The organism is Pseudomonas sp. GL_093, assembly GCF_057837605.1.
The window spans coordinates 6508503-6619446 of sequence record NZ_CM174448.1 but is presented as its reverse complement, the minus strand read 5'-3'; the positions used below and the strand labels follow the sequence as shown (position 1 = coordinate 6619446).

At 60.2% G+C, this 110944-nt stretch carries 110 protein-coding genes and 1 riboswitch (2 of these 111 only partly in view); of the genes, 53 read left to right on the top strand and 57 right to left on the bottom strand.

The annotated features are described in order from the left end of the window. From AC3IUE_RS30620 to AC3IUE_RS30605, 4 genes are all read right to left on the bottom strand, one after another. Window positions 1–642, bottom strand: partial view of a multidrug effflux MFS transporter gene (locus AC3IUE_RS30620; protein WP_489264551.1) — the 5' portion only. 564 nt of this gene lie to the left of the window's left edge; only the first 642 of its 1206 coding nucleotides appear in the window; the start codon lies at window positions 640–642; the stop codon falls past the left edge of the window. Then, on the bottom strand, window positions 635–1612 hold the full coding sequence (locus AC3IUE_RS30615) for a diiron oxygenase (protein ID WP_489264550.1): 978 nt from the start codon (window positions 1610–1612) through the stop codon (window positions 635–637). Before AC3IUE_RS30615 ends, AC3IUE_RS30620 begins: the two co-directional genes overlap by 8 nt. Continuing rightward, window positions 1609–2688, bottom strand: coding sequence for a SagB family peptide dehydrogenase (locus AC3IUE_RS30610; RefSeq protein ID WP_489264549.1), 1080 nt, complete (start codon window positions 2686–2688; stop codon window positions 1609–1611). Before AC3IUE_RS30610 ends, AC3IUE_RS30615 begins: the two co-directional genes overlap by 4 nt. A 424-nt stretch (window positions 2689–3112) precedes the next feature. Beyond that, entirely contained in the window at window positions 3113–4309 is a 1197-nt protein-coding gene (locus AC3IUE_RS30605) for a class I SAM-dependent rRNA methyltransferase (protein WP_046045202.1), read from the bottom strand. A gap of 233 nt (window positions 4310–4542) precedes the next feature. Here AC3IUE_RS30605 and AC3IUE_RS30600 point away from each other — a divergent pair, with 233 nt between their 5' ends. From AC3IUE_RS30600 to AC3IUE_RS30590, 3 genes are read left to right on the top strand one after another with little or no spacing between them, the layout of a single operon-like run. Continuing rightward, a complete protein-coding gene (locus tag AC3IUE_RS30600) occupies window positions 4543–5358 on the top strand; it encodes an HDOD domain-containing protein (RefSeq protein WP_185753135.1) in 816 nt (271 codons plus the stop codon). Window positions 5359–5386: 28 nt separating this feature from the next. Further along, on the top strand, window positions 5387–6199 hold the full coding sequence (gene mutM, locus AC3IUE_RS30595; RefSeq protein WP_489264548.1) for a bifunctional DNA-formamidopyrimidine glycosylase/DNA-(apurinic or apyrimidinic site) lyase: 813 nt from the start codon (window positions 5387–5389) through the stop codon (window positions 6197–6199). Window positions 6200–6252: 53 nt separating this feature from the next. Further along, complete coding sequence (locus AC3IUE_RS30590; protein WP_046045205.1) at window positions 6253–6576, top strand: hypothetical protein; 324 nt, start codon at window positions 6253–6255, stop codon at window positions 6574–6576. 142 nt (window positions 6577–6718) lie between these two features. On the opposite strand, the gene AC3IUE_RS30585 is transcribed toward AC3IUE_RS30590, so the two are convergent. From AC3IUE_RS30585 to AC3IUE_RS30565, 5 genes are all read right to left on the bottom strand, one after another. Then, on the bottom strand, window positions 6719–6970 hold the full coding sequence (locus AC3IUE_RS30585; protein WP_056738918.1) for a YfhL family 4Fe-4S dicluster ferredoxin: 252 nt from the start codon (window positions 6968–6970) through the stop codon (window positions 6719–6721). A gap of 102 nt (window positions 6971–7072) precedes the next feature. After that, entirely contained in the window at window positions 7073–7552 is a 480-nt protein-coding gene (coaD, locus tag AC3IUE_RS30580) for a pantetheine-phosphate adenylyltransferase (protein ID WP_008150570.1), read from the bottom strand. A 115-nt stretch (window positions 7553–7667) separates the two neighbouring features. Beyond that, entirely contained in the window at window positions 7668–9263 is a 1596-nt protein-coding gene (locus AC3IUE_RS30575; protein ID WP_489264547.1) for a GMC family oxidoreductase, read from the bottom strand. Window positions 9264–9390: 127 nt separating this feature from the next. Next, window positions 9391–9936, bottom strand: coding sequence for a twin-arginine translocation pathway signal protein (locus tag AC3IUE_RS30570; RefSeq protein WP_489264546.1), 546 nt, complete (start codon window positions 9934–9936; stop codon window positions 9391–9393). A gap of 28 nt (window positions 9937–9964) precedes the next feature. Then, window positions 9965–11395 (bottom strand): coniferyl aldehyde dehydrogenase, encoded by a 1431-nt coding sequence (locus tag AC3IUE_RS30565; protein ID WP_489264545.1) that lies wholly within the window; start codon window positions 11393–11395, stop codon window positions 9965–9967. Between the two features lie 146 nt (window positions 11396–11541). Between AC3IUE_RS30565 and AC3IUE_RS30560 the strand changes: the two genes are divergently transcribed. Both AC3IUE_RS30560 and AC3IUE_RS30555 read left to right on the top strand, forming a co-directional pair. Next, on the top strand, window positions 11542–12213 hold the full coding sequence (locus tag AC3IUE_RS30560) for a TetR/AcrR family transcriptional regulator (protein WP_489264544.1): 672 nt from the start codon (window positions 11542–11544) through the stop codon (window positions 12211–12213). A 33-nt stretch (window positions 12214–12246) separates the two neighbouring features. Next, entirely contained in the window at window positions 12247–13101 is an 855-nt protein-coding gene (locus tag AC3IUE_RS30555; protein WP_489264543.1) for a sulfurtransferase, read from the top strand. A 120-nt stretch (window positions 13102–13221) separates the two neighbouring features. Here AC3IUE_RS30555 and AC3IUE_RS30550 read toward each other — a convergent pair whose 3' ends face one another. From AC3IUE_RS30550 to AC3IUE_RS30530, 5 genes are all read right to left on the bottom strand, one after another. Continuing rightward, window positions 13222–14061, bottom strand: a complete 840-nt coding sequence (locus AC3IUE_RS30550) for an AraC family ligand binding domain-containing protein (protein WP_489264542.1) — start codon at window positions 14059–14061, stop codon at window positions 13222–13224. A 4-nt stretch (window positions 14062–14065) separates the two neighbouring features. Next, complete coding sequence (locus AC3IUE_RS30545) at window positions 14066–15064, bottom strand: hydrolase (RefSeq protein WP_056738931.1); 999 nt, start codon at window positions 15062–15064, stop codon at window positions 14066–14068. Window positions 15065–15127: 63 nt separating this feature from the next. Further along, window positions 15128–15739 carry a 16S rRNA (guanine(966)-N(2))-methyltransferase RsmD gene (gene rsmD, locus AC3IUE_RS30540; RefSeq protein ID WP_033060498.1) on the bottom strand — a complete coding sequence of 204 codons (612 nt, stop codon included), beginning with the start codon at window positions 15737–15739 and terminating at the stop codon, window positions 15128–15130. Continuing rightward, window positions 15739–17229: a M16 family metallopeptidase gene (locus AC3IUE_RS30535; RefSeq protein ID WP_056738935.1), complete on the bottom strand. Its 1491-nt coding sequence runs from the start codon at window positions 17227–17229 to the stop codon at window positions 15739–15741. The genes rsmD and AC3IUE_RS30535 overlap by 1 nt, the downstream gene beginning before the upstream one ends. Then, window positions 17222–18577, bottom strand: coding sequence for a M16 family metallopeptidase (locus AC3IUE_RS30530; RefSeq protein WP_489264541.1), 1356 nt, complete (start codon window positions 18575–18577; stop codon window positions 17222–17224). The genes AC3IUE_RS30535 and AC3IUE_RS30530 overlap by 8 nt, the downstream gene beginning before the upstream one ends. A 344-nt stretch (window positions 18578–18921) precedes the next feature. On the opposite strand from AC3IUE_RS30530, the gene ftsY reads away from it, so the two are divergent. The 4 genes from ftsY (at window position 18922) to rpoH (ending at window position 23091) form a co-directional block, all read left to right on the top strand. Beyond that, on the top strand, window positions 18922–20436 hold the full coding sequence (gene ftsY, locus AC3IUE_RS30525) for a signal recognition particle-docking protein FtsY (protein ID WP_489264540.1): 1515 nt from the start codon (window positions 18922–18924) through the stop codon (window positions 20434–20436). Next, the gene (ftsE, locus tag AC3IUE_RS30520) at window positions 20433–21104 is read left to right on the top strand and encodes a cell division ATP-binding protein FtsE (RefSeq protein WP_008152655.1); all 672 of its coding nucleotides are present in this window, start codon (window positions 20433–20435) and stop codon (window positions 21102–21104) included. The genes ftsY and ftsE overlap by 4 nt, the downstream gene beginning before the upstream one ends. Next, entirely contained in the window at window positions 21101–22123 is a 1023-nt protein-coding gene (gene ftsX, locus AC3IUE_RS30515; RefSeq protein ID WP_008152652.1) for a permease-like cell division protein FtsX, read from the top strand. The genes ftsE and ftsX overlap by 4 nt, the downstream gene beginning before the upstream one ends. 113 nt (window positions 22124–22236) lie before the next feature. Beyond that, window positions 22237–23091, top strand: a complete 855-nt coding sequence (rpoH, locus tag AC3IUE_RS30510; protein ID WP_007897890.1) for an RNA polymerase sigma factor RpoH — start codon at window positions 22237–22239, stop codon at window positions 23089–23091. A gap of 209 nt (window positions 23092–23300) precedes the next feature. On the opposite strand, the gene mtgA is transcribed toward rpoH, so the two are convergent. Beyond that, window positions 23301–24023 (bottom strand): monofunctional biosynthetic peptidoglycan transglycosylase, encoded by a 723-nt coding sequence (mtgA, locus tag AC3IUE_RS30505; RefSeq protein ID WP_489264539.1) that lies wholly within the window; start codon window positions 24021–24023, stop codon window positions 23301–23303. A 74-nt stretch (window positions 24024–24097) separates the two neighbouring features. On the opposite strand from mtgA, the gene AC3IUE_RS30500 reads away from it, so the two are divergent. From AC3IUE_RS30500 to trmB, 4 genes are all read left to right on the top strand, one after another. Then, entirely contained in the window at window positions 24098–24469 is a 372-nt protein-coding gene (locus AC3IUE_RS30500; protein WP_056738942.1) for a DUF423 domain-containing protein, read from the top strand. Between the two features lie 90 nt (window positions 24470–24559). Continuing rightward, a complete protein-coding gene (thiS, locus tag AC3IUE_RS30495) occupies window positions 24560–24760 on the top strand; it encodes a sulfur carrier protein ThiS (protein ID WP_008026157.1) in 201 nt (66 codons plus the stop codon). 60 nt (window positions 24761–24820) lie between these two features. Further along, window positions 24821–25615 (top strand): thiazole synthase, encoded by a 795-nt coding sequence (locus AC3IUE_RS30490; RefSeq protein ID WP_008068101.1) that lies wholly within the window; start codon window positions 24821–24823, stop codon window positions 25613–25615. A 9-nt stretch (window positions 25616–25624) separates the two neighbouring features. Beyond that, window positions 25625–26350, top strand: coding sequence for a tRNA (guanosine(46)-N7)-methyltransferase TrmB (trmB, locus tag AC3IUE_RS30485; protein WP_046045219.1), 726 nt, complete (start codon window positions 25625–25627; stop codon window positions 26348–26350). Window positions 26351–26482: 132 nt separating this feature from the next. Here trmB and AC3IUE_RS30480 read toward each other — a convergent pair whose 3' ends face one another. The 10 genes from AC3IUE_RS30480 to AC3IUE_RS30435 form a co-directional block, all read right to left on the bottom strand. Beyond that, window positions 26483–26806: a DUF3392 domain-containing protein gene (locus AC3IUE_RS30480; protein ID WP_046045220.1), complete on the bottom strand. Its 324-nt coding sequence runs from the start codon at window positions 26804–26806 to the stop codon at window positions 26483–26485. Between the two features lie 22 nt (window positions 26807–26828). Next, on the bottom strand, window positions 26829–28034 hold the full coding sequence (gene hemW / locus AC3IUE_RS30475) for a radical SAM family heme chaperone HemW (RefSeq protein WP_046045221.1): 1206 nt from the start codon (window positions 28032–28034) through the stop codon (window positions 26829–26831). Beyond that, complete coding sequence (gene rdgB / locus AC3IUE_RS30470) at window positions 28031–28627, bottom strand: RdgB/HAM1 family non-canonical purine NTP pyrophosphatase (protein WP_056738946.1); 597 nt, start codon at window positions 28625–28627, stop codon at window positions 28031–28033. The genes hemW and rdgB overlap by 4 nt, the downstream gene beginning before the upstream one ends. Continuing rightward, a complete protein-coding gene (locus tag AC3IUE_RS30465) occupies window positions 28624–29058 on the bottom strand; it encodes a DUF4426 domain-containing protein (protein WP_046045223.1) in 435 nt (144 codons plus the stop codon). Before AC3IUE_RS30465 ends, rdgB begins: the two co-directional genes overlap by 4 nt. Window positions 29059–29084: 26 nt before the next feature. Further along, the gene (gene metW / locus AC3IUE_RS30460) at window positions 29085–29705 is read right to left on the bottom strand and encodes a methionine biosynthesis protein MetW (protein WP_008152632.1); all 621 of its coding nucleotides are present in this window, start codon (window positions 29703–29705) and stop codon (window positions 29085–29087) included. Between the two features lie 7 nt (window positions 29706–29712). Further along, on the bottom strand, window positions 29713–30852 hold the full coding sequence (gene metX / locus AC3IUE_RS30455; protein WP_415758752.1) for a homoserine O-succinyltransferase MetX: 1140 nt from the start codon (window positions 30850–30852) through the stop codon (window positions 29713–29715). A gap of 288 nt (window positions 30853–31140) precedes the next feature. Continuing rightward, the gene (locus AC3IUE_RS30450; RefSeq protein ID WP_489264538.1) at window positions 31141–31437 is read right to left on the bottom strand and encodes a DUF167 domain-containing protein; all 297 of its coding nucleotides are present in this window, start codon (window positions 31435–31437) and stop codon (window positions 31141–31143) included. A 4-nt stretch (window positions 31438–31441) separates the two neighbouring features. Further along, entirely contained in the window at window positions 31442–32032 is a 591-nt protein-coding gene (locus AC3IUE_RS30445; protein WP_017341276.1) for a YggT family protein, read from the bottom strand. Between the two features lie 10 nt (window positions 32033–32042). Next, the gene (gene proC, locus AC3IUE_RS30440; RefSeq protein ID WP_008152623.1) at window positions 32043–32861 is read right to left on the bottom strand and encodes a pyrroline-5-carboxylate reductase; all 819 of its coding nucleotides are present in this window, start codon (window positions 32859–32861) and stop codon (window positions 32043–32045) included. A gap of 35 nt (window positions 32862–32896) precedes the next feature. Then, entirely contained in the window at window positions 32897–33583 is a 687-nt protein-coding gene (locus AC3IUE_RS30435) for a YggS family pyridoxal phosphate-dependent enzyme (protein ID WP_489264537.1), read from the bottom strand. Between the two features lie 55 nt (window positions 33584–33638). On the opposite strand from AC3IUE_RS30435, the gene AC3IUE_RS30430 reads away from it, so the two are divergent. Next, a complete protein-coding gene (locus tag AC3IUE_RS30430; RefSeq protein ID WP_489264536.1) occupies window positions 33639–34673 on the top strand; it encodes a type IV pilus twitching motility protein PilT in 1035 nt (344 codons plus the stop codon). 138 nt (window positions 34674–34811) lie between these two features. Here the strand turns inward: AC3IUE_RS30430 and AC3IUE_RS30425 are convergent, their stop codons facing one another. Next, window positions 34812–35432: a C40 family peptidase gene (locus AC3IUE_RS30425; RefSeq protein WP_056738956.1), complete on the bottom strand. Its 621-nt coding sequence runs from the start codon at window positions 35430–35432 to the stop codon at window positions 34812–34814. A gap of 250 nt (window positions 35433–35682) precedes the next feature. On the opposite strand from AC3IUE_RS30425, the gene AC3IUE_RS30420 reads away from it, so the two are divergent. Further along, complete coding sequence (locus AC3IUE_RS30420; protein ID WP_489264535.1) at window positions 35683–36114, top strand: NINE protein; 432 nt, start codon at window positions 35683–35685, stop codon at window positions 36112–36114. 97 nt (window positions 36115–36211) lie between these two features. On the opposite strand, the gene AC3IUE_RS30415 is transcribed toward AC3IUE_RS30420, so the two are convergent. The 7 genes from AC3IUE_RS30415 to gshB form a co-directional block, all read right to left on the bottom strand. Continuing rightward, the gene (locus AC3IUE_RS30415) at window positions 36212–37483 is read right to left on the bottom strand and encodes a dihydroorotase (protein ID WP_056738961.1); all 1272 of its coding nucleotides are present in this window, start codon (window positions 37481–37483) and stop codon (window positions 36212–36214) included. Beyond that, window positions 37480–38484, bottom strand: coding sequence for an aspartate carbamoyltransferase catalytic subunit (locus AC3IUE_RS30410; protein ID WP_007897943.1), 1005 nt, complete (start codon window positions 38482–38484; stop codon window positions 37480–37482). The genes AC3IUE_RS30415 and AC3IUE_RS30410 overlap by 4 nt, the downstream gene beginning before the upstream one ends. A 27-nt stretch (window positions 38485–38511) precedes the next feature. Next, on the bottom strand, window positions 38512–39015 hold the full coding sequence (gene pyrR / locus AC3IUE_RS30405; RefSeq protein ID WP_008152613.1) for a bifunctional pyr operon transcriptional regulator/uracil phosphoribosyltransferase PyrR: 504 nt from the start codon (window positions 39013–39015) through the stop codon (window positions 38512–38514). A gap of 84 nt (window positions 39016–39099) precedes the next feature. Further along, a complete protein-coding gene (gene ruvX, locus AC3IUE_RS30400) occupies window positions 39100–39537 on the bottom strand; it encodes a Holliday junction resolvase RuvX (protein ID WP_005792259.1) in 438 nt (145 codons plus the stop codon). Continuing rightward, the gene (locus tag AC3IUE_RS30395; RefSeq protein WP_046045231.1) at window positions 39537–40109 is read right to left on the bottom strand and encodes a YqgE/AlgH family protein; all 573 of its coding nucleotides are present in this window, start codon (window positions 40107–40109) and stop codon (window positions 39537–39539) included. Before AC3IUE_RS30395 ends, ruvX begins: the two co-directional genes overlap by 1 nt. Before the next feature lie 84 nt (window positions 40110–40193). Then, on the bottom strand, window positions 40194–41090 hold the full coding sequence (locus AC3IUE_RS30390) for an energy transducer TonB (RefSeq protein ID WP_462000107.1): 897 nt from the start codon (window positions 41088–41090) through the stop codon (window positions 40194–40196). Window positions 41091–41167: 77 nt separating this feature from the next. Continuing rightward, window positions 41168–42121, bottom strand: coding sequence for a glutathione synthase (gene gshB, locus AC3IUE_RS30385; RefSeq protein WP_489264534.1), 954 nt, complete (start codon window positions 42119–42121; stop codon window positions 41168–41170). Window positions 42122–42355: 234 nt separating this feature from the next. Here gshB and pilG point away from each other — a divergent pair, with 234 nt between their 5' ends. The 6 genes from pilG (at window position 42356) to AC3IUE_RS30355 (ending at window position 52328) form a co-directional block, all read left to right on the top strand. Continuing rightward, window positions 42356–42760, top strand: coding sequence for a twitching motility response regulator PilG (pilG, locus tag AC3IUE_RS30380; protein WP_008152601.1), 405 nt, complete (start codon window positions 42356–42358; stop codon window positions 42758–42760). 57 nt (window positions 42761–42817) lie between these two features. Beyond that, the gene (pilH, locus tag AC3IUE_RS30375; RefSeq protein WP_008068134.1) at window positions 42818–43183 is read left to right on the top strand and encodes a twitching motility response regulator PilH; all 366 of its coding nucleotides are present in this window, start codon (window positions 42818–42820) and stop codon (window positions 43181–43183) included. 10 nt (window positions 43184–43193) lie between these two features. Further along, complete coding sequence (locus tag AC3IUE_RS30370; RefSeq protein ID WP_415758761.1) at window positions 43194–43727, top strand: chemotaxis protein CheW; 534 nt, start codon at window positions 43194–43196, stop codon at window positions 43725–43727. Between the two features lie 136 nt (window positions 43728–43863). Then, window positions 43864–45921, top strand: coding sequence for a methyl-accepting chemotaxis protein (locus AC3IUE_RS30365; protein WP_489264533.1), 2058 nt, complete (start codon window positions 43864–43866; stop codon window positions 45919–45921). A 52-nt stretch (window positions 45922–45973) separates the two neighbouring features. Further along, entirely contained in the window at window positions 45974–51880 is a 5907-nt protein-coding gene (locus AC3IUE_RS30360; protein WP_489264532.1) for an Hpt domain-containing protein, read from the top strand. After that, entirely contained in the window at window positions 51873–52328 is a 456-nt protein-coding gene (locus AC3IUE_RS30355; RefSeq protein ID WP_489264531.1) for a chemotaxis protein CheW, read from the top strand. The genes AC3IUE_RS30360 and AC3IUE_RS30355 overlap by 8 nt, the downstream gene beginning before the upstream one ends. A 113-nt stretch (window positions 52329–52441) precedes the next feature. Here the strand turns inward: AC3IUE_RS30355 and AC3IUE_RS30350 are convergent, their stop codons facing one another. Continuing rightward, a complete protein-coding gene (locus AC3IUE_RS30350; RefSeq protein ID WP_462000103.1) occupies window positions 52442–52819 on the bottom strand; it encodes a DUF6124 family protein in 378 nt (125 codons plus the stop codon). Window positions 52820–53124: 305 nt separating this feature from the next. Between AC3IUE_RS30350 and AC3IUE_RS30345 the strand changes: the two genes are divergently transcribed. The 11 genes from AC3IUE_RS30345 to madM all read left to right on the top strand — a co-directional run bounded on the left by AC3IUE_RS30345 (window position 53125) and on the right by madM (window position 61834). Continuing rightward, a complete protein-coding gene (locus tag AC3IUE_RS30345) occupies window positions 53125–53754 on the top strand; it encodes a transcriptional regulator (protein WP_489264530.1) in 630 nt (209 codons plus the stop codon). Beyond that, a complete protein-coding gene (locus AC3IUE_RS30340; protein ID WP_111452973.1) occupies window positions 53717–54157 on the top strand; it encodes a hypothetical protein in 441 nt (146 codons plus the stop codon). Before AC3IUE_RS30345 ends, AC3IUE_RS30340 begins: the two co-directional genes overlap by 38 nt. A 415-nt stretch (window positions 54158–54572) precedes the next feature. After that, the gene (gene mdcA, locus AC3IUE_RS30335) at window positions 54573–56243 is read left to right on the top strand and encodes a malonate decarboxylase subunit alpha (protein WP_076029439.1); all 1671 of its coding nucleotides are present in this window, start codon (window positions 54573–54575) and stop codon (window positions 56241–56243) included. After that, on the top strand, window positions 56243–57118 hold the full coding sequence (locus tag AC3IUE_RS30330) for a triphosphoribosyl-dephospho-CoA synthase (protein WP_489264529.1): 876 nt from the start codon (window positions 56243–56245) through the stop codon (window positions 57116–57118). The genes mdcA and AC3IUE_RS30330 overlap by 1 nt, the downstream gene beginning before the upstream one ends. Further along, complete coding sequence (locus AC3IUE_RS30325) at window positions 57118–57417, top strand: malonate decarboxylase subunit delta (RefSeq protein ID WP_008026217.1); 300 nt, start codon at window positions 57118–57120, stop codon at window positions 57415–57417. The genes AC3IUE_RS30330 and AC3IUE_RS30325 overlap by 1 nt, the downstream gene beginning before the upstream one ends. Beyond that, a complete protein-coding gene (locus tag AC3IUE_RS30320; RefSeq protein ID WP_489264528.1) occupies window positions 57410–58264 on the top strand; it encodes a biotin-independent malonate decarboxylase subunit beta in 855 nt (284 codons plus the stop codon). Before AC3IUE_RS30325 ends, AC3IUE_RS30320 begins: the two co-directional genes overlap by 8 nt. Then, window positions 58261–59064 (top strand): biotin-independent malonate decarboxylase subunit gamma, encoded by an 804-nt coding sequence (mdcE, locus tag AC3IUE_RS30315; RefSeq protein WP_489264527.1) that lies wholly within the window; start codon window positions 58261–58263, stop codon window positions 59062–59064. Before AC3IUE_RS30320 ends, mdcE begins: the two co-directional genes overlap by 4 nt. Continuing rightward, window positions 59058–59678 carry a malonate decarboxylase holo-ACP synthase gene (locus AC3IUE_RS30310; protein ID WP_489264526.1) on the top strand — a complete coding sequence of 207 codons (621 nt, stop codon included), beginning with the start codon at window positions 59058–59060 and terminating at the stop codon, window positions 59676–59678. The genes mdcE and AC3IUE_RS30310 overlap by 7 nt, the downstream gene beginning before the upstream one ends. Beyond that, window positions 59675–60586 (top strand): malonate decarboxylase subunit epsilon, encoded by a 912-nt coding sequence (mdcH, locus tag AC3IUE_RS30305; protein ID WP_489264525.1) that lies wholly within the window; start codon window positions 59675–59677, stop codon window positions 60584–60586. Before AC3IUE_RS30310 ends, mdcH begins: the two co-directional genes overlap by 4 nt. Before the next feature lie 65 nt (window positions 60587–60651). After that, the gene (gene madL / locus AC3IUE_RS30300) at window positions 60652–61068 is read left to right on the top strand and encodes a malonate transporter subunit MadL (protein ID WP_046045246.1); all 417 of its coding nucleotides are present in this window, start codon (window positions 60652–60654) and stop codon (window positions 61066–61068) included. A 1-nt stretch (window position 61069) separates the two neighbouring features. Continuing rightward, complete coding sequence (madM, locus tag AC3IUE_RS30295; protein ID WP_056738988.1) at window positions 61070–61834, top strand: malonate transporter subunit MadM; 765 nt, start codon at window positions 61070–61072, stop codon at window positions 61832–61834. A gap of 111 nt (window positions 61835–61945) precedes the next feature. Here madM and AC3IUE_RS30290 read toward each other — a convergent pair whose 3' ends face one another. Continuing rightward, window positions 61946–62860, bottom strand: a complete 915-nt coding sequence (locus AC3IUE_RS30290) for a LysR family transcriptional regulator (protein ID WP_489264524.1) — start codon at window positions 62858–62860, stop codon at window positions 61946–61948. A gap of 138 nt (window positions 62861–62998) precedes the next feature. Between AC3IUE_RS30290 and trhA the strand changes: the two genes are divergently transcribed. After that, the gene (gene trhA, locus AC3IUE_RS30285) at window positions 62999–63616 is read left to right on the top strand and encodes a PAQR family membrane homeostasis protein TrhA (protein WP_223431183.1); all 618 of its coding nucleotides are present in this window, start codon (window positions 62999–63001) and stop codon (window positions 63614–63616) included. 5 nt (window positions 63617–63621) lie between these two features. On the opposite strand, the gene AC3IUE_RS30280 is transcribed toward trhA, so the two are convergent. Then, window positions 63622–64530: a LysR family transcriptional regulator gene (locus AC3IUE_RS30280; protein ID WP_489264523.1), complete on the bottom strand. Its 909-nt coding sequence runs from the start codon at window positions 64528–64530 to the stop codon at window positions 63622–63624. A 107-nt stretch (window positions 64531–64637) separates the two neighbouring features. Here AC3IUE_RS30280 and AC3IUE_RS30275 point away from each other — a divergent pair, with 107 nt between their 5' ends. After that, window positions 64638–65879, top strand: coding sequence for a D-amino acid dehydrogenase (locus AC3IUE_RS30275; protein ID WP_489264522.1), 1242 nt, complete (start codon window positions 64638–64640; stop codon window positions 65877–65879). Window positions 65880–65986: 107 nt separating this feature from the next. Then, a complete protein-coding gene (locus AC3IUE_RS30270) occupies window positions 65987–66889 on the top strand; it encodes a transporter substrate-binding domain-containing protein (RefSeq protein ID WP_489264521.1) in 903 nt (300 codons plus the stop codon). 104 nt (window positions 66890–66993) lie between these two features. On the opposite strand, the gene AC3IUE_RS30265 is transcribed toward AC3IUE_RS30270, so the two are convergent. Together AC3IUE_RS30265 and AC3IUE_RS30260 are read right to left on the bottom strand one after the other, a co-directional pair. Beyond that, window positions 66994–67713, bottom strand: coding sequence for a 16S rRNA (uracil(1498)-N(3))-methyltransferase (locus tag AC3IUE_RS30265; protein ID WP_056738997.1), 720 nt, complete (start codon window positions 67711–67713; stop codon window positions 66994–66996). A 173-nt stretch (window positions 67714–67886) separates the two neighbouring features. Continuing rightward, window positions 67887–69293, bottom strand: a complete 1407-nt coding sequence (locus tag AC3IUE_RS30260; RefSeq protein WP_046045254.1) for an adenosylmethionine--8-amino-7-oxononanoate transaminase — start codon at window positions 69291–69293, stop codon at window positions 67887–67889. Between the two features lie 222 nt (window positions 69294–69515). On the opposite strand from AC3IUE_RS30260, the gene AC3IUE_RS30255 reads away from it, so the two are divergent. The 3 genes from AC3IUE_RS30255 to AC3IUE_RS30245 all read left to right on the top strand — a co-directional run bounded on the left by AC3IUE_RS30255 (window position 69516) and on the right by AC3IUE_RS30245 (window position 72701). Beyond that, a complete protein-coding gene (locus AC3IUE_RS30255) occupies window positions 69516–71261 on the top strand; it encodes a flavin monoamine oxidase family protein (protein ID WP_489264520.1) in 1746 nt (581 codons plus the stop codon). 262 nt (window positions 71262–71523) lie between these two features. Beyond that, window positions 71524–72075 carry a cytochrome b gene (locus AC3IUE_RS30250; protein WP_489264519.1) on the top strand — a complete coding sequence of 184 codons (552 nt, stop codon included), beginning with the start codon at window positions 71524–71526 and terminating at the stop codon, window positions 72073–72075. Between the two features lie 32 nt (window positions 72076–72107). After that, entirely contained in the window at window positions 72108–72701 is a 594-nt protein-coding gene (locus AC3IUE_RS30245) for a YceI family protein (RefSeq protein ID WP_033060424.1), read from the top strand. 290 nt (window positions 72702–72991) lie between these two features. Here the strand turns inward: AC3IUE_RS30245 and rhlE2 are convergent, their stop codons facing one another. The 4 genes from rhlE2 to ahcY form a co-directional block, all read right to left on the bottom strand. Continuing rightward, window positions 72992–74875: an RNA helicase RhlE2 gene (gene rhlE2 / locus AC3IUE_RS30240; protein WP_056739003.1), complete on the bottom strand. Its 1884-nt coding sequence runs from the start codon at window positions 74873–74875 to the stop codon at window positions 72992–72994. Window positions 74876–75098: 223 nt separating this feature from the next. After that, window positions 75099–75914: a substrate-binding periplasmic protein gene (locus AC3IUE_RS30235; RefSeq protein WP_489264518.1), complete on the bottom strand. Its 816-nt coding sequence runs from the start codon at window positions 75912–75914 to the stop codon at window positions 75099–75101. 197 nt (window positions 75915–76111) lie between these two features. Continuing rightward, a complete protein-coding gene (gene metF, locus AC3IUE_RS30230) occupies window positions 76112–76957 on the bottom strand; it encodes a methylenetetrahydrofolate reductase [NAD(P)H] (protein ID WP_046045259.1) in 846 nt (281 codons plus the stop codon). Between the two features lie 89 nt (window positions 76958–77046). Next, window positions 77047–78456 (bottom strand): adenosylhomocysteinase, encoded by a 1410-nt coding sequence (gene ahcY, locus AC3IUE_RS30225; protein ID WP_046045260.1) that lies wholly within the window; start codon window positions 78454–78456, stop codon window positions 77047–77049. A 23-nt stretch (window positions 78457–78479) separates the two neighbouring features. Beyond that, window positions 78480–78582: riboswitch (S-adenosyl-L-homocysteine riboswitch) on the bottom strand. A gap of 198 nt (window positions 78583–78780) precedes the next feature. Here ahcY and AC3IUE_RS30220 point away from each other — a divergent pair. Together AC3IUE_RS30220 and AC3IUE_RS30215 are read left to right on the top strand one after the other, a co-directional pair. Beyond that, window positions 78781–79185, top strand: a complete 405-nt coding sequence (locus AC3IUE_RS30220) for an acyl-CoA thioesterase (RefSeq protein ID WP_033060418.1) — start codon at window positions 78781–78783, stop codon at window positions 79183–79185. A 199-nt stretch (window positions 79186–79384) separates the two neighbouring features. Continuing rightward, on the top strand, window positions 79385–80272 hold the full coding sequence (locus AC3IUE_RS30215) for a formate/nitrite transporter family protein (RefSeq protein ID WP_046045262.1): 888 nt from the start codon (window positions 79385–79387) through the stop codon (window positions 80270–80272). Here the strand turns inward: AC3IUE_RS30215 and AC3IUE_RS30210 are convergent, their stop codons facing one another. Next, a complete protein-coding gene (locus AC3IUE_RS30210) occupies window positions 80273–81538 on the bottom strand; it encodes a cation:proton antiporter (RefSeq protein ID WP_489264517.1) in 1266 nt (421 codons plus the stop codon). Between the two features lie 177 nt (window positions 81539–81715). After that, window positions 81716–82885 carry an MFS transporter gene (locus AC3IUE_RS30205; RefSeq protein WP_489268993.1) on the bottom strand — a complete coding sequence of 390 codons (1170 nt, stop codon included), beginning with the start codon at window positions 82883–82885 and terminating at the stop codon, window positions 81716–81718. Between the two features lie 236 nt (window positions 82886–83121). Between AC3IUE_RS30205 and AC3IUE_RS30200 the strand changes: the two genes are divergently transcribed. Together AC3IUE_RS30200 and AC3IUE_RS30195 are read left to right on the top strand one after the other, a co-directional pair. After that, complete coding sequence (locus tag AC3IUE_RS30200) at window positions 83122–83955, top strand: EamA family transporter (RefSeq protein ID WP_489264516.1); 834 nt, start codon at window positions 83122–83124, stop codon at window positions 83953–83955. A 40-nt stretch (window positions 83956–83995) separates the two neighbouring features. Then, complete coding sequence (locus tag AC3IUE_RS30195; RefSeq protein ID WP_056739017.1) at window positions 83996–84379, top strand: MAPEG family protein; 384 nt, start codon at window positions 83996–83998, stop codon at window positions 84377–84379. Between the two features lie 146 nt (window positions 84380–84525). Here the strand turns inward: AC3IUE_RS30195 and mltA are convergent, their stop codons facing one another. Next, window positions 84526–85710 (bottom strand): murein transglycosylase A, encoded by a 1185-nt coding sequence (gene mltA, locus AC3IUE_RS30190; RefSeq protein ID WP_462000082.1) that lies wholly within the window; start codon window positions 85708–85710, stop codon window positions 84526–84528. A gap of 128 nt (window positions 85711–85838) precedes the next feature. On the opposite strand from mltA, the gene AC3IUE_RS30185 reads away from it, so the two are divergent. Continuing rightward, window positions 85839–86288, top strand: coding sequence for a c-type cytochrome (locus AC3IUE_RS30185; RefSeq protein WP_056739021.1), 450 nt, complete (start codon window positions 85839–85841; stop codon window positions 86286–86288). A gap of 3 nt (window positions 86289–86291) precedes the next feature. Here the strand turns inward: AC3IUE_RS30185 and AC3IUE_RS30180 are convergent, their stop codons facing one another. The 4 genes from AC3IUE_RS30180 to AC3IUE_RS30165 all read right to left on the bottom strand — a co-directional run bounded on the left by AC3IUE_RS30180 (window position 86292) and on the right by AC3IUE_RS30165 (window position 90917). Further along, on the bottom strand, window positions 86292–86687 hold the full coding sequence (locus tag AC3IUE_RS30180) for a DUF1090 domain-containing protein (protein WP_008151994.1): 396 nt from the start codon (window positions 86685–86687) through the stop codon (window positions 86292–86294). Window positions 86688–86786: 99 nt separating this feature from the next. Beyond that, on the bottom strand, window positions 86787–88460 hold the full coding sequence (gene ligB, locus AC3IUE_RS30175) for an NAD-dependent DNA ligase LigB (protein ID WP_489264515.1): 1674 nt from the start codon (window positions 88458–88460) through the stop codon (window positions 86787–86789). A 252-nt stretch (window positions 88461–88712) separates the two neighbouring features. Then, complete coding sequence (metK, locus tag AC3IUE_RS30170) at window positions 88713–89903, bottom strand: methionine adenosyltransferase (RefSeq protein ID WP_056739024.1); 1191 nt, start codon at window positions 89901–89903, stop codon at window positions 88713–88715. Between the two features lie 18 nt (window positions 89904–89921). Next, window positions 89922–90917, bottom strand: coding sequence for an ArsR/SmtB family transcription factor (locus AC3IUE_RS30165; protein ID WP_056739026.1), 996 nt, complete (start codon window positions 90915–90917; stop codon window positions 89922–89924). 273 nt (window positions 90918–91190) lie between these two features. On the opposite strand from AC3IUE_RS30165, the gene tkt reads away from it, so the two are divergent. The 6 genes from tkt (at window position 91191) to fba (ending at window position 97526) form a co-directional block, all read left to right on the top strand. Then, window positions 91191–93188: a transketolase gene (gene tkt, locus AC3IUE_RS30160; protein ID WP_489264514.1), complete on the top strand. Its 1998-nt coding sequence runs from the start codon at window positions 91191–91193 to the stop codon at window positions 93186–93188. Between the two features lie 151 nt (window positions 93189–93339). Continuing rightward, a complete protein-coding gene (gene epd / locus AC3IUE_RS30155) occupies window positions 93340–94392 on the top strand; it encodes an erythrose-4-phosphate dehydrogenase (RefSeq protein ID WP_489264513.1) in 1053 nt (350 codons plus the stop codon). 17 nt (window positions 94393–94409) lie between these two features. Further along, window positions 94410–95573 (top strand): phosphoglycerate kinase, encoded by a 1164-nt coding sequence (locus AC3IUE_RS30150; RefSeq protein WP_033060390.1) that lies wholly within the window; start codon window positions 94410–94412, stop codon window positions 95571–95573. Between the two features lie 34 nt (window positions 95574–95607). Then, complete coding sequence (locus AC3IUE_RS30145; RefSeq protein ID WP_046045274.1) at window positions 95608–95829, top strand: hypothetical protein; 222 nt, start codon at window positions 95608–95610, stop codon at window positions 95827–95829. Window positions 95830–95885: 56 nt separating this feature from the next. Next, window positions 95886–96218 (top strand): MliC family protein, encoded by a 333-nt coding sequence (locus AC3IUE_RS30140; RefSeq protein ID WP_489264512.1) that lies wholly within the window; start codon window positions 95886–95888, stop codon window positions 96216–96218. A gap of 243 nt (window positions 96219–96461) precedes the next feature. Continuing rightward, the gene (fba, locus tag AC3IUE_RS30135) at window positions 96462–97526 is read left to right on the top strand and encodes a class II fructose-bisphosphate aldolase (protein ID WP_046045276.1); all 1065 of its coding nucleotides are present in this window, start codon (window positions 96462–96464) and stop codon (window positions 97524–97526) included. 166 nt (window positions 97527–97692) lie between these two features. On the opposite strand, the gene AC3IUE_RS30130 is transcribed toward fba, so the two are convergent. Next, window positions 97693–97986, bottom strand: coding sequence for a fructose-bisphosphate aldolase (locus AC3IUE_RS30130; RefSeq protein WP_489264511.1), 294 nt, complete (start codon window positions 97984–97986; stop codon window positions 97693–97695). Window positions 97987–98471: 485 nt separating this feature from the next. Next, window positions 98472–99140 carry a polysaccharide lyase family 7 protein gene (locus AC3IUE_RS30125; RefSeq protein WP_056739033.1) on the bottom strand — a complete coding sequence of 223 codons (669 nt, stop codon included), beginning with the start codon at window positions 99138–99140 and terminating at the stop codon, window positions 98472–98474. Between the two features lie 323 nt (window positions 99141–99463). Here AC3IUE_RS30125 and AC3IUE_RS30120 point away from each other — a divergent pair, with 323 nt between their 5' ends. The 3 genes from AC3IUE_RS30120 to AC3IUE_RS30110 are packed head-to-tail and all read left to right on the top strand — an operon-like array spanning window position 99464 to window position 102452. Then, a complete protein-coding gene (locus tag AC3IUE_RS30120) occupies window positions 99464–101587 on the top strand; it encodes a putative bifunctional diguanylate cyclase/phosphodiesterase (RefSeq protein ID WP_462000074.1) in 2124 nt (707 codons plus the stop codon). A gap of 45 nt (window positions 101588–101632) precedes the next feature. Then, window positions 101633–102124: a M48 metallopeptidase family protein gene (locus AC3IUE_RS30115; RefSeq protein ID WP_033060381.1), complete on the top strand. Its 492-nt coding sequence runs from the start codon at window positions 101633–101635 to the stop codon at window positions 102122–102124. A gap of 31 nt (window positions 102125–102155) precedes the next feature. Continuing rightward, the gene (locus tag AC3IUE_RS30110; protein WP_008151963.1) at window positions 102156–102452 is read left to right on the top strand and encodes a winged helix-turn-helix domain-containing protein; all 297 of its coding nucleotides are present in this window, start codon (window positions 102156–102158) and stop codon (window positions 102450–102452) included. 108 nt (window positions 102453–102560) lie between these two features. Here the strand turns inward: AC3IUE_RS30110 and AC3IUE_RS30105 are convergent, their stop codons facing one another. Next, entirely contained in the window at window positions 102561–103013 is a 453-nt protein-coding gene (locus AC3IUE_RS30105) for a GNAT family N-acetyltransferase (RefSeq protein WP_046045281.1), read from the bottom strand. A gap of 257 nt (window positions 103014–103270) precedes the next feature. Here AC3IUE_RS30105 and AC3IUE_RS30100 point away from each other — a divergent pair, with 257 nt between their 5' ends. After that, the gene (locus tag AC3IUE_RS30100; RefSeq protein WP_489264510.1) at window positions 103271–104008 is read left to right on the top strand and encodes a substrate-binding periplasmic protein; all 738 of its coding nucleotides are present in this window, start codon (window positions 103271–103273) and stop codon (window positions 104006–104008) included. A 58-nt stretch (window positions 104009–104066) separates the two neighbouring features. On the opposite strand, the gene yccS is transcribed toward AC3IUE_RS30100, so the two are convergent. From yccS to AC3IUE_RS30075, 5 genes are all read right to left on the bottom strand, one after another. Further along, entirely contained in the window at window positions 104067–106250 is a 2184-nt protein-coding gene (gene yccS / locus AC3IUE_RS30095) for a YccS family putative transporter (protein WP_489264509.1), read from the bottom strand. A 217-nt stretch (window positions 106251–106467) separates the two neighbouring features. Then, window positions 106468–107646: a BaiN/RdsA family NAD(P)/FAD-dependent oxidoreductase gene (locus AC3IUE_RS30090; RefSeq protein ID WP_489264508.1), complete on the bottom strand. Its 1179-nt coding sequence runs from the start codon at window positions 107644–107646 to the stop codon at window positions 106468–106470. Between the two features lie 81 nt (window positions 107647–107727). Continuing rightward, on the bottom strand, window positions 107728–109065 hold the full coding sequence (gene dbpA, locus AC3IUE_RS30085) for an ATP-dependent RNA helicase DbpA (RefSeq protein ID WP_409201442.1): 1338 nt from the start codon (window positions 109063–109065) through the stop codon (window positions 107728–107730). Window positions 109066–109295: 230 nt separating this feature from the next. After that, window positions 109296–110723 (bottom strand): multidrug transporter subunit MdtD, encoded by a 1428-nt coding sequence (gene mdtD / locus AC3IUE_RS30080; RefSeq protein WP_056739045.1) that lies wholly within the window; start codon window positions 110721–110723, stop codon window positions 109296–109298. A gap of 189 nt (window positions 110724–110912) precedes the next feature. After that, window positions 110913–110944, bottom strand: the 3' end of a protein-coding gene (locus AC3IUE_RS30075) for a TldD/PmbA family protein (protein WP_489264507.1). The gene runs 1306 nt beyond the window's last position; the window shows 32 of its 1338 coding nt (coding positions 1307–1338); the start codon falls outside the window, past its right edge — the gene reads right to left on this strand; its stop codon occupies window positions 110913–110915.

Below are 110944 nucleotides of genomic sequence, written 5' to 3'. Positions count from 1 at the left end.
ACCCGCATCGCGACAGACGCGCCGGTAGGACTGAAGAATGCTTCGGCGCGGGGTTGTGGCGGTGTGCCGGTTTTCAAGAAAGAAGCAGGCCTTAAGGAACACGGCGGCGGCGAGGGCAATAAAGATAATGAAGCTTGCGGGCCAGTCCAGTGCCTGTTGCAACAGGGTGCCAGCCAGTGGCGAGACGGAAATGAAGATCCCGCTGGCGGTGACCATCAGAATCCGCAGTTGATCCCGCTCCTTGCCGTCGAACAGGTCCTGGACCAGCGCCTGCGAGAGTACGAAGCAACCGCAGCCGATGGCCTGCACCACCCGGAACATCAGGAACCAGGCGTAGTCGGTGGACAGCACGCAACCCGTCGCACCGACGATCGAGACCGCCATTCCCACCAGCAGCAGACTTTTGCGCCCGATGACATCCGAGAGCGGCCCGACCAATAGTTGGGAAAGTGCGATCCCGATGGCAAACAGACTGATGGAAAACGCGATGTCGCCTGGTGTGGTCCGGAAGTGTTCGGCCAGCGCCGGGAACGATGGCAGCAGAACATCCAGAGGGAAGACCCCGAGCATCACCATGGACATTAACAGGGTGATCGCAGAGCGGCGGTGTTTGACACTGACCGCAGATTTTCCTTCATCCATCGACAAGTCCTGCCTGTGCGAAGAGCTGCTGGTTAAAAGGCAGGTCGAAAAAACCTGCCTTTTCCATTGCCTGTAGCGTCGCGCCTGCACCTGATCGGGCGCGCTGAAGGCAGGCTTGCGGGCCGGTCAGGGCACTGAGGATTTCTGCGACGCAATTCTCCCTGAGGCCTACGCTGTTCAGGCTTTCCTTCAGCCATCGCTCATCGACTTCAAAGAAAATCAGGAGGATGTCCACCAGCAGCTTCGCGGCGAACGTGCGTTGGCTGCTGTTCAGGGTCAGCCACAGATAATGGAACACTTCGCAAAAATAACGACTGTGTCGGGCCTCGTCGGAGAGGTGGTCCCTGAGCATTTCCTGGACGCTGGACACCAGCTCGTTGCGGCAAACCTCGAGCAGTTCCCTGGCGATGATGGTCTCGGACACGAAGCCGACGAGAAACCAGGCCAGCGCCTTATGCCTGTCAGGTGCGTGGTCAAGCAGGGCGTTCAGTCGGGTAATGCGGTGCGGCATCACCGGGCGTTGGGTCATGCCATAGAGGTCGGCTATCTGCTCGGCGAGACTATTGGAGAACAGCGCGTGATAACCCTCATCGGTATAGAGCTGGAGGGCGGCCGTTTTCATCCGTCGGGGGATAGTGGCACCGAGCTCATCGTGGACGATGGTTTCCACGGAGCGGTTGACGATCCGATGTTCGAGCCGGGTGGTGTAGTCGAGGAAATACACCAGATGGTTGGCTGATAATCGATGGATGATCGCACTGCCGGCTGCTTCGATCACTGGGTGATTCAGGTAGGGCAAAAAGGCAGGCGGGAACCAGTGCCGTGTTTCCAGTTGCCGTTCCAGATCTGATGGCAATTGATAGGTGTGCTCGCTGGTTCGTACCGAGGCTCGGGCATTCCAGTCGCCGAGTGTGAAGCGCTGTGCCCAGGCGTCGGGCAGTGACAGTTCGTCTGTGCGGGGCTCGGTCATTGGTGTGAGCCTCGACTGCTTAGCAGTGCTTTTAATTCCTTGCACATCACTTGCCCGTCACTCTGGCCGCAGCCCACAAAAAACAACGGTTGTTCGGCGCTGTCCTCGATTCCCAGCAACGTTTCGACCTGATCGTCGGCCAACGCACCGGTCAGCCAGGTGCTTAACCCAAGTGCGGTGGCCACCAGTTGAAAGGTCTGGGAAATATGACCTGCCTCGACGTAAGCCATTCGGTAGGCCCGCGAGTGTTCATATTTCCACCACAGTTTGTCGAAGCGAGCGGTGATGAACAGGCCGACTGGCAGGTTGTTGATGAAATGCTGCCCACATAACAATTGGCCCAAGGGCGAGTCAGGCACCGGATTGACGAAGCTCAACGCATGTTCGTCGGGGTGGTAGGCGTAGAGCCCGGGATTCAGGCAGCTGACGTTCTGAACATGCAGAAAACCTTCGCAGGCATTCAGCCCGCCACCGGATGGACTGCTGCGCCGGGCGCCAAGACCTTCCGCGATGGTTTCGTCGATGTCGTTGTCGCGCTCACGTAGATAGCCAAGGGACAAATACAAAAGAGTGCCCACATCGTCGAGAGAAACCCCTTCACCCGTGAAGGAGCGACAGGTCTTTCGGTCGATCAACGTCTTTGCAAGTGCGCTTTGCGGCAGACAGAAAGGTTGGGGCAGGGCAATCCGCTCGCTTGTCGGGCGTTCTGTGAGTCTGACCTGCGGGGCAGGAGTGGCCAGTACTTCGGCGCAATGGTCCAGATAGTGTCTCGACCATTCATTAATATCTTGGGGGACGTATTCACAAGGAATGTTCTTGGTGCCGATATGAAATATCTTCGACAGTTCATCCCAGCCCCATTCCAGGGTGTCTTGTATTGAAGTTGTGAGTATTCCCGCGTTCAGGAGTTGCGTGTCTATTATGTTGTTGTCATCAAATTTTTCAGGGTTGTCGATAAGGTGTGCAAGGCGGGTTGAATATTCAAGGTTCAATTCGAACTGTTTGTGGTTCTTGTAATCCCAGACTATTTGGTCGGGTGAACGAGGAAGTATGAATATATAAGGGTTTATCTGCATGATTGGCGACTCACTCTGGTCTTTGCCATAGAAAACGCTGGGTAGCCGGCACTCCCCAGCGTTTCATTTACTTAGCGGACTTTTGGCGCAACCAGAAAAGCCAGGTTAGCGATTTTGTTGGTTTCCAGAGTAATTGCTTTCATGTTTTGAACTCCTTGTAATTGATAGTGAGTGTCACTCCTTTGTGACGACTTAATCATAGTTTGTAATGAGTTCTTATCAAGGGGGAATTGGGTAGGAATGTTCCAGTAATTTTGTCGGATCGATCTGAGGGTTGGATGAATCTTGTAAGTTCTGTCCGTTAAAATAAAAGACGAAGCGAAACTTCCTGCAAGTCATTAAGACTGCCGGGGTAGGAAGTTGGAGAGTTCGATAACAGAAAACAGAACGGGGAGCCGGCCGGCTCCCCGTTAAACCGGCGAAATCAGCTGTTTGGCAGCAGACGGCAGGTGATGCTCTTGATATAGCGGGTTTCGGCGATGGCCGGGTGAACCGGGTGATCCGGGCCCTGACCGCCGCGCTCCAGCATCTGGATGTTGCGGTCCAGGTGACGGGCGCTGGTCAGCAGGATGTTCTGCAGATCGTCTTCCGGCAGGTGCATCGAGCACGAAGCGCTGACCAGGATGCCGTCCTTGCTGAGCAGGCGCATGGCTTGCTCGTTCAGGCGACGGTAGGCACCTTCACCGTTTTTCATGTCTTTCTTGCGTTTGATGAACGCCGGAGGATCGGCAACGATCACGTCGAAGCGCTCTTCGCTGGCTTTCAGCTCTTTCAGGGCTTCGAACACGTCACCTTCAATGCAGGTCATCTTGTCGGCGAAACCGTTCAGCGCGGCGTTGCGCTCGACGCCGTCGAGGGCGAAGGCCGAAGCGTCGACGCAGAACACTTCACTGGCGCCGAACGCAGCCGCTTGCACGCCCCAGCCGCCGATGTAGCTGTACAGGTCCAGCACGCGTTTGCCTTTGGCATAAGGTGCCAGGCGTGCACGGTTCATGCGGTGGTCGTAGAACCAGCCGGTTTTCTGTCCCTGGATGACGGGCGCTTCGAATTTCACGCCGTTCTCTTCCAGGGCAACCCACTCCGGCACCAGGCCGAACACGGTTTCGACGTAGCGGTTGAGGCCTTCGGCATCACGGGCAGCGGAGTCGTTCTTGAACAGAATGCCGCTAGGCTTGATCACCTGGGTCAGCGCTGCGATCACGTCTTCTTTATGGGCTTCCATGGTTGCCGAAGCGATCTGTACCACCAGGATGTCGCCGAAACGGTCGACTACCAGACCTGGCAGCAGGTCGGAATCGCCGTAGACCAGGCGATAGAACGGCTTGTCGAACAGGCGATCGCGCAGGGACAGCGCGACGTTCAGGCGATGCACCAGCAGCGACTTGTCCAGCGGCAACTTGATGTCGCGCGACAAGAGGCGGGCGCAGATCAGGTTGTTCGGGCTCATGGCAACGATGCCCAGCGGCTTGCCGCCGGCTGCTTCGAGGATCGCCTGGTCGCCGGCCTTGAAACCGTGCAAAGGAGTGGCGGCTACATCGATTTCGTTGCTGTAGACCCACAAGTGGCCGTTTCGCAGGCGACGGTCGGCGTTGGCTTTGAGGCGCAGGCTAGGCAGGGACATGACGTCGCTCCGGAAAAAAGAGCGGGAGTATAGCGTGTTGCGCACGGCCAGGTTTGGCGGATGGACATGCGGTGAGGAAGGGCCAGGCATTTGATGAAACTTCAGGCGATGGACCGGCCAAGGTGTCGGATCCAACTTTATAAGGGTTAGAATCGCCGCCTGTCCCAGAGTGTGTACTTATGTCCCCAGAGCTGACTTCCGAACAGATTCAACAGTCCCTGCAAGGCATCAGCGTGCCGGCCCAGCCGCAAATCATGGTGGATTTGCAGATGGAACAGTACATGCCCGATCCGGATCTGGAGGTGATCGCGAAGCTGATCTCCCAGGACCCGGGCCTCTCTGGCGCCTTGTTGAAAATCGTCAACTCGCCGTATTACGGCTTGAGCAACAAGATCGCCTCGATTCAGCGTGCGGTGAATCTGCTGGGCAGCCGCTCGATCATCAACCTGATCAACGCGCAGTCGATCAAGGGCGAGATGAACGACGACACCATCGTTACCTTGAATCGTTTCTGGGACACCGCCCAGGACGTGGCGATGACTTGCCTGACCCTGGCCAAGCGCATTGGCACCCAGGCCGGCGATGAAGCGTACGCGTTGGGCCTGTTCCATGACTGCGGCGTGCCGCTGATGCTTCAGCGCTTCCCCAACTATATGACTGTTCTTGAAGAGGCCTACGCCAGTGCCAGCGCCGAATGCCGGGTGGTGGACACTGAGAATCGGGTGTTCAATACCAATCATGCGGTGGTGGGTTATTACACCGCCAAATCCTGGCGCCTGCCGGAGCATGTGACCGCCGCCATCGCCAATCACCACAATGCGTTGGCGATCTTCAGCGATGAGTCGTCGCGCAACAGTCAGCTGAAGAACCTGCTGGCGATCCTGAAAATGGCCGAGCACATTTGTGCGTCCTTCCGGGTGCTGGGCAACCAGCGTGATGACCACGAGTGGGACAGCATCGCACCGCTGGTTCTCGATTATGTCGGTCTCTCGGACTACGACTTCGAGACCCTCAAACAAACGATTCGTGACCTTGGCGCTCACCGCTGAGCGTTGCACAGCCTGATTCGAGAGCACCATGCCGGAACTGCCTGAAGTCGAAACCACCCGCCGCGGAATTGCGCCGCACCTGGAAGGCCAGCGCGTCAGCCGGGTGATCGTGCGTGAGCGGCGCTTGCGCTGGCCGATTCCCGAAGACCTGGATGTGCGGCTGTCTGGCCAGCGCATCGTGCTGGTGGAAAGACGCGCGAAGTACCTGCTGATTAATGCCGAAGTCGGCACGCTGATCAGCCATTTGGGGATGTCGGGAAATCTGCGTCTGGTGGAAATCGGCACGCCGGTGGCCAAGCATGAGCATGTGGACATCGAACTGGAATCCGGCCTGGCCTTGCGTTACACCGATCCGCGACGGTTTGGCGCGATGCTCTGGAGCCTCGATCCGCTCAACCACGAGTTGTTGATTCGCCTGGGGCCGGAGCCGTTGACCGTCCTGTTCGACGGCGACCGCTTGTTCCAGCAGTCCCGCGGGCGATCCATGGCGGTCAAACCGTTCATCATGGACAACGCAGTGGTGGTCGGCGTGGGCAATATCTACGCAACCGAAGCGTTGTTCGCCGCCGGTATCGACCCGCGTCGTGAGGCCAAAAGCATCTCTCGGGGGCGTTATCTGAAACTGGCGATCGAGATCAAACGCATCCTGGCGGCTGCTATCGAGCGCGGCGGCACCACACTGCGAGACTTTATCGGCGGTGACGGTCAGCCGGGTTATTTCCAGCAGGAACTGTTCGTGTACGGCCGTGGCGGTGCGCCCTGCAAGGTCTGTGGCACGGAGTTGCGGGAAGTGAAGCTGGGGCAGCGCGCCAGCGTCTTTTGCCCGCGTTGCCAGAGCTGATACGCCTAGGGTCTATAGTCAGTGTTCTGACTGCCTAGCCCAAGGACCGTGCCATGAACCTGTTTCGAACCGTTGTCGTCGTTTTGCTGCTGAGCGTCGGTGCGCCAGCGCTGGCGGCAAACACGGGCAGCGGCGACCCGCGTTACACCATCCAGAATCCCCCGGCGTACGCCATGCTCGGCGATTTGCTGATTGCCCGACCCTTGCTGGTCGTGGCGACGGTGATCGGTGCCGGAGCGTTTGTGGTGTCGTTGCCGTTTACCGCATTGGGTGGCGGCGTTGGCGATGCGGGCCAGGCGTTGGTGGTCGACCCGGCGAAAGCGGCGTTTGTGCGGTGTCTGGGGTGTATCGGGGAGGGGTTTGAGCAGAGGGAGTGAAGTCAGTTACTTCTTTGGTGTGGCTGATGGCCCTATCGCGAGCAAGCTCGCTCCCACATTGGATTTGTGATCGACGCACATCCCCTGTGGGAGCGAGCCTGCTCGCGAAGAGGCCCGTACAAACGCTACAAAACTATCTGAATCAAGCCTTACCAGTAATCTTCAGGTACTTCTCCATCAACTGCTCTTCAGTCTCCGGATGCGCTTCGTCCAGCGGAATGCAATCCACCGGGCACACCTGCTGGCACTGAGGTTCGTCGTAGTGGCCGACGCACTGGGTGCACAGGTTCGGGTCGATCACGTAGATCTCTTCGCCCTGGGAGATGGCGGCGTTCGGACACTCGGGTTCGCAGACGTCGCAGTTGATGCAATCGTCGGTGATGATCAGGGACATGCTAACTCCAGCCAGGGCGGAAGGCCCGGGCGCAATAAACCAATGCGCACAATTGTGCCGCATTGGCGCCCGCAGTGCACGCGGACGCCGCTTGAGCGGTTGTTACTTCTTGAAGCGCTCGTTCAGGGCGTCCGCCACCGCAGGGTGGACGAACTTGGTGATATCGCCGCCCAGGGCTGCGATTTCACGGACCAGCGTCGAGGAAATGTACGAGTAACGTTCGGACGGGGTAAGAAACAGACTTTCCACATCCGGCGCCAGCTGACGGTTCATGTTGGCCAGCTGGAATTCGTATTCGAAGTCCGACACCGCACGCAAACCACGCAGGAACACGTTGGCGTTCTTCTCTTTGGCGAAATGCGCCAGCAACGTCGAGAAGCCGACGACTTCAACGTTGGGCAGATGTTTAGTGACCTCGCGGGCCAGCGCCACACGCTGTTCCAGGGGAAACAACGGGTTTTTCTTCGGGCTGGCGGCGACGGCGATGATCACATGATCGAACAGGCGCGCGGCGCGTTCGACCAGATCGCCATGGCCCTTGGTAATAGGGTCGAAGGTACCTGGGTACAACACTCGGTTCATCGCGTCGTCCTGGCGGGAGTCCGTTGGGGAGTCGGATGGTATCGCAGCCTTCCCGGTCGGCCAAGTCGCCTTTTGGGTAAGAAAGCACTATAGACGATTGGAATATTCTCCCTTTTCATGGGTTTTTCAAACGTTCAGCCAAAGAAGTTGCCAGCTGCGCCGTCAGCCCGTAGACCGACAATTGTGGGTTTGCGCCAATGCTGGTGGGGAACAGCGAGCCATCATGAATCGACAGATTGCCTAGCTGATGATGCCGGCCGAGGCTGTCGGTCACGGCGTTTTTCGGGTCTTCACCCATGGCACAACCGCCCATCACATGGGCGCTGCCCAGGCGTGTGCGGTACAGCTCAAGGCTCAGGCCGTCGATCAGCGTGCGCGCTTCGGCGAGGGTTTTCACGTAGCGAGCGTCGGCATGCATGGGCATCACCGCATTGGCACCGCCCGCGAACTGGATCTCGGCCATGCTGTGGAACGCCCGACGCAATCCGTCCCAGGCATAGGGTGAAACCTGATAGTCGAGCACCGGCGTGCCGTCACCGCGCAACTCGACGCTACCGCCGGGGCTGCCCGGGTGAAAGCCGTCCCGCAGCAACGCCAACATGGCGTGGGTGTGGGGCAGGTTTTCCATGTGTTGGGCGTTTTCCTTGCCGAAGCCTCCGAGCAGAGTGGTCGCGAGCGCCGGGTGCAGCGGCGGCACTTCGAGTTTGTAAGACATTTTTCCGGTGGTGCCGTCCTGCCATTGGAAATGGTCGGAATAGATCGACTGTGGCGCACCATAGAACGGGTTGATCACTTCGTCGAACAGCCCGGCCGACATGTTCACCAAGTGTAGAAAAGTCCGTTTACCCAGTCGTTTGTGTGGGTCCGGTGCCTCGGAGCGCATGAGCAGCGCCGGGCTGTTGATCCCGCCACCGGCCAGCACATAATGCCGCGCCTTGACCGTGATCGTATGTCCGGTAGGTGCGACGCAACGCTCGTCCATTGCTACGCAATGCAAGCCCGTGACCTTGTCGCCGGCGATCAAGAGCTTTTCGGCGCGAGCCAGATAGAGCAACTCCCCACCTTTTTCCAGGGTCGCCGGGATAGTCGTCACCAGCATCGATTGCTTGGCATTGGTCGGGCAACCCATGCCGCAGTAGCCAAGGTTCCAGCAGCCACGCACATTGCGCGGGATCACATGCCAGGCGTAGCCGAGTTTTTCGCAGCCTTTGCGGATCACGTCGTTGTTGGCGTTGGGCGGGATCATCCACGGGGCGACGCCCAGGCGTTGCTCCATTTTCTCGAACCACGGCGCCATCTCGGCCGGCGTGTGGCCTTTAACGCCGTGTTCCTTGGCCCAGTGGTCGAGGGTCGGGGGCGGCGTGCGAAAGCTTGAGGTCCAATTGATCAGCGTGGTACCGCCCACCGCCCGGCCCTGAAGGATAGTGATCGCGCCGTCCTTGCTCATGCGGCCGATACCTTCCTGATAGAGGCTGGTGTAGGCCTGGTCTTCGAGCATCTTGAAGTCGCTGCTGGTCTTGAGCGGGCCTTCCTCGATCAGCAATACCTTGTAGCCCGCGGCGCTGAGGATTTCGGCGGTGGTGCCACCGCCCGCTCCGCTGCCGATAATCGCCACGTCCGCTTCGAGGGTCAGGTCCTGGGTCAGTTGTGAACCGTTATAGGTTTTCCAGCCACGGGCCAGGCCTTCGCGGAACGGATCGGGTACGGGCATCTTCAGTTCTCTTTTTATTTTGGATTCTGTGGTGAAGCGACTGACGCCATCGCGAGCAGGCTCGCTCCCACATGGATCGCGTAACCCCTGTGGGAGCGAGCCTGCTCGCGATAGGGTCGCCACGGTTTCAGACGGTGGGCGGTCCGGGATACCCGCAATGCGCCCACGACTCCGCCCGGCTGTACCACGCCATCATCACCAGTTGCAGCAAGGAGCTGTGGCCCATGCGCAGCAGACTTAACGAGCTGTTTTCCCAGCGATCGAGAAAGTGCCGGATCTCGTCGGCACTGGCGTTTTCCCAGCTGCCCCAGATCCCGGTAAGTGGTCCGCGAGTCACGGCCATTCCCAGCACTTCGAACAACTGCCGGGTCAGCTTGAGCATTTCCGACGACAGGTGATTCAGACCGTTATCCAGGCAGTGCAGGGTTTCACCGACAGCCGTCGGCATTTTTTCGACGGCCACAGCGCCGTCGAGCATCACCGGAATCAGAGCCCGCAGAAACAGCAAGTCACCGCTGCGCAGAATCACGAAACCGCTGGCCGGCACGCTCGATGAGCAACCGCTGAGGCTCGCGCCCAAACCGGCGGTGGCGAGAAACGCGCTGGCTCCCAGGCTGAACTTAAGCAAGCCGCGCCGTGACAGCGCGGGGGTATCGGACAGACTTGGGCTCATTATTGTTATTACCCGAAGGGAATGATCGTTAGCGGATAAACAGTTTCTGAATCAGCTTCTGAATGGCTTTTCCGTACGGCGGGTAGATCAATTTCGCCGCATTGAACCGCTGTTTGATCAGCACACCTTTGGCTTTGCTGAACGTCAGAAAACCTTCGTGGCCGTGGTAATGGCCCATGCCCGAGGCGCCGATGCCGCCGAATGGCATGTCGTCCTGAGCGACGTGCAGCAGGGTGTCGTTCAGGCACACGCCGCCGGAATGGGTTTCGTGAAGTACGCGGTGTTGCTCACGCTTGTCGTAGCCGAAGTAATACAGGGCCAGCGGACGGGGTCGTTGATTGATGTAGGCAAAGGCCTGATCCAGATCCTTGTACGGAACGATCGGCAACAGCGGACCGAAGATTTCGTCCTGCATCACCATCATGTCGTTGCTGACGTTGAGCAGCAGGCTGTGACTCATGCGGCGCCCCTGGCCCTTGTCGAACAACGGAATCAGCAGCGCGCCCTTGCTGGTGGCGTCGCTGATGTAGCCGTTGAGGCGCGCCAATTGTCGGTCATTGATGATCGCGGTGTAGTCCGGGTTGTCGGTCAGGGTCGGATAAAACCCGCGAACCGCCTGACGATAGGCTTCGACGAAAGCGCCTACGCGATCTTCCGGCACCAGTACATAGTCCGGGGCCACGCAAGTCTGCCCGGCGTTGAGCGTCTTGCCGAAAGCGATGCGTTCGGCAGCGTCCTTGAGTGGCACGTCGCGGGACACGATGGCCGGGGATTTGCCGCCGAGTTCGAGGGTTACCGGGGTCAGGTTCTCGGCCGCCGCACGCATCACGTGTTTGCCGATGCTGGTGGCGCCGGTGAACAGCAGGTGATCGAAACGCAATCTGGAGAACGCTACGCCGATATCGGCTTCGCCCAGTACCACGCAGACCAGGTCTTGCGGGAAGATTCGGCCCAGCAGTTCTTTGAGCAGCAAACCGGTGGCGGGGGTCGATTCGCTGAGCTTGAGCATCACCCGATTGCCTGCCGACAACGCGCCGACCAATGGCCCGATGGCCAGATACAGCGGGTAGTTCCACGGCACGATCACCCCGACCACACCCAACGGTTGATAAACGACTTTGGCCGCCGCGGGTTGAAAGGCAATCCCGACCTTGCGCTTCGACGCCTTCATCCAGCCTTTGAGGTGCTGACTGGCGTAGTGAATGCCGTGCAGGCTGGGCATCAGTTCGGCGAGCAGGGTTTCATCGGCGCTGCGATGGCTGAAATCCTGGCTGATGGCATCGATCAATGCCTGACGCTCATTGCTCAACAGATCGCGCAGGGCTTTCAGCCATTGCTGGCGCTGGGCGGCGGGTGGCATCGGGTTGGCGGCATACGCCGCGCGTTGGGCGTCGAACAGGGTCTGGAGCTCTTCCAGGGGCTGCTGCAGGTTCTGCAAGTAGGCGATGTCAGCAGTCATGGCCGGCTCCGGATTTATTGTAATGAGGGACGTTTTAGAGTCTATGCTCTATAAAGTCAAATGACATCCTGGCGCAGCTTTGTTTTATCCCCTCGCGGATAGGTCGTAAGATGCCGGTCAACGCACTTTGAATTAAAGCCCAAGCCATGGCCCCTCGGATCAAAACCAGCGAGCGCATCGTGCAGAACAGCCTGGAGCTGTTCAATCAGCAGGGTGAGCGCAGCATCAGCACCAACCACATTGCTGCCCATATGGAAATTTCCCCGGGCAACCTGTACTACCACTTCCCCAACAAGCAGGCGATCATCTCCGTGCTGTTCAGTGAGTACGAAAGCCTGGTGGACAGCTTCCTGCGCCCGCCCCAGGGTCGTGCCGCCACGGTCGAAGACAAGCGCTTCTACCTTCAGGAATTGCTGGCCGCCATGTGGCGCTACCGGTTTTTGCACCGCGATCTGGAGCACCTGCTCGACAGTGATCCGGAGCTGGCCGCCCGTTATCGGCGCTTTTCCCAACGCTGCCTGATCCATGGCACTCACATCTACGCGGGCTTCGTCGAGGCCGGCATCCTGCAAATGGACAAGGTTCAGATCGAGTCTCTGACGCTCAACGCCTGGATCATCCTGACGTCCTGGGTGCGTTTTCTGTGCACCACACGTGAAAATTCCAATCACCTGAGCGAACAGGCCATTAAACGTGGTGTGTATCAGGTGCTGGTGCTTGAGGCCGGTTTCGTCACGGATCAATCTCGCGACGCGGTAAACGCGTTGTTCGAGGAGTTTTACGTGCCGCTGGCCCAAGCGCTGGAAGAAGTGCAGTAGGATTCAAAACAGACTTAATCACAGGAGCCCGTTATGCCCATTGCGCAACTGATCAGCCCGCAAGCGTTGGACCTGAAAAAGGAGCAGCCGGGGCTGGTGATTCTGGATTGTCGTTTTGCCCTCGAAGACCCGGATTATGGTCAGCGCAGTTATGCCGAAGGGCATATTGCCGGGTCGAGCTTTGCCGATCTTGAGCGTGATTTGAGCGGGACAGTGGTCAAGGGTGTGACCGGGCGCCATCCGTTGCCTGAACCTGCAGACTTGATCGAACGTCTGCAAGCCTGGGGCGTCAACGCCGACAGCGATGTGATTTTGTACGACGACGGTCCGGGTGCGTTCGCGGCGCGGGCCTGGTGGTTGCTGGCCTGGCTGGGCAAACGTGATGGCGTGTTCATTCTGGATGGCGGGCTCAAGGCCTGGCACGCGGCCGGTTTGCCCCTGAGTCTTGATGCGCCGCAGATTGAACGGGGCACCTTCACGGGGTCGCCGGACAACGCGCTGGTCTTGAGCGCTGAACAGCTCCAGAAGCGTCTCGGCCAGCCTGCGCTGACCCTGCTGGATGCCCGCGGCTTGCCGCGTTTCAAGGGCGAAGTAGAACCGATCGACCCGATTGCCGGGCACATCCCCGGCGCGCAATGTGCGGCGTTCACCGACAACCTGGGCAGCGACGGGCGTTTTCTGCCGGCGGATCAGCTCAAGCAGCGTTTTGCCGAGAAGCTCGGTGATCGTTCGCCGAGAGATCTGGTGGCGTACTGCGGTTCTGGCGTGACAGCCTGTCACAACCTGTTCGCGCTGTGTCTGGCGGGTTATCCATTGGGATCGTTGTATGCCGGTTCATGGAGCGAGTGGATCAACGATCCTGCGCGGGGCGTCGCCAAGGGCGAATAAACGCAAATCCAATGTGGGAGCGAGCCTGCTCGCGAAAGCGGAGTGTCAGTCAACAATGATGTCTACTGACCCACCGCCTTCGCGAGCCGGCTCGCTCCCACATTTGGACCTGTGTCGACCTCAACGTCCGGGGAGTTGCCGGGCGCTGCGATACGCGCCCGGCCCAACGCCGTAAACCTGCTTGAATTGCCGACTCAGATGACTCTGGTCAGCAAACCCCAACTGCGTAGCCACTTCCAGCGGCAAACAACCGTTCTGTAACAGCGCCCGCGCCCGAGCGATGCGCTGCTGCATCAGCCAGGTGTGTGGCGGCATGCCCGTGGCGCGGCGGAACACCCGGGCGAAGTGGAAGGGTGAAAGGTTGACTGCCGCTGCCAGTTCTTCCAGCGAAGGCGGCGTTGCCAATTGTGCTTGCAGCAGATCCTTGGCCAGCGTCACCGCGCGGTGTTCCTTGCCCGGCTTGCTGGCAATCGGCACGGCGGCGTGCCGTTGCAGCAGCGATAGCATCATTTCCCGCCAGACCGTTTGTTGTTGCAGGGCCGTGGACGGACTCTCCAGCAGATGATGCAGTTGGCAGAAACCCTTCACCAGATCCGGATCGCGATACAGCGTGGCGCCAAATGCTGGCAAGTCGTTGGTCGGCAGTTCCAGCTCGGCCAACAGCGACAGAATCTGACCGCTGTCCGGATAAAACGCCCGATACAGCCAGCCATCCTCAGTGCCTTTATGGCCGGTATGCAGTTCGTCCGGATTGATCAGCACCAGCGTGCCGCTGCCCGCCAGGTGTTCGGCACCGCGATAACGATAGCGCTGGGCGCCCGCCATGATCATGCCGATCACGTAACCGTCATGCACATGGGGCGCAAAACGGTGTTCGATGTAGCGCGCGGACAATAACTCGACGCCGGCCAACGGCGCTGTTTGCCAGAATCGGATCGACTCGCCCTGATCGACGTCCATGGCCTTACTGACGACCCACGGCGGTCAACCACTGTGGGATGCGGCGTTCCAGGTAGTAACCCGGTTGCTTGAACGAACCATCGACGAAGCCGACATGCCCACCCTTGGTCTGTAACTCGAATTGAGTGCAGGCGGACAATTCGTCGGCGTGCGGCAGGCTATGAGGAAATATAAACGGGTCATCGGCCGCTTGAATGATCAGGGTTGGCGTACGAATTTCGCCAAGGAAATAGCGACTTGAGGCGCGGTCATAGTAATCCTTGGCATCGGCAAAACCGTTCAGCGGCGCGGTGACCCGGCCATCGAAATCCCAGAACGTGCGCATGTTCTCCAACGAGCCCAGCGCGGCCAATGCCGCCAGTCCTTCCTCGCGCCCATCGTGCTGGAACTGGCGCTGCTTGTTTTTAATGTAGGCCACCATCTCGCGCATGAAATGCGCCTGATAGACCTTGGAGAAACCCTGACCGATACGGTCGGCGCATTGATCGAGACGAAACGGCACCGACACCGCCACCGCACCGACCACGCCACTATTGCTGCCGGATTCGCCCAAGTGCTTGAGCAATACATTGCCGCCCATGGAATAGCCGACCGCATACAACGGCGCGAGCGGTCGTTGGGCCTTCAGGTGTTTGATGGTTTCGGCCAGGTCTTCACTGGCGCCAGAATGGTAGCTGCGCGGCAACAGATTTGGCTCGCCGGAACAGCCGCGCCAGTTCAGTGCGACGCTGGCCCAGCCTTGGGCACCCAGTGCTTTCTGCACCCCGGCCACGTAAGGCGAATTTGAAGAGCCGGTCAGGCCGTGCAACACCAGCACCAGTGGCGCATCGGCGCTGTGCGGGCCGTGCCAGTCGAGATCGAGAAAGTCGCCATCCTCAAGCCACAAGCGTTCGCGCTGGCGTTCGATGTGTGTGGTTTTGCGCCACAGCGGTCCCCACAAGGTTTGCAAGTGCGGGTTGCCGAGGCCGAAGGCGGGGGTGAAGCGTTCTGGCGTTTGGGGCACGATGGTTCTCGATGCAGCGGTGCGAGCCTCGCTTGAGGCGCGCACCTTTTTCAGGCCGGTTGGTTAACCGGCAATCTCTGCCATACGTTGCCACAGCGCGTAATACACCCGCCCGGATTTCTGCTCCCGGTGCAGGCGCCAGTTGCCTGGTAAGCCAAGGCTCGATGGCGCATTCTCGCTTTCAGTGTAGATCCAGGCTTCATCAGCCAGCCACTGACGCTCTTCAAGTAATGCACAAACGCCCGGCAACAGGTTCTGGTTGAACGGCGGATCGAGGAACACCAGGTCGTAAGCGGTCGCTGTCTGGGTTTCCAGGTAGCGCAGGGCATCGGCGGTCTGAATCTGGCCGGTGGTGCAGCGCAGCGTGCCCAGATGTTCCTTGATGCTGGCGACCGCGATGTTACTGGCGTCCAGCGCCTGACCCATGGCCGCGCCACGGGACAAGGCTTCGAGGAACAACGCGCCGCTGCCGGCGAACGGGTCCAGAACCTTGGCGCCAGCGACATAAGGCGCGAGCCAGTTGAACAGGGTTTCACGCACCCGGTCCGGGGTAGGGCGCAGGCCCGGTGCATCCGGGAAACTCAGCTTTCGGCTGCCCCATTCACCGCCGATGATGCGCAGTTGGTTCACGCCGTTATGGACGTTGTGTACGGGTTTTTTAGGACGAGTGGCCATTAATGCTCCGGAACCCCGAGCGGTTGCTCGGCAGGTTTATCAGTTGGGGCCGGTAACGGCTTTTGCGGCACGGTCGGGCCAGCGCTGACGATGACCATTTTGTCCGTGCTCAAATGTTTGTTCAGTGCGGTTTTGACTTGCTCGACCGTCAGGCTTTGGGACTCACGCATAAAGTCATCCAGATAACTCAGCGGCAGGTTGTAGAACCCCATGGCGCCGAGTTGGCCGACAATGTCGGCGTTGCTGGCGGTGGACAGCGGGAAGCTGCCGGCCAGTTCACGCTTGGCGTCGTCGAGTTCTTTCTGGGTCGGGCCGGTTTTAAGGTAGTCGGCGAGCACGTCCTGCACCAGTTTCAGCGTGCCTTCGCTCATCTCGGCGCGGGTCTGCAGGTTGATCATGAACGGGCCGCGAACCTGCATCGGGGTGAAACCCGAATACACGCCATAAGTCAGGCCGCGCTTCTCGCGCACTTCGCTCATCAACCGCGTGCCGAAGCCACCGCCGCCAAGAATCTGGTTGCCCATGGACAGCGCCGCGTAATCCGGGTCGTCACGGTCGATGCCCAATTGCGCGAGCATCAGGTTGGTCTGCTTGGACGGAAACTCGATGTGACCGATGCTGGCTTTCGGTTCCTCCGGTTGCGGGATTTTCGCCAGCTCCGGGCCTTTTGGCAGCGCGCTGGAGACTTGCGCAGCAATCGCCTCCGCCTCGGCACGAGACAGGTCGCCCACCAGCGCAATCACCACGTTGCCAGCCGCGTAGGCCTTCTCATGGAACGCCTTCAGTTGAGCCAGTGTGATCGCTGGAACGGTTTTCGCCGTGCCGTCGCTGGAGTGCGCGTACGGGTGATCGCCGTACAGACGGTTCATCAGCTCCAGGCTCGCGAGTTTGCCGGGGTTCTGCTTCTGGTACTCGAAACCGGCGAGCATCTGGTTCTTGATGCGCGCAAAGGAATCGGCCGGGAAGGTCGGTTTGCCGACGACTTCAGAGAACAACTTCAGGGCCGGTTCGCGTTTGTCCGCGGCACTGAGGCTGCGCAACGAAGCCAATGCCATGTCTTTAAATGCGCCGTTGCCAAAGTCTGCGCCCAGGCCTTCGAAGCCCTGAGCGATGGCGCCGACATCTTTGCCGGCCACACCTTCGTTGAGCATGGCGTTGGTCAGCACGGAGAGGCCAGGTGCGTCGCCGTCCTGGCTGCTGCCAGCGGCGAAGATCAGGCGCATGTCGAACATCGGCAGCTCCCGGGCTTCAACGAACAGCACCTTGGCGCCCTCGGCGGTCTTCCAGGTCTGCACGTCCAGGGTGCGGTGGCCTGGCGCTTTGCCGTCGAGTTCGGCCAGCGATTGCAGCTTCTGGCTGGTCTTGGCCTTGTCGAGGGCTTCGCTGGCCTTGGATTCGTCGGTCTTCGAGAAGTAAAACGCGGCAGACCCGATCAATGCGACAGCGATCAGGCCCATCAGGACCAGGCGCGGTTTTTTACGCTCACTCATGAGTCGTCTCCTCCGGCAATACATGGGCGACGCTGAGACGTTCGCGGGTGAAGTACAGCTTGGCGGCCTTCTGGATGTCGTCCGGGGTCACGCTTTCCAGGTCAGCGAGTTCGGTGTCCATCAGCTTCCAGGACAGGCCGACGGTTTCCAGTTGGCCAATGGCGGTGGCCTGGCTGGTGATCGAGTCACGCTCGAAAACCAGGCCGGCAATGACCTGGGCGCGGACGCGTTCCAGTTCTTCAGCGGACGGCGCGGTGGTTTTCAGCTGTTCGAGCAGCTTCCACAGGCCAGCTTCAGCCTGAGCCATGGTTTTGTTTTTCTGGGTGTTGGGCGTTGCCGACAAGGTGAACAGGCTGTCGCCACGGGTATAGGCGTCGTAACTCGACGAACCGCCGGAGACCAGCTCTTCGCCACGCTCCAGTTGCGTCGGAATGCGTCCGCTGTAGCCGCCGTCGAGCAGGGCGGAGATCAGGCGCAAGGCGTTGACCGAGCGTTTGTCTTCAGCAGTGGCGATGCTTGGCACGTTGAAGCCCAGCATCAGGCTTGGCAGTTGAGTCTGCACATGCAGGGTGATCTGCCGTTCGCCGGGCTCGGCCAGTTCCAGCGGGATTTTCGCCGGTGGCACGTCACGTTTGGCGATCGGGCCGAAGTAGCGCTGGGCCAGGGTTTTGACCTCGTCCGGGGTCACGTCGCCCACCACCACCAACGTGGCGTTGTTCGGCACGTACCAGGATTGGTACCAGTGGCGCAGCTCTTCGACTTTCATGCGGTCCAGGTCAGCCATCCAGCCGATGGTCGGCGTGTGGTAACCGCTGGCCGGGTAGGCCATGGCCTTGAAGCGTTCGTAGGCCTTGGACATCGGCTTGTCGTCGGTGCGCAGGCGACGTTCTTCTTTAATGACTTCGATCTCGCGGGCGAACTCGTCGGCCGGCAGGCGCAGGCTGGCCATGCGGTCGGCTTCCAGCTCGAAGGCTACGCCCAGACGGTCGCGGGCCAGCACCTGGTAGTACGCCGTGAAGTCGTCGCTGGTGAAAGCGTTCTCTTCGGCGCCGAGGTCGCGCAGGATCAGCGACGCTTCGCCAGGGCCGACTTTCTCGCTGCCCTTGAACATCATGTGTTCCAGGGCGTGGGACAAACCGGTCTGACCCGGCGTCTCGTAGCTAGAGCCGACCTTGTACCAGACTTGGGAAACCACCACTGGCGCACGATGGTCTTCGCGCACGACGACCTTCAGGCCGTTATCGAGGGTGAATTCGTGGGTGGGTTGTGGATCGGCAGCCAGGGCCGAGAGGGGCAGACAAACTGTGCTGAGCAGCAGGCCTGCAGCGCGGCGGGCTAGAGCATTCATTCGTTTTTAAACCTTTGGGGCTGCCCGCTTGGTCTTAGCGTCGGCGGGCGAGAGGGTGCTAGGATACTGATCCGTTTTACTGGCGGCCACGCCTATCAGGCCTTTGATCGGTCAGCAGGTTGTTTGGGTTTACGGCGGAAGCTTTGAGTTTGTCAGCTAAACTCTGCGTTTTCGCCGACGATGCCGTTCCAGTCCTTCGTATTAGTCGACCTTTGAGGTGCTGTTTGCACCTCGACAAAATGTTGCGCGTGAACAAGCTGGGTCAATCGCAGTCTGTTCTGCATCGAATATTTATTTGCCGAGGCGCCCTTTGGCGCGTCGCTACCGTGAGATAGCCGTCATCCATGTTTGGTTCCAACGACGACAAGAAAGCCCCAGCTGCGGCTGGCGAGAAGAAAAGCCTGTTCGGATGGCTGCGCAAAAAGCCGCAGGAACCCGTCGTCGAACAGCCACAGCCACTTCCTGAGCCAACGCCTGCGCCGGTAATAGAAGAAGAGCTTGCGCCGATTGTCCGGCCGATCGCTGAGCCGGTGCTGCAAACGGCCATTGAGCCTGAGCCTGATGTAGTCGCCGAAGTCGTGGCCCAAGTGCCGCTCACGCCCATTGCCGAGCCATGGCTGACGTTGCCTGTGGCAGAAGAGCCGGTGGCATTGGTCGAAGATGAGCTGGCGCCGCACATTACGCCGCCGATTCCAGCGCCGACTGCCTTTGCTCCTGAGCCCGTTCAAGCGCCAGTGGTTGAGCCGGTTGTCGCGCCAGTGGTGGTGGCCGAGCCTGAACCGGTTGTTCCAGAACCCGTGGTGCCCGCTTTTGTTGCTCCGGTTGCTCCGGTTGTTCAACCGCCGGCACCGGTCGTCGCACCCGTTGCCGCCGCACCCGTCGTTCCGGTCGAAGTGCCTGCCGAGCCCGTGCGTACCGAAGAAACCAAAGCCGGATTCTTCGCCCGCCTGAAACAAGGCCTGTCCAAAACCAGCGCCAGCATCGGCGAAGGCATGGCCAGCCTGTTCCTGGGCAAGAAGATCATCGATGACGAGCTGCTCGAAGACATCGAAACCCGCCTGCTGACCGCCGATGTGGGCGTCGAGGCGACTTCGGTGATCATTCAGCATCTGACCCAGAAGGTCGCGCGCAAAGAGCTGGCCGACGCCGACGCGCTGTACAAATCCCTGCAAGCGGAACTGGCGGCGATGCTCAAACCCGTCGAACAACCGCTGAAAATCACTTCGCAGAACAAGCCGTTCGTGATTCTGGTCGTCGGCGTCAACGGCGCGGGCAAGACCACCACCATCGGCAAACTGGCGAAGAAGCTGCAGCTCGAAGGCAAGAAAGTCATGCTCGCGGCCGGCGATACCTTCCGCGCCGCCGCCGTCGAGCAATTGCAGGTCTGGGGCGAGCGCAACAAGATCCCGGTCATCGCCCAGCACACCGGCGCTGACTCGGCTTCGGTTATCTTCGACGCCGTGCAAGCCGCCAAGGCCCGTGGCATTGACGTGCTGATCGCCGACACCGCCGGTCGTTTGCACACCAAAGACAACTTGATGGAAGAGCTGAAGAAGGTTCGCCGGGTGATCAGCAAGCTCGACGCCGAGGCGCCTCACGAGGTGCTGTTGGTGCTCGATGCCGGCACTGGCCAGAACGCGATCAGCCAGGCCAAACAATTCAACCAGACCGTGGAACTGACCGGCCTGGCGCTGACCAAGCTCGATGGCACCGCCAAAGGTGGGGTGATTTTCGCCCTCGCCAAGCAGTTTGGCCTGCCGATTCGCTACATCGGCGTCGGTGAAGGCATCGATGATTTGCGTACTTTTGAAGCAGAACCCTTTGTCCAGGCATTGTTTGCCGAGCGGGAGCGTTCATGATTCGTTTCGAACAGGTCGGTAAGCGCTACCCGAACGGTCACGTCGGCTTGCATGAGCTGAGCTTTCGAGTCCGTCGGGGCGAGTTTTTGTTTGTGACCGGCCACTCTGGCGCCGGTAAAAGCACCTTGTTGCGCCTGCTGCTGGCGATGGAGCGTCCGACCACCGGCAAATTGCTGCTGGCCGGGCAAGACCTGAGCACCATCAGCAACGCGCAGATCCCGTATTTGCGGCGGCAGATCGGCGTGGTGTTCCAGAACCACCAATTACTGTTCGATCGCACGGTGTTCAACAACATCGCGCTACCCTTGCAGATCCTTGGGCTGTCCAAGGCCGAGATCGCCAAGCGCGTGGATTCAGCGCTGGAGCGCGTGGCGCTGTCGGACAAGACTGATTTGTACCCCGGCGACCTGTCCACTGGTCAGCAACAGCGCGTCGGCATCGCCCGCGCCATCGTTCACCGCCCGGCCTTGCTGCTGGCGGACGAACCGACCGGTAACCTCGATCCGCGTCTGGCGGCGGAAATCATGGGCGTGTTCGAAGACATCAACCGTCTGGGCACCAGCGTGCTGATTGCCAGTCACGACTTGGCACTGATCGCCCGCATGCGCCACCGCATGCTGACCCTGCAACGCGGCCGATTGATCGGTGACGGGGAGGCCGGCGTATGAGTGCGACACGCAGCCCCAAGGTTTCCGAGCGCGTGGCCCCGAAGGCCGCCGATCAGCAACCGCAAAAGAAAAAACGCGACGATGATGACGGCCCGGATTTCGCGACACTGTTCCGTGCCTGGGTCGAGAGCCATCGCGCCAGCCTGCTCGATAGCTTGCGTCGTTTGGGCAAGCAGCCAATCGGCAGCTTCTTCACCTGCATGGTGATGGCGGTTGCCCTGAGTTTGCCCATGGGTCTGTCACTTTTGCTAAGTAACGTCGAGCGTCTCGGCGGTTCCTGGCAGCGTGCGGCGCAGATTTCTCTGTATTTGCAAATCGAGGCCAGCCCCGCTGAAGGCGAGTCGTTGCGCGAGCAGATCAAAGGCATGCCTGGCGTAGCTGATGCTGAATATGTCGGCCGCGATCAGGCGCTGGAAGAGTTCCAGCAGCAATCAGGTCTGGGTGAGGCGCTCAAGGAACTGCCGGAAAACCCGCTGCCAGGCGTGGTTCTGGTCACCCCGAACGAAGTCGACAAGCCCGCGCTTGAAGCATTACGACAAAAACTTTCCGAGCTGCCGAAGGTACAACAGGCGCAACTTGATCTAGTCTGGGTCGAGCGTCTGGCAGCCATCCTCAAGCTGGGTGACCGTTTTGTCTTCGGTCTGACCGTGCTTCTGGTTTCTGCATTACTTTTGGTGATAGGCAATACCATTCGTCTTCATATTGAAAACCGCCGCACAGAGATAGAAGTGATTAAACTCGTCGGCGGCACTGACAGCTATGTGCGCAGGCCCTTTCTGTATATGGGTGCGCTTTATGGCTTCGGTGCGGGGATTCTTTCCTGGGGCGTATTGGCGTTCGGCCTTGATTGGCTGAACGACGCGGTGGTTGGGCTGGCCGGTCTGTATGGCAGTGATTTTGCGCTGGCCGGAGTGCCAGTTGCCGACGGTCTGTCTCTCTTGCTTGGCGCGGTGCTGTTGGGGTATATCGGTGCATGGATTGCAGTCGCACGCCACCTGCGGGAGCTTGCGCCAAAGTAATATCATTTTGCTCGTATTGACCTTTCAGCGTTTATGGGAACTTGTCTTTCGGTTTCCGGTCAATTTTCGCAGTGCTGAACTGCACGAGTTATGTAAGTCGGAGGTTTTTTCGTATGACCAATTCTTTGCAACCTGCATATGCTCTGGTCCCGGGTGCGAACCTGGAGGCCTATGTGCACACCGTGAACAGCATTCCATTGCTGACGCCGGAGCAGGAGCGTGAACTGGCCGAGAGTCTCTATTATGAGCAGGATTTGGGGGCGGCTCGGCAGATGGTGCTCGCCCACCTGCGTTTTGTTGTACATATCGCCCGTAGCTATTCCGGCTATGGTCTGGCTCAGGCTGACCTGATCCAGGAAGGCAACGTCGGCCTGATGAAGGCGGTGAAGCGCTTCAACCCGGAAATGGGTGTGCGCCTGGTTTCGTTCGCCGTGCACTGGATCAAGGCGGAAATCCACGAGTTCATCCTGCGCAACTGGCGCATTGTGAAAGTCGCGACCACCAAGGCCCAGCGCAAGCTGTTCTTCAACCTGCGCAGCCAGAAGAAACGTCTGGCGTGGCTGAACAACGAGGAAGTCCACCGTGTGGCGGAAAGCCTCGGTGTAGAGCCTCGGGAAGTGCGTGAGATGGAAAGTCGCCTGACCGGCCATGACATGGCCTTCGACCCGGCCGCGGAAGCGGACGACGACAGTGCTTTCCAATCGCCGGCCAACTATCTGGAAGACCACCGGTACGACCCGGCCCGTCAACTGGAAGATGCCGACTGGAGCGACAACTCGAACCACAACCTGCACGAAGCGCTTGAAGTGCTGGACGACCGCAGCCGTGACATCCTCTACCAGCGCTGGCTGGCGGAAGAAAAAGCCACGCTGCACGACCTTGCGCAGAAGTACAACGTGTCGGCCGAGCGTATTCGTCAGCTCGAGAAGAGCGCGATGAACAAGCTCAAGTTGTCGATCGCCGCCTAACCGCAGCTCCGGCATAAAAAAACGCCCCGATCATTGATCGGGGCGTTTTTGTTTGTGGCCAGTTTGTCTAGCTGACACCGGACACCTGTGGGAGCGAGCCTGCTCGCGATGGCGTCAGGTCAGGCACTGTAAATGTTGTTTGATCCACCGCCATCGCGAGCAGGCTCGCTCCCACAGGGGGGCTTCAGTGTTCATAAGATAGTGATCGGCTACTGAGCCCAAGGTGCGCGGCGTGAATCATTGATCCCCACCAGATAGCTATCGCCACCGAGCTGACTCATCTGCTGTCGAATCCATCCCGCTCGCCGTGCGACGTAGTTAGTTGGATGACTGGCGCTCCACACCCGCGGGTTAGGCAGCACCGCAGCCAGCAAACTGGCCTGCTGCCGGGACAGCGAACGAGCGCCGACGCCAAAGTGATGCCTGGCGGCTGCTTCAGCGCCAAACACACCGTCATCCCACTCGACACTGTTGAGGTACACCTCAAGAATTCGCTGCTTGGGCCAGAACACTTCGATCAGCCCGGTAAACCAGGCTTCCAGGCCTTTGCGCAACCAGCTGCGGCCGGACCACAGAAACAGATTCTTCGAGACCTGCTGGCTCAAGGTGCTGGCGCCGCGAATCGTTCCGCCGAGTTCGTTGTGGGCCAGTGCGGCCTGGATCGCGCCAAAGTCAAAGCCCCAATGCTCCGGGAATTTCTGATCTTCGCCGGCAATCACCGCGACTTTCAGGTCATCGGAGATTTCATCCCAGGGTTTCCAGGTGCGTTGCAGGTCGATGGGCTCGCCGTCGAACCAGGATTCGACCTTGCGCTCGGCCATCAGCGCGGTTCCCGGTGGTGGTACCACGCGAAAGATCAGCACCAGCAATACGCTGCCACCCGCGAACCAGAGCAGGGCCTTCGTGAATCGTCGCAAAAATATACGCAGCATAGAGATGGCTTGGCCGAACCCGTTGAGCGGGCCATTATACAGACCCTGTGGATCGAGTCTGACTGGAGTTCTTCATGCTGCGTGGCTTTCTGATGCTGGCCGCTTTCTTCGGCTTCACCGGCGTTGCCCTTGGCGCGTTCGCCGCCCATGGCTTGAAAAGCCGTCTGACGCCCGAGTACCTGGCAATTTTCCACACCGGCGTGACCTATCAGTTAGTGCACACATTGGCATTGGTGGGCGTTGCGTTGCTGGCCACGCAGATTCCCGGGCGCCTGATCACCTGGGCGGGAGCATCGTTTGTCGTCGGCATCCTGCTGTTTTCCGGCAGTCTGTACCTGTTGACCATGACCGGCGTCAGCAAGCTAGGGATCATCACCCCCTTCGGCGGCCTGGCATTTCTGGTCGGCTGGTTGTGCCTGGGGCTTGCCGCCTGGCGGTTGAGCTGACCGGGTGGTCCATTTCATGACGAATGGCTTGGGTCGCCAAGACTGATCGGGCTAGAATGCCAGCCCCTAAAAATGATGGCGGCATTCGGTATGCGCATTCAGTTGAACGGCGAATCCCTTGAACTGCCCGACGGTGAAACCGTTGCGGCCCTGCTGACCCGTCTGGAACTGACCGGACGCCGGGTGGCGGTCGAACTCAATCTGGATATCGTCCCGCGCAGTCAGCATGCCGACACCACGCTGAACGACGGCGATTCGGTCGAAGTCGTTCACGCCATCGGCGGCGGCTAGTCGTCCGGCCCTTAAGGGCACAGAATTCTGCAAGAACCTCACCCCTACAGAGGATTTCCCATGAGCATCGTTCGTAGCGACAAGCCCTTCGTCCTGGCCGGTCGTACTTACCAGTCGCGTTTGCTGGTAGGTACCGGCAAGTACCGCGACATGGAAGAAACCCGCCTGGCCATCGAAGCCTCGGGTGCCGAGATCGTCACCTTCGCCGTGCGCCGCACCAACCTCGGCCAGAACCCGGGCGAACCGAACCTGCTCGAAGTCCTGTCGCCGGATCGCTACACCTTCCTGCCTAACACTGCTGGTTGCTTCGACGCTACCGAGGCTGTGCGCACCTGCCGCCTGGCCCGTGAGCTGCTCGGCGGCCACAACCTGGTGAAGCTGGAAGTGCTGGCCGACCAGAAAACCCTGTTCCCCAACGTGATCGAAACCCTCAAGGCCGCCGAAGTGCTGGTCAAGGAAGGTTTCGACGTGATGGTTTACACCAGCGATGACCCGATCATTGCCCGTCAATTGGCGGAAATCGGTGTTATCGCGGTGATGCCGCTGGCCGGTCTGATCGGCACGGGCCTGGGGATCTGCAACCCGTACAACCTGCAGATCATCCTCGAAGAAGCCAAGATTCCTGTGCTGGTGGACGCCGGTGTCGGCACCGCTTCCGACGCCACCATCGCTATGGAACTGGGTTGCGAAGCGGTGCTGATGAACTCGGCCATCGCCCACGCCCAGCAGCCGATCATGATGGCTGAAGCCATGAAACACGCCATCGTTGCAGGTCGCTTGGCCTACCTCGCCGGCCGCATGCCGAAAAAACTCTATGCCAGCGCCTCCTCGCCGCTGGATGGTCTGATCAAGTAAGAGCCATTGATGACTGAATCAAACGAAACGCCTATCCAGCCGGAAGAAGGCGAAGAGCGCCAACACCGCCGCATCAAGAGTTTCGTGATGCGCGCCGGGCGCATGACCGAAGGCCAGCAAAAAGGTCTGGAGCAAGGCACGCCGCTGTTCGTGTTGCCTCTGGCCGATGCGCCGGTGGACTTCGATCAGGTGTTCGGTCGTTCGGCACCGCGCTCGCTGGAAATCGGTTTCGGCATGGGCCATTCGCTGCTGGAAATGGCCGCGGCCTCGCCGGAACAGGATTTCATTGGCGTGGAAGTGCACCGTCCGGGTGTTGGTGCGCTGCTCAATGGCGTGCTGACTCAGGGCCTGACCAACCTGCGGGTCTACGATTGCGACGCGATCGAAGTGCTCAACCTCTGTGTGGCCGACAATAGCCTCGATCGCCTGATGCTGTTTTTCCCGGACCCATGGCACAAGAGCCGTCACCACAAGCGCCGTATCGTTCAAGCGTCGTTCGCTGAACTGGTGCGCAGCAAGTTGAAGGTCGGCGGTGTGTTGCACATGGCCACCGACTGGGAACCGTACGCCGAGTACATGCTGGAAGTGATGAACGTCGCGCCGGGTTACCGCAACCTTGCCGAAGACGGCAAATGCGTCCCGCGCCCGACCGAACGCCCGATCACCAAGTTCGAACGCCGCGGCGAACGTCTTGGGCATGGCGTGTGGGATCTGAAGTTCGAGAAACAGTCCTGAGCATCACGCGGTAAAAAATGTAGGAGTGAGCCTGCTCGCGATAGCGGTCTGACAGTCACCTAAGAGGTTGAATGTCATGACGCTATCGCGAGCAGGCTCACTCCTACAGTTGTTTTTGGGTGTGTTCGAAAGTCAGCGGCGGTCGGCGACTACGCCGATCAGTACCAGCACCACCAACAACACCGGCGCCAGGCTGTAGTTGTTGAACTGGCTCAGGCCTTTGATGATCCACGGTGTGGCGTAGATCAGCGCGACGCCGCTGCCGATCATGCACAGCAGGGCCATCAGCGGGACGCGCAAGGCGCCGGCGATGCTGCCCAGGCGTTGGTCGACCCAGCCTTTGATATCGGCGCCAAACAACACCAGCAGGCAGCCCACCAGTGCCAGAGCGATTTCAGACAGGTTGCTACGGCTCCAGCGGGATGCGGTGGCGAGCAGGTCGAGTATCAAATCCATTCGTTTTCCCTTAAGGCTGAAATCAGCTCAGAAATGTCTGCAGCAAGTCATTGAGAAACAGCTGTCCGCGCTCGGTGGCCGCCAGACGTGACGGTTCGACCTGCAACAAGCCACTTTGTTCGGCTTCGCGGCGGTGTTCGGCGAGGCTTTCCAGGGTCATCCCGGTGCGTTCCGGATACAGCCGCGATTCGACACCTTCGGTCAGGCGCAGCGCGTTCATCAGGAACTCGAACGGCATCTCATCGTTGGTCAGGGCTTTCTCGCCAGCCTTGAAGCTTTTTGCCGGGTTGAGGTAGTCCTTCGGCAACCGGGTCTTCCAGGTACGAACGATGCGCCCGTCCGGGTGGCTCAGCTTGCCGTGAGCCCCGGCGCCGATGCCGATGAAGTCGCCGAAACTCCAGTAATTCAGGTTATGCCGCGCCGGACGACCGGGTTGCGCGTAAGCCGAGACTTCGTATTGCGCGTAACCGTGCTCGGCCAACAGCGCCTGACCGGCCTCCTGAATGTCCCACAACGTGTCGTCTTCCGGCAGCGTCGGCGGCTGGTTCCAGAACACCGTGTTCGGCTCCAGGGTCAGCTGATACCAGGACAAATGGGTCGGCTTCAGGGCGATGGCCTGGCGCAGGTCGCTCAGGGCGTCGTCCAGGGACTGATCGGGCAAGCCGTGCATCAAGTCCAGGTTGAAGTTATCAAACCCGGCCTGACGGGCCATGCCGGCGGCACGTACCGCTTCGTCACCGTTGTGAATCCGCCCCAGCGCTTTGAGTTTCTCTTCCTGAAAGCTCTGGATACCGATCGACAGGCGATTGATGCCCAGCGCGCGGTAGGCGACGAACTTCTCTTGCTCGAACGTCCCGGGATTCGCTTCCAGGGTAATTTCGATGTCGCTGGCAAACGGGATGCGTTGCTCGACACCTTTAAGCAAGCGGCCCAGGGCTTCAGCGCTGAACAGGCTCGGCGTGCCGCCACCAAAGAAGATCGAACTCAGCTCACGGCCGTAAACCGCATGCAGGTCTTGATCGAGGTCGGCCAGCAGCGCGTCCACATACTCTTCTTCCGGCAGCACCGGGCTGGCGGTGTGGGAGTTGAAGTCGCAATAAGGGCATTTGCGAACACACCACGGGATGTGGATGTACAACGCCAGGGGCGGCAGCACAGGCAGCGCGGCCCGAGGCGATTGGGCATCGCCGCCGAAGATCAGCGGCGATGCGGATGAGTCATGGATCATTTCAGGCCCAGACGCTGGCGCAGCAGATCCATTGCACGGGCGCGGTGGCTGATGAGGTTCTTGTCGCTCGGGCTCAACTCGGCGCTGGAGCAATCGCGCTCCGGCACCCAGAACAGCGGATCGTAACCAAAACCGTGTTCGCCGCTGGCCGCAGGCAGGATACGGCCGTGCCACAGGCCTTCGCAGAGGATCGGCAGCGGATCATCGGCGTGACGCACCAGCGCCAGCACACAGACGAACTGCGCACCGCGCTCGGCTTCCGGCACGTCCTTCAATACGTCGAGCAGTTTGGCGTTGTTCGCCGCATCGCCCTGACCGTCGGCGTAACGAGCCGAGTAGATACCCGGCGCACCGCCGAGGAAATCGACTGCCAATCCCGAATCGTCGGCCAGCGCCGGCAAGCCGGAAATGCGCGCGGCATTGCGGGCCTTGAGGATGGCGTTTTCGACGAACGACAGGCCGGTTTCTTCAGGTTCGACGCTGCTGAACTCGCCGATCGAGCGCAGTTGCACCGATTCGCCGAGCATGGCCTGAAGTTCCTTGAGTTTGCCGGCGTTGTGGCTGGCCAGTACGAGTTGCGTGAAGTTGATCATTCGCCGGGGAAGAGCTCTTGGTTGAAATTGATGGTGTTGATTTTATCGCCGTTCTGCACCTTGATGTCGAAGGTGCGGACTTCCTGCTGATCGACCGGGAACTGGGCGATGTAGTAGATCGCGCCTTGTTCGGTGATCTGTTTGAACTTCAACGGTACGGTCTGGCTGGTCAGGTCTTTCACCGATCCGCTGACGTCAGCGGTCAGTGGTTTGCCATCCTTGAGCACGGAGACGTTTATCACACCCTGGTTCTTGCTCCGCGTCAGCCCGGCCGCTTTGGCGATGTCGGGTGTCAGGAAGGTAGAGTTGAAGGTGTTGTAGTGCACCGTTACATCGCCAAAGGTTTCCTTGCGCTCGCCTTTGATGACGTCGGCGGCCATGGCGGTGACGCTCAGGCAGGCAGTGAGTAAAAACAGCGCTAGACGACCCATGTTCGTTCTCCTTGGAATGGCGTGGTTCAGACAGCGACCTTGTGATCCTGCAGCCCGGGGCTGCTGACACGGTAAATACCGATCTCACCTAACAGATTAGGCCATAGCTTACTGGCCCACCCGTGCCGATGCTGTTGATCCACGGCAAGCCGATCAATGACCCTGGCTTCACGTTCGCGACACAACGCTTCAAAGTCTTCGAAGGTGCAAAAGTGGATGTTCGGCGTGTTGTACCAGGTGTACGGCAAAAAGTCGGACACCGGCATCCGGCCCTTGCTCGCCAGGTACCAGCGGCAGCGCCAGTGACCGAAGTTAGGGAACGTGATGATGCACTGGCGACCGACGCGCAGCATTTCGTCGAGGATCTTGTCCGGGTAGTGCACGGCTTGCAGCGCTTGGGTCATGACCACGACGTCGAAGCTGTTGCTCGCGAAGTTGCCCAGGCCCTTGTCCAGGTCCTGCTCAATCACGTTGATGCCCTTGGCCACGCACTCGGCGATGTTGTCCGGGTCGTTTTCCAGGCCATAGCCGGTGACTTGCTTGTTATCGCGCAGCCAGGTCAGCAATTCGCCATCGCCGCAACCGAGGTCGAGCACGCGGCTGCCGGCGGGGATCCATTCCTGGATGATTTCCAGATCAGCTCTCATGGCTTTCTCACAACGTAATGCGGTTCATGTAATTGCTGAATGCCTGCAAGTAGCGCGGGATCGGAATCAGGAAGGCGTCGTGGCCTTGCGGAGCGTCGATCTCGAGGTAGCAGACGTCTTTCTTGGCCGCCATCAGCGCGTCCACCAGTTCCCGCGAGCGGGCGGGGGAGAAGCGCCAGTCGGTGGTGAAGGACATCACGCAGAACTTCGCCTGGGCGTTGGCGAAGGTTTTCGCCAGGTCGTCGTCGAAGTTCGCCGCCGGGTCGAAGTAGTCCAGCGCCTTGGTCATCAGCAGGTACGTGTTGGCGTCGAAACGCCCGGAGAACTCTTCGCCCTGATAACGCAGGTAGCTCTCGACCTGGAACTCGACGCTGTGGAAGTCGTAGTTGAGCTTTTCGCTCTTCAGGCCCCGGCCGAATTTCTCGCCCATGGAGTCATCGGACAGGTACGTGATGTGCCCGACCATCCGCGCCAGCATCAAGCCACGCTTGGGGATCACGCCCGCTTCCTGGAACGAACCGCCGTGGAACTCGGGGTCAGTGAGGATCGCCTGGCGCGCCACTTCGTTGAAGGCAATGTTCTGCGCCGACAGCTTGGGGGCCGAGGCGATGGCGAGGCAGTGGCGAATGCGATCCGGGTAGGTGATGCTCCACTGCATGGCCTGCATGCCACCGAGACTGCCGCCAATCACGGCGGCCCATTGGCCGATACCGAGCAGGTCTGCCAGGCGCGCCTGGCTGTGAACCCAGTCTTCCACGGTCAGCACAGGGAAGTCGGCACCGAACGGCTTGCCGGTTTCCGGGTTGGTGCTGCTCGGGCCGGTAGAGCCGTTGCAACCGCCGAGGTTGTTCAGGCTGACCACGAAGAATTTGTTGGTGTCGATCGGCTTGCCAGGCCCGATGCAGCTGTCCCACCAACCGGGTTTGCGGTCGTCGGGGCTGTGGAAGCCGGCAGCGTGATGGTGACCCGACAAGGCGTGGCAGATCAGCACGGCGTTGCTCGCCGCGGCGTTCAGCGTGCCGTAGGTTTCGTAGATCAGGTCATAAGCTGGGAGCGAACGGCCGCAGGCCAAGGCCAGGGGTTCACTGAAGTGCGCCACTTGCGGCGTCACCAGACCAACAGAATCGGGGGGAAAGGCAGCTGGCATCGACCCTGCTCTCGTTGAAATGAGGCGTAAGTCTAAAGACCGCTGCCTTTAGCAGCAAGCTAAGGCCGAGGTGTTTGGGAAATGGGTGCTCGGCGTTGGATCGACCCCTCACCCTAACCCTCTCCCCAAAGGGGCGAGGGGACTGATCGAGTTGTTTTTTCGGGTTACATCGACCTGAAAGTCTGAGTCGAACTCAGGTTCTGAAAAGTCCCCGATCTGCTCCCTTTCCCCCTCTCCCCACTGGGGAGAGGGCTGGGGTGAGGGGTGGTTATTCTGCGCAACACACAATCAAAGCGAACGCATCACCAACCCCGGCAAATCCGGCAACTTCTTCGGCGAGCAAATCCGCACCCGCTTCTGCCGGTTCAACTCGCCGCTGATCAAGCTCACCTGACTCTTGGACACCCCAAACGCCTTGGCCAGAAACGCTATCAAATACGCATTGGCCTTGCCTTCAACCGGCGGCGCCGTCAGGCGGATCTTCAATCGATCACCATGCAGCCCGCAGAAATCATCGCTGCGGGCCGCCGGTTGCAGGTGACACTCCAGAATCAGGTCGTCACCGTCCCAGCGAAAGTAGCTCACCGGGTCAGATCAGCAGACGCAGGATTTCCGGCATCATCGTCATGGCGGCGAGGTTGTTGATCACCAGCATGTCGATCAGCTTGAGCACCATGAACGCCAGGATCGGCGAGATATCCAGACCGCCGAGGTTTGGCAGGATCTTGCGGAACGGCGCCAGGGCCGGTTCGCAGATCTGGTTCACCAGCTCGGCGCCAGGGTTATGGCTACCCGGTGCGACCCAGGACAGGATCACGCTGATGATCAGGGCAAAGAAGAAAATCTTCAGGAACAGCGCGGTCACGCCGATCAGCGACCAGATCAGCAACTGCAGCGGGTTGCCGGTGGTGCCGTAAGTCAGCAGCAGGGTCAGGGCCATCAACGCCAGTTGCACGAGGATCGCCAGCACCAGCGAGGACATGTCCAGGCCGAACATGCTCGGGATGATCCGGCGCAACGGTTTGAGCAGCGGCTGAGTGGCCTTCACGGCGAACTGGCAGAGCGGGTTGTAGAAGTTTGCGCGTACCAGTTGCAGCACGAAGCGCAGCAGCACGATCAGCAGGTACAGGCTGCCGAGTGTTTGCAGCACGTAGACCGCTGCAGTGTTCAATCCAATCATGTAAGGCTCCTTATTGACCCAATTGTTCGGCCATCTCGGCCGAGCGGTGCGCAGCGGCGCCGAGTGCTTTTTCTACCAGGGCTTCGAAGCCGCCGGCCTGGAACGACTTGATCGCCGCTTCCGTCGTGCCCGCAGGCGAGGTCACGCGGCGACGCAGTTCCGCAGCGTCGACGTCACTGGCCACGGCCATGTGAGCAGCGCCCAAAGCGGTTTGCAGGGTCAGTTGTGCGGCGATGTCTGCTGGCAGACCGAGCTTCACGCCCGCGGCGGTCATGGCTTCGATCAGCAGGAAGAAGTACGCAGGGCCCGAGCCGGAGACGGCGGTGACCGCGTCCAGTTGTTGCTCTTCATCCAGCCACAGTGCGATGCCGACGGCGGACAGCAGTTCTTGTGCCTGTTTGCGTTGCTCGGTGCTCACTTCAGCCGTGGCGAACAAGCCGCTCACGCCCTGACGCAGCAGCGCCGGGGTGTTGGGCATGCAACGCACGATCGGTTGGGCGCCAAGCCAGTTGTTCATGCTGGCGCAGGTGATGCCGGCCGCAATCGAGACCACCAGTTGATTCGGCTTGAGGCTTGGGCGAAGCGCTTCGCAGACGGCTTTCATCGCTTGGGGTTTGACCGCCAGTACGACGACTTCGGCGCCCTGGATGGCGTCGGCGTTGTCGGCGAACACCTCGATACCGTGTTCAGCGTTCACGCGAGCGCGGGTTTCAGCGCCCGGATCGCTGGCGCGGATCTGCGCGGCGTCCAGACCTTTGGCGCGCAGGCCGCCAATCAGGCTGGCCGCCATGTTGCCGGCACCGATAAAGGCAATACGAGTCTTGCTCATGTCAGGTCCTTATAAAGAGAGGAGTCAGCCATTTTTCAAGGCTGGCCGTAGTCGCGGGCGCCAAACAGGGCCGTACCGATACGGACCCAAGTGGCGCCTTGGGCGATGGCGGACTCGAGGTCGTGGCTCATGCCCATGGAAAGTGTGTCGAGCGGCAGGTTCAGGCTGGCTTGCAGGCTTTGTACGGCAGCAAAAGCGGCATCCTGGGCGGCGCGATCTTCGGTCGGCTCGGGGATCGCCATCAACCCGCGCAGCTTGATGCGCGGCAGTTCGCTGATGGCATTGGCCAGGGCCGGAAGATCAGCCGGGGTGCAGCCGGACTTGCTGGCTTCACCGCTGACGTTGACCTGGATGCAGATGTTCAGTGGCGGCAATTCGGCAGGACGTTGTTCGGACAGGCGTTGTGCGATTTTCAAACGATCCACGGAATGCACCCAGGCGAAGTGCTCGGCGATAGCGCGAGTCTTGTTCGATTGAATGGGGCCGATGAAGTGCCAGATCAAGGGCAGGTCGGCCAATTCGAGCTGTTTGCTCAGGGCTTCCTGCAGGTAGTTCTCGCCAAAGTCGCGCAGCCCGGCGGCATACGCTTCGCGCAGGGCCTCGGCGGGCTTGGTCTTGCTCACAGCCAGCAGCTGGACACTGTGTTCGTCACGCTTTGCGGCAAGGGCGGCAGCGTGGATGCGTGAACTAACCTGAGCAATGTTGTCTGCTATCGTGGACATCAAGAGGCGCCGGCGGCTGAAGGTTCGCGGCATTCTACTGGAATTGAGGAACGCTATGGATATCACTGAGCTGCTGGGTTTCAGCGCGAAACAGGGCGCGTCCGACTTGCATCTGTCTGCCGGCCTGCCACCGATGATTCGGGTCGACGGCGATGTGCGGCGCATCAACCTGCCGGCCCTGGACCACAAGCAGGTGCAGGCGCTGATCTACGACATCATGAACGACACGCAGCGGGTGGACTTCGAGAAGCACCTGGAGACCGACTTCTCCTTTGACGTGCCTGGCGTGGCGCGTTTTCGGGTTAACGCGTTCAATCACAACCGTGGTGCTGGCGCGGTATTCCGGACCATTCCGTCCAAGGTCCTGAGCATGGAAGATCTCGGTATGGGGGAAGTGTTTCGCAAAATTACCGAAGCGCCACGGGGGCTGGTGCTGGTGACCGGTCCGACCGGTTCCGGCAAATCCACCACCCTGGCAGCGATGATCGATCACCTGAACACCCATCGCCATCAGCACATCCTCACCATCGAAGACCCGATCGAGTTCGTCCACGAGTCGCGCAAATGCTTGATCAACCAGCGTGAAGTCCATCGTGATACGCGCAGCTTCGCCACGGCTCTGCGCTCGGCCCTGCGAGAGGACCCAGACGTGATTCTGGTGGGGGAGATGCGGGATCTGGAGACCATTCGCCTGGCGTTGACCGCCGCCGAAACCGGTCACCTGGTGTTTGGCACGCTGCACACGACCTCGGCGGCGAAAACCATCGACCGGGTGGTGGACGTGTTTCCGGGGGACGAGAAATCGATGGTTCGTTCGATGCTGTCCGAGTCGTTACTGGCGGTGGTGTCGCAGACCTTGGTCAAGAAGATCGGCGGCGGGCGGATCGCGGCCCACGAAATCATGCTCGGCACGTCAGCGATCCGTAACCTGATCCGCGAAGACAAGGTGGCGCAGATGTACTCGTCGATTCAGACCGGGGGAAACCTGGGGATGCAGACGCTGGATATGTGCTTGAAGGAGCTGGTGAGCAAGGGCTTGATCAGCCGCGAGCATGCGCGGGAGAAGGCGCGCACGCCGGATGGTTTTTGAGGGGGATTTGTAGCGCTTTCACAGACGCCATCGCGAGCAAGCTCGCTCCCACATGGACTGCATCAATCCTGTGGGAGCGAGCTTGCTCGCGATGGGGCCATCATATTCAAAGTGACTTCTGGGTCAGGCCCCGGAAGGTTAGCGCTGAACAACCTGAATGGCGTTCTTCTCTTTCGGCATAACCCGCTTGGCAACCACGTAGTGGCTTTCCCAGTAGGGTTTCTTCAGCGTATCGATGGTCACCGACTTGCCACGACGTGGTGCGTGGATGAAGCGGTCGTTGCCCAGGTAGATGGCAACGTGATTGACCCGACGGCTCTTGATGTTGAAGAAAATCAGGTCGCCAGGCTTCAGATCCTTGCGATCGACTTTCTCCCCATGACCGCTGGCCATGGCGTTGGACGTGCGCGGCAGGTCAAACGTGGCGTCGTTGAACGCGTATTTCACCAGTCCACTGCAGTCGAACCCTTTACTTGGGCTGCTGCCGCCCCAACGGTACGGAGTACCCAGGACGTTTACGGCGCGGCTCAGCACGTTGCTGCTTTCCTTGGTCGCCATCGGCGGAACCAGGCCGCTTTTGCTGCTGCTCAGCAGGGGAGCGTGTTTTACGGTCTGTTTGTTTTTGCTCGAAGGAGCAGAAACATGGGATTTTTGGGTGTAACCATTAACGTTAGGAAGACGTTGCTCACGATTGGTGGCGTGGGCGGCCAGTGGCATCAAAAGGCAAATGGTTAGCCATGTCTTGAAAAATGGACGCATTAGGCAAGGCTCATATAAGTTAGCGCGCAACTTTATAACAGCTTTTTTGACCCTTCCGAGGCCGTTGGTCGATTCAACCTTGGGGTCAACGGAACCAAATAAGCGGAAAATAGACGCGATTGTCGGACACAACGCTTGTGGTACAAGGCTTTCACGGGACACAAGGTAGCATTTGCCATACGTCGGCAACCTGTAAAAAAGTCACAAAGATTTAAAGAATATTTATCTATCGTGTGAATCGAGGTCCTTCATGAACACCTATCAACAGCCCGTTCCGCATCAAGACACGCACAGCAAAGTGATCGGTTACCTGCTGTGGGTTTTCGGTTTTACCGGCGCTCACCGCTTCTATTACGGCAAGCCGGTGACGGGGACGATCTGGTTCTTCACCTTCGGTTTGTTGGGTATCGGTTGGCTGATCGACGTGTTTCTGATCCCGGCCATGGATCGTGAAGCGGACCTGCGTTTTACCGCCGGGCCTATCGAGTACAACGTGGCGTGGATTCTGTTGACGTTTCTTGGGGTATTCGGCTTACACCGGATGTATCAGGGGAAGTGGATCAGCGGATTGCTGTACCTGGTGACGGGCGGGTTGTTTTTTCTGGGGGTGCTGTATGACTTCTGGACGCTGAATGACCAGGTGTCGATTCGCAATGCCCAGAACCGAGGCGCCTTCCAGTAAGTCTTCGTCGGATCGCCGCCCGGAGCCGGCTCGCTCCCACAGGGTTGATGCGGTCCTTGTGGGAGCGAGCCTGCTCGCGAATGCAGGCGACGCGGTCTTACGCCTGGTGGCTAATGCGTCCATCCACCAGGGTGTAACGCACCACGCCCGGCAGGCTGTGCCCAATGAACGGGCAGTTTTCGCCTTTGGACAGCCAGGTCTCACCGGCCACGGTCGACGCCGCCGGATCGAACAGCACGATGTCCGCCGGTCCACCTACCGCCAATTTGCCCGCCGGCAGGCGCAATGCCTCGGCAGGTCCGGTGCTCAAGCGCGCCAACAGCGTCGGCAGGTCCAGCAAACCGTCTTCCACCAGCGTCATCGCCAACGGCAGCAGCAGTTCAACGCTGCTGATGCCCGGCTCGGTGGCCCCGAACGGCGCCAGTTTGGCGTCCCGCTCGTGGGGTTGGTGATGGCTGGAGATGGCCGAGACCACACCCGATTTCACCGCTTCACGCAGGCCATCGCGGTCGGCGCGGGTGCGCAGCGGCGGCTGGACGTGATAGAGGCTGCTGAAGCCGATCAGCGCTTCGTCGGTCAGTATCAGTTGATACAACGCCACATCGGCCGTCACCGGCAGGCCGCGAGCCTGGGCCTGAGCGATCAGGGCCACGCCACGGGCGCTGGTGAGCTGGCTGAAGTGCGCGCGCACGCCACTTTGCTCGACCAGTAGCAGATCCCGCGCGAGAGCCACGGTTTCGGCGGTTTCGGGAATGCCCGGCAAACCGAGGAAGCTGGCGGTCGGGCCTTCGTGGGCCAGGCCACCTTCGGCCAGGTCATGGTCCTGAGAGTTGAAAATCACCGTCAGGTCGAATGTTGCGGCGTATTCCAGCGCCCGGCACAGCGTGCGGGTGTTGCGGAAGCTGTCCAGGCCGTTGCCGAAGGCCACGCAACCGGCATCGCGCAGGGCAACGAGCTCAGCAAGCTGTTCGCCGTCCAGGCCTTTGCTCAGGGCGCCGATCGGGAACACCTTGGTGTTGCCGGCCTCGCGGGCGCGGTCGAGGATCAATTCGGCCACGGCCGAGGTGTCCAGCACCGGTTTGGTTTTAGGCGGGCAGCACAGACTGGTGACGCCACCGGCCGCGGCGGCGCGGGTTTCGCTGACGATTGATCCTTTACGGCTGTAGCCCGGTTCGCGCAGGGCGACGTTCAGGTCAACCAGCCCTGGGGCGGCGACCAGGCCTTTGGCGTCAAGGGTGTCGACGGCGACAAAACCGGCCGGGGCGGCGCCAAGGGCAATGATCTTGCAGGCTTCAATATGGATATCGGTAACTTGATCCAGGCCGCTGGCCGGATCGATGACGCGGGCGCCGAGAATGCTGAGCTTCACTGGGCGTTCTCCTGCTCGAATTGGCGCTGGGCAGTCTGCCCGCTCATGGCCATGGACAGCACGGCCATACGAATCGCGATGCCGTAGGTGACTTGATTGAGGATGACCGAGTGCGGACCGTCGGCAACCGCCGACTCAATTTCCACGCCGCGGTTGATCGGCCCCGGGTGCATGACGATGCAATCCGGTTTGGCCCCGGCCAGGCGCGCGGTGGTCAGGCCGAACAGGCGGTAGAACTCGCCTTCGCTCGGCAGCAGGCCGCCGGTCATGCGTTCACGCTGCAGGCGCAGCATGATCACGACGTCGACGTCTTTCAGGCCTTCGGTCATGTCGGTGTAAACCTTCACGCCGTACTGCTCGATGCCGATCGGCAGCAGGGTTTTTGGCGCGATCACGCGGATGTCCGGGCAGCCGAGGGTTTTCAGCGCCAGCATGTTCGAGCGCGCCACCCGCGAGTGCAGGATGTCGCCGACGATAGCTACGGAAAGGTTTTCGAAGCCGCCCTTGTGCCGACGGATGGTGAGCATGTCGAGCATGCCCTGGGTCGGGTGGGCGTGACGGCCGTCGCCGCCGTTGATGATCGCCACTTGCGGGCAGACATGTTCGGCGATGAAGTGCGCCGCGCCGGAGTCACCGTGGCGCACGACAAACATGTCGGCGGCCATGGCTTCCAGGTTGCGCAGGGTGTCGAGCAGGGTTTCGCCCTTGCTCGCCGACGACGTGGACACGTTCAGCGTGATCACGTCCGCCGACAGCCGCTGGGCGGCCAGTTCGAAGGTGGTGCGGGTGCGGGTGGAGTTCTCGAAGAACACGTTGCACACGGTCTTGCCGCGCAGCAACGGGACTTTTTTCACCGCCCGGGCGCCGACTTCGAGGAACGAGTCGGCGGTGTCGAGGATTTCCGTCAGCAGTTCGCGGCGCAAACCGTCGAGCGAGAGGAAGTGGCGCAGCTGGCCCTGATCATTGAGCTGCAGCGGGCGCTTGGTTTCTAGAGGCGTCATCGCGAGGGGGACTCTCAATAGGGCGAATTAAAGGGCGAGGTCTTGCAGTTCGAGCTTGAGTTCCGGGCCGGACAGTTTCACCCGTTCGTGGGCCGCCAGCGACAGGGTCGCGCCGACCACATTCGGGCGGATCGGCAGCTCGCCGGCGTCCAGGTCCAGCAGGCACACCAATGTCACGCTGGCCGGGCGGCCGTAGTCGAACAGCTCATTAAGGGCGGCGCGGATGGTCCGGCCGCTCATCAGCACGTCGTCGATCAGCACCAGGTGCTGGCCTTCGATCTCGAACGGCAGGGCGGACGGGCGCACTTGTGGGTGCAGGCCGTTCTGGCTGAAGTCGTCGCGGTAGAAGGAGACGTCCAGGGTGCCGAGGGGCGAGTCGCTGCCCAGTTCATCGAGCAACGCCTGGGCGACCCAGACACCACCGGTACGAATACCGATGTAGCGCGGCTCGCTGATGCCACGGTGTTCCAGGTGCGCCTTGAGACGGGTCGCCATCTGGCTGATCAGTTCGGCGGGATTGGGCAGGCTCATGGTTGCTCCTTCTTGGGCCCGAGCCGGGTTCTGCTGGAGAGGTGGCTCGGGTTGTCGCTAAGTAGAGACGCGTGTTGCGGCTCTTCAGGATTCGAACAGTGCGGTGTTTTCGTCGAGCCAGCCTTGCAGCAGCAGGGCGGCGGCGATGGCGTCCACCGGGTTGTCACGGTAGCTGCCCTTTTGTCCGCCACGATCACGCCGTTCACCCTTGGCTTCGAAGGTGGTCAGGCGTTCATCGTGGGTATAGAAGGGCAGGTTGTAGCGGCCGTTGAGGCGGCGGGCGAATTTCTCGGCGCGCAGGCACATGTCGCTCGGCGTGCCGTCCATGTTCAAGGGCAGGCCCACCACCACGGCATCGGGTTTCCACTCTTTAATCAGGGCTTCGACCTGATTCCAGTCGGGAATACCGTTTTGTGCTTTCAAGGTACACAGCTCGCGGGCCTGGCCGGTAATTACCTGGCCGACCGCGACGCCGATCTGTTTGGTGCCGTAGTCGAAACCCAAAATCAGGCGCAGGGCCATCAGGCGTGTCCCGCCTGGCTGGTCAACAGGCTGAGATTGACGCCCAGGTGCTTGGCCGCTGCTTCCAGGCGCAGTTCGCTGCTGGTGTTGAACAAAATATCGGCATCGAACGGGCAGGTCAGCCAAGCGTTCTGGGCCAGTTCGGCTTCCAGCTGCCCGGCTTCCCAGCCAGCGTATCCGAGGGCGATCAGGCTTTTCGCCGGACCGACGCCGTCGGCGATGGCGAACAGCACGTCCTGGGAGGTCGACAAGGCCAGTTTCTCATCAAGCTCGACGGTGGCCTGATAACTCTGCCCCGAGGGGTGCAGGACAAAACCACGATCGGTCTGCACCGGGCCGCCGATGAAGATCGGCACATGCTGGCAGAGCACCGGCGGTTCGATGTCAGGGCGCAGTTGTTCGAGGATATCGGCCAGGTTGAGGTCTTGCGGACGATTGACCACCAGCCCCATGGCACCATTGGCCGTGTGCTCGACGATGTAGGTCAAGGTGTGCGCAAAGTTCGGGTCGACCATGTGAGGCATGGCGATCAGGAATTGATGCTTGAGGTAGCTGGGGCTGACGTTCTTCATGAGCGCTAGTGTGGCGTTGGAGGGGCGAACTGACAAGCTGAGGATGGCGCAATTTGGCAGCCAACACAGATCAAATGTGGGGTGTCAGTTGCTGGAGAGTCTGTCCCCGCGGGCAAACTTCCAGGTCCGGATGATTTCCAGGCGGTCGATATCCGACAAATCCCCGGTAAACGGTGAAAACGGCGCCGCCAGGCGCACGATGCGCTGCGCCGCCTGATCCAGCAGCGGTTGCCCGGACGACTCCAGCACCAGCACTTCAAAGAGCGAGCCATCACGGTTGATCGAAACCATCAGGCGCAAATTGCCGTAGATCTGCTTGCGTCGCGCTTCGTCGGGGTAATTCAGATTACCGATGCGCTCGACCTTCTTGCGCCACTCGTCCTTATACCAGGCGCCCTTGTCGCGCATGGTCGACGCGGCGCTCAGGCGGTGGATTCGCGGGCGCTTGGCATACAACTGTTGTTCGTTGGCCAGTTCCGCTTCCAGGCTGGCGATGTCGGTGGACAGCTGTTCACTGTCGAACGTCGGCGCGGCGACGGCGGGTTTGGTGACGGGCTTGGGTTCTTCGGTTTTGGCCGCGGCCTTTTTCGGCTTGGGCGCAACGGTCGTCACGGCGGCCTTCGGTGCGGCCTCCACTTGAGGCTTGGCCGCCGGCGGTGGCGTGACTTTCTGCACCTTGTTGTCCTGGAAAGGCGCGACCTCGGTGGTCTTGGGAATTGCCTTTTTATCCAGGGTGCCGCTGCCTTCCTGATTCTCTTGAGCAAGAAAATCGGCTTTCTCTGGCTTCTTTTCGCTTTTAAAGGTGGCGAGGGTGATTTCCAGGGTTTTGCTGATTTGCTTGGGTTCGACCATCGTAAAGCCGACGCCCAACAGCAAGGCCAGGTGAATCAGCGCCGCGAGAAACAGGGTAAAACCGAGGCGATCAGCCGGGCGCACGCCACGATGGGCGAGTTCAGCGGGCAGATCGGACGGGAGCGTCATGACAAAAAAACCAACATCGCGTTTTTCACAGGCCGCGGATGATAACGCAATGTTGGTCGTTTCTTGGCTGTTCTATATCAACGGGCCTTGAGCTTCTGATCGATGGCATCCATCAGCAGGCCGCCGATGTCGGTACCAAACGCGTTATCAATCTCGCGAATGCAGGTCGGGCTGGTGACGTTGATTTCCGTCAGATGCTCGCCGATCACGTCCAGACCGACGAACAACAGGCCTTTTTCGCGCAGGGTCGGGCCGACTTGTGCGGCGATCCAGCGATCTTTCTCGGTCAGCGGCCGGGCTTCGCCACGGCCACCGGCGGCGAGGTTGCCACGGGTTTCACCGGCGGCAGGAATTCGCGCCAGGCAGTAATCCACCGGCTCGCCGTCGATCATCAGGATGCGCTTGTCGCCATCCTTGATCGCCGGCAAGTAGGCTTGGCCCATGATCTGCTGGGTGCCCAGAGCGGTCAGGGTTTCCAGAATCACGGACAGGTTCGGATCGCCAGCGCGGTGACGGAAGATCGAGGTGCCGCCCATGCCGTCCAGCGGCTTGAGGATCACATCGCCGTGCTTGGCGGCAAATTCACGCAACACGTCGGCGCGGCGGCTGACCACGGTCGGCGGCGTGCACTGCGGGAACAGCGTGGCGAACAGTTTTTCGTTGCAGTCACGCAGGCTTTGCGGCTTGTTGACCACCAATACGCCAGCGCGCTCGGCTTGCTCCAGCAGGTAAGTGGAGTAGACGAATTCCATGTCGAACGGCGGATCCTTGCGCATCAGGATCACGTCCAGATCGCTCAGCAGCGCGTCGGTCTCGGCTTCGAGTTCGAACCATTTTTCCGGGTTGGCGAAGACTTTCAACGGCCGCATCCGCGCCCGCGCTTCGCCTTCGGCCTGGTACAAATCGCCCTGTTCCATATAGAACAGTTCCCAGCCGCGCTTCTGTGCGGCCAGCAGCATGGCCAGCGAGCTATCCTTTTTATAGGAGATGCTGGCGATAGGGTCCATGACAATCCCGACGCGAACGCTCATGGGTTTTTCCTCGAAATTGGGTGGGTCGCAGTGACCTGCAAAAGTGGCGTCAGAGTGGCGCTGAGTGTGTTCCCGGTCAAGGAAAAACCACTGCCAGGGTTGGCCGATAGATTGGTTTTGGAGACTGTGCTAAAAAGGCTGCCATATCGCGCTGGCCCTTGAACATCAAGGGTTTCGGGCCTCCGGTTATCGGAAATGGACAATTTGATTCGCAAAGGCGACGGCAGAGCATTTATGGAACAGCATTCCAGCGCCTTGAAGGTCATGGTGATCGACGATTCGAAAACGATTCGCCGTACCGCCGAAACGCTTTTGAAAAACGTGGGGTGTGAAGTGATCACCGCCATCGATGGTTTCGATGCTCTGGCCAAGATTGCCGACAATCACCCCGGCATCATCTTTGTCGACATCATGATGCCGCGTCTGGATGGTTATCAGACCTGCGCTTTAATCAAGAACAACAGTGCGTTCAAGTCCACGCCAGTGATTATGCTGTCGTCCAAGGATGGGCTGTTCGACAAGGCCAAGGGGCGCATCGTCGGCTCCGACCAGTTTTTGACCAAGCCTTTCAGCAAGGAAGAACTGCTGAACGCGATCCAGGCCCATGTACCGGGCTTCGCCGCCGTTTTGCCGCAGTAGGACACGCACAGTGACGCTCGGCCAGCGGGCCCGGCGTCGACAAGAATGGGGAAGACCATGGCACGTATTCTGATCGTCGATGATTCGCCGACCGAAATGTACAAACTGACCGGCATGCTGGAAAAGCACGGTCATGAAGTGTTGAAAGCCGAAAACGGCGCCGACGGCGTGGCCCTGGCCCGTCAGGAAAAACCTGACGCGGTGCTGATGGACATCGTCATGCCTGGCCTCAATGGTTTCCAGGCGACCCGTCAGCTGACCAAAGACCCGGAAACCGGGCACATCCCGGTGATCATCATTACCACCAAGGATCAGGAAACCGACAAAGTCTGGGGCACGCGCCAGGGCGCCAAGGATTACCTGACCAAACCGGTCGACGAAGAAACCCTGATCAAGACCCTGAACAACGTGCTGGCCGGTTGATCGTCCGGCCATGACCGAGTCGCTGACGGCTTTCGAACTGCTGCTGCAGATCGACCAGCGTTGTCGTCTGCTGGCGGCTGACTTGCCGTCCCAGCCGACCCGACAAGACAGTTGGAGCGGCATCGGTTTTCGCTTGGGCGAGCACTGGTACGTCGCACCGATGGGCGAGGTCAGCGAAGTGTTGCACGAGCCTCGGTTCACCCAACTGCCGGGGGTCAGACCCTGGGTCAAGGGCGTGGCCAACCTGCGCGGGCGTCTGTTGCCGATCATCGACTTGTGCGGCTTCTTCGGGCATGAGCTGTCAGCCGTGCGCAAGCAGCGCCGGGTCTTGGTGGTGGAGCATAACGAGGTGTTTACCGGGTTGATGGTCGATGAGGTTTTCGGCTTGCAGCACTTTGCCCAGGACAGCCTGGAACCGGTAGATACCTTGAGCGGCCCGATTGCACCGTTCATCAAAGGCCGGTTTCAGCGTGAGCAGACCTGGCAGGTGTTCAGCCCGTTTGCGTTGGTGCAGTCGCAAAGCTTTATGCACGTCGCGCTGTAAACGCGGCCCCCTGTGGGAGCGAGCTTGCTCGCGATGACGGACTCACAGCCAGCATTGATGTCGACTGATACATCGCTATCGCGAGCAAGCTCGCTCCCACAGGTTCTTCGGCAATCTTTAAGGGTGTTGGTTACCGATGATAAAAGCAAAAACAGGCAAGCCAGAAGGGTCGCGCAGCCGGTCACAGATCATCGCGCTGTTCATCGCGCTGATCGTCTTCATCATGCTGCTGTTCGCCAACTTCGCGTACCTCAACACCCAGGCCACGTACGACAAACAGTACATCGGCCACGCCGGTGAGCTGCGCGTGCTGTCCCAGCGCATTGCCAAGAACGCCACCGAAGCCGCTGCCGGCAAGGCGGCGGCGTTCAAGCTGCTGAGCGATGCGCGCAACGACTTTGCCCAACGCTGGGGCTATCTGAAGAAAGGCGATCCCGCCACCGGCCTGCCGCCGGCGCCGTCCACCGTGCGCCCGGAAATGCGTGCCGTGCAACTGGACTGGGAACGCCTGCTGAAAAACACCGACGCGATCCTCTCCAGCGAACAGACCGTGCTGTCGCTGCATCAAGTCGCCGCGACGCTGGCCGAAACCGTGCCGCAGTTGCAGGTCGAGTACGAAAAAGTCGTCGAAACACTCCTCCAACGCGGTGCCCCGGCCGCGCAGGTGGCCATGGCGCAGCGCCAGTCGCTATTGGCTGAGCGAATTCTCGGTGCGGTGAACACCGTGCTGTCCGGTGATGAAAACTCGCAGCAGGCCGCCGACGCCTTCGGTCGTGATGCGGCGCGATTCGGCCAGGTGCTCAACGGCATGCTCCAGGGCAATCCGTCACTGAAAGTCAGCCAGGTTGAAGACCGCGATGCGCGCGCGCGGTTGATCGAGATTTCCGAGCTGTTCGAATTCGTCTCGGGTTCGGTGGATGAAATCCTCGAAACCTCGCCGGAGCTGTTCAAGGTCCGTGAATCGGCGACCAATATTTTCACCCTGTCGCAGACCCTGCTCGAGGAAGCCTCGCACCTGGCCGGCGGTTTCGAAAACCTGGCCGGCGGGCGCAACACCGACACCATTGGCGGCTACGTGCTGGGCCTGTTGGCGCTGATGTCGATCATCCTCATTGGTCTGGTGATGGTTCGGGAAACCAACCGTCAGCTGCGCGAAACGGCCGAAAAGAACGAGCGCAACCAGAACGCGATCATGCGCCTGCTCGACGAGATCGAAGACCTGGCGGACGGCGACCTGACCGTGACCGCCTCGGTGACCGAAGACTTCACCGGGACCATCGCCGACTCGATCAACTATTCCGTGGACCAACTGCGCGATCTGGTGGCGACCATCAACCTCACCGCTGGCCAGGTCGCTGCCGCCGTGCAGGAAACCCAGGCCACCGCCATGCACCTGGCCCAGGCTTCCGAGCATCAGGCGCAGCAGATTGCCGAAGCCTCCACCGCGATCAACGACATGGCCCAGTCCATCGATCAGGTCTCGGCCAACGCCGCCGAATCGTCGGCGGTGGCCGAGCGTTCGGTGGAAATCGCCAACAAGGGCAACGAGGTGGTGCACAACACCATCCACGGCATGGACAATATTCGCGAGCAGATTCAGGACACCGCCAAGCGCATCAAACGCCTCGGCGAGTCTTCTCAAGAGATCGGCGACATTGTCAGCCTGATCGATGACATTGCCGACCAGACCAACATCCTTGCGCTCAACGCGGCGATCCAGGCCTCCATGGCCGGTGATGCCGGGCGCGGTTTTGCGGTGGTCGCCGATGAAGTCCAGCGGTTGGCCGAGCGCTCGTCCGCCGCCACCCGGCAGATCGAAACCCTGGTGCGGGCGATTCAGACCGACACCAACGAAGCAGTGATTTCCATGGAGCAGACCACCACCGAAGTGGTGCGCGGTGCGCGTCTGGCGCAGGATGCCGGAGTGGCCCTGGAAGAAATCGAAGGCGTGTCGAAGACCCTCGCCGCGTTGATCCAGAGTATTTCCAACGCAGCACAGCAACAGACGTCTTCGGCCGGTCAGATTTCCCTGACGATGAACGTGATCCAGCAGATCACCACGCAGACCTCGTCCGGCTCCACCGCCACCGCCGAGAGCATTGGCAACCTGGCGAAAATGGCCAGCCAGCTGCGGCGTTCGGTGTCCGGTTTCACCTTGCCGGCCGCCAAGGCTGAGGTTGCGGATAAAGTGTGAAGCGCCTGCGAGCGAATGCTTTTTTTGAGTAGAGCAGTGATTTGGAGTGGTTATGGGTGATCGGCACGACTATGTGGCCCTCGAGTGGGTCAAAGGCGAGATTGCCGAAACGCTGAAAGTGGCTCACCAGGCGATTGAAACGTTGCTTGATGACCCGCAGGCGACGCACGCCCTCAGTGAATGCCTGGCGTGCATCCATCAGGTTCACGGCAGTTTGCAGATGGTCGAATTCTACGGCGCGGCGCTGCTCGCCGAAGAGATGGAGCATCTGACCACGGCGTTGCAACAGAACCGCGTCAGTCATCGCGATGAGACGCTCCACCTGTTGCTGCAAGCCCTTGGGCAGTTGCCGATTTATCTCGACCGGGTGCAAGGTGCGCGCCGCGACCTGCCGCTGGTGGTGTTGCCACTGATCAACGACCTGCGCAGCGCCCGTGGCGAAAGCTTGTTGTCGGAAACCAGCCTGTTCAGCCCGCAATTGCCGGACCTGCCGCCCCTGGACGAAGAGTCGCTGGCGCTGCTGGAGCCGGCGGATTTACCCAATGTGCTGCGCAAGTTGCGGCAGATGTTGCAGATGGCCCTGGTCGGATTGCTGCGTGAGCAGGACGGCGAAACCAATCTCGGTTACCTGACCAAGGTTTTTGCGCGCCTCGAAGGGCTGTGCGGCAACGCGCCCCTGAGCCCGTTGTGGCAAGTCGCCTCGGCGCTGGTCGAAGGCATGCGCGGCGGCTCGATTGCTAACAGTCCGGCGTTGCGCAGTCTGTTCAAGGAGGCCGACAAAGAACTGAAGCGCCTGCTCGAACAGGGCATGCCCGGCATCAATCAGCCAGCACCGCTAGAGTTACTCAAGAGTTTGCTGTTCTACATTGCCAAGGCCGAACATCCCACCGGGCAGATGCTGACCATGAAAGATCGCTACGGACTGGACGACGCGCTGCCTGACAGCGCGATGGTCGACGAAGAACGAGCACGGCTGGCCGGTCCCGACCGCGATGCCATGCGCTCGGTGTTGGCCGCTTTGTGTGAAGAGCTGGTGCGGGTCAAGGAGCGCCTGGACCTGTTCGTGCGCAGCGACCGCCAACACACCTCGGACCTCGAAAGCCTGCTGGCGCCACTGCGGCAAATCGCCGACACCCTGGCGGTGCTCGGTTTCGGCCAGCCACGCAAGGTCATCATCGACCAACTGGCGGTGGTGCTCAGCCTCGCCCAGGGCCAGCGTGAGCCCAACGACGCGATCCTGATGGACGTCGCCGGTGCCTTGCTCTACGTCGAAGCGACCCTCGCCGGCATGGTCGGCACCGTCGAGCCGGAAAGCCAGGAAGACAGCCGCCTGCCGACCACCGACCTGACCCAGATCCATCAGATCGTGATCAAGGAAGCGCGCATCTGCCTGCAACAGGCCAAGGACATGATCGTCGACTACATCGACGCCGACTGGGATCGCCAGCACTTGCAGCCATTGCCGGCCTTGCTGACCCAAGTGCGCGGTGCGCTGGCGATGATTCCGTTGAGCCGTGCGGCGAGCCTGATCGAAACCTGCAACCACTTCATCCGCGAGCACTTGCTGCTCGATCCGGATCACCCCGGCTGGCAGGAACTGGACAGCCTGGCCGACGTCATCACCAGCATCGAGTATTACCTGGAGCGCCTCAGCGACGACCCCGAAGCGCCGGGCGAAAAGTTGCTCGACGTCGCGGAAAAAAGCCTGGCCTCACTCGGCTTTTTCCCCATCGAGCAACAGGTGCCGGTGCTTGAAGATGTGCTCAGCCCGACTGAAGCGCAGGTCATGCAGGATCTGCAGGAACTGGATGACCCTGAGACCGTCCAGTCACTGGCCGATGTATTGGCCAGCCCTGTGTCTTCCGTCAATCCGCCTGCCCTGACTATCCCGGGAAGCCTGTTGCCGCCGCCCACCGGTGAAGAACCGGTGGACGATGAGCTGCGGGAAGTGTTCCTCGAAGAAACCGATGAAGTCCTGGAAATCCTCCGCGAGTACCTGCCGCGCTGGTCGGCCGATCCCGAGAGTAAGTCTGCCCTGAGCGAACTGCGCCGGGCCTTCCATACGTTGAAAGGCAGTGGCCGGATGGTCCGCGCTTTGGTCCTGGGCGAACTGGCCTGGGCGGTGGAAAACCTGCTCAACCGCGTACTGGAACACAGCGTTCCGCCGGGGCCGGCGGTGCAACAACTGCTGGGCGATGCGCTGAATCTGCTACCGGAACTGGTGACCGAGTTTGCCAACCATGCCCAGCGTCAGCGCAACGATGTCGACCAATTGGCCGCACGCGCGCACGCCTTGGCCAAGGGCAATGAGCCGATACCCGACGAGGACGCACAAGACGTCGCCGCCCTCGATCCGCTGCTGCTTGAGATCTTCCGCAACGAAGCCGAAACCCATTTGGGCAGCCTCAACCGCTTCCTCGATCAAGCCGCCGAGCACGTGCCATTGCAGGCCAGCGACGAGTTGCAGCGGGCGCTGCACACCCTCAAGGGCAGCGCCTCCATGGCTGGCGTATTGCCGATCGCCGAGCTGGCGAAGCCACTGGATCATCTGACCCGGGAGTACAAGGCGCACCTGATCGCCCTCGACCTGGACGAAGTCGAACTGTTGCTGGAAGCCGAAGGACTGTTCCGTCTCGGGCTACGACAGCTCAAGACTGAGCCACTGACGGAGATTCCCGGCGCCCGCTCCTTGATCGAACGAACCCAGGCATTGCTGGCCCAGCGTCTGGAAACCCTCCTGAGTGCACCCAATAGCGGGTTGCGCATCAAGCGTGATCCGCAACTGATCAATAACTTCCTCGCGAAAGGCATGGACATCCTGCTCGACGCCGAAAGCCTGTTGCAGCGCTGGCAGCAACATCCCGGCGAGCGTCAGGAACTCAGCGCGCTGTTGGATGAATTGACCACCTTGGGCGAAGGCGCCCACCTGGCTGACCTGCATCCGGTGGATGAGCTTTGCGAAGCGTTGCTCGACCTCTACGGCGCGGTGGAAGAAAGCAGCCTGGCAGTCAGCGAGGCGTTTTTCCGCGAGGCGCAAAGTGCCCATGAAGCGCTGATCAACATGCTCGACGAACTGGCCGCCGGCCAGGAAGTCAGTCCGCAACCGGAACGCATTCGGGCCTTGCGCGGCTTGCTCGATGAGAGCCTGGATCCGTCGGCCATGGGGCTGATTCGCAGCGATGGCAGCCGCACGTTGAGCATCCGGGAACTGGGCAGCGCCACGGCCGAACTGGAACAGACCGCGACCCAGGTTGAGCTGGACGATGAGATCGTTTCGATCTTCCTCGAAGAGGCGGTGGATATCCTCGAAAGCGCCGGCCAGGCCTTGCAGCGCTGGCTGAGCGACCCGGACAACGCCGCGCCGTTGTTGTCGTTGCAGCGAGATTTGCACACCCTCAAGGGCGGCGCTCGGATGGCCGAAGTCGAGCCGGTTGGCGAGCTGGCCCATGAACTGGAAAGCCTTTACGAAGGGCTGGTGGACCGCCGTTACGCCTACAGCGAAGCCTTGGCGCACTTGCTGCAACACAGTCATGACCGGCTCGCGCAGTTGCTTGATCAGTTGCAGAACCAGCGGCCATTGGGCGATCCGGGTGAGCTGATCGAGGCCATTCGCGAGTTTCGCCAGGGCAACGCCAGCGCTGTTGAAACGGTCGAACCGGCACGGAACGAGGATTCACCGGGGCATGATCCGGAACTGCTGGAGATCTTCCTCGAGGAAGGTTTCGACATCATCGAAAACTCCGGCGCGGCGCTGGTGCGCTGGCAGGCCGAGCCGTCGAATCGTCAGGAAGTGGAAACCCTTCTGCGTGACCTGCACACCCTCAAGGGTGGCGCGCGGATGGTGGAAATCGCGCCGATTGGCGACCTCGCCCATGAGCTGGAATTCCTCTACGAAGGCCTGTCGGCTGGCGTGCTGCAACCCACCGCCGCGTTGTTCGGCTTGTTGCAAAGCAGCCACGACCGACTGGCACAGATGCTCGACGCGACCCGTGCCGGTCAGCCATTGCCGCCCGCCGATCAACTGATCGACGCGATCAAGAACTTCAGTCATCCGGCAGTGCCCGAAGCACCGGTACCGGTCGTGGCGTGCGCAACGCCGAAAGGCGAGACGCCCGCAGCGCAACCCGATGCCGGCGCGGACATGGTCAAGGTCTCGGCAGAACTGCTCGACGATCTGGTCAACCTGGCTGGCGAAACGTCGATCTTCCGTGGCCGGATCGAACAACAGGTCAACGATGCGCGCGTGACCCTGAGCGAGATGGAAACCACCATCGAGCGCATGCGCGACCAGTTGCGTCGTCTCGATACGGAAACCCAGGGGCGGATTCTCAGCCGCCAGCAAGTCGAAGCCGAACGCCTGGGCTACGAAGAGTTCGATCCGCTGGAAATGGACCGCCACTCGCAGTTGCAGCAACTGTCGCGCGCGCTGTTCGAATCCGCCTCCGACTTGCTCGACCTCAAGGAAACCCTCGACCGACGCAATCAGGACGCGGAAAACCTGCTGCAGCAGCAGGGCCGCATCAACACCGAATTGCAGGAAGGCCTGATGCGCACGCGCATGGTGCCGTTCGAACGGATGCTGCCGCGCTTGAAGCGGATCGTCCGTCAGGTCTCCGGCGAGTTGGGCAAGGACGTCGAATTCATCGTCGGCAATGCCGAAGGCGAGATGGACCGCAACGTCCTCGAGCGCATGGCCGCGCCGTTGGAACACATGCTGCGCAACGCCGTGGATCATGGCCTGGAATCCGCCGAGGTGCGTATCGCGGCGGGTAAACCGGCTCAGGGTCGAATCACCCTCGACCTGTCGCGAGAGGGCGGCGACATCATTTTCGACATCCGCGACGACGGTGCCGGCGTGCCGCTGGACGCGGTGCGGAGCAAGGCGATCAAACGCGGGTTGCTGGCCCCGGACAGCGACATCAGCGACCGCGATGTCCTGCAATTCATCCTGCAACCGGGCTTCTCCACTGCCGAGAAAATCACCCAGATTTCCGGACGCGGCGTCGGCATGGACGTGGTGCATGAAGAGGTCCGGCAGCTTGGCGGCAGCATGAGCATCGACTCTGTGGCCGGGCAGGGCGTGCACTTCCGCATTCGCCTGCCGTTCACCGTGTCGGTCAACCGGGCGCTGATGGTGCAGTGTTTTGATGATCAGTACGCGATCCCGCTGAACACCATCGACGGCATCGTTCGCGTGCTGCCCAACGAACTTGAAGGGCATTACCGGCTCGATCCGCCGACTTACAAATACGCCGGGCAACACTATGAGCTGTGCTACCTCGGCGAACTGCTGAAAACCAGTCACCGCCCGAAACTGCTGGGCCAGAGCCTGCCGCTGCCGGTGTTGCTGGTGCAGTGCAACGAGCGGCACATCGCGGTGCAAGTCGACTCCATGGCCGGCACTCGCGAGATCGTGGTCAAAAGCCTCGGCCCGCAGTTTGCGGCGGTGCAGGGTTTGTCCGGGGCCACGATTCTCGGCGATGGGCGGGTGGTGCTGATTCTCGATTTGCTGGCACCGATCCGCGCGATGCAGGCCCGTGTGCCGCAACAGTCAGCGACTCAGGAGGCAGAGGTCGAGCCGCATAAACCGCTGCTGGTGCTGGTGGTCGATGACTCGGTTACCGTGCGCAAGGTCACCAGCCGTCTGCTGGAACGCCACGGCATGAACGTGCTGACCGCCAAGGACGGTGTCGACGCCATGCTGCTGCTTGAAGAACACATGCCTGACCTGATGCTGCTGGACATCGAAATGCCGCGCATGGACGGCTTCGAAGTCGCCACCCAGGTACGCGCCGACGAACGTCTGCAGCACCTGCCGATCATCATGATCACCTCCCGCACCGGCCAGAAACACCGCGACCGCGCCATGGCCATCGGCGTCAACGACTACCTCGGCAAGCCATATCAGGAATCGGTGCTGCTCGAAAGCATCACCCTGTGGAGCAAAACCCATGCTTGAGCACCGCACCAGCAACCTCACCGGGCTGCTGTTGCCCTTGGCTGACCGCAACCTGATCCTGCCCAACGTCGCGGTTGCGGAGCTTATTGATTACCAACCCAGCGCCTTCGACCTCGACACGCCGCCGTGGTACTTCGGGCGGGTCATGTGGCGGAACCGGCAGATTCCGTTGCTGAGTTTTGAGTCGGCGTGTGGGCAGAAAATCGTGATCGGTGAGCGGGCGCGGATTGTGATTCTCAATGCCCTTGGTGGGCGGCCTGATTTGAAATTCATCGCGTTGCTGGTGCAGGGGATTCCGCGGTCTTACAAGCTTGATAGTCAGTTGAGCTATGTGGATGTGCCGTTGTGTCCGCTGGAACAGGCGGCGGTGCAGGTGGGTGAGCAGGTGGCCAAAGTGCCTGACTTGCTGGCGTTGGAGGAATTACTGGTGAGTGCTGGGTTGATCTGACTGGCCCCATCGCGAGCAGGCTCGCTCCCACATTTGATCTGTGTCGTACACAAACCCCTGTGGGAGCGAGCTTGCTCGCGATGGCGGCCGTCAATTCACCGAATACTTCACTGCTAAACCCCGGCCCGAGCCTTCATCTGCAACGACTCATGATGATCCAGCGCCCGCTCCACCAACAACTGCACCCCATCCGCCATGCGGCTGAGCGCCAAGGCTACAGAGCGGCGTGAGCCTTCCACATCGTCTGCCAGATCGGCAGCAATGGCGCTGATGGACAGCAGGTCTTCGGAGGCATTGGTCAGGAGGGCTTCGGTGTCGATATCGGGGGAAACGCTGAAGAGGTGATGTTTGCGGCGCTTGCCCGGTTTTTCATGGGGTGGGAAGTAGTAGGAAAAGACGCGGTCGGCGGCTTCCTTGAGTTTTTCGGCTTCGAGGGATGCTTGGGAATCGGTGTCAGTGTTATCTGCTGAGTTGGGCGTTACCTTGGACATAATGAGTTTCCGCTTACAGATTGGAATTGGCCCATTCGTTATGAATGGCGCTTTTGCGCCCTTTTTTTGGGGTTTCCAGTCCCAGTCACTGGATGTGCAGCGACACACAAACGATAAAGATCAACGCAAAACCGCACCAGTCGGCGGGTTCCGGCATTGCTGTAGGCAGCGACGCCAGACTGCGTAGCCTCACACCGTTCCTGCGGACAAACTTTTAAACACAAACCCCCATTCGGCTCGCGACAGGTTGAAGATTCCCAAAAAGGGACCTATCGTTCCCTTTTTGGGACTCATCGGTTGCCACTGTGAAAAACCTTTCCCTCAGCGAAGCCCTGTTCACGACTACTCAGCAAAAAGTGCTGGGCTTGTTGTTCGGCAAACCCGACCGCAGTTTTTACGCCAACGAGATCGCTCGCTGGGCTCAAGTGGGTAAAGGCAGCCTCATGCGCGAGTTGGATCGATTGCAGCGGGCAGGTGTGCTGACCATGACCCGTCAGGGCAACCAGACCCACTATCAAGCCAATCCCGACTGCCCGATCTATGCCGAAATGCTGGGCATCGCCCGCAAAACCTTTGGTATTGCCGAGCCTTTGCGCCAAGCGCTCCAACCCTTTGCCGAACAGATCACCTGGGCATTTGTGTACGGTTCAATCGCCAAGGATTCGGCAAACGCATCCAGTGACATTGATCTCATGCTGATCGGCGAAAGCCTCCACTACAGTGAAGTGATGGAGCGGCTCATGCCTCTGGAGGAACAACTGGGCCGCGTCCTCAACCCGACGCTCTACACCCCCGACGACTGGGCCGCAAAACTGGCGGCTGAAAATAGCTTCGTCGTGCGGGTAGCGCAGCAGGACAAGATCAATCTGATGGGGGGAAACCCTTTGGAGTCCAAGGATGGGCAGCAACGAGAACCTGGAGAATCTGTTACGTAGTGGTGGACTGAAAGCTGAACCGCCGGATCGCAAAGAATGCGAAGGGCTCATGCGTTCGGCTGTGGATCGATTGAAAGACGCGCAAACGTCTTCGCTTTCCTTCGCGAGTCGTTTCGACCTGGCTTACAACGCTGCCCATGCCCTTGCACTGACGGCTCTTCGCTTGTGCGGCTACCGTTCAGACAAGCGATATCTGGTGTTTCAGTGCCTGGTTCATACCGCTGATATTGGCAAAGTACAGGTTCGGCTATTCGCCCTGTGTCATGAGCGACGAAACCTGGCGGAGTACGAAGGCTATATGGATGAAGATCCGGCGTTGTTGGCGCAGCTGTTGGAAAGTGCTGAACAGCTTCTGATTCGAGTGCAGGAGCAGATGGCGTCCTTCAGTTCATCGCGGACCTGATCGCTCCCACGCAGAGTGTCCCAAAAAGGGACTTATTGGTCCTTTTTTGGGACTTGTCGATGATTGCTGTGGAGCTTTCTCAGGACAGCTGTTTCAACATAAAAACTAGGTGTGTTGGAAATCCACCCCTCACCCCAGCCCTCTCCCCACGGGGGAGAGGGGGAAAGGGAGCAGATCTTCATGATTTTCGTAACCTGAGTTCGACTCGGTTTTTCAGGTCGATGTAGCTCCAAGAACACCTCGGTCAGTCCCCTCTACCCTCTGGGGAGAGGGTTAGGGTGAGGGGTGGATCTAACAGCCACCCAACATTTCAAACCATTACCCTAACCGTAACGATCCGTCTCTCTGCTTGATTGATGCCCCCCACCCAACACTCCTAAGGTGACTCCCACGACAGCGAACCCGTGGAGTGGTCATGACAACAACAATATCCCCCGACTCGCGATGGACGCGGCGGCGCAGCGAAAAGCAGCGGCGTCTCGAGCTGGTACGGGGTCTCGCCGACGGTGTGGTCTTGCCCACCGACAAAATCGTTGCGGCGCTGGAGGCATTGATCCTGCCCGGCGACCGTGTGGTGCTGGAGGGCAATAACCAGAAGCAGGCGGATTTCCTGTCCCGCTCCCTGGCCAAGGCTGATCCCGCGAAGCTGCATGATCTGCACATGATCATGCCCAGCGTCGGACGCTCCGAGCATCTGGACCTGTTCGAACGCGGCATCGCCCGCAAGCTCGACTTCTCTTTCGCCGGCACCCAAAGCCTGCGCATCAGTCAGTTGCTGGAAGATGGCCTGCTGGAAATCGGTGCGATTCACACCTACATCGAGCTCTATGCGCGACTGGTGGTCGACCTGATTCCCAACGTCGTGCTCTCGGCCGGTTTCATGGCCGACCGCGCCGGCAACATCTACACCGGCCCAAGCACCGAGGACACCCCGGCATTGATCGAACCGGCCGCCTTCAGCGACGGCATCGTCATCGTTCAGGTCAATCAACTGGTGGACGATGTCAGCGACCTGCCTCGTGTCGACATCCCGGCCTCCTGGGTCGATTTCGTGGTGGTGGCCGACAAGCCGTTCTACATCGAGCCGCTGTTCACCCGCGACCCGCGCCACATCAAGCCTGTGCATGTGTTGATGGCGATGATGGCGATCCGCGGGATCTACGAAAAACACAACGTCCAGTCCCTGAACCACGGCATCGGTTTCAACACCGCCGCCATCGAATTGATCCTGCCGACCTACGGCGAATCCCTCGGCCTGAAGGGCAAGATCTGCCGCAACTGGACCCTCAATCCGCACCCGACGCTGATCCCGGCCATTGAAAGCGGCTGGGTCGAAAGCGTGCATTGCTTCGGCACCGAATTGGGCATGGAAAACTACATCGCCGCCCGTCCCGACGTGTTCTTTACCGGACGCGATGGCTCTCTGCGTTCCAACCGGATGTTCTGCCAACTGGCCGGGCAATACGCGGTGGACCTGTTCATCGGCGCCACCCTGCAAGTCGACGGCGACGGCCATTCCTCCACCGTGACGCGCGGAAGACTCGCCGGTTTCGGCGGTGCGCCGAACATGGGCCATGACCCGCGCGGCCGTCGTCACGGCACCCCAGCCTGGCTCGATATGCGCCATGACGATGCGCCCGAAGCGCTGCTGGAACGGGGCAAAAAACTCGTGGTGCAAATGGTCGAAACCTTCCAAGAGGGCGGCAAACCGACCTTCGTCGAAACCCTCGACGCCGTGGAAGTGGCGAAGAAAAGCGGCATGCCGCTGGCACCGATCATGATCTACGGCGACGACGTCACCCACCTGCTGACCGAAGAAGGCATCGCCTATCTCTACAAGGCGCGTTCGCTGGAAGAGCGTCAGGCGATGATCGCGGCCGTGGCCGGAGTCACCGTGATCGGCCTGCGCCACAACCCGAAGGACACCGCGCGCATGCGCCGTGAAGGTCTGATCGCCTTGCCCGAAGACCTTGGCATCCGCCGCACCGACGCCACCCGCGAACTGCTTGCGGCGAAAAGCGTGGCTGATCTGGTCGAGTGGTCCGGTGGCCTCTACAACCCGCCCGCCAAGTTCAGGAGCTGGTAATGCACGCATTTAACCTGCAACCGAAAACCCTGTCCCTGGCTGAGCAGTTGGCGGATCTGGCCGTCGATGTGCTGATCGACGAAGCGGACCTGTCGCCGAAACCGGCGCTGGTCGACCGTCGCGGTAATGGCGCACACACTGATTTGCACCTCGGGCTGATGCACGCCTCGGCGCTGTCCCTGTGGCCTGCGTTCAAGGAAATGGCGGAAGTGGCCATCGAGTTCGGCGAAGTCGGTTTGCCGCTGCGCGAAGCCATTGGGCTGATCGGTCGTGAAGGCGAGGAAGTGATGCTCGCCACCACGGGCGGCGTGAACACCCATCGCGGTGCAATCTGGGCCTTGGGTCTGTTGGTCGCTGCTGCCGCGCTGGAATCGACGAATACCAAGGCAAGCGCCGTGACGTTGCGTGCGGCACGTCTGGCCTTGCTCGACGACCGTTACGCGCCGCGTCCTCTGAGCCACGGTGCGCAAGTCGCCCAGCGTTACGGCGCACGCGGTGCCCGTGAAGAAGCGCAGCTCGGCTTCCCGGCGGTGATTCAACGGGCGCTGCCACAACTCAAACGCAGCCGCGCCCTAGGTCATGGCGAGCAGAATGCCCGGCTCGATGCCTTGCTGGCGATCATGACGAATCTGGCCGACACCTGCGTGCTCTACCGCGCAGGCGAACAAGGCCTGCAGACCATGCAACTCGGCGCCCAAGCCGTGCTCGATGCGGGCGGCAGTGCCAGCCTCGCCGGCCGCCGCCGTTTGCATGAGCTGGACCAACAACTCATCGCGTTGAATGCCTCGCCCGGCGGTGCTGCCGACTTGCTCGCAGCCTGCCTGTTCATCGACCGCATCGAGTCTGGCGACGGCCTCATCCAGGGAGCTTTCTGATGGAAACCTTATCTTTTGAATTCCCCGCCGGGCAGCCGCCACGCGGCCGGACGCTGGTGGGCTGTGTCGGCTCGGGCGATCTGGAAGTGCTGATTGAACCAGGCCAGGCCGGCAAGCTGACGATCAAGGTGCAGACCTCGGTCAACGGCGCCGAACAACGCTGGCAGCATCTGTTTGCGCGGATGTTCGACGGTCAGACACCGCCGGCGATGGCGATCGATATCCACGATTTCGGCGCGACGCCGGGTGTGGTGCGCTTGCGTCTGGAACAAGGCTTTGAGGAGATCGGCCATGACTGATCTCCTCCAGCCATCCCTACAAAGACGCAGCTTCGTCGAACTCGGTGCCCGGCAACGTGCCAAGGGCTTGCTCGATGTCGGCACCTTCCGCGAATTACTCGACCCGTTTCAACGCGTCATGTCGCCGTGGCTGTCGCGCCAGGGCGTGGTGCCGCAAGCCGACGACGGCGTGGTGATCGCTAAGGGCAGCATCGGTGGTTTGCCGGTGGTGATCGCTGCCATCGAAGGTGCATTCCAGGGTGGCAGCCTCGGCGAGGTCGGCGGGGCGAAGATTGCCGGCGCGCTGGAACTCGCCGCCGAGGACAACCGCAAAGGCATTCCAACCCGCGCCGTATTGCTGCTGGAAACCGGCGGCGTACGTTTGCAGGAAGCCAACCTCGGGCTGGCGGCGATTGCCGATATTCATGCGGCGATTGTCGATCTGCGCCAATACCAGCCAGTGATCGGCGTGGTGGCCGGCAGCGTTGGCTGCTTTGGCGGGATGTCGATTGCCGCCGGGTTGTGCAGCTATTTGTTGGTGACGCAAGAAGCACGGCTTGGCCTGAACGGTCCGCAAGTGATCGAACAGGAAGCCGGGCTTGAGGAGTACGACTCCCGTGATCGTCCCTTCATCTGGAGCCTGACCGGTGGCGAGCAACGTTTCGCCAGCGGTTTGGTGGATCGTTTTGTCGCTGACGACGTGGCGCAGGTTCAGCAGCAGGTCAGCGAATTGCTTAAGCAAGGGTTGCCGGAACAACAACGCAGCCGTCAGGCCGAGCTGTTCCTGCAACGGTTGGCCCGACTGGACGCCGAGCCGCAAATCGAGCCGGCGACGGTTCGCGATCTGTATCAAGGAGAGCGCTCATGAGTTCGTATTCCCTGAGAGGTTTGAGCTGGTTCAACGCCTTGAGTGCGGGCGCGAAACCGGTGGATGGTTTGCCCGCTTCATTGAAGGTGGCCGACGGTGTCTTGGGTGACCAGCGCGTTCGCTTTATCGCGGTGGTGGCTGATCCCGACAACCGTTTCGTCCGCGCCCGCAATGGCGAGGTCGGTTTGCTGGAAGGTTGGGGGCTGGCCAAAGCCGTGGATGAAGTCATCGCAGCGGATCTGGATAAACCGCAGAAACGCGCCTTGATCGCCATCGTCGACGTGCCGAGTCAGGCCTACGGTCGGCGCGAAGAAGCGCTCGGCATTCATCAGGCACTGGCCGGTGCAGCGGACAGTTATGCCCGCGCCCGACTGGCCGGCCATGCCGTGATCGGTTTGCTGGTGGGCAAAGCGATGTCCGGGGCGTTTCTGGCTCATGGGTATCAGGCCAATCGGCTGATCGCCCTGCGCGACCCTGGCGTGATGGTTCACGCGATGGGCAAGGCTTCGGCGGCGCGGGTGACGTTGCGCAGCGTCGAAGAACTCGAAGCACTGGCCGCCAGCGTGCCGCCGATGGCGTACGACATCGACAGCTACGCGAGCCTTGGTTTGCTGTGGGAAACCTTGTCGGTGGAACAGATCGAGCAGCCGACGGCGGCGGATCTGACGCGAGTGACTGAATGCCTGACCCAGGCGATTGGCGATGTCGCCACCCGTGGCCGAGACCTGAGCAGCCGCTTGGGCGCGAGCAACCGTGCAGCGTCGAGCCAGGTTCGCCAATTGCTGAGAGAGCAGTGGTGAACACGCTTCTGGCCCACGACCTGCTCTGGGGGCTGACCCCGGAGCAGTTGCCTGCGGATGCACCTTCGTGGGTGATCGAGTCGATCAGTGCGGGTCAACCGGTGGTGGTTCGGCGTGCGTTGAGCGCGGCGGATCACATCGCGGTCGGCGTGCGTGGACGTTTGCGTGAACAGCGGTATGCAACGGTGATGTCGGTCGATGCGATCGAGCGTCAAGTCCGGCCGGAAGCGCTTTGCCATGTCTCGATTGATCGGGACTTGCCGGCAGTGCGCGCCCTCAATCAACTGCGGCCGATGCTCGATTCCTGTGAGTGGGTTTGGGGTGTCAGCGGCAGCGCCGGGTTTGAATTGGCCAGCGGTTTTCAGGCATTGCATGAGGGCAGCGACCTCGACTTGATCCTGCGTACACCGCAGCCGTTGGATCGTTCTCAGGCACAGGAAATGCTGAGGGTGTTTGATGCGTCTTTCTGCAAGGTGGACATGCAATTGCAGACACCGTTCGGTGCTGTCGCCCTGCGCGAATGGGCCGGTTCTTCGCAACGGGTGCTGCTAAAAAACGCCAGTGAAGCCTGTCTGGTCACCAATCCCTGGAACCCGCAGGAGCAAGCAGCGTGAGCAGTTTGCTGGTGTTCCCCGGCCAGGGCGCGCAGCAGCCGGGCATGCTCCATCGTTTGCCTCGCGAGACGGTGATCGAGGCGAGTGAAGTGCTTGGCGAAGATACATTGCTGCTGGATTCTGCCGAGTCGTTGAAGTCGACAAGGGCTGTTCAGCTCTGCCTGCTGATCGCCGGCGTCGCGGCTTCACGCCAGTTGTTAATGACGGCGGATTACGTGGCGGGATTGTCCATCGGCGCCTACCCGGCAGCGGTGGTCGCCGGCGCCTTGAGTTTCAGCGATGCGTTGCATCTGGTCAGCCTGCGCGGTGAGCTGATGCAGCAGGCTTATCCACAAGGCTATGGCATGACCGCGATCATCGGTCTGGATCTGGCCACGGTGGAAGATTTGCTGGCGCAAGTTCACAGCGACGCAACGCCGGTTTACCTGGCCAACATCAACGCCGATAACCAGGTAGTCATTGCCGGCAGCGATGGTGCGATGAAAGCGGTCGCCGAGTTGGCGAAAAGTCGCGGTGCAGGTCTGGCCAAACGTCTGGCCGTCAGCGTGCCGTCCCACTGCCCGCTGCTGGAAACACCGGCGAAAACCCTGGCCGAAGCCTTCGCCAAGGTGCAGCTGAAAACACCGACGCTGGGCTACCTGAGCGGCAGTCGCGCCCGGCCCGTTATCAACACGGAAGCCTTGCGCGACGACCTGGCCTTCAACATGTGCCGCGTGGTGGATTGGCGCGGCACGGTACAAAGCGCTTACGAGCGCGGCGTACGTCTACAGATCGAACTGCCGCCCGGTGCGGTGCTGACCGGGCTGGCGCGCCGGGTGTTCGAGCAGGGCACCGTGATTGCCTTCGACGGTGCGCGGCTCGATACCTTGCAGGCGCTGTTGCGTGAGGAGGGAAGCCGCCAACCCTAGAACACCGACTCAGGCCTTCGAACAACAAAAACAACATTCGACGATGCACTTTGAGGACAACAACAATGATTATTTACGGTGTGGCGCTGTTGGCGATTTGTACGCTGGCAGGGGTGATCGTAGGCGACATGCTCGGCGTGTTGCTGGGTGTGAAATCCAACGTTGGCGGCGTCGGGATCGCGATGATCCTGTTGATCTGCGCGCGGTTGTGGATGCAAAAACGTGGCGGCATGACCAAGGACTGCGAGATGGGCGTCGGTTTCTGGGGCGCCATGTACATTCCCGTCGTGGTCGCGATGGCCGCGCAACAGAACGTCGTCACCGCGCTGCACGGCGGCCCGGTGGCGGTGCTGGCGGCAATCGGTTCGGTGGTGATCTGCGGCTGCACCATTGCCCTGATCAGCCGGACTCACAAAGGCGAACCGTTGCCCGATGAACCGGCGGAAATAACGCCGGTCGGCACGCCAGTAGGAGGTCGCTGATATGTGGGAACTCATTGAGAAGGGTCTGGCCACTAACAGTCTGGTCACCGCGTTCGCGTTCGTTGGCGTGATCATGTGGGTGTCGGTGGTGTTGTCCAAGCGTCTGACGTTCGGACGGATTCACGGTTCGGCGATTGCCATCGTCATCGGGCTTGTTCTGGCCTGGGTCGGCGGCACCATGACCGGCGGGCAAAAAGGCTTGGCGGACCTGACGCTGTTTTCCGGCATCGGTCTGATGGGCGGCGCGATGCTGCGGGACTTTGCGATCGTCGCCACGGCGTTCGAAGTGCAAGCCACCGAAGCGAAAAAGGCGGGTTTGATCGGTGTGATTGCGCTGCTGCTGGGCACGATTCTGCCGTTCATTGTCGGGGCGAGCATGGCTTGGGTGTTTGGTTATCGCGATGCGATCAGCATGACCACCATCGGCGCGGGTGCGGTGACCTACATCGTCGGGCCGGTGACCGGGGCGGCGATTGGTGCCAGTTCGGATGTGGTGGCGTTGTCGATTGCCACCGGGTTGATCAAGGCGATTTTTGTGATGGTCGGCACTCCGATGGCCGCACGCTGGATGGGGCTGGATAACCCACGTTCGGCGATGGTGTTTGGTGGGCTGGCCGGGACTGTCAGCGGTGTGACGGCGGGGTTGGCGGCGACGGATCGGCGGTTGGTGCCTTATGGCGCGTTGACCGCGACGTTCCACACCGGGCTTGGGTGCTTGCTGGGGCCTTCGCTGCTGTACTTCATTGTTCGCGGGATTGTGGGGTAAGCCGGTAGATAATCGCTGACTGTACCGACGCCTTCGCGAGCAGGCTCGCTCCCACAGGGGAACGCATTCCAATGTGGGAGCGAGCTTGCTCGCGATGGGCGCGACACGGTCTCAGGTCTGGCGGTTGGCATACATCCGACACTCCGCCAACAACGCCAACAGATTCGGATCCCGCTCCTTGGCCTTCAAAAACACCACCCCGATGTGCTGCTGCAACCGATACTTTTCCTGCAACGGAATCAGCTTCACCCGGTTCTCATACACCGCCGCAATCCGCCCCGGCAGCAACGCATAACCCACGCCCGAGCTGACCATGCTCAGCAGGGTGAAGATGTCGTTGACCTGCATCGCCACCTTCGGTTCGAACCCCGCCTGCTTGAACACCCGATTACCGTCCTGGTGCGTGGCAAAGCCCTGGGTCAGCGTAATGAACGTCTCGTCGCGCACTTCGGCAAGGTCGACCTCGGTCCGTTGAGCAAACCTTGAATCAGCCGGTGTGGCGAGAAAGATGTCGTCGGAAAACAGCTGAATCTGCTCGCAGTCGGGGTCGTTGACGCTCTCGTCCAGCGACACCAGGATCGCGTCGACTTCCATGTTCTTGAGCTTGTACAGCAGGTCGAAGTTCGAGCCGAGGATCAGGTCGATATTGAGTTCGCTGCGGCGGATCTTCAGGCCCATGATCAGCTGCGGCACGGTCTTCACCGTCAGCGAATACAGTGAACCGAGCTTGAAGCGCTCGGCGGAGAACCCGGCCGCTTCGCGGGTCAGTCGCACGGTTTCGACCACGTCCTGAATCAACTTCTGTGCTCGTTCTTCCAGCACATAAGCGCTTTCCAGCGGAGTGAGATTGCGGCCTTCGTGCTTGAACAGCGGGCAGCGCAGGGCGCTTTCCAGGGAGTGGATCGCCCGGTGCACGCTGACGTTGCTGGTCTGCAATTCGGCGGCAGCCCGGGCCAGGTTGCCGGTGCGCATGAAGGCCAGGAACACCTCGAGTTTTTTCAGGGTCAACTCTTCATCGATCAGCATGATGCAGACTCTTATTCGAATGGCTCGATTGTGCACGTATGTGGGTTCTTCGGGGATTTGTGTTTTGAAACATTGCGCTTTTAACCTTCAGGCGTGAGCCTTACGCGATGTTGCAACGAATCTTGAGGTGAGCAACACATGTATCACGGGGAAAGATTGAACGCCTGGACGCATCTGGTCGGGGCGGTGGCAGCGGTGGTCGGGGTGGTATGGATGCTGGTGATCGCCGGCATGGACGGCAGCCCGTGGAAGATCGTCAGCGTGGCGATTTACGGGTTTACCTTGCTGGTGCTTTACAGCGCGTCGACCGTTTACCACAGCGTGCGTGGGCGCAAGAAAGCGATCATGCAGAAGGTCGATCACTTTTCGATCTACCTGCTGATTGCCGGCAGCTACACGCCGTTCTGTCTCGTGACGCTACGCGGGCCGTGGGGCTGGACGCTGTTCGGGATTGTCTGGGGATTGGCGCTGATCGGCATCCTGCAAGAGATCAAACCGCGTTCGGAAGCGCGGATTCTGTCGATCGTGATCTACGCGGTGATGGGCTGGATCGTGCTGGTGGCGGTCAAGCCGTTACTGGCGGCGTTGGGCAGTACAGGTTTCGCCTGGCTGGCGTCGGGCGGCGTGCTGTACACCGTGGGCATTATCTTTTTTGCCCTCGATCATCGTTTGCGCCATGCCCATGGGATCTGGCATCTGTTCGTGATCGCCGGGAGTTTGCTGCACTTCGTGGCGATTCTGTTTTATGTCCTTTAAGGCTGCTATGGGATCAAGCGATCCAGTTGCGCCTGCGCCCGTCGGCTGAACACCTGCAACAAGTCGCTCAAGGTGTGGGGTGGCGGTTCGTCGGCGCGGGTGACCGCATACAGGGTAATCGGTAGTGCTGGCGCCAGAGGTCGAATCGCCGTGGTGGCGGGGGATGCGCCGAGCGCGGTAAACGGATCGATCACGGCCAGCCCGGCACCGGACTCAACCATCGCCCGCGCCAGCGAATAGGTCTGCACGGCGATGCGTACCCGTGGCGGCGGATCGACCGCTTCAAGGTAGCTGTCGAGTCTGGCCGCCAGCGGGTCGGCGCTGGACAGGCCAATCAGCGGCGCACCGGCCAGTTCGATCAATGGCAACGGTTGGCCCAAGGCGTCGTCGGCCCAATAACCCAACGGCGCCAGTGCCACCAAAACTCCGCAAGCCAAGACTTGCGCCTTCAACCCCGGATGATCCGGCGGTTGCAAGGTCAGCGCGACATCCACTTCGCGCATCAACAAATTCTGCATCAGCTCACGGCTGTGGGCGCTGGACAGTTCGCAGACGATGTCCGGGTAACGTTGCGTCCACTCATTGATCGCCGGCGGCAGCAGCGACAGGGCCAGCGCCGGGATCGCGCCGATCCGTACGCTGTGACCTGGCTCGCGCCGCAAGCTTTGGGCCAGACGTCGCACGCCTTGCAGGCTTTCGGTGACCTTGTCGACCTCGCGCTCAAGCTCCAGCGCTTCGGGCGTAGCCTGCAATTTACCGCGCACCCGCAGGAACAACGGAAAGCCCAGTTGCTGCTCGGCGTGTTGCAGCACTTTGCTCACCGCCGGCTGCGATACGTGCAGCAACTGCGCGGCGCCACTGACCGAACCGGTCTGGCGAATGGCCTGGAAAATCTCGATGTGTCGCAGTCGCATGGCGAGTCCATAACCTTTGTTTATGGGTCAGGCATCTTTAAGCATTGTTCAACGCCTGTCACCTGGTCCTAACCTGAAGCCTGTTTCAACAACGGTTAAGGACAGACATGGCTCAGCGGGTTTGCATCATCGGTGGCGGCGTCATCGGGCTGACGACAGCTTACGCACTGGTTCGCGACGGCATCGACGTGACGCTGATCGAGGCCCGGGATTCGCTGGGCAGCGAGACCAGTTTCGCCAACGGCGGCCAGTTGTCCTACCGTTACGTCGCGCCGCTGGCCGATGCCGGGGTACCGTTGCAGGCGCTTGGCTGGATGTTGCGCGGTGACTCGCCGTTGAAGCTGCGCCCGCGCCTGGACCCGGCGCAATGGCGCTGGATGGCGTCCTTCCTGGCGGCCTGCCGTCGTTCGGTGAATCAGCGCAACGGCGCGCACCTGCTGCGTCTGGCGCTGCTGAGCCAGTCCACGCTGCAAGGCTGGCGCGACGAAGACCGTCTCGACGGTTTCGACTGGCGGCGCAACGGCAAACTGGTGACGTTTCGTGAAGCCGCGAGTTTTGAGCATGCGCGCCATGGCCTCGCCGATCCGCAACAGCAGCACGTGCTGTCGCGGGCCGAATGCGCACAGCTGGAGCCTGCACTGGCCGAGGCGCCGTTTGTGGGCGCGATTTATACGCCTGACGAAGAGGTCGCCGATTGCCATGCTTTCTGCCAGCAACTACAGGCTCGACTCCAGGCGTCGGGGCGTTGCGAGTTTTTGCTCGGGCGCAAGGTCACCGGCATTCGCCACGCGGACGGCGCGGTGCAGGCCGTAGAAATGGGTTCGCAAGTGCTGCCGGTCGAGCAACTGGTGATTGCCGCCGGACATCGCAGTCCGGCGCTGGCGCTGCCGGGCATGAACCTGCCGCTGTATCCGCTCAAGGGCTACAGCCTGACCTTGCCGATCCGCGCCGAACATCGCGCGCCGGAGCTGAGCATCACCGATTACAACCGCAAGATTGTTTACGCCCGAATCGGTGAACAATTGCGCGTGGCGGCGATGGTCGACATCGTCGGCTTCGACCCGGCGGTCGACCCCAAACGTCTGGCGCTGATCAAGCGCCAGGCGCAGGAAACCTTGCCCAATGCGGGTGATTACGACGCCGCCATCGAATGGGCCGGCATGCGCCCGGCTACCCCCAGCGGCGTGCCATTGATCGGGGCCACGGCGTACCGCAACCTGTGGCTCAACCTCGGCCATGGCGCCCTGGGTTTTACCCTGGCCTGTGCCAGCGCCCGGGTGCTCAGCGAGTTGATCGCCCGGCGCACACCTTCAATCGAAATGCACGGCCTCGCCCCCCGCGTCGCCTGACTTGAAAAGGAAAGACTGATGAGCATTAACCGAATCCAGAGGTTCTGGTGGAAATCACCGTGATCGCCGCCCGCCGCTAATCGCTCTACCCACAACGGAGAATAACAATGCAAAAAATCACGTTGATCGGCTGCACCCTCGGCCTGCTGCTCGCCAGCCAGGTCCAGGCCAACGAAGCGCCGCTGACCGGCACGCTGAACAAGGTTGCCAATGCCAAGAGCATCACGCTGGGCTATCGCGACGCGTCGGTGCCGTTCTCCTACGTGGGTGATCACACGGGGCAGCCGATGGGCTATTCGGTGGACCTGGCAAGCAAGATTGTCGAGCGCATCAAGCAAAAACTCGAGCTGCCGGATCTGCAGGTGAAGTACAACCTGGTGACCTCGCAAACGCGCATTCCGCTGGTGCAGAACGGCACGGTCGACCTTGAGTGCGGCTCCACCGGCGTGACCGCCGAGCGCATGCAGCAAGTGGCGTTTTCCTACGGGTTTATCTACGTGAAGGGTCAGTTGCTCACGGCGAAGGACAGCGGCATCAAAAGCTTCGCCGACCTGCGCGGCAAGAACGTCGTGACCACTGCGGGCACCACCAACGAGCGGTTTCTGAAGAGCTACAACATCGATCACAAGATCGATATGTTCGTGATCAGCGCCAAGGACCACGGCGAAGCGTTCCAGATGCTGCAGTCAGGACGGGCGGCGGCGTTCTATATGGATGACGCGCTGCTTTACGGTGAGCGTGCCAAGGCTCGCGATCCGCATAACTGGGTCGTGGTGGGTGAGGAGCAGTCGCGGGAAATCTACAGCTGCATGGTGCGCAAGGATGATCCGCAGTTTCTTGCGTTGGTGAACTCGACTCTCGCCGATCTGTACAGCTCGGGCGAGATCAACGGCATCTACCAGCGCTGGTTTGAACAGCCGATCCCGCCGAAGGGCTTGAACCTTGAGTTCCCGATGACCAGCGAACTCAAGGCGATCATCGTCAAGCCGACGAGCGATCCGGTTCAGTAGCAGCCAGATCGATCGCTAGACTGCGTCGCGGCCATTCGCGAGCAGGCTCGCTCCCACAGGGGAATGCATTTCAATGTGGGAGCGAGCCTGCTCGCGAAGAGGCCCTAGAAGTCACCCCAAAGCTGCTGGGCCACAGCCAACGCCACCACCGGCGCGGTCTCGGTGCGCAACACCCGAGGACCGAGGCGGGCAGCATGGAACCCCGCCGATTTAGCCTGATCGACTTCAGCATCGGACAACCCGCCTTCCGGGCCGATCAAAAACGCCAGCGTCGCCGGTTTCGCATGGCTCACCAATGGTTCGGCCACCGGATGCAGTACCAGTTTCAATTCGGCCTCCGTCTGCTTCAGCCAATCGGCCAGCAGCAGCGGCGGATGAATCACCGGCACCCGTGAACGCCCGCATTGCTCGCACGCGCTGATCGCAACCTGGCGCCAGTGCATCAGGCGTTTGTCGGCGCGTTCATCCTTCAGCCGGACTTCACAGCGGTCGCTGAAGATCGGAGTGATTTCAGTGACGCCCAGTTCGGTGGCTTTCTGAATCGCCCAATCCATCCGCTCGCCACGGGACAAGCCCTGGCCGAGATGGATCGACAATGGCGACTCGACCTGCCCGGCGAAGCTTTCATCGATCTGCACCACGACGCGCTTCTTGCCGACCTCCACCAGCGTGGCGCGAAACTCATGGCCCGAACCGTCGAACAGTTGCAGCGCATCACCCTCGGCCATGCGTAGCACGCGGCTGATGTAATGGGCCTGGGCCTCGGGCAACTCGTGTTCGCCAGTGCTCAAGGGGGCGTCGATAAAGAAGCGGGACAGTCTCATCTTGGATCTCTGAAAAGGGTGTTAATCATCTGAATCATTGTCGGCTTCTGTGCGCGAACCTTTGTGGGAGTGAGCCTGCTCGCGATAGCGGGGTGTCAGTCGACATCAATTTTGACTGTTACACCGCAATCGCGAGCAGGCTCACTCCCACATGGACCGCATCGTTCGATGCGTCAGCCCGGATCGCGGAAGCCCGGATGAAAGTCCTTCGGCACCGACACGCTAACGCTGTCACGGGTCGCAATGTCGATGCCTTCGCTGGCCACTTCGGCCAGGAAGTCGATCTGTTCAGGCGTGATCACGTACGGCGGCAGGAAGTACACCACGCTGCCCAACGGACGAAGTAAAGCACCACGCTCCAGCGCATGCTGGAACACTTTCAAGCCGCGACGTTCCTGCCACGGATACGCTTCCTTGGTGGCCTTGTCCTTGACCATCTCGATGGCCAGCACCATGCCGGTCTGGCGCACTTCCGAAACGTTCGGGTGATCGGCCAGGTGCGCGGTGGCGCTGGCCATGCGCTGAGACAGGGCCTTGTTGTTCTCGATGACGTTGTCTTCTTCGAAGATATCCAGCGTCGCCAAGGCTGCCGCGCACGCCAGGGGATTGCCGGTGTAGCTGTGGGAGTGCAGGAAGGCGCGCAGGGTCGGGTAGTCGTCGTAGAACGCGCTGTAGACATCTTCGGTGGTGACGCAGGCCGCCAACGGCAGGTAACCGCCGGTCAGGGCCTTGGACAGGCAGAGGAAGTCCGGACGGATGCCGGCCTGTTCACAGGCGAACATCGTCCCGGTGCGGCCGAAGCCGACGGCGATTTCGTCGTGGATCAGGTGCACGCCATAGCGGTCGCAGGCTTCGCGCAGCAGTTTCAGATAAACCGGGTGGTACATGCGCATGCCGCCGGCGCCCTGAATCAGCGGCTCGACGATCACTGCGGCGACGGTGTCGTGGTTCTCGGCCAGGGTCTGTTCCATGGCAGCGAACATGTTGCGCGAATGTTCTTCCCAACTCATGCCTTCCGGGCGCAGGTAGCAATCGGGGCTCGGCACCTTGATGGTGTCCAGCAGCAGGGCCTTGTAGGTTTCGGTGAACAGCGGGACGTCGCCCACCGACATCGCCGCCATGGTCTCGCCGTGGTAGCTGTTGGTCAGGGTGACGAAGCGCTTCTTGTTCGGCTGGCCGCGGTTGAGCCAATAGTGAAAGCTCATTTTCAGCGCGACTTCGATGCAGGACGAACCGTTATCGGCGTAGAAACATCGGGTCAGGCCTTCCGGCGTCATTTTCACCAGGCGCTCGGACAATTCGATCACTGGCTGATGGCTGAATCCGGCGAGGATCACGTGCTCCAGTTGATCGACTTGATCCTTGATGCGCTGGTTGATCCGCGGGTTGGCGTGGCCAAACACGTTGACCCACCAGGAGCTGACGGCGTCGAGGTAGCGTTTGCCTTCGAAGTCTTCCAGCCAGACGCCTTCACCGCGTTTGATCGGGATCAGCGGCAGCTGTTCGTGGTCTTTCATCTGGGTGCAGGGATGCCACAACACCGCGAGATCGCGTTGCATCCACTGATTATTCAGGCCCATTTTCAGTCTCCTCGAGGCGGCTCGCGACGTGCGCGGGCAAACAATCGCGCAAGCCTATGCAATGCGCGACGTGGGGACAACCCATTGTGTGGATTGAGCTACTTTGTATAGGTGGATAGACGTCGCTGGCGGCCTTTTGATGGCTGACGTATTCTTCGCGGTTCTTTGGGCCGTCTGGCTCGTAAAACCGCTATTTCCTCGTGTATTTCCGGAGTTCTCTGAATGTCTGCTGGTTGGCTGCGCGCCTGTGCGCTGGTGATGTTGGGGCTGTTCAGCGTGTCTGCGCTGGCCAAGGATAAAACGGCGATCGTGATCGGCGGAGGGCTGTCTGGCCTCACCGCGGCTTACGAACTGCAAAACAAGGGCTGGCAGGTCACCCTGCTGGAAGCCAAATCGAGCATGGGCGGTCGCTCCGGCATGGCCACCAGTGAGTGGATCGGCAACGACAAGACCCAACCGGTTCTGAACAAGTACGTATCGACCTTCAAGCTGAGCACCACGCCGGCCCCAGAGTTCGTGCGGACCCCGGGCTACCTGATTGACGGTGAGTATTTCACTGCCGCCGATCTGGCCACCAAGCAACCGGCCACCAGCGACGCGCTCAAGCGCTACGAAAAGACCCTGGACGATCTGGCGCGTTCGATCGAAGACCCGCAGAACCCGGCGGCCAACAGCACGCTGTTCGCCCTGGACCAGATCAACGTGGCCAACTGGCTCGACCGTCTGAATCTGCCGGCCACGGCTCGTCAGTTGGTGAATCAGGAGATTCGTACCCGTTATGACGAACCATCGCGCCTGTCGCTGTTGTACTTCGCACAGCAAAGCCGCGTTTACCGTGGCGTTGCTGACCGTGACTTGCGCGCCTCGCGCTTGGTGGGTGGCAGTCCGGTGCTGGCCCAGGCTTTTGTCAAACAACTGAAAACCATCAAGACCAGCTCCCCGGTCTCGACGATCACCCAGGACAAGGATGGCGTAACCGTCAAAGTCGGCAGCGTCGGCTATCAGGCTGACTACGTCGTCGTGGCCGTTCCATTGCGCGCACTGAACAAGATCCAGATGACCCCGTCGCTGGATGCCCAGCACATGGGCGCGATCAAGGGCACCAACTACGGCTGGCGCGACCAGATCATGCTGAAGTTCAAGACGCCAGTGTGGGAAAGCAAGGCGCGCATGACCGGCGAGATCTACAGCAACGCCGGTCTGGGCATGTTGTGGGTTGAGCCGGCGCTGAAGGGCGGCGCCAACGTGGTGATCAACATTTCCGGCGACAACGCCCGGGTGATGCAGGCTTTCGGCGACAAGCAGATGGCCGATCAGGTGTTGATTCGCCTGCACGCTTTTTATCCACAGGCGCGCGGTTCGTTCACCGGCTATGAGATCCGCCGCTACAGCACCGACCCATCGATGGGCGGCGCTTACCTGGCGTTCGGTCCTGGCCAGATCAGCAAGTACTGGCGTCTGTGGGAGCGTCCGATTCAGCGTGTAACCTTTGCTGGCGAACACACTGACACTTTGTACCCGGGCACGCTGGAAGGTGCATTGCGCACCGGTCAGCGGGCAGCCAGTCAGGTAGAAGACCTGGCGGCCGGCAAGTCGTTTGAACCGGCGAAAATTGTTCCGGCAGCGACCGTTGCGGCGGCCGGCGCGGTGGCGGCGAAGAAAGGCAACTTCTTCACCAACCTGTTCATTGGTTCTGACGACAAACCGGCACCGGTCAAAGCGCCAGAGCCAGTGGCTCCGGTTGCTCCGGCACCGGCTCCAACACCTGCGCCGGCCCCAGCGCCAGCGCCGGTCGAAGCACCGAAACCAGCGGAACCGGTGAAAGCCGAACCCGCCAAAAAAGCCCCGGCCAAAGCTGCGGCGAAAAAACCTGCGGCCAAAAAGGCCCCGGCGAAGAAAGTTGAACCGGCTAAGAAGCCAGCGGCCAAACCTGCTGCGACTCCGGCAACGGATACCAAAGCGCAGTAAGCTTTGGGACTAAAAAACGCGGCAGAAATGCCGCGTTTTTTTATGCCCGAAGAAAACCAAAATCAAGAATCGAATAAACCTTATGGTGCAGGTGTTCTTTAGTTGGACGTCATTTTTTATTACACATGGGTCTTTAATCTTTCCTTAACTCACCTATTTCAGACTCTTGATCGTATTTCTCGATATTTCAAAGCGAAATTTTCCGCTTTAACTCGATAGATAACTCGATAGTCTTGTTCGCAGTTCTCACAGGATTTGGGCAATGCAGCTACGTAATTCTTCTTCGCGCTACGGTTGGGTCAGCATCTTCATGCACTGGGGCGTGGCGCTGGCGGTCTTCGGCCTGTTTGCGTTGGGCTTGTGGATGGTCGGTCTCGACTACTACAGCACCTGGCGCAAAGACGCGCCCGACTTGCACAAGAGCATTGGCCTGGTGTTGTTAGCCGTCATGGTCCTACGGGTCCTGTGGCGTTTTATCAGCCCGCCGCCACCGGCACTTGAAAGCTATAGCCGCATGACGCGCCTTGGCGCCAAGTTCGGCCATTCGTTCCTGTATCTCAGTCTGTTCGCTGTGATGATTGCCGGTTACCTGATTTCCACCGCAGAAGGTGTCGGGATTCCGGTGTTTGGCCTGTTTGAAGTCCCTGCATTGATTTCCGGACTACCGGATCAGGCAGACACCGCCGGTGTGATTCATCTGTACCTGGCGTGGGTGCTGGTAATTTTTTCCGGTCTCCATGCGTTGGCAGCACTGAAGCACCACTTTATCGATCGTGATGCGACCCTCACTCGAATGCTGGGGCGCAAAGCTTGACGTTCAACCTCGACTCCCAAGGAATAGAAAGCATGTTGAAAAAGACTCTCGCCGCTCTGGCAATCGGTTCTGCTCTGTTGTCCGCCAACGTGATGGCGGCTGACTACGTCGTCGACAAGGAAGGCCAGCACGCCTTCGTTGACTTCAAGATCAGCCACCTGGGCTACAGCTTCATCACCGGTACCTTCAAGGATATCGACGGCAAGTTCAGCTTCGACGCTGCCAAGCCAGAAGACAGCAAGATCGAGTTCAATGTGAACACCGCCAGCGTGTTCACCAACAACGCCGAACGTGACAAGCACATCGCCAGCGGCGATTTCCTGAACGCGAGCAAATTCGCTAAAGCCACGTTTGTTTCCACCAGCGTCAAATCCACCGGCAAAAACGCCGCTGGCAAAGACACTGCTGACGTGAGCGGTAACCTGACTATCGCGGGCGTGACCAAGCCGATCGTGGTCAAGGCCACTTTCCTGGGTGAAGGCAAGGATCCGTGGGGCGGCTACCGTGCCGGCTTCGAAGGCACCACCAACCTCAAGCGCTCCGATTTCGGCAAGCAGAAAGACCTGGGCCCACAGTCCGACGCGGTCGAGTTGTACGTGACGTTTGAAGGTGTGAAAGCTAAGTAACTTTCGCCGCTAAAACAAAAACGCCCCCGATCTCACGGTCGGGGGCGTTTTTTATTGCCTGGCGCAATCTGCACGATCGCCGCAAATCCACTGTGGGAGCGAGCTTGCTCGCGATAGCGGTGTGTCAGTCGCAGCAGTTCTGACTGAACAGGCGCCATCGTCGGAACGCCGCCCGGAGCAAGCTCGCTCCCACAGGGTTTCTTTGGTCAGTTGAGGATTTGTGCCTATCCAGGAAAACAAAAAATGCCCCGAATCTCGCGATACGGGGCATTTTTTGTTACTGCGTTAAATCAGCGATTGCGGGTCAGCAAGGCTGGTTTCTCGCCGCGCGGACGGCCTGGCAGTTGATCAAGTTGCTCAGGAGTCGGGAAACGATCGGTTTTCGACTCCTTGTGAATGATCTTCGGTGCCGGGCCGCGCGGGTTTTGCACGGCAGGTTCCGAACGCGGCTGGTCGTCGGTGCGAGCCGGGCGGCGGTTGCGGGACTCTTCGCGACGGGCCTGGCCGTCACGTGGAGCACCGTTGCGTGGGCCGCTGCGCTTGGCCGGCGGAGTGCCGGTGGTGGCGCCATCGCTGCTGCGTGGGCCGCTTTGACGACCCTGAGGCTTGGCGCCGCCGGTGCGCGGAGCACCTGCGCCAGCTGTCGTGCCTTGTGCCGGAGCACCCGGACGGCGGCCACGGCCCTGAGCCGGTTTGGCTTGGGGAACGTAGTCGACGCGGTTACCGAAGTTATCGATATCGTCGTCCAGGAACTCGTCCGGAGCTCGGTCTGCAGCAGCAGCGCGTGGCGCTGGACGCTGTTGCTCGCGAGCCGGAGTGCCTTCACGTGGCTTGTGTTCACGCGCCGGACGATCACCACGGCCAGTGGCTGCAGGTTTTTCCTTGCCGCCCTTGTCCTTGCCTTTGTCTTTACGACCGCCGCCACCGCCGGTGCCGTTCGGACCGTCGCCGCGCGGGCCACGTGGGTTGCGCGGGTTACGCACATCCGGACGCTCGCGAACTTCAGGTTTCTCGGCTTCTACAGCGCTGGAATCGAAGCCCATCAGGTTGCCGTCGGCAATCTTCTGCTTGGTCATGCGCTCGATGCTTTTCAGCAGTTTTTCTTCGTCCGGAGCGACCAGCGAGATCGCTTCACCCGAACGACCGGCACGGCCAGTACGGCCGATACGGTGAACGTAGTCTTCGTCGACGTTTGGCAGTTCGAAGTTGACCACGTGTGGCAACTGATCGATGTCCAGGCCGCGAGCGGCGATGTCGGTGGCGACCAGGATGCGCACTTCGCCAGCCTTGAAGTCGGCCAGGGCTTTGGTGCGAGCGTTCTGGCTCTTGTTACCGTGGATCGCAACGGCGCTGAGGCCGTGTTTGTCCAGGTACTCGGCCAGACGGTTGGCGCCGTGCTTGGTGCGGGTGAACACCAGCACCTGTTCCCAGGCGCCAGCGGTGATCAGGTGGGCCAGCAGCGAACGCTTGTGGTTGGCTGGCAGACGGAATACGCGCTGTTCGATACGCTCGACCGTGGTGTTCGGCGGCGTGACTTCGATGCGTTCCGGGTTGTGCAGCAGCTTGCCGGCGAGGTCGGTGATGTCTTTGGAGAAAGTCGCCGAGAACAGCAGGTTCTGGCGTTTGCTCGGCAGACGGGCGAGGACCTTTTTCACGTCATGGACGAAGCCCATGTCGAGCATGCGGTCGGCTTCGTCCAGCACGAGGATTTCCACGTGGGACAAATCGACGCTGCCTTGACCGGCGAGGTCGAGCAGGCGGCCAGGGCAGGCCACCAGCACGTCAACACCGCGGGACATGGCCTGAACCTGTGGGTTCATGCCGACGCCGCCGAAGATGCAGGCGCTGACGAACTTCAGGTCACGGGCATAGACCTTGAAGCTCTCGTGTACTTGAGCCGCGAGTTCGCGGGTAGGGGTCAGGACCAGTACGCGCGGTTGGCGCGGGCCGTGACGCTGGGATTTGTCCGGGTGACCGTTGGGGAACAACCGCTCCAGAATCGGAAGGGCGAAGCCGCCGGTTTTACCAGTACCTGTCTGAGCCGCGACCATCAGGTCGCGACCTTGCAACACGGCGGGAATGGCCCGCTGTTGCACCGGAGTAGGCTCGGTATAGCCCGCTGCCTCGATGGCGCGGACTAAAGCCTCGGAGAGACCGAGGGAAGCAAAGGACATGAGTAATCCTGTTTTAGTTAGGGCTTGGCCCAATGGGAGTCTTGCCTGGCGCGAATGGCGTTTAAGAGGAACGCAATCCCGTCCGGTCCTGCTGGGCCAAGAAGGCTCATCTGGAGTGCTCGCGCGGGCTGAGAAGCTGCGCTGTAGCGGGGTCGAGATGCCTTGAACAAGTCCGAGCGTCCGGGCGTGAGCCTGGCGGGAAGGCCGGAGTATAACAGAGCAATCACTGCGCGCCGCTTTCCTGCTGCTCAACGGTTTTTCCATTGGCGGCGGTGGTTCTGGTGGTTTTTACCTCGGCAGCCGGATCGGCGCCATAACGGGCGCTCAATTCAGCGTACGCAGGCTCGCGCTTGAAGCGTTTGAGCTCGGCGCCGAAGCGCTGCACCAACAAGTCCATGCCGGCGTTGCGGCGTACTGCCAGGAACTGGCTCTGGTGGCTGATGACGGTCGGGTTCTCGGTAATCTTGTCGCGGATGCCCAATTCGTCGAGCAGGTGCTGACCGACCCTGCGATCAGTGATCAGCAGGTCGATCCGTCCGCGCACCAGTTTGCCGAAGTTGGCTTCATGGGTCGGCGCTGGCTCGCGAGTGAACAGGGTCGACTCGCGAAAGTCCTGGCTGTACAGATAGCCTGGGGAAGTGCCGATGGTCAGCCCTTTCAGGTCGGCCAGGGTGCGGAAAGGGTGGGGCCGCTCATTGGCGTAGAACATCACGAACTCCACTTCCGAGAGCGGCTCGCCGGGGTAGAGCAGGGTGGCGTCGCGCTCATCGCTGTGGAAGATATCCAGCGCGCCGTCTGCCTGGCCCGTTTCGAGCATCGACAGGCAGCGTTTCCACGGCAGGAACTGCCAATCCACTTCGATGCCCAGGCGTTTGAAGACGATGGCGGTGGTTTCGTAGTCCAGTCCCAGGGATTTGCCGTTTTCCTCATACACGTACGGCGCCCAGGGCTCAGTGACAATGCGCAGCTTCTCGCCCCGAGCGGCGAAGCTCAGGCAAGTAAAAAGAAACACGGTCAGTAACTGCGCGATCAAAGGCATGGCTTGAGATTACGACGAGAAACCGGAAAGAGCCAGAAACGGGATCCAGAAGCTCTAACTCAGAGTGTTGCTGCACAATAAAAGGGCGTTAAAAGCAAAAGATCGCAGCCTCGTTTCACTCGACAGCGCCTACAGGGGATTGCGTACCCTGTAGGAGCTGTCGAGTGAAACGAGGCTGCGATCTCTTGATCTTGCTTTTAGCGCGGCAACTTCAGGTTGTTCCACACCGCCAGGCTCGGTTCGGCCTGGTTCAGCGTGTAGAAGTGCAGCCCTGGAGCGCCACCCTGCAGCAGGCGTTCGCACATCTCGGTGATGACTTGCTCACCAAAGCCTTGAATGCTCTGGGTGTCGTCGCCGTAGGCTTCCAGCTGCTTGCGGATCCAGCGCGGGATTTCCGCACCGCAGGCATCGGAGAAGCGCGCCAGCTTGCTGTAGTTGGTGATAGGCATGATCCCCGGAACGATCGGGATGTTCACGCCCATCGCCCGTACACGCTCGACGAAGTAGAAGTAGCTGTCGGCGTTGAAGAAGTACTGGGTGATCGCACTGTTGGCGCCAGCGTTGGCCTTGCGCACAAAGTTGGTCAGATCGTCTTCGAAATTGCGCGCTTGCGGATGCATTTCCGGGTAGGCGGCGACTTCGATGTGGAAATGATCGCCGGTTTCTTCACGAATGAATTCAACCAGGTCATTGGCGTGGCGCATTTCACCACTGGCCATGCCCATGCCGGAAGGCAGGTCACCGCGCAGGGCAACAATACGGGTGATGCCGGCTGCCTTGTATTGGGTCAGCAGGCCGCGCAAGTCGTCCTTGCTGTCGCCAACGCAGGACAAATGCGGTGCGGCAGGAACTTTGACTTCGCTTTCGAGCTGCAACACGGTGTTGAGGGTGCGATCACGGGTCGAACCACCAGCGCCGTAGGTGCAGGAGAAGAAGTCAGGATTGTAGGTCGCCAGATGACGGGCAGTAGCGATCAGTTTTTCATGCCCAGCGTCGGTCTTCGTAGGGAAGAACTCGAAGCTGTAGCGACGTTCTTGGGACATGGGAATACCCTTTGCAATCGCAAAAGGCGGGCCGGTGATGGCCGGTCCGCCTGGTCAGGATCGGCGGGCGCAAAGCCCGCCGGGTCCAATCAGTAGCGGTAAGCGTGCGGCTTGAACGGACCTTCAACGGTCACGCCGATGTAGTCGGCCTGGGTCTTGGTCAGTTGAGTCACAACGCCGCCGAAACCGCGGACCATTTCCAGGGCCACTTCTTCGTCGAGTTTCTTCGGCAGTACTTCAACGGTCAGGCGCTCGGCTTTCTGGGCTGGCGACAGGTCGGCGTACTTCTGGCCGAACAGGAAGATCTGGGCCAGAACCTGGTTGGCGAACGAACCGTCCATGATGCGGCTTGGGTGACCGGTGGCGTTACCCAGGTTAACCAGACGGCCTTCGGCCAGCAGGATCAGGTAGTCGTCGTTCTGAGCGTCGAATGCGCCAGGGCCGGTACGGTGGATCTTGTGAACCTGTGGCTTCACTTCTTCCCATGCCCAGTTCTTGCGCATGAAAGCGGTGTCGATTTCGTTGTCGAAGTGGCCGATGTTGCAGACAACAGCGCGCTTCTTCAGGGCTTTGAGCATGTTCGCGTCGCAAACGTTGACGTTACCGGTGGTGGTCACGATCAGGTCGATCTTGCCCAGCAGCGCTTTGTCGATGCTTGCTTCAGTGCCGTTGTTGATACCGTCGATGAACGGCGAAACCAGCTCGTAACCGTCCATGCAGGCTTGCATGGCGCAGATCGGGTCGACTTCGGAAACTTTAACGATCATGCCTTCCTGACGCAGGGACTGGGCCGAACCCTTGCCCACGTCACCGTAACCGATGACCAGCGCTTGCTTGCCGGACAACAGGTGGTCGGTACCACGCTTGATCGCATCGTTCAGGCTGTGACGGCAGCCGTACTTGTTGTCGTTCTTGCTCTTGGTTACCGAGTCGTTGACGTTGATGGCCGGGATTTTCAGCTCGCCCTTGGCCAGCATGTCCAGCAGGCGGTGAACGCCAGTGGTGGTTTCTTCGGTGACGCCGTGGACGCGGTCCAGGATCGCCGGGTATTTCTTGTGCAGCAGCTCGGTCAGGTCGCCGCCGTCGTCGAGGATCATGTTGGCATCCCAAGGCGCGCCATCTTTGAGGATGGTTTGCTCCAGGCACCACTCGTACTCTTCTTCAGTTTCGCCTTTCCAGGCGAAAACCGGGATACCGGCAGCGGCGATAGCGGCAGCGGCCTGGTCTTGAGTCGAGAAAATGTTGCAGGACGACCAGCGTACTTCGGCACCCAGGGCAACCAGGGTTTCGATCAGCACGGCGGTCTGAATGGTCATGTGGATGCAGCCGAGGATCTTCGCGCCTTTGAGCGGCTGCTCACCGGCGTACTTGCGGCGCAGACCCATCAGGGCCGGCATTTCGGATTCGGCGATGATGGTTTCGCGACGGCCCCAGGCAGCCAGGGACATGTCGGCAACTTTGTAATCGTTAAAATCTGCAGGCGTGATAACAGCGCTCATGATGAGCCTCCATTCGTAATGTATGCGAATGGGCGCCGTTGTGCGTTTAGTGTCTGACCGATAACGGTCAAGCAACGCCCCATCCGAGCCTGACAGGTCGAACCTGCTGCAGCGCCCCTCGGACAGGTGGCGGGAAAACGGTATCAATCGAAGATGACCGTTTTGAAACGGTGGCGATTATAGCCGTGTGAGCGATACTTCCAAAGCGTTTCTGTTGGTCAATGTCTGAACGGTAATCGAGGCCATAGCCGATGCTTGATAGAGCTCTAGGTCGGGCTCTGCCATGATGGCCGGCATCAATCGGCAAGACGGTCAGGAGTGAATATGAATTTCCACACCCGCAAATGGGTAAAACCCGAAGACCTCAACCCCAACGGCACGCTGTTCGGCGGCAGCCTGTTGCGCTGGCTCGACGAAGAAGCGGCGATTTACGCCATCGTCCAATTGGGCAATCAGCGAGTGGTCACCAAGTACATTTCCGAGATCAACTTCGTCAGCGCCTCGCGCCAGGGCGACATCATCGAACTGGGCATCACCGCCACCGAGTTCGGTCGCACCTCCATCACCCTGAAATGCGAAGTGCGTAACAAGATCACCCGCAAAAGCATCCTGACGGTGGAGAAGATTGTTTTCGTCAATCTGGGTGAAGACGGCTTGCCAGCGCCGCACGGCCGGACCGAGATCACGTACGTCAAAGACCAGTTCAAGGATGATGTCGCCAGCGAGTGAGATCGGCGGTGCGCCCTGATGATCGTTCCCACGCTCTGCGTGGGAATGCAGCCCGGGACGCTCCGCGTCCCAAGAGCGGACGCAGAGCGTCCATTGAGGCATTCCCACGCAGAGCGTGGGAACGATCTTCTGAGGGCAGTGAACAGCTCCGAACCCTGCGTGTCGTACCTACATGACACATCACGGGTTCCGGAGCTTTATGGACGCGCAAAAAGACGGCAAGACCCCAAACCTCTCGCCTGAAGAACAGCACGACGTCGAAAAGAGCCAGCCACCGCGAGCGGCGGTGCTGCACGAAATCATCCGCACCCAGGGCGATCAGGAACTCGAGCGCAGTGTCGCCGCCTTGTGGTGGTCGGCGCTGGCCGCCGGCCTGACCATGGGCCTGTCGCTGATGGCCATGGGGCTGCTCAATTCCCGTCTGCCGGACGGCGAAGGCTTCAAGGTGATCGCCAGTTTCGGTTACTGCGCAGGCTTTCTCGCGGTGATCCTCGCCCGTCAGCAGTTGTTCACCGAGAACACCCTGACGGCGGTGCTGCCGATCATGACCAAACCCACACTGAGTAATTTCGGTCGGTTGCTACGCCTGTGGTCGGTGGTGCTGGTGGGCAACCTCTGCGGCACGTTGCTGGTGGCGTATGTGATGCTGAATCTGCCGATTTTCGACAGCAAGACCGACCTGGCCTTCCTCGATATCGGGCGCAAGATCATGGAGAACGACGCCAGCCAGATGTTCGCCAAAGGCATTGTGTCAGGCTGGATGATCGCCACCATGGTCTGGATGATTCCGTCCATGGAGAGCGCGAAGATGTGGATCATCATCCTCATCACCTACCTCATGGCGCTGGGGGATTTCACCCATATCGTGGTCGGTTCGGCCGAGGTCTCGTATCTGGTGTTTGCCGGCGAGTTGCCGTGGAAGGATTTCTGGCTGGTGTTCGCCGGGCCGACGCTGGCGGGGAACATCATCGGCGGCAGCTTCATTTTCGCGCTGATCAGCCATGCGCAGATTCGCAGCGAGAGCGGGCCGCCGAAGAAGTCTACGGATCAAGGCCCTGAGCCCGACCCGCAGAAGACCAAAAAGTAGTCAGTGATGTTCGGCCTGTGCCGCTGGCGCAGGCTCATCCTTGGTCACGTGCTTGACCAGTTTGCCAATGCTCAAACCCTGCAACAGGATCGACGACAGCACCACGATGTAGGTGATGCTCAGCAGCAAGTCACGCTCCGGACCCAGCGGCAAGGCCAGGGCCAGTGCCACCGAAACACCCCCGCGCAAACCACCCCAGGTCAGAATCCGGATCGTCCCGCGCGGCACTGTGCGCCAACGCCGCAGCAGCACGATGGCCGGCGCCACCGTCAGCAGGCGCGAAAGCAGAATCGCCAGCGCCAGCAAACTCGCCGCCAGTACGTGCAACCAGTTGAACGGCAGCAGCAACAACTCCATGCCGATCAGTGCGAATAGCAGGGCGTTGAGCATGTCATCGAGCAATTCCCAGAAACCGTCCAGGTACTTGCGAGTCATGTCGTTCATCGCCAGATTGCGGCCCAGGTTGCCGATGATCAGGCCCGCGACCACCATCGCGATCGGAGCGGAGACGTGCAGTTCCGACGCCATGGCCGAGCCGCCGATCACCAGCGCCAGGGTCAACATCACCTCGATCTGATGCTGCTCGATGCTCTTGATCATCAGGTACACCAGGTAACCGATCAGCCCACCAAACAGCACGCCGCCAATCGCCTCGTGGACGAACAGCATGGCCGTGGCGCCGACGGTCGGGGTTTCGCCGAGTTGCGCGATGCCCAGCAACACGGTGAACACCACCACGGCGGTGCCATCGTTGAACAGCGACTCGCCGACGATGGTGGTTTTCAGGGGCTTGGATGCGTTGGCGGTCCGCAGTACGCCGAGGACCGCGATCGGGTCGGTGGGGGAAATCAGCGCGCCGAACAGCAGGCAATAAAGAAAGCTCACGTGCCAGCCGAACAGGGCAAAAATGTAATAGGCGAGGCTGCCGATCAAGGCGGTGGCGATCAACACGCCGAAGGTCGCCAACAAACCGATGGGCCAGCGATGGCTGCGCAGGTCATTCAGGTTGACGTGCAGGGCGCCGGCAAAAAGTAGAAAGGACAGCATCCAGTTCATCAGCAGGTCGCCGAAGTCGATCTGGCCGATCAGCTGTTGCACACGTTCTTCGAGACCGGGGTAGCCGATGAAACTCAAGCCTTGCAGCAGCAGGGAAAACATCAGCGCGGTGACCATGACGCCGATGGTCGGGGGCAGGCCGATGAAGCGGAAGTTCACATAGGTGAGGAGTGTGGTGAGGCAGATAAACGCAGCGACAAGTTCAAGCATCCGGGGTCCTTGGATGGGGGTTGGAGGAAAAGGTTTGGGCAGGTGCACCGCGTCAGCTTCTTCGCGAGCAGGCTCGCTCCCACACTGGATCTCAGTCGTTTACAAATTTTGTATTCACTGAAGATCAACTGTGGGAGCGAGCCTGCTCGCGATCGGTTTCAGCCACGATGCAATCTTTCAGCCGGACACATTGACCGCAGTCGCGCCACGACGTTGCAGATAGATGTAGAAAAGCGCCGTCAGCACCGTCAAGCCACTGACCAGCGCGCCGGTCCACGGTAAATCCGCCAGATCCGCTCCACTGGCGACCACCAATCCGCCAATCCACGCACCTGCCGCGTTGCCGAGGTTGAACGCGCTCTGGTTCAACGTTGAGCCCAGATTCGGCGCTTCATGGGCCTGATCGATGATCAGCAGTTGCAAAATCGGGCACAGGGCAAACGCGAAGATGCCCCACAACACCAGCGTGATCGCTGCCGGGATCACCGAGTGACTGGTCTGTGTGAAGGCGGCCAGCACAACCAGCACGGCCAACGCCATGCCCACCAGCGACGGCAGCAATCGACTGTCAGCCAGGCGACCGCCGAGCATGCTGCCCGCGGTCAATCCGACCCCGAATAGCAGCAGCATGATGGTCACGCCATGCGGGCTGACGCCGGTGATGTCTTGCAGGATGGGGGCAATGTAAGTGAAGACGCTGAACAGGCTGGTCGAAGCCAGCACGCTCATGCCCAGCGCCAGCAACACGTTGACCTTGCCCAGTACTTTGAACTCGCTGGCGAGGTTGGCCTTGTCCATGGCGATGTCCTTCGGCAACCAGACCCACTGCGCAATCGCAGCAATCACGCCGATCACCGACACCGCCCAGAACGTCGAGCGCCAGCCGGCGTATTGCCCGAGCGCAGTGCCCAATGGCACGCCCAGCACATTGGCTAGCGTCAGGCCGGTGAACATCATCGCAATTGCCTGGGCGCGTTTGTTCGGTGCCACCAAACCGGCGGCGACCACCGAACCGATGCCGAAGAACGCACCGTGGCACAGAGCAGTAATCACCCGCGCGGCCATCAGCGTGGCGTAGTTCGGCGCCAATGCGCAAAGAATGTTGCCGAGGATGAACATCAGGGTCATGCCCAGCAGCGTGGCTTTACGCGGCATGTTGGCGGTGCCGACCGCGAGGATCGGCGCACCGAACACCACACCCAGGGCGTAGCCGGTGATCAGCAGACCCGCGTGGGGAATGCTCACGGCGAGGTCGCGGGCGACATCGGGCAGCAAGCCCATGATGACGAATTCAGTGGTGCCGATGCCGAACGCGGCAACAGCGAGGGCAAGCAAGGCGAGTGGCATGCGCATGATCTCTGTCGGTAGTCTTGACGCTCTGATCAGGCATACGCATGCCGACGCCCGTTCTCGACGAGAGCGGGCGGTGGCAAAAATTTATTGGAATTAGTCTGTGCGCAACTGAGTGCGGCGTGGTCGCTTGCAGTATAAACAGCTGCTGACATATGGCGAATCAATTATCTCCCCTCTGCTTCATGTAGAAAGGAGCATGGGAGGGGGGCGGTCAACAAAAGGAGTGTGCCGTGCTTGCAACAGCACTGGTGTTAGTAGCGGCGCTGTTGCACGCGGCGTGGAATACCCTGATCAAATTCAGTGCGGAACGGCTGCTGGTGGTGGCCTGCATGGACAGCGTTGCAATGCTGTTTGTCGCGCTGATGCTGCCGTTCGTGGCGTTACCACCCCTGGACATCTGGCCGTGGATTCTGGCGTCGGCGGCGTTTGAATTGCTCTATCGCTATTTGCTGATCCAGGCCTATCGGGTTGGTGATCTCGGGCTGGTCTATCCGCTGATGCGTGGATTGTCGCCGCTGGTAGTGCTGGCACTGACGCTGATTTTTGCCGGGGAAGTGCTGACGGACCAGCAGATCTTCGGGATTCTGCTGATCCCGTTCGGCATGCTTTGCCTGCTCTGGCAGGGCGGCGGCGGAGCGCGATTGCCGTGGTCGATGCTGCCGGTGGTGGCGTTGATCGGCCTGTGCATCGGCTGCTACACCTTCATCGATGGCCAGGCGTTGCGGCGCTGGTCGCATCCGCTGGATTACCTGGTGTGGGTCACCTTGCTCAGCGCCTGGCCGTTCCCGTTACTGGCGCTGGTGCGTAAGCGACCGGCCTTCATGTTGTTTTGGCGTGAGCAGTGGCGACTGGGGTTGGCGGTCGGGTTTTGTGTGCTGTTCAGCTACGCTCTGGTGCTGTGGGCCATGCAGCTGGGCTCGATTGCCGAAGCGGCGGCATTGCGCGAAATCAGCGTAATTCTGGTGGTGCTGTTCGGCATGCGTTACCTGAAAGAACCTTTCGGCAGGCCACGGCTCTTAGCCTGTGGGCTGGTGCTGATCGGCATGCTGGTGATGAAGTTTTGACTGGAGCTCGACTCTTGAAACTTGAAGAAGGGATTGCGATATGACGGTTGCTCTGTGGTGCATTTTGATCGCGATTTTCCTGCCCTATATCTGCACGGGCATCGCCAGGGCCTGTGGCGGGTTCAGGCTGAAAGACAACTATGACCCCCGCGACTTTCTAGAGTCGCTGAATGGTTTGGGCCGACGCGCGTATACGGCGCATCTGAACAGTCTTGAAGTGATTCCCGCGTTCGCGGCGGCGGTGATCGTTGCGCACCTGGCCGGCAATGCCGAACTGGTGACGATCAATGTGTTGGCGGTGTTGTTCATCACCAGTCGGCTGCTGTACATCATTTGCTACTTGGCGGACTGGGCGATTTTGCGGTCGCTGATGTGGTTGGTAGGGATGGGGTTGATCGTCAGTTTCTTTGTGGTTTCTGTCTGAAAATACGGCGGTGTTTGTGAGGGCCTCATCGCGAGCAGGCTCGCTCCCACATTGAATCTCGGTCGTACACGTATGCTGTGTTCACTGGAGATCCAAATGTGGGAGCGAGCCTGCTCGCGATTGCTATTTAGCCGCCGATACAGATATCAGGGGCTGGTCTTCACCGCATCAGCCACCTGCGGCACTTGAGGCAGGGCTGCGCCTTTAGGCCAGAGCATCCAGATCTGCCCTTGTTGTTTCATGTCGCCAGCCAATTGCCCGGCCGCCTCGCCGGTGCCCCAGAACAGGTCTGCACGGACTTCACCGGCAATTGCGCCGCCGGTGTCCTGAGCGGCAACCGGGCGTACCAGTGCGGTACCGTCCGGTTTAGTGGTCGATAACCACAACAGACTGCCCAGCGGAATCACTTTGCGATCCACCGCCGCGCTGTAGCCGGCGGTCAGCGGTACGTTCAGCGAGCCGCGAGGTCCTTCGTTGCTGTCCGGGTTGCGGGTGAAGAATACGTAGCTGGGGTTGCTGCCCAGCAGTTCCGGAATGCGCGTCGGATTGGCCTTGGCCCAATGGCTGATGGCGCCCATGGTCACTTCTTCTTTTTTCAGCTCGCCCTGGTCCACCAGCCAGCGGCCGATCGGTCGATACGGGTGACCGTTCTGGTCGGCATACGCGATGCGCAATTGGCGGCCATCATCGAGCTGGATACGACCCGAGCCCTGGATTTGCAGAAATTGCAGGTTCATCGGGTCGGTCAGCCAGGCAACAACCGGTGCCTTGACCCCTTTGGTTTCAATCGTGGCCGCATCGTCGTAAGGCTTGAGCACGCGACCTTCGAGTCGTCCGCGCAGGCGTTTGCCTTTGAGTTCCGGATAAATGCTGTCCAGAGAGACGATGATCATGTCCTCGGGCACACCGTACACCGGGATGTTCGCCACGTCGGTCTGGGTCAGGCTGCCGGGGTAGACCGGCTCGTAATAGCCGGTGATCAAGCCGCTGGGATTGTCATTGGCGGCGCGCAGGCCGTAAACGTCGAGGTTCTGCTTGAGGAAACCACGAATGTCGCTGGCGGTTTGCGGCACGTTGGCGGCAGCCGCACACGTCGAGCCCCACACCGGGTCGGCTTTGAGCCGGGTGCAGGCGCTGCGCCACGAACCGAAGCCGGCGACCAGGTCGTTGTCGGACACCGTCGGAAGTGCTTCCCACGTGGCACTGGAGTAGGTGGCCAGGGCGTGGGTTTTCGGTTGGTTGTTGTCGCCACCGGTGCAGCCCGCAAGCACGGCCACCATCGGAAGGGTCCAGGCGAGGTTGTGACGCCATGCCTTGAAACGGCTGTTCATGGAGTAATTCCTTTGTCGGTTGCCTGAGTGCTCCATGCGCTCAAACAACCCGTATTGATAATAGGGCTATTGGTCTTTGCCGATGACGCGAGGATACTGGCCGCCGTTTCCCGTGACTTGAAGCCACCATGACTCTTAAAAGACTTTCTGTTGTATTGCTGGCCTGCCTGACGTTGTCTGCCTGCGGTGGTGTCGATCCCAACTCGCCGCTGGGCCAGCGCAAGGCGATCTTCAAGCAAATGCTCAAGACCGGCGAAGACCTGGGCGGCATGTTGCGTGGCCGCATCCCGTTTGACGGTCCGAAATTCGCTGACGGTGCCGTGAAGCTCGATGCGTTGTCCCGTGAACCCTGGAAACATTTCCCGCAGGTGCGCGAAGAAGATCACACCAGCGCCAAGAGCGATGTCTGGCAGAAACAGGAACACTTTCAGGACATGGCTCGCACCCTCGAAGCCGCCACCGGTGACTTGGTGATTGCCAGCAAGGTTCAGCCTTACAAGGCCAGTAACCTTGGGCCGGCGGTGCAGAAGGTCGAAGATGCCTGCAGTGCCTGCCATAAAGAGTTTCGGGATCACTGATCCTTACTTATCCAGCTCATCAAGTGCGTCCTGCAGTTCCTTGCGGGACTCGGCGAGTTTGTCTTTGCGCTTGTTGATCTTCTCGGCGTCGCCTTTCTTCATGGCCTTGTCCAGATCAGCCTGACGCTTGCTGACTTCGTGCTTGGCGTCGAGCACCTTGTTTTCCCGTTCTTTCTTCAGGGAAGCATCGGTGCAATGAGCCGTGACTTCGCTCAGTGCCGTTTCAAGGCCTGCCTGCTGATCGGCGTTACCGTGAGACTTGGCCAGTTCAATCTGATTGATGATGCCCTGCTTCTTTGCGGCGCAGCCGGTCAGCCCTGGAGCTTCTTCGGCGGCCATCAGTGGAGCGGCCAGCACGCTGCAAAGGGTCAACAGGGCGAGCGGTGAAAGAAGTTTCATAAAAGCTCCATGTGAAAAAGCGATCGGGTCGATGTGGCGATGGGGTGTTTGAGCCCGGCGGCACCATTGGGTTCCCGGGTTCCCGAGCATCGCCGGCCGCTAAAAACCGTCAATCCCCGCAACACGTAATGTTTCACTCAAGGCCAGGACCTGCGGGTCGCGGAAAAATGCGCTCAATTGCGCTGCGCGTCCCGGGCCGATGCCGGCTTCTGCCTGCCATTGTTCGATATTTCGTTGTGCCAGTTCCTGCCATGAATCGGCGAGCCGCGCCTGGCCGGTCGGCGGTAAACCCAGGGCTTTGAGCCAGCGAGCGAAAGGGCGTTGTCGGGCACTGTTGAAACTGTTCAAAAGACGAGCGCTGCTGCGTTCGCCGAAGCCGTCAATGTTAGCAAGCTCTTGAGCATCGAGGGTCAACCAATCCAGCAGGCCATTCAGGCGGCCTGTTTCGAAAAGTTTCTCCCAAGTGCCAGGACCGACATGGGGCAGGGCCAGTCCCTGCTTGCCGCTGAGCCAGGTCAGTCGGGAGAGGAATTGGCTTTCGCACCCTGGTGTCGGCTGCCAGCAACTCAAATGATGAAAGTCCTCCGCCAGCGGTACGCTCAATTCAGCGCGTTCGGTACTGCGCAGCATGACGCCGTCAAGCCTGGGAATGGTCAGGCCTGCCAGGCTGATGGCGACCTGGTCTCCGGGCCGGATATCCAGCGTCTCCCAGCGTTGCAACGAGCTCACACTGACTCGCTTGATCTGCCGGTCATCGAGCATTACCGGCGTCAGTTCCAGTACCGGGGTGATTCGTCCGGTCCGTCCAATCTTGAAATGGACTTTGCGCACCTCGGCCAGGGCCTGGGCAAAAGGGTATTTCCAGGCGACGCTCCAATAAGGCGGTTTAGCCTGCCAGCGCTCGGCGGGTGGACGCTGATCCTGGCGCAGGACGATGCCATCGCTGGTGAAGGGCAGGGGCGAGCGATACCAGTGATCGCGCCAGCGTTCAGCGTCGGCAAATACCGTGATCGAGTGACTGTAAGCTGCGGTGCTCGGAAAGCCCAACTCATCCAGGGCTGCGACGCGGGCGGGCAAACTGGCCGGGCCTTGGGGCCAGTCCCAGACAAACAGGCCGATCCCGGCGGCTTGCTCAGTGCTTATCTTTTTGCGGGCCATCAAGCCGGCCACTGTGGCGCGTGCATTGAGGCTGCCGGCACGGGCCTGTACGTGGTCGGTCAGGTGCCAATAGAGTTCGCCTTGCAGCAGCAGGTCCAGCGGCTCTGGCAATTGTTGGGGGATGGCGGCGATCTGGCGCGCCGAAGTCGTCCAGTCCTGGCCATTTATCCCGTCACCGCGACTGATTGCCTGAGTCAGCAGGCCTTTGCGGTAGATCAGCGTCACCGCCACGCCGTCGATCTTGGGCTGAATCCAGACATCGCTCCGTCCTTTTAGCCAGGCTTCGACGGCGCGACCATCGTGGAGTTTTTCCAGACCCGTGTGGGCGATGGGATGAGGCATCGTGCCGCCCGCGGTACGTAGCGGTTCCGCGGATGGGTTCAAGTCGAAACAGGTGCGCCATTCGGTCAATCGCGCACGGGACTGATCATAGAGTTCATCGGCGACCAATGAACGGCCGCCCCGGTGATAGCTGTCGTCCCAGAGGTCGATTTGTTTCTGCAGTGACGTGATTTCGTCCAGGGCGCGTGCGGGTGGCCAGTCGGGGCATTCGGCAGCGTTTGAACTCAGGCAAAGAAAGGTCAGGAAAAAACAGAAAAACAGGCGCAGAAGCATCGTGAGCGTCCTTGCTCAGGGAGAGTGCTTTCAAGGTTAGTCAGCATTCGGGTGTCGGTAGCGAGGATGTTTTTCGGTGTGTTTCGAGAGGCAGGAAGATCAAGAGATCGCAGCCTCGTTCCACTCGACAGCTCCTACACATATCCCTGTAGGAGCTGTCGAGTGGAACGAGGCTGCGATCTTTCGACTTTCGCGCAATAAAAAGCCCCGCACGGCGAACCGTGCGGGGCTTTTGGTACCGCCGGGGAAGTCTTACAGGCCGGCAGCAGCGCGCAAGGAATCGGCGCGGTCGGTCTTTTCCCAGGTGAAGGTGGTGAAAGTGTCTTCGCCCACAGTCTTGGTAGTCGGGGTGCGACCGAAGTGGCCGTACGCAGCGGTTTCCTGGTACATCGGGTGCAGCAGGTCAAGCATGGTGGTGATTGCGTATGGACGCAGGTCGAACACTTCGCGAACCAGTTTGACGATTTTGTCGTCGCTGATCTTGCCGGTGCCGAAGGTGTTCAACGAGATCGAAGTCGGCTGAGCAACACCAATCGCGTAGGAAACCTGAATCTCGCAACGCTCGGCCAGGCCGGCTGCCACGATGTTCTTCGCCACGTAGCGACCCGCGTAGGCCGCCGAACGGTCAACCTTCGATGGATCTTTACCGGAGAACGCGCCGCCGCCGTGACGGGCCATGCCGCCGTAGCTGTCGACGATGATCTTGCGACCGGTCAGGCCGCAGTCGCCAACCGGGCCGCCGATGATGAACTGGCCAGTCGGGTTGATGTGGAACTGGGTGTCTTTGGACAGCAGCTCGGCAGGCAGTACGTGCTTGACGATCAGCTCCATCACGCCTTCGCGCAGGTCTTTGTAAGACACGTCAGGGTTGTGCTGGGTCGACAGTACAACAGCGTCGATACCAACAACCTTGCCGCCTTCGTAACGGCAAGTCACTTGCGACTTGGCGTCCGGGCGCAGCCAAGGCAGCAGGCCGGATTTACGGGCTTCGGCCTGGCGCTGCACCAGTTGGTGCGAGAAGGTGATCGGTGCGGGCATCAGCACGTCGGTTTCGTTGCTGGCGTAGCCGAACATCAGGCCCTGGTCGCCGGCACCCTGATCTTCAGGCTTGGCACGGTCGACACCCTGGTTGATATCAGGGGACTGCTTGCCGATGATGTTCATCACGCCACAAGTGGCGCCGTCGAAGCCGACATCGGAGCTGTTGTAGCCGATGTCCAGAATGACGTTACGCACGATCTCTTCCAGGTCGACCCAGGCCGACGTGGTGACTTCACCTGCGATGATTGCCACGCCGGTTTTTACCAGGGTCTCGACCGCTACACGGGCGAATTTGTCTTCAGCAATGATGGCGTCCAGCACCGCATCGGAAATCTGGTCGGCGATTTTGTCCGGATGCCCTTCGGACACGGACTCGGAGGTGAAGAGGGAGTATTCGCTCATCTCGATTTTTTCCTGAATTTACCGATGGTGAGTGTCGCCAGCCGGTCGCTGAAAATGGCGGACCTGGATCTGGAAACCATTGCGTAAGCCTACATAGAGGCTTTCCCCGGGAACGAGTCCCGCAGCGGTGGCCCAACGGGCCAAATCGTCCTGTTCAAACCCCAACCAGAGATCACCGCAGGCCTCCCTGGCCCAACTCTGGTTGTGGCTACATAACTCTGTCACGAGCAGGCTACCGCCCGGTTGCAGCAAGTCGGCCATGTGCTTGAGTGCTTCGGCCGGCGCGGCGAAATGGTGCAGCACCATGTTCAGTACAACGCAGTCAGCCTTGAGGCGGACACCGTTCAATGCATCGGCCAATTGCAGGCTGACGTTAGCCAGCGTTTCACGTTCGCAAACCTGACGCGCCAGTTCGAGCATCGCCGGGCTATTGTCCAGCGCCGTGACCTGGGTGAAGCGGCGCGCCAGTTCCGGCAGAAAAGCGCCGTCGCCGGGGCCGACTTCGATGGCCGTGGCGCCTTCGCTGAAACTCAGCTTGTCGAGCAATGCCACCACGCTTTCGCGGTATTGCGGCAGACCGGCGATCAAGTCTTGCTGGGCGCGAAACTTCTCCGCTACCCGTGAGAAAAAGTCCTGGCTGGCCGCCGCTCGTTGCCCATGGACCTGAGCGATCCGCGACTGCACCTCGGCAGGCAGGGTCAGGTTGTCCACTTCTTCCAGTAGCGCGGCATGCAGCTTGCCGCCCAGCAGGTCGGTGTGGGGCAGGGCGCGACGGTAGAAAATCGCGTTGCCTTCACGGCGCGTCGCCACCAGGTCGGCCTGGGCCAATACCTTGAGGTGATGACTCATGCCGGACTGGCCGATGCCAAAGATCTGCGCCAGCTCCAGTACGCCAAACGAATCGTTGGCCAGCGCGCGCAATACATTCAGCCGCAGAGGATCGCCGCCGGCCTTGCACAGGGCCGCCAGCTCATCGCAATCGTCATGTCGAATGGAAGGCACACGTAAATTCATAAGGCCAGCAGTCTAGTGACGGTCAGAAAACACCGCAAGAGCAATATCAAAAAGTTTTGATATTGCTCGATAGATGGCACTTCTCGGGGAAAGGGTCACTCTACAAATCGTCAGCGGAAAGGTTTCACCAGGCGAATGCGACTTTATCCACCGGAAAAACGCCTTCAGATGACTATCTGTCATTGCCCCGAGGCGGGTGGGTGAGGGAAAATGCTCGCCTTTTTTCCGTTTCGTTTTATTCACTCTCGATTCAATATCCGCAGGAGAACAGCGATGCCCAGCCGTCGTGAGCGTGCCAACGCCATTCGTGCCCTCAGCATGGATGCCGTGCAAAAAGCCAACAGCGGCCATCCCGGTGCCCCTATGGGTATGGCAGATATCGCCGAAGTACTTTGGCGTGACTACCTGAAGCACAACCCGAGCAATCCATCGTTCGCCGACCGTGACCGCTTCGTGCTGTCCAACGGTCACGGCTCGATGTTGATCTACTCGCTGCTGCACCTGACCGGCTATGACCTGTCGATCGATGACCTGAAGAACTTCCGCCAGCTGCACAGCCGCACTCCGGGTCACCCGGAATTCGGCTACACCCCGGGCGTTGAAACCACCACCGGTCCACTGGGCCAAGGCCTGGCCAACGCCGTTGGTTTTGCCCTCGCAGAAAAAGTCCTGGCGGCGCAGTTCAACCGTCCGGGCCACAATGTTGTCGACCACCACACCTACGTGTTCCTGGGTGATGGCTGCATGATGGAAGGCATTTCCCACGAAGTCGGCTCCCTGGCCGGTACTTTGGGCCTGAGCAAACTGATTGCCTTCTACGATGACAACGGCATCTCCATCGACGGCGAAGTCGAAGGCTGGTTCACCGACGACACGCCTAAGCGTTTCGAAGCCTATAACTGGCTGGTGATCCGCAACGTCGACGGTCACGATCCTGAAGAGATCAAGATCGCGATCGATACCGCGCGCAAAAGCGATCAGCCAACACTGATCTGCTGCAAGACCACCATCGGTTTCGGTTCGCCGAACAAGCAAGGCAAAGAAGACTGCCATGGCGCCCCACTGGGTGACGCGGAAATCGCGCTGACCCGCGCTGCGCTGAAATGGAACCACGGTCCGTTCGAAATCCCGGCTGACATCTACGCCGAGTGGGACGCCAAGGAAACCGGTCGCGCGGCCGAAGCCGAATGGGATCAGCGTTTCGCGGCTTACTCTGCTGCCTTCCCTGAGTTGGCCAACGAGCTGATTCGTCGTCTGAGCGGCGAACTGCCGGAAGACTTCGCTGAAAAAGCCTCGGCTTATATTGCTGAAGTCGCCGCCAAAGGCGAAACCATCGCCAGCCGTAAAGCCAGCCAGAACGCATTGAATGCCTACGGCCCGCTGCTGCCTGAACTGCTGGGCGGCTCCGCTGACCTGGCCGGTTCCAACCTGACCCTGTGGAAAGGTTGCAAAGGTGTTACGGCTGAAGACGCCAGCGGCAACTACATGTACTACGGCGTTCGCGAGTTCGGCATGAGCGCGATCATGAACGGCGTGACCCTGCACGGCGGTCTGGTGCCTTACGGCGCGACCTTCCTGATGTTCATGGAATACGCCCGCAACGCAGTGCGCATGGCCTCGCTGATGAAGCAGCGTGTCGTGTTCGTCTACACCCACGACTCCATCGGTCTGGGCGAAGACGGTCCGACTCACCAGCCGATCGAGCAACTGACCAGCTTGCGCAGCACGCCGAACCTCGACACCTGGCGCCCAGCCGATGCCGTTGAATCGGCGGTGTGCTGGAAAATGGCTCTGGAGCGCAAGGACGGCCCTTCGGCGCTGATCTTCTCGCGTCAGAACCTGCAGCACCAAACCCGTAATGCGTTCCAGATCGCCGACATCGCCCGTGGCGGTTACGTGTTGAAGGACTGCGACGGCGAGCCTGAGCTGATCCTGATCTCTACCGGTTCCGAAGTCGGTCTGGCGGTTCAGGCCTACGACAAGCTGACCGAACAGGGGCGCAAGGTGCGTGTTGTTTCGATGCCTTGCACCAGCGTGTTCGATGCTCAGGATGCCGGCTACAAGCAAGCGGTTCTGCCGTTGCAGGTCAGCGCCCGTATCGCGATCGAAGCTGCTCATGCGGACTATTGGTACAAGTACGTGGGCCTGGAAGGCCGCGTGATCGGCATGACCACCTACGGCGAGTCGGCGCCTGCGCCTGCCTTGTTCGAAGAGTTCGGCTTCACCCTGGAAAACATCCTGGGTCAGGCTGAAGAGCTGCTGGAAGACTAAGTCCGACAGTTGTGTTGTCCGGGCTGACGCCATCGCGAGCAAGCTCGCTCCCACAGGATGTACACCGTCCATGTGGGAGCGAGCTTGCTCGCGATAGCGTCGGTCCAGACAAAACTGCAATGACAGATTCACCACGGTAATCGAGAACCCCATGCCTCAACCGCGTCCTTACAAAGTTGCACTCAACGGCTACGGCCGGATTGGTCGTTGCGTCTTGCGTGCGTTGTTTGAGCGAGGCGATAAGGCCGGGTTTGAAATTGTTGCGATCAACGATCTGGCTGACATGGCCAGCATCGAATACCTGACACGCTTCGACTCCACTCACGGGCGTTTTCCCGGGGAAGTGAAGGTCGACGGCGATTGTCTGCATATTAATGGCGACTGCGTGAAGGTCCTGCGCAGTGCCACCCCCGAAGGCATCGATTGGGCGTCGTTGGGCGTCGATCTGGTGCTGGAGTGCTCCGGCGCTTACCACACTCGTGAAGACGGCCAGCGTTTCTTGGATGCCGGCGCGCCGCGTGTGTTGTTTTCCCAGCCGATGGCCAGCGAGGCGGATGTCGACGCCACCATCGTCTACGGCGTGAACCAGGATTGCCTGACCGGTGATGAGTTGCTGGTGTCCAACGCGTCCTGCACCACCAACTGCGGCGTGCCGCTGTTGCGCCTGCTGGATCAGGCCATTGGTCTGGAATACGTGTCGATCACCACCATTCACTCGGCGATGAACGATCAGCCGGTGATCGACGCCTATCATCACGAAGACTTGCGCCGCACCCGTTCGGCGTTTCAGTCAGTGATTCCGGTGTCCACTGGTCTGGCGCGTGGCATCGAACGCCTGTTACCGGAACTTGCCGGGAGAATTCAGGCCAAAGCCGTGCGGGTGCCGACGGTTAACGTGTCTTGCCTCGACATTACGATGCAGACCGTGAGCGATACCGACGCCACCGAGGTCAACCGGATTTTGCGCGAGGCCGCCACTGCTGGCCCGCTCAAAGGCCTTCTGGCCTACACCGAGTTGCCTCACGCCAGTTGTGATTTCAACCATGACCCACATTCGGCGATCGTCGATGCCAGTCAGACTCGAGTTTCCGGCCCACGGCTGGTGAACATCCTGGCCTGGTTTGACAACGAATGGGGTTTTGCCAATCGAATGCTGGACGTTGCAGAGCACTATCTGCAAACAGCTATTTCCACAAAACAGTAATCCAGGAATTGCGACCCATGACCGTGTTGAAGATGACCGACCTCGATCTGCAAGGTAAGCGCGTACTGATCCGCGAAGACCTCAACGTCCCAGTCAAGGACGGTGTTGTCACCAGCGATGCGCGAATCCTGGCCTCGCTGCCGACCATCAAGCTGGCCCTGGAAAAAGGCGCGGCCGTGATGGTCTGCTCGCACCTTGGCCGTCCGACCGAAGGCGAGTTCTCGGCCGAGAACAGCCTCAAGCCAGTCGCTGACTACCTGAGCAAGGCTCTGGGTCGTGAAGTGCCGCTGGTGGCCGATTACCTGGGCGGCGTTGACGTGAAGGCCGGTGACATCGTGCTGTTCGAAAACGTGCGCTTCAACAAAGGCGAGAAAAAGAACGCTGACGAACTGGCCCAGCAATACGCCGCCCTGTGCGACGTGTTCGTGATGGACGCCTTCGGCACCGCTCACCGCGCCGAGGGTTCGACCCATGGCGTGGCCAAGTTCGCCAAAGTCGCGGCCGCTGGCCCGTTGCTGGCCGCCGAACTGGACGCACTGGGCAAAGCCCTGGGCGCCCCGGCTCAGCCAATGGCTGCCATTGTTGCCGGCTCCAAGGTCTCGACCAAACTCGACGTGCTGAACAGCCTGAGCCAGATCTGCAACCAGCTGATCGTCGGCGGCGGCATTGCCAACACCTTCCTGGCGGCTGCCGGTCACCCGGTCGGCAAGTCCCTGTACGAGCCGGACCTGCTGGACACCGCTCGCGCCATCGCCGCCAAGGTCAGCGTGCCGCTGCCGGTCGATGTCGTGGTTGCCAAGGAATTCGCTGAAAGCGCCACCGCTACCGTCAAGCTGATCGCTGATGTGGCTGCAGACGACATGATTCTGGACATCGGCCCACAGACCGCGGCGAATTTCGCCGAGCTGCTGAAGTCGTCCAAGACCATTCTGTGGAACGGCCCGGTGGGCGTGTTCGAATTCGACCAGTTCGGTAACGGCACCAAAGTGCTGGCCCAGGCCATCGCCGAAAGCTCGGCATTCTCCATCGCGGGCGGCGGCGACACCCTGGCCGCCATCGATAAATATGGCGTTGCTGATCAGATCTCCTACATTTCTACCGGTGGCGGCGCGTTCCTCGAGTTCGTCGAAGGTAAGGTTCTGCCGGCCGTTGAAGTCCTGGAAAGCCGGGCCAAGGCCTGAGGCCGCCCATTTGACCAGGCAAAGGAGTGTTCAGATGGTCAAAACATTAGCGCTGTTGATTATCGCGGGGTCGCTGGCAGCTTGCGGGAGTAACCCGAAAGCTCCGAAGGTGCCCGAGACGCCTGAACAGGACAAAGGCTGCTACCAGGCCGACTGGCAGGCCGAAACCAATCCGGTGATCAACAAGCGTTCCGGGCCTGATGGCCTGGACAAATACGAGACACAGACCCCGGCCAAGGAACATGGTTGCCCTTGACGGGTCTGACACTTTACTCAGGGCTGGCGGCGTGCGCCGTCAGTCGAGGAACATGGATGAAAGGTTTTATCGCCGTTACGGCGCTGGCTCTGCTGGCAGGTTGCTCCAATTTGAACCTGTTCAAGCCTGCCGAATCGACGGACAGCTGGACCACCTGGACCTGTGACAGCCAGGCCAAAGTGCTCTGGCGCTACACCGACGAAAGCCGCAAGGAAGTCGACGTTCGCCTGGGCGGTGCCGATCAGGTCTACCGCTTGAAGCATGAGCCGGGCGCCGAAGGTTCGCTGTACAGCAATGACATGCTGGCGTTTCACATAAAAGGTGAGGAAGGCCTGGTGTACTGGGTCGCCACCAATGATTTGATCGGCCGCGGTTGTAAAGCCGAGTAAGACGATTGATTTGATTCACAGAGATCCAAATGTGGGAGCGAGCTTGCTCGCGATTGCGGTCTGACAGTCGCTGCACTGTTGGCTGCCAGGCCCCCATCGCGAGCAAGCTCGCTCCCACAGGGTTTCTGCGTACTACCGAATGAGCGGGCCGGGGCAACCCCCGATCTGCAATAACTTGAATAGCCGCCGCCGCTACGGCAGGCTGGCACGATTAACGACCCTCAACCGGGAGATACACACACAATGGCACTTATCAGCATGCGCCAGATGCTGGACCACGCAGCCGAGTTCGGCTACGGCGTTCCAGCCTTCAACGTCAACAACCTTGAGCAGATGCGCGCCATCATGGAAGCCGCTGACAAGACTGACTCCCCGGTGATCGTCCAGGCTTCGGCCGGTGCTCGCAAATACGCCGGCGCACCGTTCCTGCGTCACCTGATCCTGGCGGCAATCGAAGAATTCCCGCACATCCCGGTGTGCATGCACCAGGACCACGGCACCAGCCCTGACGTCTGCCAGCGCTCCATCCAACTGGGCTTCAGCTCGGTGATGATGGACGGTTCCCTGGGCGAAGACGGCAAGACCCCGACCGACTACGACTACAACATCCGCGTCACCCAACAAACTGTAGCCCTGGCTCACGCCTGCGGCGTATCGGTAGAAGGCGAGCTGGGCTGCCTGGGTTCGCTGGAAACCGGCATGGCCGGTGAAGAAGACGGTATCGGCGCCGAAGGCGTTCTGGATCACAGCCAAATGCTGACCGACCCGGAAGAAGCCGCTGACTTCGTCAAACGCACTCAGGTCGACGCCCTGGCCATCGCCATCGGCACCAGCCACGGCGCGTACAAGTTCACCAAGCCGCCTACCGGCGACGTGCTGGCCATCGACCGCATCAAAGAAATCCACAAACGCATCCCGAACACCCACCTGGTGATGCACGGTTCGTCTTCGGTTCCGCAAGACTGGCTGGCGATCATCAACCAGTACGGCGGCGACATCAAAGAAACCTACGGCGTACCGGTTGAAGAAATCGTCGAAGGCATCAAGCACGGCGTGCGTAAGGTCAACATCGACACCGACCTGCGTCTGGCATCCACCGGTGCGATGCGTCGCCTGATGGCTACCAACCCGAGCGAGTTTGATCCGCGTAAATTCTTCGGCGCGACTGTTACTGCCATGCGTGATGTGTGTATCGCACGTTATGAAGCGTTTGGTACGGCGGGTAATGCTTCGAAGATCAAGCCGATCTCGTTGGAAGCGATGTACCAGCGTTACCTGAAAGGTGAGTTGAACGCTAAGGTTAACTAAGCCTTTGGTGTTTGAATCGCATTAAAAAACCCGCCGAGAGGCGGGTTTTTTATGGTCGGAGATTTTTACGCGGCGCAGCTAATGCTCGGCGAATCAATGTCACCTATAACGGACATTTTTAAGGATCGAGGCAGAAAAGTCCGATATGGGTGACATCCATCTTATTTTAGCGGTTCGATTTCTCGTCAAACCCACGTTGCTCAATCACCCGAAACACATCGCTCACATCCTGGACCATGATCCGGGCGATGTTGGTGACGGTGTTGATGTCGTTCTCGGCATAGTCCGGCAGGCTGGTGCAGGCCGTGAGGTTCAGATATTTGAGGACGGCGTTGAGGCGTTCGCTGACGCAGTTGTGGAGTTCGCGTAGCGGGGCGTCGCTGTTGATGAGCAGGACGGGGTAGTCGGTGGCGAATTGGGACATGGGGGTGAAGCGGCGGGGCGGATTGTTCATTGTCATAAGTAAATCTTCCTTGTACCTAAAAGGAGAGTTACTCGTACCGTAAGGGCTGCGAAACCCTGTCGCCAACGATGTCAGCGACAGGTCAACTTTAGGCAGCGATTCGGGTGACCGCAGCCGGGCTGTAGGGCGCCGTCCCGGTCAACTGGCGAGACTGTTTGGTCTCGTTCGGTGGCGTAGCGGCAATAGAACCGGGCACTGCGGTGTGTCTGAGGAAATTGGGGGGGAGGGTTTGGGGCTGCTTCGCTGTCCAGCGGGAGCAAGCTCCCTCGCCGCGGTCGGAGTGGTCCTACGAGATTTTCGGATGCTGGGGTTTGTAGCAGCTGTCGAGCTTGCGAGGCTGCGTTCGGCTGCGTAGCAGTCGTAAATCAGACAACGCATTTATTCGGTTAGACCGGGTTCTGCGGGCTTGCGAGGACTTCGTCCTCGGACGCAGCCTCGCAGGCTCGGCAGCTGCTACAGAGATCGAGTTGTTCTTGGGAGCGTTATTTATCGTGATCAATATCCAGCTTGCTGAACGTCACTTTCCCGCCTTCGCTGGTGTACCCGGTGTGGTCCTGCACATACACCCCGGCCTTGAAGTACAGCGGCTTGACGCTCCAGGTCTTGCTGATGTCGGTGTCCCATTGGTAGCCCGCCGCACTGATGCCCAGCGCGCCGCGCGGGCTCAGGTGGATGAGGTAGGAAAACTCCCGATCCAGTTTCACCCCGGTAGCAATGGTGATTATCCGTGCGCTATCGTCATCAGGGTGCATACGAACCTTGGCGACGATGTTGCCCGACTGCGTGCTGGTCGAGTACTGATACTCGAGTTTCACCATGGGTTTCTGGCTTTCATAGGCGTGGATCTGGCCGATGACGATCTTGCCCGAGCTCGGTACCTGGTTCACCGCCAAGGTGGCTCGCAGGGTATTGTCGGCGTCCGGGTAGAGCCAGTTTTTCAGGGTGCCATTGCTGTAGGTTTCGCGAAGTTCGGTGCGGGCATACTTTGCGTTTTCAGTTTTGGAGCCGGTGACCGGGGCCCAGAAAAACAAGGTGCCGGTGTCGGAGTGGAAGTATTGATCCTTGAAGCCATCCACCAGTTTTGACGTTTCAACGGTGTACGGCGGATTGCCGACGGGAACGCTGAGGTTCCAGGTTGCGAGATCGATCATAGACAAAAGCTTCCACGGATTTTTTGCTGCACGCACGTTCCAGAAGCTCTGGCACGCGCCTTGGGGGCAATCCTTATAATCGCAGAAGTTCAATTTGTTAATGCGTAAATGACAAACGGGTGACGTCAAAATCCTGTTAAAAGGCCATCTTTCCCGGTTTTAGGGGGCTGTGGCGCTGACCGTTAGTCGGCAAATGGACGCTTTGGTTAAATGATGGCGTACTGATAGCTTCTGCTTTTGCGGAACCCGGTCTAGAGTGAAGGCTTAGTATTTGTCCGGTTTTCACGAGAAACCGGCCTGACGTCCCGCATAAGAGAAGCAGCATGGAATGCGCGCAACCCACGCCAGCTGAAGGCAACTCAATTCTTTTAATCGTTGATGATTACCCTGAAAACCTGATCAGCATGCGCGCGTTATTGCAGCGCCAGGACTGGCAGGTCATGACCGCCGCCTCGGGCTTCGAGGCGCTCAGTCTGTTACTCGAACACGATGTCGACCTGGTACTGCTGGATGTGCAGATGCCGGGCATGGACGGTTTTGAAGTGGCACGCCTGATGCGCGGAAGCCAGCGAACCCGCCTCACGCCGATCATTTTCCTTACCGCCAACGAACAGTCTCAGGACGCCGTGATCAAGGGCTATGCCAGTGGTGCGGTGGATTACCTGTTCAAACCGTTCGACCCGCAAATTCTCAAGCCCAAAGTCCAGGCGCTGCTCGAGCATCAGCGCAATCGCCGTGCGTTACAGCGTCTGAGCCACGATCTGGAGGTCGCGCGCGCGTTTAATGCCTCGGTGCTCGACAATGCCGCCGAAGGCATCCTGGTGGTCGGTGAGGACGGTCTGATCCGCTTTGCCAATCCGGCGATGTCGCGGCTGCTCAATGCCACGGTGCAAGACCTGCAAGGCAAAGAATTCCTGGATTTCCTGCAAAATCCGCACATCCCGATCTGGGCTGACTCCGAGCTGTTAGCCGGTTACAAACGCGGCGAAACCCTGCGCCTGCACGATGCATTGCTGCGTACGGCGCCCGGTCAACAGGTGCCCGTGGCGCTGTCCTGCGCACCGTTGCCCAGCGAACAACATGCGATGGTGGTGACGGTGCTGGACATGTCGGTGGTGCGCCATCTGCATCAGCAACTGGAGTTTCAGGCCGTCACTGACCCATTGACCGGGCTGCTCAATCGTCGCGGCTTTTACCAGACGGCGGAAAACCTGCTGTTGCGGGGCGACCGCTCCGATAGCGCCTGGGTGCTGCTGTATCTGGACCTCGACGGCTTCAAACGGGTCAACGATTCCCTCGGTCACGATGCCGGCGACCGGGTGCTGCGTTGGGTGTCCGAGCAGTTGAAGGCCTGTTTGCGGCCCTTCGACATTCTGGCGCGCATGGGCGGTGATGAGTTCACCGCGTTGCTGGATCTGGAGTTCCCCGAGCAAGCGGCAAAAATCGCCGAGAAGCTGATTGAGCGGGTGTCGATCTGTCAGCAGATCGATGGTCTGGATATCGCGTTGGGCGCCAGCATCGGCATCGCGACGTACCCGGATTGCGGTTCCAATCTCGACGGTTTGTTGCGCGCATCTGACATCGCCATGTACGAAGCCAAGCGCGCCGGCCGTCAGCAATATCGCTTCTACGATCACGAAATGAACGGCCGGGCGCGCTCGCGGTTGATGCTCGAAGAAAGTGTGCGCGCGGCGATCGAGAACCGTGATTTCAATTTGGTGTATCAACCTCAGGTGGCCATTGCCAGCGGGCAGATTCGCGGTTTCGAAGCGCTGATCCGCTGGCAGCACCCGAGCGTCGGCGATGTACCGCCGGGGCTGTTTTTGCCATTGCTGGAAGAGGCGCGGTTGATCAGTCACCTGGGCAGCTGGATCTATCAACAAGGGGCGAGCCAGCGAAAAGCCTGGGAAACCTTGTTTGCCGACGACCTGGTGCTGGGCGTCAGTTTGAGCAGCACGCAGTTCGGCATGCCCAATCTGGTCACCGAGTTGCGCCAGGTGCTGGAGCGCCATGGTTTGCAGGCGCGCCATCTGGAAGTCGAGGTCACAGAAGAGGCCTTGATGCAAAACCCCGAGGAAACCCGTAAACAGCTGCGCCTGCTGCGTAATCTGGGGGTGCGAGTGGCCCTGGATGACTTTGGTTGCGGGCCGTGTTCGCTGTCTCATCTGCGGGATCTGGAGTTGGACACGCTCAAGTTCGACCGGCATTTGATTGCCCGGCTACTGGAGTCCTCACGCGATGCGGCGCTAGTGCGCAATGTGATCGAGCTGTGCAAGGAGTACGGGATGCTGGTGATTGCCGAGGGGGTGGAAACCGTTGCGCAATATCGGTGGCTGCAAGCCAATGGTTGCGAGTACGTGCAAGGGTTTCTGGTCGCACGGCCGATGATGGCCGAGGACGTCGGCGACTTTGTGCAGCCGTTCGACTGGAACACGCTGACCGGCTGAATTCGCTACACTGGCGACCTTTTCGTGAATCGTGTTGCCGCCCCAATGACCGCGTTGAAATACCTCCAGGCCTATCCTGCAGCACTGCAGGACCAAGTGCGCCAGCTGATCGCCGACGGTCGGCTGGGCGACTACCTGAGCCAGCGTTACCCGGAAAAACACCGGGTGCAGAGCGACAAGGCGTTGTACACCTATACGCTGGACCTCAAGCAGGAATACCTGCGTAACGCCCCGGCCATCGATAAGGTGTTGTTCGACAACCGCCTCGACCTGACCCACCGCGCCCTCGGATTGCACACCGCGATATCGCGGGTGCAGGGCGGCAAGCTCAAGGCCAAGAAAGAAATTCGTGTTGCTTCGTTGTTCAAGGAGGCGCCAGCCGAGTTTCTGAAAATGATCGTGGTGCATGAACTGGCGCATTTCAAAGAGTCGGATCACAACAAGGCGTTCTACAAGCTTTGCGAACACATGTTGCCGGGGTATCACCAGGTGGAGTTCGATGTGCGGGTGTACCTGACGTGGCGGGATATGCAATAGAGATCAAAATATCGCAACCGGGAGTGTTTAGATGGATGTAAGCAAGACCAAGAGCAGCTTCTATCGTCGGTTGTACGTGGCGTACCTGATTGATAGCGGGTTGGCCAGTAGCGTCCCGGCGCTGACCGAAGTGACCGGCATGCCCCGGCGCACGGCTCAGGACACCATCGCAGCGTTGGCGGATCTGGATATTGTTTGTGAGTTCCAGCAGGAAGAGGGTGCGCGCAATCATGCCGGGCGCTATCGGATTCGCGAGTGGGGGGCGATAGATCGGGGGTGGATCGAGCGTAATCTTCGGCAGATCAAAGCGGTGCTGGAATACCCCTGAACTGACGCGGTGACTGAACTGACGTCATCGCGAGCAAGCTCGCTCCCACACTGATCCGCGGCGCAACGAAGATCTACTGTGGGAGCGAGCTTGCTCGCGAAGGGGCCCTTACGGACGGCGCATCCCGATATGCGGAATGTCATCCTCGAGAAATTCCTCGCCCGCCACCACAAACCCGTACCGCCCGTAATACCCCTGCAAATGTGCCTGGGCCGAGAGATAGATCGGTACTTCAGGCCAGCGCTTTTCAGCCTGTTTCAACGCCTGTGCCATCAACTCATGCCCAAGCCCTGTACCGCGCGCTTGAGGGGCAATGATCACCCTCCCGATGACCACGTCGCCACCCTGTAACTCCGGGTCGAGCAACCGCAGGTACGCCACCAGCCGATCCCCGTCCCACGCCATTAAATGGCAGGTGTCACCTTCCAGATCCTGGCCGTCGACGTCCTGATAGACGCATTTCTGCTCAACGACAAACACCTCTGCACGTAACTGCAGAATGGCGTACAGCTGTTCTTTGCCCAGATCGCTGTGGTGTTTGCAGACCCAATCGATTGTCATCTTCACACTCCTTGAACATCGTCACTCCGATACTAAGCGCCCAGGCGAAAGATGTCTTTATGGCAGAGAAATCTGTGACAAAGGCCAAAATGCCATCATTCATTTCGCGCGGTCTTGTCTTGTTTGTGTAATCTGGGATGAAGCGCTGTGCAGTGGCTTCGATGAGCTAATGTCAGTACCTGGGTTTGGCAGTACGGGGGCCTTGGAGTTTTGGCTGAAAACACGTCGGGCGTCCCGCCCGCTAAGGATTTTCTAGCATGCCGCGATTGCATCGAGCCTTTGCTTTGATTGGATTGCTGTTGCTGACTCAAAGCGCGACAGCGGAAAAGCTGCGATTGGTAGCCGATGCCTGGCCGCCCTTTACCGACTCCACGCTGGTCAACGGTGGGCTGGCCACGGACATCGTCAGCACAGCACTGGCCCGGGCCGGTTATGCCAGTGACTTTGAACAAGTGCCTTGGGCGCGCGCCTTGCTGGGGGTTGGCGAGGGTCGATACGACGTGTTGGTCAACGCCTGGTACACCGACGATCGTACGAAGCTTGGCCAGTTTTCCGGCGAATACCTGCTCAATCGGGTGCGCTTTCTCAAGCGCAAAGACACACCGATCGAATACAACAACCTGCAACAACTGCATACCTACCCGATAGCGGTGGTGCGCGGTTACGCCTATTCGCCGGAGTTCGATGACGACGTGTCACTGCAGAAAGTCCCGGTGCACAGCTTCTCCATGGCGGTGCGCATGGTCATCGCCGACCGGGTCAAGTTGACGCTGGAAGACGAATACGTCGCGCGTTATTACCTGGCTCGGGAATCATCCAAGGTGCGCAATGCCGTGGAGTTTTTGCCCAAGCCATTGAGCGAGAACAGCCTGCACATCCTGGTCAGCCTGAAGAACCCCAGGCATGAACAGATCGTCGCCGGTTTCGACCGCGAGATCGCGGCAATGAAAGTGGATGGCAGTTATCAGCGGTTGATGGAACAGCACGGAATGTAAGCTTTGTGGTGTGGCTGATGGCCCCTTCGCGAGCAGGCTCGCCCAGCCACCGCAGATCTCAATCCTCGCTCGTATCTTTGATCAAATGCGCTGCCAACGTCCGCAATGGCCCAAGCTGACGGCAGATCAACGCCAACTGTGTCTGCACCAGCCGTTGGCCTTCATCGATTTCGTCCGGCATCTGTTCAAGCGTATTGGCCAGTGCTTCTTCCTCATCGCTTTGAATCGCAATCGGCAGTTTGCTCGACAAGCCTTGGGCAATTTCATCGATGCTGGCGGCCAGTTTCACGCCGGCGCCGTCGATCAAATGCTCGCGCACGTCGGGCGGTAGCTGGGTTTCCCGGTGTGCGCCCAGTCCGGATAAATAGCTGAGCAAGGTGTGCGACAGCACCAGGAAGCGGAACCCGACATCCGCTTCCTTACGGAAATGCCCCGGTTCCATCAGCATGTTGGCGAGCGTCGTCGACAGTGCCGCGTCGGCGTTGTGCGCATTGCGTCGGGCCAGGCGATACGCCAGGTCGTCGCTTTTGCCGGCAGCGTATTGCTGCATGATCTGGCGCAGGTAAATGCTGTTGCAGGTCAGGGTGTTGGCCAGCACTTTGTTCAGGCGTCGGCCCTGCCAGTCCGGCAGGAACAGAAACACCGCCAGCCCGGCGATCAGGCTGCCGAGCAAGGTATCGAACAACCGCGGCAGGAACAGCCCGTAACCATCCCCGACCTGGTTGAAGCAGAAGAGCACCATCAAGGTGATCGCGGCCGTCGCCAAGGTGTAGCGGGTGGTGCGGTTGATAAAGAACACCACCCCGGCGGCGATCGCAAAGCATGACTGGACCAAGGGATTAGGGAACAGATCGAACAGCGCCCAGGCCACGGTCAGGCCGATGGCGGTGCCGATGATCCGCTGGCCGAGTTTGCGGCGGGTGGCGCCGTAGTTTGGCTGGCAGACAAACAGTGTGGTGAGGATGATCCAGTAACCCTGAGACGGGTGGATCAAATGCACCATCCCGTAGCCGATGCTCAAGGCCAGGGGCAAACGCAGTGCGTGACGGAACAGCAATGACGTCGGTGTCAGCTGCGTGCGTAACCGAATCCACACATCTTTGAGGCTACGGGGCGAACGGTCGAGCAGGCTGCTGTCGGTGGCGTCGGCCAAGGCGTCGGGGTTGCTGGCATCGCTGAGCAAGCGATCGAGCGTGCCGAGGTTGGCCGCCAATGCCCGCAACGAACGCAGCAATCCGCGCCACGCCGGGTTGCTCTGAATGCGCAGGTGCTCGAGGGAGGCGTGCAGGTCGCTCAGGGCTTCGGCGAAGCTCGCGTCATAGATGAACGGCTGGCGCATCTGGATCGACTCGGCCAGCGCCCGGCAGGCCTTGCCTTGCTGGCGCAGCAAGCGCTGGCAGCGGAACATCACATCGCTGTGAAAGAAGGCATCTGCCAGGGCGTTGTAAGGGTAGTGCGAGGAACTGGCGCGCTCGTGGATGTCCTGAGCGAGGAAGTACAGCTTCAGGTAACGGCTGAGTTTCGAGCCCGGTCGACCATTGCCGACCCGGTGCAGGATGATTTCCTTGGCGGCGTTCAGCGCCGCCACGACACGACCGTTTTGCTGCGCCAGTTCCAGTCGACGCGCTTCCACGTCCATCTGCCGGATCGGCTCGAACAGCGACGATTTCAGCTTCAGGTAGTAACCCAGCTCTCGGAACAACCGCGCCAGGCTTTGCTGCACCGGCTGATTGGAAAACATCGCCTGCCACAGCACCGAGAGCAAACCGTACCAGGCCGCACCGGCCACCAGCAGCACCGGCTCGTGCCAGAAATCGGTGACTGCACCGCCGCGCTGGTCCACGCCGATCATGGTGTAGACCGACAGAATCAACGTCGCCGAGGCAATTGCGCCATAGCGTTCACCCAAGGCGCCGAGCATGGTCAGGCCGAAACTGGCCAGGGCCAGGGCGATGACAAAGACGACGGGATAGGGGAAGAGCAACTCGACGGAGAGGGCGGCGACGCTGAAGCACACCAGCGTCACGGCCAGTGCGTTAAGGCGGCCTTGCCAACTGTCGTCGGTCTCGGCCAGGGCGCTGGCGATGATCCCGAGGAACAGCGGGATCAGCAGCCCCATTTCATCCTTGTACCAACACAGCGCCATGCTGCCGGTCAGGGCGATGAATACCCGCACGCTGTAGCTGAATTTATCCAGCGCCCAGAGGCGACGCAGAGACTGACTAAAAGGGGTCGATGACATGAAGTGCGAGGGCCTTCCGAGGCAATGACGCTAAATTGAGCCAGTAATGACGCCGACGCAATGGCGCCGATCACATCTGACAGCAAAATCTGTTCCTTACTGCATCACGCATAACAACTGTAGGAGTGAGCCTGCTCGCGATCGCGGTGTGACAGTCACCCAATTTTTGACTGACAGATCGCGATCGCGAGCAGGCTCACTCCTACAGAGTTTTGTATCAGACGAATTGCGCAGCAGCGTAGCCGGAGGCCCAGGCCCACTGGAAGTTGAAGCCGCCCAGATGCCCGGTGACGTCGAGCACTTCACCAATGAAATACAGGCCGGGGCTTTTCAGCGATTCCATGGTCTTGGACGACACCTCGTTGGTATCGACGCCGCCCAATGTCACTTCAGCGGTGCGATAGCCTTCAGTGCCGGCCGGAACCACTTTCCAGCTCGCCAGTTTTTCGGCGATGTCGGCAATTTCTGCGTGGGTGTACTGCTTCATCGGTTTGGAGACGAACCAGTTATCCGCCAGCAGGTTGGCCATCTTCTTGGTGAAGATTTCCCCCAGCAGGGTTTTCAGCTCGCTGTTCGGGCGTTCGGCTTGCTGCTGTTGCAGCCAGGTCGGTACGTCATGGTCCGGCATCAGATTGATCTCAACCGTGTCGCCAGATTCCCAGAATGAAGAGATCTGCAAGATCGCTGGACCACTGAGGCCTCGGTGGGTAAACAGGATGTTCTCGCGGAAACTCTGGTCGTTGCAGCTCACCAGGCAATCCACCGACGTACCGGACAGTTCGGTACAAAGCTCCTTGAGCTGATCGGTGATGGTGAACGGCACCAGCCCGGCGCGGGTCGGCAGCAAGTCGTGGCCGAACTGCTTGGCCACCTGATAACCGAAACCGGTCGCACCCAGCGTCGGGATCGACAAGCCGCCAGTGGCGATGACCAGGGATTCGCAGGTGATCTGATCGAGGGTGGTTTGCAGCAGGTAGCCGCTTTCCATTTTCTCGATGTGCTGGATCGAGGTGTCGAGGTGCAGGCTGACGCCGACCTGATCGCACTCGTTGAGCAGCATTTCAAGGATGTCGCTGGATTTGTTATCGCAGAACAGCTGGCCGAGCTTCTTCTCGTGGTACGGCACACCGTGTTTGGCGACCATGCCGATGAAATCCCACTGGGTGTAGCGGGCCAGGGCGGATTTACAGAAGTGTTCGTTCTGCGAGAGGAAATTGCTCGGTTCGGTGTACATGTTGGTGAAATTACAGCGGCCACCGCCCGACATCAGGATTTTCTTGCCGGCCTTGTTCGCATGGTCGAGCAACATCACCTTGCGCCCGCGCCCGGCGGCGGTCAGCGCACACATCAAACCTGCGGCGCCAGCGCCAATGATCACGACTTCGGTAGAGCGCAAAACGGTGTCCTCTTAATGTGTCACCACAAAACAAATTGCATTCGCGAGCAGGCTCGCTCCCACAGGGGAGTTGCGTTGTTCTTACAGAATACGCACGCGCAGCGAACGGCCTTTGATCTTGCCGTCGTTCAGACGCTGCAAGGCTTGCTTGGCGATCCCGCGTTCCACAGCCACATAAGCCTGGAAATCGAAAATCGCGATCTTGCCAACCTGAGCGCCCGGAATACCGGCATCGCCAGTCAGTGCGCCCAGAATGTCGCCCGGACGCACCTTGTCTTTACGGCCAGCGCCGATGACCAGCGTACTCATCACCGGCAGCAGCGGTGCGCCGCCCTGGGATTTGAGGTTGTCCAGCTGATCCCAGCTCAACGGCGACTTCTGCAGTAGCTCGATGGCTTGGGCGCGGTGGGCTTCGGACGGTGCGACCAGGCTGATCGCAATCCCTTTCTCACCAGCACGACCGGTACGGCCAACACGGTGGATGTGGATTTCCGAATCACGGGCCAGTTCGACGTTGATCACCATGTCCAGCGCATCGATGTCCAGACCGCGCGCGGCGACGTCGGTAGCAACCAGCACCGAGGTACTGCGGTTGGCGAACATGGCCAGTACCTGGTCGCGGTCACGCTGTTCCAGATCGCCATGCAGGCCGACGGCGGAGATGCCTTTGGAGGTCAGGTGATCAACGGTTTCCTGAACCTGCTGCTTGGTGAAGCAGAAGGCGACACAGGAGGCCGGACGATGATGCGCGAGGACTTTGACCACGGCGTCCATGCGCTCTTCCGGGGAAATCTCGTAGAAGCGCTGCTCGATCTGCGTGTCGTCGTGGAACGCCTCGGCTTTCACGATCTGAGGGTTGCGCATGAACTTCGCGGCCAACTGCTTGATGCCCGTCGGGTACGTCGCGGAGAACAGCAGGGTCTGGCGACGCTCCGGGCACTGGGCAATGATTTCTTCGATGGAATCGTAGAAACCCATGTCGAGCATGCGGTCGGCTTCGTCGAGGATCAGCGTGTTCAGGCCATGGAGAATCAGCGAACCCTTGCGCAGGTGCTGCTGAAGGCGACCCGGGGTGCCGACGATGATGTGCGCGCCATGCTCCAGAGAGCCGATCTGCGGGCCGAAGGACACGCCGCCACACAAGGTCAGGATCTTGATGTTGTCTTCGGCGCGGGCCAGACGACGGAGTTCCTTGGCGACTTGGTCGGCCAGCTCACGCGTCGGGCAAATGACCAGCGCCTGGCAACCGAAGAAGCGCGGATTGATCGGGTTCAGCAGGCCGATACCGAAGGCGGCGGTCTTGCCGCTGCCGGTCTTGGCCTGGGCGATCAGGTCCATCCCCTTGAGGATCACCGGCAAGCTTTGCGCCTGGATCGGCGTCATCTCGGCATAACCCAAAGAGTCGAGGTTAGCCAGCATGGCGGCGGACAGCGGCAAAGTATTAAAAGCGGTGGCGATGGTGGTCACGGGACTGGCCTGCAAAACAAAATGTCGCGCAGTGTACCAGCCTCGCTCTCTCTACCTGCAAATTCTGGACGAATAGTCGTAGCAGCTGTCGAGGCACGAGGCTGCGTTGGGCTGCGAAGCGGCCCCCGAGGGCGGTCCTGCGGACACGCAACGCAGCCTCGTGCCTCGGCAGCTGCTACAAATCAGTGCTCTATATCGTGCTCGCGGCTGACCATCCGTCGGCCATCCTTTGGTGAAAGCTGAGAAAAGATCGTCGCGGCCAGCATCGCCATGATTCCGACCGTTACAAAGGTCAGCTGGAACGCGCCCAAAACCGTGTCCACGCCGTCATTGCCGATCTCCGCCGTGAAGCCGCCAAGCAAGGCGCCGGCACAGGCAACGCCAAGGCTCAGGGACAATTGTGCGACCACCGACAGCAAGCTGTTGCCGCTGCTGGCGCTGGCGTCGTCGAGGTCGATCAGGGTTACGGTGTTCATCGCGGTGAACTGCAAGGAGTTGATCGCCCCCAGAATCGATAGCATCACCAACAGCAGCCAGTACGGCGTTTGCTCGCTGACCAGGCCCATGCTCGCCAGCATTAGCCCCAGCGCCAACGTATTGCCGGTCAGCACGATGCGATAGCCCAAACGTTCGATCAGCGGTCGCGCCACCGACTTGGCGACCATCGCTGCCGCCGCCAGCGGCAGCATGCTCATCCCGGCCTGGGACGGCGAGTAACCCAGCGCCACTTGCAGCAGCAACGGCACGAGAAACGGCAAGGCGCCGCTGCCCAGTCGGGCGAACAGGTTGCCGAGGATGCCCACGGCAAACGTCCGCGTCTTGAACAACGACGGTGCGAACAGCGGATTTTCGATGTGCCCGGCCCGCAACCAATACGCCGCCAGACAGGCCATGCCGGCGAACAGCAGCAGCATCACGCGCAAGTGCGGCAGGTGCAGCTCGCCGAGGCCTTCCATGGCGATGGTGATCAGCACCATCGCCGCGCCGAACAGTAAAAACCCCAGGCTATCGAAGCGGGTGCGTTCGGTGCCGCGCAGGTCGGGGATAAATCTCCACACCGCGTAACAACCGACGGCGCCCACCGGCAGGTTGATCAGGAAGATCCAGTGCCAGGTCAGGTATTCCACCATCCAGCCGCCCATGGTCGGGCCGATCAACGGGCCGAGCAATCCGGGAATGGTGATGAAGCCCATGATTCGCACCAGATCCGAGCGAGGGTAGGCGCGCAGCACCACCAACCGCCCGACCGGCAACATCAGCGCGCCGCCCAGGCCCTGAATCACCCGTGCGCCAATCAACAGGCTCAGGGTGCTCGACAGTGCGCAGAGCAACGAGCCGAGGCTGAACAGCAGGATCGCGCTGAAGAAGATTTTCTTGGTACCGAAACGGTCGGCGATCCAGCCCGAGGCGGGGATCAGCAAGGCGACGGTGAGCATGTAGGCGATGATCACGCCCTGCATGCGCAACGGGTCTTCGGCCAGGTCTCGGGCCATGGCGGGCAGGGCGGTGTTGAGGATGGTCCCGTCGAGGGATTGCATGAAGAACGCGATGGCGACGACCCACGGCACCCAGCGGGCGGTGACAGCGTCGAGAGGCGGGCGGTTGGGCATGGGACCTCTTGTGGGTGTGAGATGAAGCAGTCCGCAAGTCGATGAAATCCTGTAGCAGCTGGCGAAGCCTGCGTTCGAGGACGAAGTCCTCGCGAGTTCAGCGTACGCGCTCCTACAGAAGTAACTCGGTTGCCGGTTTGGCGAGGACTGCGTCCTCGAACGCAGGCTTCGCCAGCTGCTACAAAGTGTTTACAGCGTTAACGTGAGTTTGCTGACCAGCG

Excerpts from the sequence above, each read along its gene's own strand:
- AC3IUE_RS30180 (WP_008151994.1), bottom strand. The coding sequence starts at position 86,687 with ATGAAACTTCTTTCACCGCTCGCCCTGTTGACCCTTTGCAGCGTGCTG.
- AC3IUE_RS30390 (WP_462000107.1), bottom strand. The coding sequence starts at position 41,090 with ATGACGCTCCCGTCCGATCTGCCCGCTGAACTCGCCCATCGTGGCGTG.
- AC3IUE_RS30110 (WP_008151963.1), top strand. The coding sequence starts at position 102,156 with ATGGATGTAAGCAAGACCAAGAGCAGCTTCTATCGTCGGTTGTACGTG.
- trmB (WP_046045219.1), top strand. The coding sequence starts at position 25,625 with ATGACTGAATCAAACGAAACGCCTATCCAGCCGGAAGAAGGCGAAGAG.
- AC3IUE_RS30445 (WP_017341276.1), bottom strand. The coding sequence starts at position 32,032 with ATGATTGGATTGAACACTGCAGCGGTCTACGTGCTGCAAACACTCGGC.
- AC3IUE_RS30100 (WP_489264510.1), top strand. The coding sequence starts at position 103,271 with ATGCCGCGATTGCATCGAGCCTTTGCTTTGATTGGATTGCTGTTGCTG.
- AC3IUE_RS30290 (WP_489264524.1), bottom strand. The coding sequence starts at position 62,860 with ATGCTGATCGATGAAGAGTTGACCCTGAAAAAACTCGAGGTGTTCCTG.
- proC (WP_008152623.1), bottom strand. The coding sequence starts at position 32,861 with ATGAGCAAGACTCGTATTGCCTTTATCGGTGCCGGCAACATGGCGGCC.
- metK (WP_056739024.1), bottom strand. The coding sequence starts at position 89,903 with ATGAGCGAATACTCCCTCTTCACCTCCGAGTCCGTGTCCGAAGGGCAT.
- ftsY (WP_489264540.1), top strand. The coding sequence starts at position 18,922 with ATGTTTGGTTCCAACGACGACAAGAAAGCCCCAGCTGCGGCTGGCGAG.
- AC3IUE_RS30550 (WP_489264542.1), bottom strand. The coding sequence starts at position 14,061 with ATGGACGTCGATCAGGGCGAGTCGATCCGATTCTGGCAAACAGCGCCG.
- mutM (WP_489264548.1), top strand. The coding sequence starts at position 5,387 with ATGCCGGAACTGCCTGAAGTCGAAACCACCCGCCGCGGAATTGCGCCG.
- rpoH (WP_007897890.1), top strand. The coding sequence starts at position 22,237 with ATGACCAATTCTTTGCAACCTGCATATGCTCTGGTCCCGGGTGCGAAC.
- metW (WP_008152632.1), bottom strand. The coding sequence starts at position 29,705 with ATGAGAGCTGATCTGGAAATCATCCAGGAATGGATCCCCGCCGGCAGC.
- AC3IUE_RS30430 (WP_489264536.1), top strand. The coding sequence starts at position 33,639 with ATGGATATCACTGAGCTGCTGGGTTTCAGCGCGAAACAGGGCGCGTCC.
- AC3IUE_RS30585 (WP_056738918.1), bottom strand. The coding sequence starts at position 6,970 with ATGTCCCTGATCATCACCGACGATTGCATCAACTGCGACGTCTGCGAA.
- AC3IUE_RS30245 (WP_033060424.1), top strand. The coding sequence starts at position 72,108 with ATGTTGAAAAAGACTCTCGCCGCTCTGGCAATCGGTTCTGCTCTGTTG.
- ftsX (WP_008152652.1), top strand. The coding sequence starts at position 21,101 with ATGAGTGCGACACGCAGCCCCAAGGTTTCCGAGCGCGTGGCCCCGAAG.
- AC3IUE_RS30425 (WP_056738956.1), bottom strand. The coding sequence starts at position 35,432 with ATGCGTCCATTTTTCAAGACATGGCTAACCATTTGCCTTTTGATGCCA.
- tkt (WP_489264514.1), top strand. The coding sequence starts at position 91,191 with ATGCCCAGCCGTCGTGAGCGTGCCAACGCCATTCGTGCCCTCAGCATG.
- AC3IUE_RS30570 (WP_489264546.1), bottom strand. The coding sequence starts at position 9,936 with ATGAGCCCAAGTCTGTCCGATACCCCCGCGCTGTCACGGCGCGGCTTG.
- AC3IUE_RS30325 (WP_008026217.1), top strand. The coding sequence starts at position 57,118 with ATGGAAACCTTATCTTTTGAATTCCCCGCCGGGCAGCCGCCACGCGGC.
- AC3IUE_RS30265 (WP_056738997.1), bottom strand. The coding sequence starts at position 67,713 with ATGAGACTGTCCCGCTTCTTTATCGACGCCCCCTTGAGCACTGGCGAA.
- metF (WP_046045259.1), bottom strand. The coding sequence starts at position 76,957 with ATGTCCCAAGAACGTCGCTACAGCTTCGAGTTCTTCCCTACGAAGACC.
- AC3IUE_RS30435 (WP_489264537.1), bottom strand. The coding sequence starts at position 33,583 with ATGTCCACGATAGCAGACAACATTGCTCAGGTTAGTTCACGCATCCAC.
- metX (WP_415758752.1), bottom strand. The coding sequence starts at position 30,852 with ATGCCAGCTGCCTTTCCCCCCGATTCTGTTGGTCTGGTGACGCCGCAA.
- AC3IUE_RS30215 (WP_046045262.1), top strand. The coding sequence starts at position 79,385 with ATGGACGCGCAAAAAGACGGCAAGACCCCAAACCTCTCGCCTGAAGAA.
- AC3IUE_RS30130 (WP_489264511.1), bottom strand. The coding sequence starts at position 97,986 with ATGACAATGAACAATCCGCCCCGCCGCTTCACCCCCATGTCCCAATTC.
- AC3IUE_RS30165 (WP_056739026.1), bottom strand. The coding sequence starts at position 90,917 with ATGAATTTACGTGTGCCTTCCATTCGACATGACGATTGCGATGAGCTG.
- mdcA (WP_076029439.1), top strand. The coding sequence starts at position 54,573 with ATGACAACAACAATATCCCCCGACTCGCGATGGACGCGGCGGCGCAGC.
- madM (WP_056738988.1), top strand. The coding sequence starts at position 61,070 with ATGTGGGAACTCATTGAGAAGGGTCTGGCCACTAACAGTCTGGTCACC.
- AC3IUE_RS30530 (WP_489264541.1), bottom strand. The coding sequence starts at position 18,577 with ATGAATGCTCTAGCCCGCCGCGCTGCAGGCCTGCTGCTCAGCACAGTT.
- AC3IUE_RS30185 (WP_056739021.1), top strand. The coding sequence starts at position 85,839 with ATGACTCTTAAAAGACTTTCTGTTGTATTGCTGGCCTGCCTGACGTTG.
- mltA (WP_462000082.1), bottom strand. The coding sequence starts at position 85,710 with ATGAACAGCCGTTTCAAGGCATGGCGTCACAACCTCGCCTGGACCCTT.
- rhlE2 (WP_056739003.1), bottom strand. The coding sequence starts at position 74,875 with ATGTCCTTTGCTTCCCTCGGTCTCTCCGAGGCTTTAGTCCGCGCCATC.
- ahcY (WP_046045260.1), bottom strand. The coding sequence starts at position 78,456 with ATGAGCGCTGTTATCACGCCTGCAGATTTTAACGATTACAAAGTTGCC.
- thiS (WP_008026157.1), top strand. The coding sequence starts at position 24,560 with ATGCGCATTCAGTTGAACGGCGAATCCCTTGAACTGCCCGACGGTGAA.
- epd (WP_489264513.1), top strand. The coding sequence starts at position 93,340 with ATGCCTCAACCGCGTCCTTACAAAGTTGCACTCAACGGCTACGGCCGG.
- AC3IUE_RS30465 (WP_046045223.1), bottom strand. The coding sequence starts at position 29,058 with ATGGGTCGTCTAGCGCTGTTTTTACTCACTGCCTGCCTGAGCGTCACC.
- mdcE (WP_489264527.1), top strand. The coding sequence starts at position 58,261 with ATGAGTTCGTATTCCCTGAGAGGTTTGAGCTGGTTCAACGCCTTGAGT.
- AC3IUE_RS30145 (WP_046045274.1), top strand. The coding sequence starts at position 95,608 with ATGGTCAAAACATTAGCGCTGTTGATTATCGCGGGGTCGCTGGCAGCT.
- AC3IUE_RS30150 (WP_033060390.1), top strand. The coding sequence starts at position 94,410 with ATGACCGTGTTGAAGATGACCGACCTCGATCTGCAAGGTAAGCGCGTA.
- AC3IUE_RS30395 (WP_046045231.1), bottom strand. The coding sequence starts at position 40,109 with ATGAAGAACGTCAGCCCCAGCTACCTCAAGCATCAATTCCTGATCGCC.
- AC3IUE_RS30235 (WP_489264518.1), bottom strand. The coding sequence starts at position 75,914 with ATGCCTTTGATCGCGCAGTTACTGACCGTGTTTCTTTTTACTTGCCTG.
- AC3IUE_RS30365 (WP_489264533.1), top strand. The coding sequence starts at position 43,864 with ATGATAAAAGCAAAAACAGGCAAGCCAGAAGGGTCGCGCAGCCGGTCA.
- fba (WP_046045276.1), top strand. The coding sequence starts at position 96,462 with ATGGCACTTATCAGCATGCGCCAGATGCTGGACCACGCAGCCGAGTTC.
- AC3IUE_RS30355 (WP_489264531.1), top strand. The coding sequence starts at position 51,873 with ATGCTTGAGCACCGCACCAGCAACCTCACCGGGCTGCTGTTGCCCTTG.
- pyrR (WP_008152613.1), bottom strand. The coding sequence starts at position 39,015 with ATGAGCCTGCCCAATCCCGCCGAACTGATCAGCCAGATGGCGACCCGT.
- pilG (WP_008152601.1), top strand. The coding sequence starts at position 42,356 with ATGGAACAGCATTCCAGCGCCTTGAAGGTCATGGTGATCGACGATTCG.
- AC3IUE_RS30615 (WP_489264550.1), bottom strand. The coding sequence starts at position 1,612 with ATGACCGAGCCCCGCACAGACGAACTGTCACTGCCCGACGCCTGGGCA.
- AC3IUE_RS30535 (WP_056738935.1), bottom strand. The coding sequence starts at position 17,229 with ATGAGTGAGCGTAAAAAACCGCGCCTGGTCCTGATGGGCCTGATCGCT.
- AC3IUE_RS30105 (WP_046045281.1), bottom strand. The coding sequence starts at position 103,013 with ATGACAATCGATTGGGTCTGCAAACACCACAGCGATCTGGGCAAAGAA.
- AC3IUE_RS30575 (WP_489264547.1), bottom strand. The coding sequence starts at position 9,263 with ATGCCCGTACCCGATCCGTTCCGCGAAGGCCTGGCCCGTGGCTGGAAA.
- AC3IUE_RS30275 (WP_489264522.1), top strand. The coding sequence starts at position 64,638 with ATGGCTCAGCGGGTTTGCATCATCGGTGGCGGCGTCATCGGGCTGACG.
- AC3IUE_RS30140 (WP_489264512.1), top strand. The coding sequence starts at position 95,886 with ATGAAAGGTTTTATCGCCGTTACGGCGCTGGCTCTGCTGGCAGGTTGC.
- trhA (WP_223431183.1), top strand. The coding sequence starts at position 62,999 with ATGTATCACGGGGAAAGATTGAACGCCTGGACGCATCTGGTCGGGGCG.
- AC3IUE_RS30115 (WP_033060381.1), top strand. The coding sequence starts at position 101,633 with ATGACCGCGTTGAAATACCTCCAGGCCTATCCTGCAGCACTGCAGGAC.
- AC3IUE_RS30560 (WP_489264544.1), top strand. The coding sequence starts at position 11,542 with ATGGCCCCTCGGATCAAAACCAGCGAGCGCATCGTGCAGAACAGCCTG.
- AC3IUE_RS30205 (WP_489268993.1), bottom strand. The coding sequence starts at position 82,885 with ATGCCACTCGCCTTGCTTGCCCTCGCTGTTGCCGCGTTCGGCATCGGC.
- coaD (WP_008150570.1), bottom strand. The coding sequence starts at position 7,552 with ATGAACCGAGTGTTGTACCCAGGTACCTTCGACCCTATTACCAAGGGC.
- AC3IUE_RS30195 (WP_056739017.1), top strand. The coding sequence starts at position 83,996 with ATGACGGTTGCTCTGTGGTGCATTTTGATCGCGATTTTCCTGCCCTAT.
- AC3IUE_RS30330 (WP_489264529.1), top strand. The coding sequence starts at position 56,243 with ATGCACGCATTTAACCTGCAACCGAAAACCCTGTCCCTGGCTGAGCAG.
- AC3IUE_RS30565 (WP_489264545.1), bottom strand. The coding sequence starts at position 11,395 with ATGACTGCTGACATCGCCTACTTGCAGAACCTGCAGCAGCCCCTGGAA.
- AC3IUE_RS30255 (WP_489264520.1), top strand. The coding sequence starts at position 69,516 with ATGTCTGCTGGTTGGCTGCGCGCCTGTGCGCTGGTGATGTTGGGGCTG.
- ligB (WP_489264515.1), bottom strand. The coding sequence starts at position 88,460 with ATGCTTCTGCGCCTGTTTTTCTGTTTTTTCCTGACCTTTCTTTGCCTG.
- ftsE (WP_008152655.1), top strand. The coding sequence starts at position 20,433 with ATGATTCGTTTCGAACAGGTCGGTAAGCGCTACCCGAACGGTCACGTC.
- AC3IUE_RS30500 (WP_056738942.1), top strand. The coding sequence starts at position 24,098 with ATGCTGCGTGGCTTTCTGATGCTGGCCGCTTTCTTCGGCTTCACCGGC.
- AC3IUE_RS30210 (WP_489264517.1), bottom strand. The coding sequence starts at position 81,538 with ATGCTTGAACTTGTCGCTGCGTTTATCTGCCTCACCACACTCCTCACC.
- AC3IUE_RS30125 (WP_056739033.1), bottom strand. The coding sequence starts at position 99,140 with ATGATCGATCTCGCAACCTGGAACCTCAGCGTTCCCGTCGGCAATCCG.
- AC3IUE_RS30590 (WP_046045205.1), top strand. The coding sequence starts at position 6,253 with ATGAACCTGTTTCGAACCGTTGTCGTCGTTTTGCTGCTGAGCGTCGGT.
- AC3IUE_RS30605 (WP_046045202.1), bottom strand. The coding sequence starts at position 4,309 with ATGTCCCTGCCTAGCCTGCGCCTCAAAGCCAACGCCGACCGTCGCCTG.
- AC3IUE_RS30350 (WP_462000103.1), bottom strand. The coding sequence starts at position 52,819 with ATGTCCAAGGTAACGCCCAACTCAGCAGATAACACTGACACCGATTCC.
- AC3IUE_RS30410 (WP_007897943.1), bottom strand. The coding sequence starts at position 38,484 with ATGACGCCTCTAGAAACCAAGCGCCCGCTGCAGCTCAATGATCAGGGC.
- AC3IUE_RS30280 (WP_489264523.1), bottom strand. The coding sequence starts at position 64,530 with ATGCGACTGCGACACATCGAGATTTTCCAGGCCATTCGCCAGACCGGT.
- madL (WP_046045246.1), top strand. The coding sequence starts at position 60,652 with ATGATTATTTACGGTGTGGCGCTGTTGGCGATTTGTACGCTGGCAGGG.
- AC3IUE_RS30340 (WP_111452973.1), top strand. The coding sequence starts at position 53,717 with ATGGGCAGCAACGAGAACCTGGAGAATCTGTTACGTAGTGGTGGACTG.
- AC3IUE_RS30555 (WP_489264543.1), top strand. The coding sequence starts at position 12,247 with ATGCCCATTGCGCAACTGATCAGCCCGCAAGCGTTGGACCTGAAAAAG.
- yccS (WP_489264509.1), bottom strand. The coding sequence starts at position 106,250 with ATGTCATCGACCCCTTTTAGTCAGTCTCTGCGTCGCCTCTGGGCGCTG.
- AC3IUE_RS30480 (WP_046045220.1), bottom strand. The coding sequence starts at position 26,806 with ATGGATTTGATACTCGACCTGCTCGCCACCGCATCCCGCTGGAGCCGT.
- AC3IUE_RS30270 (WP_489264521.1), top strand. The coding sequence starts at position 65,987 with ATGCAAAAAATCACGTTGATCGGCTGCACCCTCGGCCTGCTGCTCGCC.
- AC3IUE_RS30320 (WP_489264528.1), top strand. The coding sequence starts at position 57,410 with ATGACTGATCTCCTCCAGCCATCCCTACAAAGACGCAGCTTCGTCGAA.
- rdgB (WP_056738946.1), bottom strand. The coding sequence starts at position 28,627 with ATGATCAACTTCACGCAACTCGTACTGGCCAGCCACAACGCCGGCAAA.
- AC3IUE_RS30120 (WP_462000074.1), top strand. The coding sequence starts at position 99,464 with ATGGAATGCGCGCAACCCACGCCAGCTGAAGGCAACTCAATTCTTTTA.
- dbpA (WP_409201442.1), bottom strand. The coding sequence starts at position 109,065 with ATGCTGGCTAACCTCGACTCTTTGGGTTATGCCGAGATGACGCCGATC.
- ruvX (WP_005792259.1), bottom strand. The coding sequence starts at position 39,537 with ATGGCCCTGCGCCTGATTTTGGGTTTCGACTACGGCACCAAACAGATC.
- AC3IUE_RS30260 (WP_046045254.1), bottom strand. The coding sequence starts at position 69,293 with ATGGGCCTGAATAATCAGTGGATGCAACGCGATCTCGCGGTGTTGTGG.
- AC3IUE_RS30250 (WP_489264519.1), top strand. The coding sequence starts at position 71,524 with ATGCAGCTACGTAATTCTTCTTCGCGCTACGGTTGGGTCAGCATCTTC.
- pilH (WP_008068134.1), top strand. The coding sequence starts at position 42,818 with ATGGCACGTATTCTGATCGTCGATGATTCGCCGACCGAAATGTACAAA.
- gshB (WP_489264534.1), bottom strand. The coding sequence starts at position 42,121 with ATGAGCGTTCGCGTCGGGATTGTCATGGACCCTATCGCCAGCATCTCC.
- AC3IUE_RS30370 (WP_415758761.1), top strand. The coding sequence starts at position 43,194 with ATGACCGAGTCGCTGACGGCTTTCGAACTGCTGCTGCAGATCGACCAG.
- AC3IUE_RS30610 (WP_489264549.1), bottom strand. The coding sequence starts at position 2,688 with ATGCAGATAAACCCTTATATATTCATACTTCCTCGTTCACCCGACCAA.
- AC3IUE_RS30360 (WP_489264532.1), top strand. The coding sequence starts at position 45,974 with ATGGGTGATCGGCACGACTATGTGGCCCTCGAGTGGGTCAAAGGCGAG.
- mtgA (WP_489264539.1), bottom strand. The coding sequence starts at position 24,023 with ATGCTGCGTATATTTTTGCGACGATTCACGAAGGCCCTGCTCTGGTTC.
- AC3IUE_RS30490 (WP_008068101.1), top strand. The coding sequence starts at position 24,821 with ATGAGCATCGTTCGTAGCGACAAGCCCTTCGTCCTGGCCGGTCGTACT.
- AC3IUE_RS30220 (WP_033060418.1), top strand. The coding sequence starts at position 78,781 with ATGAATTTCCACACCCGCAAATGGGTAAAACCCGAAGACCTCAACCCC.
- mdtD (WP_056739045.1), bottom strand. The coding sequence starts at position 110,723 with ATGCCCAACCGCCCGCCTCTCGACGCTGTCACCGCCCGCTGGGTGCCG.
- rsmD (WP_033060498.1), bottom strand. The coding sequence starts at position 15,739 with ATGGCCACTCGTCCTAAAAAACCCGTACACAACGTCCATAACGGCGTG.
- AC3IUE_RS30420 (WP_489264535.1), top strand. The coding sequence starts at position 35,683 with ATGAACACCTATCAACAGCCCGTTCCGCATCAAGACACGCACAGCAAA.
- hemW (WP_046045221.1), bottom strand. The coding sequence starts at position 28,034 with ATGATCCATGACTCATCCGCATCGCCGCTGATCTTCGGCGGCGATGCC.